General features: G+C 71.9%; 99 protein-coding genes, 1 tRNA gene, 1 other RNA gene and 1 pseudogene (2 of these 102 cut by a window edge). 32 read left to right on the top strand and 70 right to left on the bottom strand.

The annotated features are described in order from the left end of the window. The 8 genes from ACQP1S_RS05395 to ACQP1S_RS05360 form a co-directional block, all read right to left on the bottom strand. A protein-coding gene (locus ACQP1S_RS05395; RefSeq protein WP_218108249.1) for an LLM class flavin-dependent oxidoreductase crosses the window boundary here: on the bottom strand, positions 1-886 show its 5' portion. It extends 245 nt beyond the left edge of the window; only the first 886 of its 1,131 coding nucleotides appear in the window; the start codon lies at positions 884-886; the stop codon falls past the left edge of the window. A 60-nt stretch (positions 887-946) separates the two neighbouring features. Continuing rightward, complete coding sequence (locus ACQP1S_RS05390; RefSeq protein WP_176739066.1) at positions 947-2,224, bottom strand: MFS transporter; 1,278 nt, start codon at positions 2,222-2,224, stop codon at positions 947-949. A gap of 241 nt (positions 2,225-2,465) precedes the next feature. Continuing rightward, positions 2,466-5,432 carry a cation:proton antiporter domain-containing protein gene (locus ACQP1S_RS05385; protein ID WP_432903645.1) on the bottom strand — a complete coding sequence of 989 codons (2,967 nt, stop codon included), beginning with the start codon at positions 5,430-5,432 and terminating at the stop codon, positions 2,466-2,468. Then, complete coding sequence (locus ACQP1S_RS05380; protein ID WP_432903642.1) at positions 5,419-7,245, bottom strand: NAD(P)/FAD-dependent oxidoreductase; 1,827 nt, start codon at positions 7,243-7,245, stop codon at positions 5,419-5,421. Before ACQP1S_RS05380 ends, ACQP1S_RS05385 begins: the two co-directional genes overlap by 14 nt. Before the next feature lie 41 nt (positions 7,246-7,286). Continuing rightward, positions 7,287-8,078 carry a TauD/TfdA dioxygenase family protein gene (locus ACQP1S_RS05375; RefSeq protein WP_432903639.1) on the bottom strand — a complete coding sequence of 264 codons (792 nt, stop codon included), beginning with the start codon at positions 8,076-8,078 and terminating at the stop codon, positions 7,287-7,289. Beyond that, on the bottom strand, positions 8,075-9,049 hold the full coding sequence (locus ACQP1S_RS05370) for an L-tyrosine/L-tryptophan isonitrile synthase family protein (protein WP_432903636.1): 975 nt from the start codon (positions 9,047-9,049) through the stop codon (positions 8,075-8,077). Before ACQP1S_RS05370 ends, ACQP1S_RS05375 begins: the two co-directional genes overlap by 4 nt. 7 nt (positions 9,050-9,056) lie before the next feature. Beyond that, a complete protein-coding gene (locus ACQP1S_RS05365) occupies positions 9,057-9,749 on the bottom strand; it encodes an HAD family hydrolase (RefSeq protein ID WP_432903633.1) in 693 nt (230 codons plus the stop codon). 4 nt (positions 9,750-9,753) lie between these two features. Next, positions 9,754-9,990 (bottom strand): hypothetical protein, encoded by a 237-nt coding sequence (locus tag ACQP1S_RS05360; protein WP_091248543.1) that lies wholly within the window; start codon positions 9,988-9,990, stop codon positions 9,754-9,756. A 560-nt stretch (positions 9,991-10,550) separates the two neighbouring features. On the opposite strand from ACQP1S_RS05360, the gene gap reads away from it, so the two are divergent. Then, complete coding sequence (gene gap, locus ACQP1S_RS05355; RefSeq protein WP_091248539.1) at positions 10,551-11,549, top strand: type I glyceraldehyde-3-phosphate dehydrogenase; 999 nt, start codon at positions 10,551-10,553, stop codon at positions 11,547-11,549. A 150-nt stretch (positions 11,550-11,699) separates the two neighbouring features. Continuing rightward, positions 11,700-12,278: a dihydroxyacetone kinase subunit DhaL gene (gene dhaL, locus ACQP1S_RS05350; protein ID WP_432903629.1), complete on the top strand. Its 579-nt coding sequence runs from the start codon at positions 11,700-11,702 to the stop codon at positions 12,276-12,278. 28 nt (positions 12,279-12,306) lie between these two features. Here the strand turns inward: dhaL and ACQP1S_RS05345 are convergent, their stop codons facing one another. After that, positions 12,307-13,083 (bottom strand): IclR family transcriptional regulator, encoded by a 777-nt coding sequence (locus ACQP1S_RS05345; RefSeq protein ID WP_432903626.1) that lies wholly within the window; start codon positions 13,081-13,083, stop codon positions 12,307-12,309. Positions 13,084-13,742: 659 nt separating this feature from the next. Then, positions 13,743-14,588, bottom strand: a complete 846-nt coding sequence (ygiD, locus tag ACQP1S_RS05340; protein ID WP_432903624.1) for a 4,5-DOPA dioxygenase extradiol — start codon at positions 14,586-14,588, stop codon at positions 13,743-13,745. 292 nt (positions 14,589-14,880) lie between these two features. Between ygiD and ACQP1S_RS05335 the strand changes: the two genes are divergently transcribed. Next, positions 14,881-15,783, top strand: a complete 903-nt coding sequence (locus tag ACQP1S_RS05335; protein WP_432903621.1) for a universal stress protein — start codon at positions 14,881-14,883, stop codon at positions 15,781-15,783. Between the two features lie 352 nt (positions 15,784-16,135). On the opposite strand, the gene ACQP1S_RS05330 is transcribed toward ACQP1S_RS05335, so the two are convergent. Next, a tRNA-Ala gene (locus ACQP1S_RS05330) sits at positions 16,136-16,208 on the bottom strand. 108 nt (positions 16,209-16,316) lie between these two features. Next, a complete protein-coding gene (locus ACQP1S_RS05325) occupies positions 16,317-16,916 on the bottom strand; it encodes a YqgE/AlgH family protein (RefSeq protein WP_091248515.1) in 600 nt (199 codons plus the stop codon). 141 nt (positions 16,917-17,057) lie between these two features. On the opposite strand from ACQP1S_RS05325, the gene ACQP1S_RS05320 reads away from it, so the two are divergent. Together ACQP1S_RS05320 and mdlC are read left to right on the top strand one after the other, a co-directional pair. Beyond that, a complete protein-coding gene (locus ACQP1S_RS05320; RefSeq protein WP_091248511.1) occupies positions 17,058-17,861 on the top strand; it encodes an S-methyl-5'-thioadenosine phosphorylase in 804 nt (267 codons plus the stop codon). 272 nt (positions 17,862-18,133) lie between these two features. Further along, positions 18,134-19,729: a benzoylformate decarboxylase gene (gene mdlC, locus ACQP1S_RS05315; protein ID WP_432903618.1), complete on the top strand. Its 1,596-nt coding sequence runs from the start codon at positions 18,134-18,136 to the stop codon at positions 19,727-19,729. Between the two features lie 190 nt (positions 19,730-19,919). Here mdlC and ACQP1S_RS05310 read toward each other — a convergent pair whose 3' ends face one another. The 8 genes from ACQP1S_RS05310 to pruA form a co-directional block, all read right to left on the bottom strand. Continuing rightward, a complete protein-coding gene (locus ACQP1S_RS05310; protein WP_432903615.1) occupies positions 19,920-20,873 on the bottom strand; it encodes a hypothetical protein in 954 nt (317 codons plus the stop codon). Positions 20,874-21,191: 318 nt separating this feature from the next. Further along, positions 21,192-21,567: a transfer-messenger RNA gene (gene ssrA, locus ACQP1S_RS05305) on the bottom strand. 104 nt (positions 21,568-21,671) lie between these two features. After that, positions 21,672-22,151, bottom strand: a complete 480-nt coding sequence (gene smpB / locus ACQP1S_RS05300) for an SsrA-binding protein SmpB (RefSeq protein WP_091248501.1) — start codon at positions 22,149-22,151, stop codon at positions 21,672-21,674. A gap of 136 nt (positions 22,152-22,287) precedes the next feature. Continuing rightward, positions 22,288-23,163, bottom strand: a complete 876-nt coding sequence (ftsX, locus tag ACQP1S_RS05295) for a permease-like cell division protein FtsX (RefSeq protein ID WP_091248498.1) — start codon at positions 23,161-23,163, stop codon at positions 22,288-22,290. Positions 23,164-23,233: 70 nt separating this feature from the next. Next, positions 23,234-23,914 carry a cell division ATP-binding protein FtsE gene (ftsE, locus tag ACQP1S_RS05290; RefSeq protein ID WP_030331491.1) on the bottom strand — a complete coding sequence of 227 codons (681 nt, stop codon included), beginning with the start codon at positions 23,912-23,914 and terminating at the stop codon, positions 23,234-23,236. A 118-nt stretch (positions 23,915-24,032) separates the two neighbouring features. Next, positions 24,033-25,154 (bottom strand): peptide chain release factor 2, encoded by a 1,122-nt coding sequence (gene prfB / locus ACQP1S_RS05285; RefSeq protein ID WP_432903610.1) that lies wholly within the window; start codon positions 25,152-25,154, stop codon positions 24,033-24,035. Positions 25,155-25,218: 64 nt separating this feature from the next. Beyond that, complete coding sequence (locus ACQP1S_RS05280; protein ID WP_432903607.1) at positions 25,219-25,734, bottom strand: PadR family transcriptional regulator; 516 nt, start codon at positions 25,732-25,734, stop codon at positions 25,219-25,221. 250 nt (positions 25,735-25,984) lie between these two features. After that, positions 25,985-27,613, bottom strand: coding sequence for an L-glutamate gamma-semialdehyde dehydrogenase (gene pruA / locus ACQP1S_RS05275; protein WP_432903605.1), 1,629 nt, complete (start codon positions 27,611-27,613; stop codon positions 25,985-25,987). A 356-nt stretch (positions 27,614-27,969) separates the two neighbouring features. Between pruA and ACQP1S_RS05270 the strand changes: the two genes are divergently transcribed. Next, a complete protein-coding gene (locus tag ACQP1S_RS05270) occupies positions 27,970-29,178 on the top strand; it encodes a hypothetical protein (protein ID WP_432903602.1) in 1,209 nt (402 codons plus the stop codon). A 128-nt stretch (positions 29,179-29,306) separates the two neighbouring features. Here the strand turns inward: ACQP1S_RS05270 and ACQP1S_RS05265 are convergent, their stop codons facing one another. Then, a complete protein-coding gene (locus ACQP1S_RS05265; RefSeq protein WP_432907821.1) occupies positions 29,307-29,816 on the bottom strand; it encodes a DUF6912 family protein in 510 nt (169 codons plus the stop codon). Positions 29,817-30,214: 398 nt separating this feature from the next. Between ACQP1S_RS05265 and ACQP1S_RS05260 the strand changes: the two genes are divergently transcribed. Further along, positions 30,215-30,442: a helix-turn-helix domain-containing protein gene (locus tag ACQP1S_RS05260; RefSeq protein WP_091248481.1), complete on the top strand. Its 228-nt coding sequence runs from the start codon at positions 30,215-30,217 to the stop codon at positions 30,440-30,442. Between the two features lie 102 nt (positions 30,443-30,544). Next, positions 30,545-31,126 carry an Rv3235 family protein gene (locus tag ACQP1S_RS05255; RefSeq protein WP_432903599.1) on the top strand — a complete coding sequence of 194 codons (582 nt, stop codon included), beginning with the start codon at positions 30,545-30,547 and terminating at the stop codon, positions 31,124-31,126. Between the two features lie 120 nt (positions 31,127-31,246). Here ACQP1S_RS05255 and secA read toward each other — a convergent pair whose 3' ends face one another. Further along, positions 31,247-34,171, bottom strand: a complete 2,925-nt coding sequence (gene secA, locus ACQP1S_RS05250; protein WP_432903596.1) for a preprotein translocase subunit SecA — start codon at positions 34,169-34,171, stop codon at positions 31,247-31,249. 169 nt (positions 34,172-34,340) lie between these two features. Here secA and ACQP1S_RS05245 point away from each other — a divergent pair, with 169 nt between their 5' ends. Continuing rightward, positions 34,341-35,495 carry a GNAT family N-acetyltransferase gene (locus ACQP1S_RS05245; protein WP_432903594.1) on the top strand — a complete coding sequence of 385 codons (1,155 nt, stop codon included), beginning with the start codon at positions 34,341-34,343 and terminating at the stop codon, positions 35,493-35,495. Then, on the top strand, positions 35,492-36,631 hold the full coding sequence (locus ACQP1S_RS05240; protein ID WP_432903590.1) for a GNAT family N-acetyltransferase: 1,140 nt from the start codon (positions 35,492-35,494) through the stop codon (positions 36,629-36,631). Before ACQP1S_RS05245 ends, ACQP1S_RS05240 begins: the two co-directional genes overlap by 4 nt. Positions 36,632-36,737: 106 nt before the next feature. Here ACQP1S_RS05240 and hpf read toward each other — a convergent pair whose 3' ends face one another. The 5 genes from hpf to mtrA form a co-directional block, all read right to left on the bottom strand. Continuing rightward, positions 36,738-37,364, bottom strand: coding sequence for a ribosome hibernation-promoting factor, HPF/YfiA family (gene hpf / locus ACQP1S_RS05235; RefSeq protein WP_328339858.1), 627 nt, complete (start codon positions 37,362-37,364; stop codon positions 36,738-36,740). Between the two features lie 250 nt (positions 37,365-37,614). Then, positions 37,615-38,322 carry a ComF family protein gene (locus tag ACQP1S_RS05230; RefSeq protein ID WP_363674195.1) on the bottom strand — a complete coding sequence of 236 codons (708 nt, stop codon included), beginning with the start codon at positions 38,320-38,322 and terminating at the stop codon, positions 37,615-37,617. A 7-nt stretch (positions 38,323-38,329) separates the two neighbouring features. Beyond that, on the bottom strand, positions 38,330-40,156 hold the full coding sequence (locus tag ACQP1S_RS05225) for an LpqB family beta-propeller domain-containing protein (protein ID WP_432903586.1): 1,827 nt from the start codon (positions 40,154-40,156) through the stop codon (positions 38,330-38,332). Beyond that, entirely contained in the window at positions 40,153-41,910 is a 1,758-nt protein-coding gene (gene mtrB / locus ACQP1S_RS05220; protein ID WP_432903583.1) for an MtrAB system histidine kinase MtrB, read from the bottom strand. Before mtrB ends, ACQP1S_RS05225 begins: the two co-directional genes overlap by 4 nt. 13 nt (positions 41,911-41,923) lie before the next feature. Further along, positions 41,924-42,613, bottom strand: coding sequence for an MtrAB system response regulator MtrA (mtrA, locus tag ACQP1S_RS05215; protein WP_067306208.1), 690 nt, complete (start codon positions 42,611-42,613; stop codon positions 41,924-41,926). A 214-nt stretch (positions 42,614-42,827) separates the two neighbouring features. Here mtrA and ACQP1S_RS05210 point away from each other — a divergent pair, with 214 nt between their 5' ends. The 5 genes from ACQP1S_RS05210 to ACQP1S_RS05190 are packed head-to-tail and all read left to right on the top strand — an operon-like array spanning position 42,828 to position 47,920. Continuing rightward, the gene (locus tag ACQP1S_RS05210) at positions 42,828-43,673 is read left to right on the top strand and encodes a hypothetical protein (protein WP_091248460.1); all 846 of its coding nucleotides are present in this window, start codon (positions 42,828-42,830) and stop codon (positions 43,671-43,673) included. After that, positions 43,670-44,266: a DUF4129 domain-containing protein gene (locus tag ACQP1S_RS05205; RefSeq protein WP_432903578.1), complete on the top strand. Its 597-nt coding sequence runs from the start codon at positions 43,670-43,672 to the stop codon at positions 44,264-44,266. The genes ACQP1S_RS05210 and ACQP1S_RS05205 overlap by 4 nt, the downstream gene beginning before the upstream one ends. Then, positions 44,263-45,627, top strand: a complete 1,365-nt coding sequence (locus ACQP1S_RS05200; RefSeq protein ID WP_432903576.1) for a DUF4350 domain-containing protein — start codon at positions 44,263-44,265, stop codon at positions 45,625-45,627. The genes ACQP1S_RS05205 and ACQP1S_RS05200 overlap by 4 nt, the downstream gene beginning before the upstream one ends. Continuing rightward, positions 45,624-46,613 carry an AAA family ATPase gene (locus ACQP1S_RS05195; protein ID WP_432903573.1) on the top strand — a complete coding sequence of 330 codons (990 nt, stop codon included), beginning with the start codon at positions 45,624-45,626 and terminating at the stop codon, positions 46,611-46,613. The genes ACQP1S_RS05200 and ACQP1S_RS05195 overlap by 4 nt, the downstream gene beginning before the upstream one ends. Continuing rightward, positions 46,610-47,920 carry a DUF58 domain-containing protein gene (locus tag ACQP1S_RS05190; protein WP_432903570.1) on the top strand — a complete coding sequence of 437 codons (1,311 nt, stop codon included), beginning with the start codon at positions 46,610-46,612 and terminating at the stop codon, positions 47,918-47,920. The genes ACQP1S_RS05195 and ACQP1S_RS05190 overlap by 4 nt, the downstream gene beginning before the upstream one ends. A gap of 11 nt (positions 47,921-47,931) precedes the next feature. On the opposite strand, the gene ACQP1S_RS05185 is transcribed toward ACQP1S_RS05190, so the two are convergent. Then, positions 47,932-48,969, bottom strand: a complete 1,038-nt coding sequence (locus tag ACQP1S_RS05185) for a stage II sporulation protein M (protein WP_432903567.1) — start codon at positions 48,967-48,969, stop codon at positions 47,932-47,934. A 42-nt stretch (positions 48,970-49,011) separates the two neighbouring features. Between ACQP1S_RS05185 and ACQP1S_RS05180 the strand changes: the two genes are divergently transcribed. Beyond that, positions 49,012-50,016 carry an RDD family protein gene (locus tag ACQP1S_RS05180; protein WP_432903564.1) on the top strand — a complete coding sequence of 335 codons (1,005 nt, stop codon included), beginning with the start codon at positions 49,012-49,014 and terminating at the stop codon, positions 50,014-50,016. On the opposite strand, the gene efeB is transcribed toward ACQP1S_RS05180, so the two are convergent. From efeB to efeU, 3 genes are read right to left on the bottom strand one after another with little or no spacing between them, the layout of a single operon-like run. After that, positions 50,009-51,310: an iron uptake transporter deferrochelatase/peroxidase subunit gene (gene efeB / locus ACQP1S_RS05175; protein ID WP_363674213.1), complete on the bottom strand. Its 1,302-nt coding sequence runs from the start codon at positions 51,308-51,310 to the stop codon at positions 50,009-50,011. The genes ACQP1S_RS05180 and efeB overlap by 8 nt on opposite strands. 55 nt (positions 51,311-51,365) lie before the next feature. Then, positions 51,366-52,499: an iron uptake system protein EfeO gene (gene efeO, locus ACQP1S_RS05170; protein WP_432903561.1), complete on the bottom strand. Its 1,134-nt coding sequence runs from the start codon at positions 52,497-52,499 to the stop codon at positions 51,366-51,368. Between the two features lie 29 nt (positions 52,500-52,528). Beyond that, positions 52,529-53,443, bottom strand: a complete 915-nt coding sequence (gene efeU, locus ACQP1S_RS05165; RefSeq protein ID WP_432903558.1) for an iron uptake transporter permease EfeU — start codon at positions 53,441-53,443, stop codon at positions 52,529-52,531. Between the two features lie 301 nt (positions 53,444-53,744). Between efeU and ACQP1S_RS05160 the strand changes: the two genes are divergently transcribed. After that, a complete protein-coding gene (locus tag ACQP1S_RS05160) occupies positions 53,745-53,903 on the top strand; it encodes a hypothetical protein (RefSeq protein ID WP_176739063.1) in 159 nt (52 codons plus the stop codon). A gap of 63 nt (positions 53,904-53,966) precedes the next feature. On the opposite strand, the gene ahcY is transcribed toward ACQP1S_RS05160, so the two are convergent. The 13 genes and pseudogenes from ahcY to ACQP1S_RS05095 all read right to left on the bottom strand — a co-directional run bounded on the left by ahcY (position 53,967) and on the right by ACQP1S_RS05095 (position 69,341). Beyond that, positions 53,967-55,451 (bottom strand): adenosylhomocysteinase, encoded by a 1,485-nt coding sequence (ahcY, locus tag ACQP1S_RS05155; RefSeq protein ID WP_432903555.1) that lies wholly within the window; start codon positions 55,449-55,451, stop codon positions 53,967-53,969. Positions 55,452-55,771: 320 nt separating this feature from the next. Then, on the bottom strand, positions 55,772-57,058 hold the full coding sequence (gene manA / locus ACQP1S_RS05150; protein WP_432903552.1) for a mannose-6-phosphate isomerase, class I: 1,287 nt from the start codon (positions 57,056-57,058) through the stop codon (positions 55,772-55,774). Between the two features lie 2 nt (positions 57,059-57,060). Next, complete coding sequence (locus tag ACQP1S_RS05145) at positions 57,061-58,068, bottom strand: cation diffusion facilitator family transporter (protein WP_432903549.1); 1,008 nt, start codon at positions 58,066-58,068, stop codon at positions 57,061-57,063. A 91-nt stretch (positions 58,069-58,159) separates the two neighbouring features. Then, a complete protein-coding gene (locus ACQP1S_RS05140) occupies positions 58,160-59,356 on the bottom strand; it encodes an SIS domain-containing protein (RefSeq protein WP_432903546.1) in 1,197 nt (398 codons plus the stop codon). After that, positions 59,353-59,538: a Trm112 family protein gene (locus ACQP1S_RS05135; protein WP_088642951.1), complete on the bottom strand. Its 186-nt coding sequence runs from the start codon at positions 59,536-59,538 to the stop codon at positions 59,353-59,355. The genes ACQP1S_RS05140 and ACQP1S_RS05135 overlap by 4 nt, the downstream gene beginning before the upstream one ends. A gap of 63 nt (positions 59,539-59,601) precedes the next feature. Continuing rightward, positions 59,602-60,984 (bottom strand): phosphomannomutase/phosphoglucomutase, encoded by a 1,383-nt coding sequence (locus ACQP1S_RS05130; RefSeq protein ID WP_432903543.1) that lies wholly within the window; start codon positions 60,982-60,984, stop codon positions 59,602-59,604. Between the two features lie 69 nt (positions 60,985-61,053). Beyond that, positions 61,054-62,466 carry a hypothetical protein gene (locus ACQP1S_RS05125; RefSeq protein ID WP_432903541.1) on the bottom strand — a complete coding sequence of 471 codons (1,413 nt, stop codon included), beginning with the start codon at positions 62,464-62,466 and terminating at the stop codon, positions 61,054-61,056. A 301-nt stretch (positions 62,467-62,767) separates the two neighbouring features. After that, positions 62,768-63,391: pseudogene (locus tag ACQP1S_RS05120) on the bottom strand (endonuclease V); the annotation flags it as partial. A 64-nt stretch (positions 63,392-63,455) separates the two neighbouring features. Then, positions 63,456-63,662 carry a hypothetical protein gene (locus ACQP1S_RS05115; protein ID WP_432903538.1) on the bottom strand — a complete coding sequence of 69 codons (207 nt, stop codon included), beginning with the start codon at positions 63,660-63,662 and terminating at the stop codon, positions 63,456-63,458. A gap of 70 nt (positions 63,663-63,732) precedes the next feature. Next, complete coding sequence (locus tag ACQP1S_RS05110; protein ID WP_432903535.1) at positions 63,733-64,155, bottom strand: hypothetical protein; 423 nt, start codon at positions 64,153-64,155, stop codon at positions 63,733-63,735. 34 nt (positions 64,156-64,189) lie between these two features. Beyond that, entirely contained in the window at positions 64,190-68,551 is a 4,362-nt protein-coding gene (locus tag ACQP1S_RS05105) for a toxin glutamine deamidase domain-containing protein (protein ID WP_432907818.1), read from the bottom strand. Between the two features lie 21 nt (positions 68,552-68,572). Further along, a complete protein-coding gene (locus tag ACQP1S_RS05100; protein ID WP_363674237.1) occupies positions 68,573-68,917 on the bottom strand; it encodes a hypothetical protein in 345 nt (114 codons plus the stop codon). Continuing rightward, a complete protein-coding gene (locus tag ACQP1S_RS05095) occupies positions 68,910-69,341 on the bottom strand; it encodes a YbaB/EbfC family nucleoid-associated protein (protein WP_432903532.1) in 432 nt (143 codons plus the stop codon). Before ACQP1S_RS05095 ends, ACQP1S_RS05100 begins: the two co-directional genes overlap by 8 nt. 74 nt (positions 69,342-69,415) lie before the next feature. Between ACQP1S_RS05095 and ACQP1S_RS05090 the strand changes: the two genes are divergently transcribed. Continuing rightward, positions 69,416-70,639, top strand: a complete 1,224-nt coding sequence (locus tag ACQP1S_RS05090) for an SUKH-3 domain-containing protein (protein WP_432903529.1) — start codon at positions 69,416-69,418, stop codon at positions 70,637-70,639. Between the two features lie 14 nt (positions 70,640-70,653). Here ACQP1S_RS05090 and ACQP1S_RS05085 read toward each other — a convergent pair whose 3' ends face one another. Further along, complete coding sequence (locus ACQP1S_RS05085; protein ID WP_432903526.1) at positions 70,654-72,093, bottom strand: aldehyde dehydrogenase family protein; 1,440 nt, start codon at positions 72,091-72,093, stop codon at positions 70,654-70,656. Positions 72,094-72,236: 143 nt separating this feature from the next. Here ACQP1S_RS05085 and ACQP1S_RS05080 point away from each other — a divergent pair, with 143 nt between their 5' ends. Next, positions 72,237-73,670 carry a gamma-aminobutyraldehyde dehydrogenase gene (locus ACQP1S_RS05080; RefSeq protein WP_432903523.1) on the top strand — a complete coding sequence of 478 codons (1,434 nt, stop codon included), beginning with the start codon at positions 72,237-72,239 and terminating at the stop codon, positions 73,668-73,670. Positions 73,671-73,673: 3 nt separating this feature from the next. Beyond that, positions 73,674-74,945 (top strand): 4-aminobutyrate--2-oxoglutarate transaminase, encoded by a 1,272-nt coding sequence (gene gabT / locus ACQP1S_RS05075; RefSeq protein WP_432903520.1) that lies wholly within the window; start codon positions 73,674-73,676, stop codon positions 74,943-74,945. Positions 74,946-74,958: 13 nt separating this feature from the next. Here gabT and ACQP1S_RS05070 read toward each other — a convergent pair whose 3' ends face one another. The 7 genes from ACQP1S_RS05070 to ACQP1S_RS05040 form a co-directional block, all read right to left on the bottom strand. Next, positions 74,959-75,654: a hypothetical protein gene (locus ACQP1S_RS05070; protein WP_432903517.1), complete on the bottom strand. Its 696-nt coding sequence runs from the start codon at positions 75,652-75,654 to the stop codon at positions 74,959-74,961. Positions 75,655-75,782: 128 nt separating this feature from the next. Then, positions 75,783-76,985 carry a saccharopine dehydrogenase family protein gene (locus ACQP1S_RS05065; RefSeq protein ID WP_432903514.1) on the bottom strand — a complete coding sequence of 401 codons (1,203 nt, stop codon included), beginning with the start codon at positions 76,983-76,985 and terminating at the stop codon, positions 75,783-75,785. Continuing rightward, positions 76,985-78,439, bottom strand: coding sequence for an NAD(P)/FAD-dependent oxidoreductase (locus ACQP1S_RS05060; protein WP_432903511.1), 1,455 nt, complete (start codon positions 78,437-78,439; stop codon positions 76,985-76,987). Before ACQP1S_RS05060 ends, ACQP1S_RS05065 begins: the two co-directional genes overlap by 1 nt. Continuing rightward, positions 78,436-79,308 (bottom strand): ABC transporter permease, encoded by an 873-nt coding sequence (locus tag ACQP1S_RS05055; protein WP_245722605.1) that lies wholly within the window; start codon positions 79,306-79,308, stop codon positions 78,436-78,438. Before ACQP1S_RS05055 ends, ACQP1S_RS05060 begins: the two co-directional genes overlap by 4 nt. A gap of 115 nt (positions 79,309-79,423) precedes the next feature. After that, complete coding sequence (locus tag ACQP1S_RS05050) at positions 79,424-80,335, bottom strand: ABC transporter permease (RefSeq protein WP_432903508.1); 912 nt, start codon at positions 80,333-80,335, stop codon at positions 79,424-79,426. Next, entirely contained in the window at positions 80,332-81,483 is a 1,152-nt protein-coding gene (locus ACQP1S_RS05045; protein ID WP_432907815.1) for an ABC transporter ATP-binding protein, read from the bottom strand. Before ACQP1S_RS05045 ends, ACQP1S_RS05050 begins: the two co-directional genes overlap by 4 nt. 5 nt (positions 81,484-81,488) lie before the next feature. Further along, complete coding sequence (locus tag ACQP1S_RS05040; protein ID WP_432903505.1) at positions 81,489-82,673, bottom strand: extracellular solute-binding protein; 1,185 nt, start codon at positions 82,671-82,673, stop codon at positions 81,489-81,491. A gap of 208 nt (positions 82,674-82,881) precedes the next feature. Here ACQP1S_RS05040 and ACQP1S_RS05035 point away from each other — a divergent pair, with 208 nt between their 5' ends. Beyond that, on the top strand, positions 82,882-83,394 hold the full coding sequence (locus tag ACQP1S_RS05035) for an Lrp/AsnC family transcriptional regulator (RefSeq protein ID WP_432903502.1): 513 nt from the start codon (positions 82,882-82,884) through the stop codon (positions 83,392-83,394). 160 nt (positions 83,395-83,554) lie between these two features. Here ACQP1S_RS05035 and ACQP1S_RS05030 read toward each other — a convergent pair whose 3' ends face one another. Further along, the gene (locus ACQP1S_RS05030; RefSeq protein WP_432903499.1) at positions 83,555-83,740 is read right to left on the bottom strand and encodes a DUF397 domain-containing protein; all 186 of its coding nucleotides are present in this window, start codon (positions 83,738-83,740) and stop codon (positions 83,555-83,557) included. Then, positions 83,731-84,498, bottom strand: coding sequence for a Scr1 family TA system antitoxin-like transcriptional regulator (locus tag ACQP1S_RS05025; RefSeq protein ID WP_432903496.1), 768 nt, complete (start codon positions 84,496-84,498; stop codon positions 83,731-83,733). The genes ACQP1S_RS05030 and ACQP1S_RS05025 overlap by 10 nt, the downstream gene beginning before the upstream one ends. A gap of 515 nt (positions 84,499-85,013) precedes the next feature. Between ACQP1S_RS05025 and ACQP1S_RS05020 the strand changes: the two genes are divergently transcribed. Then, a complete protein-coding gene (locus tag ACQP1S_RS05020; RefSeq protein ID WP_091248365.1) occupies positions 85,014-86,360 on the top strand; it encodes an aspartate aminotransferase family protein in 1,347 nt (448 codons plus the stop codon). Between the two features lie 435 nt (positions 86,361-86,795). Here ACQP1S_RS05020 and ACQP1S_RS05015 read toward each other — a convergent pair whose 3' ends face one another. After that, positions 86,796-87,170: a DUF3499 domain-containing protein gene (locus ACQP1S_RS05015; protein WP_432903493.1), complete on the bottom strand. Its 375-nt coding sequence runs from the start codon at positions 87,168-87,170 to the stop codon at positions 86,796-86,798. Positions 87,171-87,323: 153 nt separating this feature from the next. Here ACQP1S_RS05015 and ACQP1S_RS05010 point away from each other — a divergent pair, with 153 nt between their 5' ends. Then, positions 87,324-87,773 (top strand): metallopeptidase family protein, encoded by a 450-nt coding sequence (locus tag ACQP1S_RS05010; protein WP_091248357.1) that lies wholly within the window; start codon positions 87,324-87,326, stop codon positions 87,771-87,773. A gap of 285 nt (positions 87,774-88,058) precedes the next feature. Here the strand turns inward: ACQP1S_RS05010 and ACQP1S_RS05005 are convergent, their stop codons facing one another. From ACQP1S_RS05005 to ACQP1S_RS04980, 6 genes are all read right to left on the bottom strand, one after another. Further along, positions 88,059-88,316 carry a WhiB family transcriptional regulator gene (locus ACQP1S_RS05005; protein WP_007455784.1) on the bottom strand — a complete coding sequence of 86 codons (258 nt, stop codon included), beginning with the start codon at positions 88,314-88,316 and terminating at the stop codon, positions 88,059-88,061. Between the two features lie 476 nt (positions 88,317-88,792). Beyond that, positions 88,793-89,086, bottom strand: coding sequence for a phospholipase (locus ACQP1S_RS05000; protein WP_432907812.1), 294 nt, complete (start codon positions 89,084-89,086; stop codon positions 88,793-88,795). Positions 89,087-89,162: 76 nt separating this feature from the next. Continuing rightward, entirely contained in the window at positions 89,163-90,560 is a 1,398-nt protein-coding gene (locus ACQP1S_RS04995) for a DUF4331 domain-containing protein (RefSeq protein WP_432903487.1), read from the bottom strand. Positions 90,561-90,739: 179 nt separating this feature from the next. After that, positions 90,740-91,018 (bottom strand): hypothetical protein, encoded by a 279-nt coding sequence (locus ACQP1S_RS04990; RefSeq protein WP_091248350.1) that lies wholly within the window; start codon positions 91,016-91,018, stop codon positions 90,740-90,742. A gap of 127 nt (positions 91,019-91,145) precedes the next feature. After that, the gene (locus ACQP1S_RS04985) at positions 91,146-93,668 is read right to left on the bottom strand and encodes a bifunctional FO biosynthesis protein CofGH (protein ID WP_432903484.1); all 2,523 of its coding nucleotides are present in this window, start codon (positions 93,666-93,668) and stop codon (positions 91,146-91,148) included. 167 nt (positions 93,669-93,835) lie between these two features. Further along, positions 93,836-94,756, bottom strand: a complete 921-nt coding sequence (locus ACQP1S_RS04980) for a hypothetical protein (RefSeq protein ID WP_432903481.1) — start codon at positions 94,754-94,756, stop codon at positions 93,836-93,838. A gap of 98 nt (positions 94,757-94,854) precedes the next feature. Here ACQP1S_RS04980 and cofD point away from each other — a divergent pair, with 98 nt between their 5' ends. Next, a complete protein-coding gene (gene cofD / locus ACQP1S_RS04975; protein WP_432903478.1) occupies positions 94,855-95,802 on the top strand; it encodes a 2-phospho-L-lactate transferase in 948 nt (315 codons plus the stop codon). Beyond that, a complete protein-coding gene (locus ACQP1S_RS04970; RefSeq protein WP_432903475.1) occupies positions 95,799-96,962 on the top strand; it encodes a coenzyme F420-0:L-glutamate ligase in 1,164 nt (387 codons plus the stop codon). The genes cofD and ACQP1S_RS04970 overlap by 4 nt, the downstream gene beginning before the upstream one ends. Before the next feature lie 180 nt (positions 96,963-97,142). On the opposite strand, the gene ACQP1S_RS04965 is transcribed toward ACQP1S_RS04970, so the two are convergent. Beyond that, entirely contained in the window at positions 97,143-98,144 is a 1,002-nt protein-coding gene (locus ACQP1S_RS04965; protein WP_091248332.1) for an ArsR/SmtB family transcription factor, read from the bottom strand. A 278-nt stretch (positions 98,145-98,422) separates the two neighbouring features. After that, positions 98,423-99,460 carry a hypothetical protein gene (locus tag ACQP1S_RS04960; protein ID WP_432903472.1) on the bottom strand — a complete coding sequence of 346 codons (1,038 nt, stop codon included), beginning with the start codon at positions 99,458-99,460 and terminating at the stop codon, positions 98,423-98,425. Positions 99,461-99,757: 297 nt separating this feature from the next. On the opposite strand from ACQP1S_RS04960, the gene ACQP1S_RS04955 reads away from it, so the two are divergent. Then, entirely contained in the window at positions 99,758-100,342 is a 585-nt protein-coding gene (locus tag ACQP1S_RS04955; RefSeq protein ID WP_432907809.1) for an NUDIX hydrolase, read from the top strand. 139 nt (positions 100,343-100,481) lie between these two features. Here the strand turns inward: ACQP1S_RS04955 and ACQP1S_RS04950 are convergent, their stop codons facing one another. Together ACQP1S_RS04950 and ACQP1S_RS04945 are read right to left on the bottom strand one after the other, a co-directional pair. Beyond that, positions 100,482-101,573 carry a mannose-1-phosphate guanylyltransferase gene (locus ACQP1S_RS04950; protein WP_432903469.1) on the bottom strand — a complete coding sequence of 364 codons (1,092 nt, stop codon included), beginning with the start codon at positions 101,571-101,573 and terminating at the stop codon, positions 100,482-100,484. A 63-nt stretch (positions 101,574-101,636) separates the two neighbouring features. Beyond that, positions 101,637-102,782, bottom strand: coding sequence for a glycosyltransferase family 4 protein (locus ACQP1S_RS04945; RefSeq protein WP_091248325.1), 1,146 nt, complete (start codon positions 102,780-102,782; stop codon positions 101,637-101,639). 151 nt (positions 102,783-102,933) lie between these two features. Here ACQP1S_RS04945 and ACQP1S_RS04940 point away from each other — a divergent pair, with 151 nt between their 5' ends. Next, a complete protein-coding gene (locus ACQP1S_RS04940) occupies positions 102,934-103,623 on the top strand; it encodes a TIGR03089 family protein (RefSeq protein ID WP_432903466.1) in 690 nt (229 codons plus the stop codon). 296 nt (positions 103,624-103,919) lie between these two features. On the opposite strand, the gene ACQP1S_RS04935 is transcribed toward ACQP1S_RS04940, so the two are convergent. Next, positions 103,920-105,992 carry an acetoacetate--CoA ligase gene (locus tag ACQP1S_RS04935; RefSeq protein ID WP_432903463.1) on the bottom strand — a complete coding sequence of 691 codons (2,073 nt, stop codon included), beginning with the start codon at positions 105,990-105,992 and terminating at the stop codon, positions 103,920-103,922. Between the two features lie 238 nt (positions 105,993-106,230). After that, a complete protein-coding gene (locus ACQP1S_RS04930) occupies positions 106,231-106,746 on the bottom strand; it encodes an acyl-CoA thioesterase (protein WP_091248315.1) in 516 nt (171 codons plus the stop codon). 23 nt (positions 106,747-106,769) lie between these two features. Here ACQP1S_RS04930 and ACQP1S_RS04925 point away from each other — a divergent pair, with 23 nt between their 5' ends. Continuing rightward, complete coding sequence (locus ACQP1S_RS04925) at positions 106,770-107,444, top strand: hypothetical protein (RefSeq protein ID WP_432903460.1); 675 nt, start codon at positions 106,770-106,772, stop codon at positions 107,442-107,444. A 144-nt stretch (positions 107,445-107,588) separates the two neighbouring features. On the opposite strand, the gene ACQP1S_RS04920 is transcribed toward ACQP1S_RS04925, so the two are convergent. Beyond that, positions 107,589-107,768: a DUF397 domain-containing protein gene (locus ACQP1S_RS04920; protein ID WP_432903457.1), complete on the bottom strand. Its 180-nt coding sequence runs from the start codon at positions 107,766-107,768 to the stop codon at positions 107,589-107,591. Further along, positions 107,758-108,606, bottom strand: coding sequence for a DUF5753 domain-containing protein (locus tag ACQP1S_RS04915; RefSeq protein ID WP_432903455.1), 849 nt, complete (start codon positions 108,604-108,606; stop codon positions 107,758-107,760). Before ACQP1S_RS04915 ends, ACQP1S_RS04920 begins: the two co-directional genes overlap by 11 nt. Positions 108,607-108,808: 202 nt before the next feature. On the opposite strand from ACQP1S_RS04915, the gene ACQP1S_RS04910 reads away from it, so the two are divergent. Then, positions 108,809-108,958, top strand: coding sequence for a hypothetical protein (locus ACQP1S_RS04910; protein WP_432903453.1), 150 nt, complete (start codon positions 108,809-108,811; stop codon positions 108,956-108,958). Next, positions 108,955-110,103: a helix-turn-helix domain-containing protein gene (locus ACQP1S_RS04905; protein WP_432903450.1), complete on the top strand. Its 1,149-nt coding sequence runs from the start codon at positions 108,955-108,957 to the stop codon at positions 110,101-110,103. The genes ACQP1S_RS04910 and ACQP1S_RS04905 overlap by 4 nt, the downstream gene beginning before the upstream one ends. A 95-nt stretch (positions 110,104-110,198) precedes the next feature. Here ACQP1S_RS04905 and ACQP1S_RS04900 read toward each other — a convergent pair whose 3' ends face one another. Next, positions 110,199-111,362: an acyl-CoA dehydrogenase family protein gene (locus ACQP1S_RS04900; RefSeq protein ID WP_432903447.1), complete on the bottom strand. Its 1,164-nt coding sequence runs from the start codon at positions 111,360-111,362 to the stop codon at positions 110,199-110,201. Positions 111,363-111,608: 246 nt separating this feature from the next. Here ACQP1S_RS04900 and ACQP1S_RS04895 point away from each other — a divergent pair, with 246 nt between their 5' ends. Together ACQP1S_RS04895 and ACQP1S_RS04890 are read left to right on the top strand one after the other, a co-directional pair. After that, positions 111,609-113,036, top strand: a complete 1,428-nt coding sequence (locus ACQP1S_RS04895) for a UDP-glucose dehydrogenase family protein (RefSeq protein WP_091248292.1) — start codon at positions 111,609-111,611, stop codon at positions 113,034-113,036. A gap of 157 nt (positions 113,037-113,193) precedes the next feature. Then, on the top strand, positions 113,194-114,643 hold the 5' end (the start) of the coding sequence (locus ACQP1S_RS04890; protein ID WP_432903443.1) for an SCO7613 C-terminal domain-containing membrane protein. Its footprint extends 3,443 nt past the window's final position; only the first 1,450 of its 4,893 coding nucleotides appear in the window; its start codon is at positions 113,194-113,196; its stop codon lies beyond the right edge, outside the window.

The following is a 114,643-nucleotide window of genomic DNA, read 5'->3' as shown; positions in this document are numbered from 1 at the left end:
GGGCACGGTCCATCGCACGAGCCTGGTCATGGTCGTGGTCGGGGCGGCCGAGCTGCCCGGTCGCTGGATCGACCGACTCATCCGGCCTCGGCCGCCCCATGTAGTAGTGGCCGATCGACTGGGCGAAGAACCGCTGGCCACGGACGCCGATCTCCAGAGCCCGCTGCCCGTCTTCGAGCACGACCGTCGGGCACAGGGCAGCCAGATGGTCGTTGACCGAGGAGGAGACCAACCTGCTCCCACTGCGCGTGGCTATCGCCTCGTCATAGACCTTGCGGAGCTTGCGCACCTCCTCGATGCCGCCGAAGCCCATCACCAGCGCGCCGACGCCGTACTCGGCCGCCAACTCGACGGTCTCCTGCCGGCTGCAGGCCATGAACAGCGGCGGATGCGGCAACTGGACCGGTCGGGGCAGGATGGCACGCGGGCCGATGTCGAGCAGCGGGCCGTGCCATTCCAGGACCTCGTCCTTCCAGGCGGACGCGATGATCCGCACCCCTTCGTCGAGCTCCGCGTGGGTGCGCTCGGGATCCACGCCGAAGAGCGAGGTCTCCACCTGGGTCGCTCCCCTGCCCACGCCGAGATCCAGCCGGCCGTCGGACAGAAGGTCGAGCATCGCCGCCCGCTCGGCCGCCCGGATCGGGTGATTGACTGCGAACGGCAGGCAAACGACCCCGTGCCCGATGCGGATGCGACTGGTCTTGGCGGCCACCATCGACAGGAACACCTCGGGTGCACTCATATGCGCACACCACCGCAGACCGTGGTGCTCAACCGCCCAGACCCGATCGAATCCGGCCTGCTCCGCGAAGACGGCCTGTTCGACACAATGGCGCAGCACGCTGCGCTCATCGGCTGGATCCGCCATCTGTCCTTCGAACGTCATGGAAAAGAGCATCGATCGGTCCATTCCTGCTTGGCGTCGCGGTTCCCGACGACGACGGATCTACACGGTCTTCGCAGCGCTCCGTGCCCGGTGGGCCAGGGTGACCGCGCCGCAAGCGATCAGCAGCACCAGCATCAGCACATTGACCATGCTCCAGCCGAAGAACTGCAGCAGGGACGCAGCGCTGAGACCGCCGATCGCCGAACTTCCCAGGATCAGTGCCTCGCCGAGGGCCTGGCTCCGGGCCTTGTCCTTCGCCTGGTAGGAGGTGGCGATCAGGCCGGAGCCGGAGATGTAGAGCAGGCTCCACGACATGCCCACCAGGGTGAGTGCCGTGATGAAGTTGAACTGGCTGCCACCGGTGGCTCCGATGACGACTCCGGCGATGCCCAGTGCCGTGCCCAGCAGTTGCAGCCAGCCGACACCGACCTTGCGGATGAGGATCCCTGCCATCAGCGCCGGCGCGTACATGCCCACCATGTGGAGCTGGATCATGATGGTGCGTTCATCCGGCCCGTGCCCGGTCTTCATGGCGGCGATCGGCCCGACCGTCATGATCACCATCATCGAGAAGTAGCCGACGCCCGCACCGAAGGCGCCGGCGGCGAAACCCGGCTGCCGCAGGATCGCAGCGCGGGACAACATCTCGGGCGCCTTCTCCACCTGCTCGGCCTGCTGTGCCTGCCCGGCCGGCGGGGTGGCGACGACGCTGCGGTCCTTGAAGAACAACACCACCACCATGGACATCACGGCGAGGACGCTGACGAGGATGTAGGAACCCTCGTACTCGTGCGCCGTCACGTCCATCAGCGCGGTGGCGATGAACGGACCCGCGATGGCCGCGATGATCCCGCCGGTCAGGACCGTCGAGATGGCTCGGGCCCGGTACTCGGCCGGCACCTGGTCGGCGGCGGCGTACCGGTAGTAGCCCGCGCAGCCCTGGAAGAAGCCGATGCACAGCGCACCCAGGCAGAACAGAAGAAACGAGTTGAGGTGGATGGACAGGACGGAGACCAGACCACCCACCACGGCGAGGCCGGTGCCTAGTAGGAAGCCCGCCCGACGCCCGCGCCGTGCCATGAGCGCCGAGGCCAGGCCGGTGGTGCAGGCCGAGCCAACGGTGATCAACGCGAACGGCACGGTGGCTAGGGCCGGGTTGGGGGCGAGTTTGTAGCCGATGAGCCCGCTCAGCGTGAGGTCGACGCTGAGTGAGCACAGATAGAGGGCCTGGGCGGCGATCAGAATCGCGATCTGCCTGGTGCGCCCCTCCCACCAGGGGCCAGTGACGACCGCTTCCTCGGCCGTGGGGTGCTGCTGCCGGCTGGTGCTCTGACTCACCTCGACCCCTCCACTGCGGTCGCACGGAACGTCACGGAGCAAGTCGACGTTCTGGGACGTTCGATCGGAACGTGCCCCGGTCCGGATTCGGCGCGCACCCCAAACAAGGGAACGATGAGTTTTTTCAGACGAACGGACACGGCAAACCAACCTTCACTCAGCATGATGGAACAGCGTTCAGACATTATGAGTGGTGCATCAATAGTGTCAAACCGTTCTGAACCATCGGCAGTTCGCACTCTCAGGGCGTAATACGGCTGTAGCGGCCGGGCGCGATGATGCCGTCCGGGTCCAGCGCGTTCTTGATCAGGCCGATGGCCCCCCAGGGAGCCGTGTCCTGGTGCGTGATGAAGTCCATGGCGTCGATACCGACGCGGTAGAACCGGAAGCCGTCGGCGTACAGCCGCTCGTGCAGGTCCGCGTTGCAGGCGTGCGCCGCCTCGGTCCGGCCGGCGGCAGCGCGGTCGAAGTACAGGTTGATCACGACCTCGGCGTAGTCGGGGCCGGTCGGGTTCACCGCCATGGCGGGGGCGATGCCGTGCCCCTCGCAGACGGACTCGACCAGCTCGACGAGGTCGCGGACGGTCTCTCCGGACACCGCCACCACGGGCATGCACGCCAGGTAGCCGATCGTCGTGTCGTCGAGGGTGTCCAGCTCCGAAGGGGCCGGCTCGTGACCCATGGCGCGGTGCAGACCTTCCAGGAAGGCGGTGGTCGGACGCCCGGCGTGCACCGCGAACATCGCGGAGACCACCGGGTCCGGGTCGGCGGCCGCGTCCTGGCTGTCGACCACCCGCACCTGCGCGCCGGCCCGCGTCAGCTTGTCACCGACGTACCCCACCCCGGCCGCGACCTGCGCCGCAGTCCCGTCGAGCGCCACCACCCCGGTCCACATCGGCACCTCGTGGCTCTGGCTCATCGAACCGATGCGCTTGTTGTTGAAGACATGCACGATCGAGTCGAGCGCGTTGGCGGTGAACAGCTCGGCGATCGTGTCCATGACGCGCGGCAGGGCGGGCTCGGCCAGGGAGAACATCACCAGGCGCAGTTCGTCGCGGACCGGCACCAGATCGACCACGGCAGCGGTCACGATGCCCATACCCGACTGGACGAACAGATGGTCCAGACCGGGACCGAGGCCGTGGCGGTAGTGGTGGAGCTGCCGTTTGCCGTCGCCCGCCCACAGGCCCGTTCGCAGCAACTCGCCCGTTCCCAGCACGACTTCGAGACCGCGCACCTCCTCGGCGCGATGCCGCCGGAACCCGGTGCCGCGTTCGAGGAGGTTGCCCACGATCGACGAGTGCGGCGACGATCCCGTCACGTTCGGCACCAGACCGGGCGCGTGCTGCCGCAGGTGCCCCGCCAGCTGCGCCTGGGTGACGCCGGGTTCGACAACGGCGAAGCGCCCGCGCGGATCGACCTCGCGGATCCGGTCGAGCCCGGAGAGGTCGAGAAGCGCGCACCCCGAGGTGACCGGCAGGCGGGAGCCGAGCCCCCAGTTGCACCCCCGGCTCACCGGGTAGAGCGGTACCTTGTGCTCCCGCGCGACCCTCACCACGTCGGGGACCTGGGCCGGCGCGGTGGGCCGCAGCACGGCCACGATCTGCCGGGGCGGCGACACGGACGTGGTGCTGAGCACCGACTCCGTGCTCGATCCGTCGTCCGAGACCCCGGCTTCACCGAGGATCTCGCGCCACTGGGCAACTGCCTTGTCTTGACTCATCTCGCCCACTTCAGAGATTTGTTCGTGAATGCGCACCGGGGTCACGTGGGGCCCACTCCGCGCCGATGCCCCGACAACCCGCAGGGCGCGCAGCGCCGGACCGGTCGTCGCGGTGGTCACCAGGGTGACCAGGACGAGGGCGGCGAACAGCCGGGCGTCGATCACCCCTGCCTGGTGGCCCACCCCCAGGACGACCAGTTCGGTCAGGCCGCGAGTGTTCATCAGGACGCCGAGCCCCAGCGCTTCAGTGCGCGGCAGGCCCGACCAGTGGCCCGCCAGACCCGCGCCGGCCACCTTGGAGACGGTGGCGACGACGAGCAGCACAGCCAGGAGCACGAGATTCTCCCGGTCGAAGGCGAGCTTCCGGAGGTCGAGGGAGAGACCGAACCCCAGGAAGAAGAAGGGCAGCAGCAGCGTGGCCAGCGACGCGACGGAGGCGGTCGACCTGGAGCCCGCCCGCCCGCCGCCCGCCGCCGGCCAGGCGAGTCCGAAGAGGAACGCGCCGATCAGCTGGTGCACCCCCAGCGCGGCCGTCAGCGCGGCGCTGGCGGCCGTGCCGGCTATGCAGAGGGTCAGCACCGTGCCCGGAGAGCCCGCGAACCGACCGTCGAGCAGCCTGCGGAGCGCGATCCGGACCGGCCCCAGGATCACCGCTGCCAGCACCAGGAGCAGGAGCGTCCGCCAGTTGGCCGCAGCGCTGTGCCCCTGCGCCAGGGCTAGGGCGACCGTGAGGACCGCCCAGCAGACACCGTCGCCCATCCCGGCGGCGTAGAGGCTGATGCGTCCGGTGCGGCTGGAGGTCAGATGGAGGTCGCTGAGGATGCGCGCCAGGACCGGAAACGCGGTGACGCCGAGCGCGCACCCGACGAACAGCGCGAAGGCGGTCGACCCCACCGGGCCTCCGGCGTGCTGCGGGAAGAGCCATGTCGCCAGCAGCAGTCCGGCCGCGAAGGGCACCAGGAAGGAGGCAAGGGCCACCAGGGCCGCGCCCCGCGCTTCCGAGGCCGCGCCGCGCACCGCCGCCAGTTCCTGCCCGACCCCGAACATGAAGAGCACGAGCCCGACCTGGGCCAGGCCGTCGAGGCCGATGACCACCGGCGCCGGGAAGATCCACGCCGCCAGGTCTGGCGCCACCGCGCCCAGCGCCGAGGGCCCGAGCAGGATGCCCGCGCAGATCTCACCGATGACCTGCGGCTGACCGAGGCGGACAGCAAAGGCACCGGCGGCCCGGGCCGTGACGAACACCATGGCGGCTGCGAGCAAGAACACGGCCGTCTGCGAAACCCCTGCCGCAGGCCCGGACGGGCCACCCACGCCGGCCCGCGCGGTGCCCAACAGCGCGGCCGCGCCGACCACGGCCGGTGCGACGACGAGCAGGCTGTAGCCGAGCCGCTGCCGGCGCGGCGGGTCCGGGAGGACGCCCGCCACCGGCTGGCCCGGTGCCGCGCGCACCGGGCCAGCCGTCCTTAGTTCAGCGAGCTTCATCCGCCGCGGACCCGCTGTCTGCGGACACGGACACGGACGCGCCGCTCCCGCCGTCGAGTTTGAGCATTCCCGCGTGCAGCAGTCGTCGGACGAGCAACTGCTGCCCGGGGTCGAGATCGGCAACCAGATGGCTCCACAGGACAGGCCCCCGCCGCAGCAGATTCCACAGCTCGGCGCCCCCGTCCCGACCGTCCACGCTGCGGACCTGGGTGCGATCCGGCTGGTCGCCCCGGGAGAAGCGGTGGCAGGGCACGAGCCTGCCGAGGGCGGCGGGGACGCTGTCGCTGCGCCGCACCGGGTCGTCCCAGTAGGCGGCGGCTGCCGCCCGCTCCTCGGCGGCCATCAGCGAGGGGTCCGGCGGAATGGCGCCCTTGAAGCCGGGAATGTCCAGGCCTGGTCCCGCAGTGACGACGACATCGTCGGCCAGAGAGACCTTGGTGTCCTCGGTCAGGGAGATGTCCTGGGCACGGGCGTACTCCGACATGAATGGGCCCTCGATGTCGAGTCCGTTCAGCCCCTCTCCGGCCGTCATCACTTCCAGCAGGTCGGGCGTGAAGGCGGTGTTGAGCAGGGCGTCGAAGGTCTGCTCATGGCTGAGGCCCAGGGACTCCGGCTTGCCGCGGCTGTTCCAGTAGACGCTGTCAGGGTTGTCGCTGCCGATGGCGTAGTACCACTGGTCGATCGAGAGCGCGAAGGTCACGGCCATGCCGTGCCACTCGTGGTCGTAGTCGTGCCACAGGCCGCGCTGGTCCTGCTCGCTCAGCGTGCCACCGGCCGTGCTTCCGAGCAGGGTGGCCACCGCCACGGCCTGGTTCGTGGCGAAGGCGACGCCCGAGGAGAACAGCGGGTCGACGAAGTACGAGGCATCGCCGAGCAGCAGCCACCGCTCGTCGAAGTCGGCGAACTTGTCATTGATCATCGAGTAGTTGGTGGCGGTCAGCATCCGGTCCCCGACGGGGGTGACGTCCTGGATCAACTCGCGCAGCTTCGGCACTTCCTTGACCGTGCGTAGGAACACCTCCGGGTCGGTGAAGTCGCTGCCGGGCTGCTTGAGGATGTCCGGGTCAGTGACGATGCCGATGGAGTGGGTGACCTTCCGCTCGCCGTCGATGATCTTCGGCACCGGGATGTACCAGCACCAACCGTCGCGGAAGGCGAAGCAGCCGATGGGCGACATGGCGCCGTCGCGGAAGATGTTCCAGTCGCCGTCCAGGGTCTGGGTGAAGACACCGCCCAGGTAGTGCTGCCAGATGGCGATGTTGCGGTACCCCGACAGCCAGTCACGCTTCTTGTTCGTGACGATGCTGTTGCGGCGACCGGACGCGTCGACGAAGTATCCCGCGCGCACGGAACGGCCGTCCTTGAGCACCACCTCACGGCTGCCGCCGTCCTCGGCGAGGGTGCAGCTCGCGACCGCGGCCCCCTCGAAGACCTCGGCGCCGCAGTCCTTGGCGTGGTCGAGCAGGATCTTGTCGAATTCGGCGCGGTTGACGTGCATGGCCCAGCGGTGCACGCCGTCCCGGACCGTGTTGCTGTGGTCGAAGAAGGCGACGTGCGGCTCCTCGCCACGCCACTGGAAGATCCCGCCGAACTTCTTGACCCAGCAGTTGCTCGCCAGGACCTTCTCCAACGCCCCGCTCTCTTCGAGGACGGGTATCAGCGGATGCGCGAACGACTCGCCGATGTGTTCGCGCGGAAAATGCTCCTTCTCGAGCACGGCAACGCTCAGGCCGCCCTGCTTCATCAGGAGCGCCGCGAGGGTCGCGCCACCGGGACCGCCGCCCATGACCACCACGTCGTAGTACGATCGCATCTCTTGCCTCTCTGCCTTACGGCTGGTCTGGGGGGCCGGTTTCACAGCACGTGCACGCGGCGCAGGTGGCGCGCCGAGCCCGCAGTGAACGCGGTGCGGCCGTGCAGCAGGGCGTGGTTGTCGGTGACGACATAGTCGCCGTCCTGCCACTCGTGGTAATAGGTCACCTCGGGGGCGTACAGGCGCTCCTCGATGTCGGCGAAGAACGCCTCGGCGGCCACGTCCTCGGGCAGCCCCGCGACGTCCAGGAAGAGCGGGCTGAGGAACTTGGCGGGGTCTAGCGGCTCGGCGTAGCGCACGACCTGTTCCCCGGTGTGCGGGTGGCGCTGGATCAGGTCCGCGCTGATGTTGCCGCCGTAGTGCGCGGTCTTCTCCTTGCGGTACGTGATCGTGAGCCCGTCCCAGATCTGCCGCGTCGCCGCCGGCAGCCCGTCGAGCACCAGTCCGGTGTCGCAGAAGACGGTCCTGCCGCCGGCGACAGGGGCCTTGACGCACTGGAAGATCTGGTGTGTCGGGACCTGCGCGGCGAAGGCACCGTCCCAGTGGTAGGGCACCGGCCCCGCGGTGAAGACGTAGTCCTTGGGGTCCTCGTGGATCTCCAGGTCGAGCACGTCGCCGAAGTTCCAGGACAGCAGCGGCCCCCAACGGCGCGCGTACTCCACCAGCTCCTCCTTCTGCGCGAACGCGCGGAAGCCGCGCAGCACCACGATCCGGTGCTCACGAATCAGCTCCCGGAGCTGGTCAGGTGCCACCTGCCCGAGTTCGAGGTTCGGCCCGACCGGTTCGAGCATGGTTCCGAAGGGCTTGCCGGGCGTGACGGAGAATGAGCTCATCTGACTGCCTCCTGAAGCAGAAGCCGGGACTTGTGGCTGGCTGGTGGGGCGATGAAGTGGCTCGGCCGGCCGCCGCGCATGACCAACGTCGCGCCGAGCCGTTCCGCCTCCTCGCGCTTGACCAGGCGCACTCCGTCTCCTTCGTCGAGAGCAACCCCGTGCCAGGGCGTGAGCCAGTTGTCACGGGTACGCATCATGTGGATGCCGATCTTCTGGGAGTGGGCGGCCTGCGGGTGGATGGACAGGCGTAGCGCTTCCGGGAAGAAGGCCTCGACGAGGGCGCTCCACGCGTCGCTCCGCTGGACCACCCGGTACGCGCGGAGCTTGGCCTCCTCGCGCACCGTGTTGCGGCTGCGGCCCTCGCTCACGGCGAGCTGGTCCTCGAAGAGGAAGCGGTGGATACCACCGAAGATGGACCGCGCCGCGGGATCCTGCAGTGCCCGCTCCCGGATCTCCTCGACCGGGCGGGCGTAGCGATTGGTCAGCTGCTCCCGCTGTTCGGTGTAGTCGGTGCTCTGGAAGGCGTTCTCCAGCCCGTACGTGTTGATCGAGTCGGAGCCGATCGCCCGGAGCAACAGCTCCAATTCGGCACGGTAGGCCGTCACGTCCTGGTCGTCGACGCCGACCAGATCGCTGAAGACATGGCCGTCGGAACAGATCGTGATCTTCGCCCCGGGCTCGTAGTGGTGGCACACGTAGTCGCAGAAGGACTGCAGGAACTCCAGGGAGAGCCGCTCCCCCAGATCGGGCAGCGTGCCGAGGACCTTCTTACGGTTGGGGGACTTGGCCGGGAAGGCGGGAATCACGAAGTGCAGCGGAACCCCCTGCGCCATGAATCGCTCGACCTTCGGCCGGTGAATTGCGAAACACTCGTCGCACGGCTGCTGCGCGCAGGGGTCGGTCGCACTGCCCGCGATCCGGCGGGACGAGAACAGCAGCCGAAGTATCTGATCCTCAGGTGAGTCGGGCATCGTTCTCCTAAACGGGAATATGGCCAAACATCTGAGACTGCGGAAGATCAAGGCCGGCGGCTCGGGCCGCCGTCTCGAGTCCGTCGAGATCCTCGAGTTCCAGATCCGGCGCACCGGCGCCGATGGGTGTGCCGTAGCCGTACTTGACCCAGGCGACGGGCATGCCGGCGGCCTGCGCGGCGCGCAGGTCGTGGACGCTGTCGCCCACCATCAGCGCGCTGGTGCCACCCACCAGGTCCAGGGCGTGCAACAGCGGACCGGGCGCGGGTTTGCGACCCACGGCCGAGTCGCCGGTGATGACGGCGTCGAAGTAGGGTTCCAGGCCCAGTGCGGACAGGAGCCGATGGGTCACCGGCCCGGCCTTGTTGGTGCACAGCGCGGTTCGCACGCCGGCCGCGCGCAGCCTGCCCAGCAGCTTCTGCGCGCCCGGGTACAGCCGGGCCGCCACCGCGGGTCGTTGCGCATAACCGCTGAGGTACGTCTCCTGGGCACGCGCCACGACCACGGAGTCGATCCGTCGCCCTGACCTGCGTACCGAGGCCTCGATCAGCGCCGTGCCGCCTTCGCCGACCCGCTCACGGACCTCGTCCCTGGTGAGCGAGGGAAGGCCGAACTGTCGTAACGCGGCGTTCGCCTCGCGCGTGATGTCGTCGAGGGTGTCCACCAGTGTGCCGTCGAGGTCGAACAGCACGGTGTCCACCGGCTCAACCCACCGTCTGTGCGGCCGCACCGGATGACGCCAGCATCAGCGGAGCATCCACAGATCCGACATCGTCGGACTCCTGCCCGCCACCGTGGGGAATAGTCGCCGCATCCGCCGTGCGCGTCTTCCGAACCTCCGCCGACGCACCGTCGAGGAGCATCGCCTCCGGATTGCCGAGCACCAGTTCGTCTGACGTCTGCGGCACCACGTTGCGGACGTCGTTGATCAGCTTCTTCACGCCTGAAGTCCCCCGCTCCCGACTTTGCTCTACCCATCGGCGATGTTAGAACTGCCGAACGGCATTCCGCAATACTGAACGTCCACATCGAACAGAGTGTGGGAACTGCTCCGCATAGGCACACGCAAATCCGGAGAAAGCAGCGCATGATCGGATCTGATCTATCCCTGACCGTGGGAGGGAGAGTGGGATGGAGAGTGAGCTGGGCATGTCCCACGTCTCGGCCCCCGCCGGCATCGCGTCGCCGTCCCGCTGCCGACCGACGCCTGGGTTACCGCCCCCTCACCGCGCAGTGCGCCCAAGCCCACGGCGGAGTCGCCCGCCACCCGTGAGCGGTGCCCGGCACGGCTCCTGTTGAGGATCGACGCACCTTGGGGCGAGGCATCTGAGCAGGGCATACAACATTTCGCCTGGCGAGGCCCGAGCGAGTGAATCCGCACACCTTTACTGTCAGCGACCATCCGGTGGCCCGATTCTTGCGCATCATGGCGATCAGACCACTGGTACGAGCACGTATCGCCTGCCAACCTCAAAGACGAGTGAAGGGATACACAAGAGACATGACCCGCATCGCCATCAACGGATTCGGCCGCATCGGGCGCAACGTGCTGCGAGCCCTGCTCGAACGCGACAGCGCCCTGGAGGTTGTCGCCGTCAACGATCTCACCGAGCCCAGCGCCCTCGCGCGCCTGCTCGCCTACGACTCGACGGCCGGCCGACTCGGCCGACCCGTGACGGTCGAGGGTAACCAGATCGTCGTCGATGGCCGCCGCATCACGGTCCTGGCCGAGCGTGAGCCGGCGCAGCTGCCCTGGGGCGAGCTCGGTGTCGAGATCGTGCTGGAGGCGACCGGCCGGTTCACCTCCGCCAAGGCCGCAGGCGCCCACCTCGACGGAGGTGCGAAGAAGGTACTCGTCGGCGCACCGTCGGACGGTGCCGACGTCACGCTCGCGTTCGGCGTGAACACCGATGCGTACGACCCTGCCGTGCACAGGATCATCTCGAACGCCTCGTGCACGACCAACGCCCTGGCGCCGCTCGCCGCCGTTCTCGACGAGCTCGCCGGCATCGAACACGGCTTCATGACCACGGTGCACGCGTACACGCAGGAGCAGAACCTGCAGGACGGCCCGCACCGCGACGCCCGCCGCGCCCGCGCTGCCGCGGTGAACATCGCACCGACGACGACCGGCGCAGCCAAGGCCATCGGCCACGTGCTGCCCAACCTCAACGGCAAGCTGTCGGGCGACTCGATCCGCGTCCCGGTTCCGGTGGGGTCGTTGGTCGAACTCAACACGACCGTCTCTCGCGACGTCACGCGCGACGAGGTGCTGGCGGCCTACCGCACTGCTGCGCAGGGCCCCCTGGCAGGCATCCTCGAGTATTCCGAGGATGAGCTCGTGTCCTCGGACATCACCGGCAACCCCGCATCGTCGATCTTCGACGCGGCTCTCACCCGTGTCGACGGACGCCACATCAAGGTGGTCGCCTGGTACGACAACGAGTGGGGCTTCTCCAACCGCGTCGTCGACACGCTCGAACTGCTCGCGGCCCACTGAGCCCGAGTTCGCGCACTTCCCCGTTGCAGCCCTCCTGAACAGGGCTGCAACGGTGGCCCGTCGAGATCATCTCGCGACCACCGCTCCACGAACGGGGGCTCCGTGGATATCAAACTCGCTCGCGCCTGGGTGCACACCATCGCAGGCGCAGTGGCCGAACAGAAGGACCGTCTCACCTGGCTCGACTCGGCCATCGGCGACGCGGACCACGGCACCAACATGCACCGCGGCTTCACTGCCGCGTCTGCTGCGCTGGACGGTCTGGTGCCGGACACCGTGGGAGCCGTACTCATCGGAACCGGCACCACGCTGCTGTCCTTCGTCGGCGGGGCATCGGGACCGCTGTTCGGCGGAGCGTTCCGGGCCGCCGGCCAGACCATCTGCACCCCCGCCGCCACCACGCAGGAGCTGGCGGAAGCACTGGCCGCAGGGCTGGCGGAGGTCACCCAGATCGGCGCCGCCGTCCCTGGGGACAAGACCGTCGTCGACGCCTGGACGCCGGCGCTGGCCGCCTTCCGTCATCGCGCCGACGCCGGGGCCGACCTGGCCGAAGCCGCTCTCGCCGCAGCTGACGCGGCCGAGGAGGGGATGCGAGCCACCGCACCACTGCAGGCCCGCCGAGGACGCGCGTCGTATCTCGGCACCCGCAGCATCGGGCAACTGGATCCGGGGGCGACCTCCACCGCGCTGATCTTCCGAGCCCTGGCGGACGCTGTCACAGCCCGATAGCGCGCGGCAGGTCAGACCCTGGCGTAGCTCAGGACTGGAGGTGGATCGCGCTGCCCCGGCGGGCGCCCAGCTCCCGGGACAGATTGCGCGCGACCTCGCGTACGGCGACGGCCAGTTCCTGCCATGTCGGCTCGGCGAGCAGGCGCTCGACCGGCCCGACGATGCCGATCGCACCCGCCACCTGACCAGAGCGGTCGAAGATGGGAGCGGCCACGGCTCCGTCACCGATGGTGGATTCCTGGTCCTCGATCGCATATCCGGCCCGGGCAGCCTCGTCGAGCTGACGGGCGAGCACGGCGGGGTCGGTGATACTGGCCCCGGTGAGCGCCGGCAGTTCGCCGGCCAGCAGCTCCTTGCCGAGCGCAGGGACTGAGGCGGCGACGATCGCCTTACCCAGGGCGTTGGTGTTCCAGGGGATCGTCGCACCCACCTCCAGGATCTGCCCCGTGCCCCGGGGCCGGAAGGCATGGTGTACCACCAGGACGCGGTTACCGGTCAGAATGCCCACCCACACAGCTTCTTTGGTGCGGGTGGCGAGGAGATCAGCCCAGGTCAGCGAGCGGCTGCGGAGTTCATGGGTGTCCAGGTAGGCATTGCCGAAGGCCACCAGGTCGGGGCCGAGCCGGTACTTGGAGCCCTCCGAGTCGCGGGACACCAGCCCTTCCGACTCCAGAGTGCGCAGCAGGGCGTGAACGGTGGGCTTGGCCAGGCCCATTCGGTCGGCCAACTCGGTCACACCCAGCCGCGGGCCGTCCGTGGCGAGCTGGCGCAGGATGCGGATGGCTCGCTGCACTGACTGCACCATGAGGCTCCTCCCGCTCACTAGTGCTGAACAGCATTCCGAAAAATCTAGCACTTCTGTTGATCGTCGTCTCATTGGCGGTGCAGGCGGCTGCCGTCGTTCGTACCGCTCCGAACGCGGCCGGCCTGCCCCGACAGTACGCGGCGCACGCGGCACCACCCATGTTCACGCGTCATGGAATGACCGTTTTGCAATTTATGGGAGCATTCAGGCCGGGAGATCATTCCCGCCCGGGTCGTTGTCGGTGGGAAAACGACCGAACTCGCTCGACAAGATCGGACCCAGCACCGCGACCCCACGTTCCGCGTCGAGACCCACCCGCTACCTTCGGCGGCGTCGGCAGCACAAACGACGAAAGGCCCCCGGCCGGATTCCCGGCCTTGATCTGTGACACCCTCTGTGACGCGCCGAGTGTGGGGGCCGCCGTGTCGGACGGATGAGCCATCGAGGAAGCTGAGCGCCCGAGGCCACAAGGAGAACCTCGACCGTTCACGCCGTCGCGGAACCGGCCTGCCCCTGACTGGTAGGAGCCCCCATCAACTGTCGCGTGCCGACTGCGGGGCTTCCCCCTAGATCAAGCCCGAACGCCACGGTCATCGGTGGAGCGTGCACCACGCGCACCTGGGGCTCCGCGCCGTGAGCAACGAGCAGCCGGCACTCCCTCAGATGTTGGACCCGTCCGGCGGCAGGCCGGGCGGCGGCTGGGGCGATCCGCCCCGGCCGTCAAACTGCGGACAGGACATCCCCAAGGTGTACGCCGTCATGGACAACGAGCCGTAGGCGTAACCGTCCACCAGAACTTCGGTGTCAGGCGCGTCCGTGGCAGCGGCGAGACCGGCGAGGTACAACGCCGGAATGAAGTGATCGGGCGTGGGTACCGCCCGGCGGAAGTCCCCGTGGGCGTCGAGAGTCGCGTACTCGCCCGGGTCGGTCAACATCCGGGAGGTGGCGTCCTCGTCGAAGCGCCGTGCCCAATCGAAGCCGTCGTCAGTCAGCGCCCAGTCCATACCACCCAGGTTGTGCACCACGTTGCCGCTCGCCACGATCAGCACACCACGTCGGCGCAGTGGAGCGAGTCGGGCACCGAGTTGAAGGTGGTAGTCGAACGACTTGTCAGCGTTGATGCTGAGCTGGACGACGGGAATCGTCGCGTCCGGAAAGGCGTGCATCAGCACCGACCATGTGCCATGGTCGATGCCCCAGCTGTCGACGTCAGCCCCGACCCAGGTCGGATGGACGACGTCACTGACCTCCTCGGCCAGTTCGGGCAGCCCTGGAGCCGGGTACTGCACCTCGAACAGCTCCCGGGGAAACCCGTAGAAGTCGTGAATGGTCCTCGGCCGGGGCATCGCGGTGACGGCCGTGGCATTGATGTACCAATGAGCACTCACCACCAGGATCGCGCGGGGACGCGGCACCGCAGCGCCGAAGGCTCTCCACGCCGAGGTGTACCGGTTGACCTCGAGAGCGTTCATAGGGTTGCCGTGGCCCAGGAACGCCGCAGGCATCACGACCTCCAGGGCGGGTTGTCCGTCTGAAGACACGTGAACTTCCCTCCGAGGGGACCGCTTCGTACGGCGCGGGCTGCCGGACCTGGTTCTCACGATAGTGCCACCTCGCGGCAGCTCCGGCCCGAAGCACGCTCCTCGCGGATCGGAGATCGTGTTACGTCGGGGAGACGGATCGAGATACTGTCCTTCCAGCGCGGCTGCCGGTGGAGCCGCAGACGGTCACCTGTCCGGCGGCCCGGCTACGACCAGCCGTTCCCCGACGATTGACCACCGATTGAAGGCGGTGCGCGTGCCCCTCACCAGCGTGGTGGTTGGCGTCGACGGTTCGATGGGATCCGACCGTGCACTGGTCTGGGCGCTCGAGGAAGGCCGCATACGAGATCTGCCCGTGCGGGCGATCAACGTCTGGCAACCGAGCGGCGCGCCCCTGGAGGTCGAGCGGCTCGCGGCGCTGCACTCCGTGGCCGACCTCAGGGCCGGTCTCCTTCGGGACGTCACGTCCAGCGTGGATGCGGTAGTCGCACGAGAGGGCGCGGCGAACGTCGCGACGACCTCGCACGTCATCTACGGCCACCCGATCAGGGAACTGACCCGTGCGGCAGGCAGCGATTCCCTCCTTGTCGTGGGTTCGCGCGGACGCGGCAGCGCCACCGGCTCACTGTTCGGCTCCGTCAGCCAGGGCTGTGTCCAGTACGCGACCGGCACGGTGATCGTCGTCCCCCGGCCGGAGCCGAGGCCCGAAGCGGGCCGCGTGGTCGTCGGGGTCGACGGATCACCCCTGTCGGTACGTGCATTGCGGTTCGCCGATGACGAGGCCCGCCGGCGTCATGCTTCGTTGCAGGTCGTACATGCCTGGTCCCCGCCTTATCTCGGATTCGCAGGAGGTCCGGGGGGCCTCCAGCAGGAGGCTGTCGACGAGATCGCCGTCCAGGCAGCGGAGACGCTGCAGGACAGCATGCGACGTGGTGCAGTCGATCCCATGCGTACTGACGTCGAGATCCGGCTGGTCGAAGGTTCCCCCGCCCCGGCGCTGCTGGCGGCCGCCGACGACGCGGATCTGGTGGTCGTCGGGTCGCGCGGGTACGGGGGTTGGAAGGGACTTCTGATGGGCTCGGTGTCGACTCAATGCGTAGCCGGCTCCCCTTGTCCGGTAGCCGTGATCCGTAGTCATGCGGACGAGGATGACAAGTAGCAACGGGCCCTGGTCGGGAACGGTGACCCAGCGCCGGCGACCCGGCTGCCAGGCGTCCAGGAGCGCCATGCACGGTTGTCACGAGCCGTCGCCTCGTCGTCGTTGAACCGGCCCTCAACCGCGCGGCTGATCCCGGGCCGCGCTGCCGCAGCCTCTACGGCCTGCGCCATGGTGAGGCGCTCGGACTGCGCGCAGGCGAGACGTCGACCACCTGGAGGCGGGAACCGTGATGGTCCGGGTCACCCGGGCCATCATCGACGGCGAGGTTGTCGTGAGCACGCCGGGGCGGAGAACGAATCAGCGACCTGGTCGATGATTACTCGACCAGGTCGCTGACCCACCATTTCAAGGGTGGAGCCGAGGGGACTCGAACCCCTGACCCCCACACTGCCAGTGTGGTGCGCTACCAGCTGCGCCACGGCCCCTTGCGGTGTGTCCCGGTCGCCCGGGCACGGAGAGAACTATACACACGACGCCCGTCATGGTCATCTCACGGGGGTACCCCCGGACCGGCTCCGGGAGGACCCGGGGAATCAGTTCAACGCCACGTCCGGCGGGAAGTGCGCGACCGCGGCCATCATGCCGCCCTGCCGGCGCAGCACCATCGGCCAGAGGTCGTCCGGACGGTCGACGAACGCGTCTCCGGGCAGCGCGTCGAGCACGAACCAGGACCCGTCCTCGATCTCCTGCTCCAACTGCCCGGAGCCCCAGCCGGAGTAGCCGGCGAAGACCCGGATGCCGCCGATGCTGTCCCGCATCCGCTCCGGGTCTGCCGACAGGTCGACGGTGCCGACCGCGCCGGAGATCGGCTGGAAACCCTTCAGCCGGCGCATCGGGTGGCGCATCCGGGCCAGGCAGATCGCCGACTCCGGCTGCACCGGGCCGCCCTCGAAGAGCACCGCCGGATGGCGGGCGAGGCCGCTCCACTCACCGAGGACGTCCGCGACGGCGACCTCGGTGGCCCGGTTGAGCACCACCCCGAGCGCCCCGTTGGCCTCGTGGGCGACCAGCAGCACCACCGTACGATCGAAGTTCGGGTCCTTGAGCGCCGGTGTCGCGACCAGCAGCCGCCCGGTCATCGACTCCACGGCACGACCGCTGATCGCCGGTCCCTCCCCCTGCGTCTCGGACATCGTCAGCCGCGCACCGGGTCCGACAACCGGGCACCACCGACCAACCGTGCTGTCACCGCCATGTCTGGCACCATAGCCTGCACCCGGTGCGGTGGCTAAGGTCTGACCGACAGGTGATCGAGGGCGGTCGAGGGAGGGTCCATGGGTCCAACGGCGGACATCGCGGTGATCGGCGGTTCGGGGCTGTACGCGCTGCTCGACGACGCGACAGAACACCAGGTGGAGACCCCGTACGGCGACCCTTCGGACGTGCTCACGATCGCCTCGGTGGGCGGTCGGCCGGTGGCGTTCCTGCCCCGGCACGGGCGTGATCACCGCCACCCGCCGCACCTGATCCCGTACCGGGCGAACCTGTGGGCGCTGCGGTCCCTGGGGGTCCGCCAGGTGCTCGCCCCGTGTGCCGTCGGCGGGCTCCGCCCCGAGCTGGGTCCCGGCACGTTCGTGGTGCCTGACCAGCTGATCGACCGCACCAGTGGCCGGGTGCAGACCTACTACGACCAGGGCGCGGTGCACGTCGCGTTCGGTGACCCGTACTGCCCGGTGGGGCGGCGTACGCTGCTCGGCGCGGCGGCCGGGCGGGACGTGCCGGCGGTCGACGGCGGCACGGTGGTGGTGGTCGAGGGCCCCCGCTTCTCCACCCGTGCGGAATCTCGCTGGTACGCCTCGATGGGCGGCACGGTGGTGAACATGACCGGCCACCCGGAGGCCGTGCTCGCCCGCGAACTGGCCCTCTGCTACACCTCCATCGCCCTGGTCACCGACCTGGACGCCGGGGTGGAGGCGGGTGACTCGGTCACCCAGGAGGAGGTCTTCCGGGTCTTCGGGGAGAACACCGACCGGCTGCGCGGCGTACTGCTGGACGCGGTGGCCGCCCTGCCCGCCGACCGCGACTGTCCCTGTGGGCACGCGCTGGACGGCATCAGGACCCCGTTCCCGCTCCCCTGAGCCGGCCCGCACCACCCAGCGCACCGCGACCGCACCACCGCCGTCGACCCACCGCCACTGCCCCCATCCCATCGCCACGGCACCGGGCAGCGCCACCCCCGCTCCCACCGGTCACAGTGGCCGCACCGCTACCGCCGGGCACGGCCCTGGAGGAGATCGGCGGCAAAGTGACCGAACCGTCCCCTCCTGCCCGATAGATTCGGCAGGTCGGGGGCCGGATCACCGGGTCCCGGCGGGCAGCGGCACGGGCCGGGGACACGGAGGCGGGGGCGATGGCGACCGTCCGGGAGACCACCTACGACCTGCTCCGCGCCCTCGGCCTGACGACGATCTTCGGCAACCCCGGTTCGACCGAGGAGCCGTTCCTCCAGGACTTCCCGGCCGACTTCCACTACGTGCACGCCCTGCACGAGGCGTCGGCGGTGGCGATGGCCGACGGGTACGCCCAGGCCACCGGCCGACCGGCGCACGTCAACCTGCACACCGCCCCGGGCACCGGCAACGGCATGGGCAACCTCGTCACCGCCTGGCACAACCGGACCCCGCTGATCGTCTCCGCCGGGCAGCAGAGCCGGGAGATGCTGCTGATGGAGCCCCGGCTGGCCAGCCGCCAACCGACGGAGCTGCCCCAGCCGTACGTGAAGTGGAGCCACGAGCCGGCGCGGGCGCAGGACGTACCGGCGGCGTTCATGCGGGCGTACGCCACGGCGGCGCAACCACCGAGCGGCCCGGTCTATCTCTCCCTGCCGCTGGACGACTGGCAGCAACCGGCGGACCCACCGCCGCAGGTGCGGACGGTGGCCACCCGGTTCGCCCCCGACCCCCGTCGGCTGCGGGAGTTCGCCGCGTTGCTGACCGCCAGCCGGAACCCGGTGCTGGTGCTCGGCGCGGCAGTGGACCGGGCCACGGCCTGGCCGCTGGCGGCCGCGGTGGCGGAGCGGCTCGCCGCACCGGTCTGGTCCGCGCCGGCACCGGAGCGGGCCGCCTTCCCGGAGCACCACCCGCACTACCGGGGGGTGCTGCCGTACGCGATCGCCCCGCTGGCCGAGAAGCTCACCGGGCACGACGTGGTGCTGGTGGTCGGCGCGCCGGTGTTCCGCTACTACCCCCACGTGCCCGGCGACCACCTGCCACCCGGGGCACGGCTGCTGCACGTCACCGACGACGCGGACGAGGCGGCCCGCGCCCCGGTGGGCGACAGCCTGCTCGGTGACGCCGGGCTGACCCTGGCCGCGCTGCTGGACCTGCTGCCGGCGGCCGACCGGCCCCCGCCCGCGCCCCGCCCGACACCGCCGCCCCCGGAGCCCGGTGACCCGCCCGACGCGGACGCGCTCTTCGCCGCCCTGGCCGCCTGCTGGCCCACCGACGGGGTGCTGGTGCAGGAATCGCCGTCCAACCTGGCGGCGCTGCGTCGCCGGCTCCCGGTGACCCGCCCGGCGTCGTACTTCACCATGGCCAGCGGCGGGCTCGGCTACGGGCTGCCGGCCGCCGTCGGCATCGCCCTCGCCGAACGGGACACCGGGCGGGGCCGGCCGGTGGTCGCGGTGATCGGGGACGGCTCCTTCCACTACTCGGTGCAGGCACTGTGGACCGCCGCGCGGCTACGGCTGCCGGTGGTCGTGCTGGTCCCGGTGAACCAGCAGTACGCCATCCTCAAGGCGTTCGCCGAGCTGAAGTCCACCCCCGGCGTACCCGGCCTGGACCTGCCGGGCCTGGACCTCACCGCCGTCGCCCACGGCTACGGCTGCGCCACCCGGGTCATCGACACCCTGCCCGACCTGGCCGACGCGCTGGCCGAGGCGCTGCGTGCCGACAGACCGACCGTACTGGCCGCCCCCATCAGCACCGCCATCCCCACCCTCCTCTAACCCCCACCCCCACCCCTCCCACCCCTCTTACCCCCTCCCGTCCCCCGCCCCCTCCCACCCCGCGCCCAGCCCCGTTGATCAAGAGGTTTGCGTCAAGTTGATCGCGCGAGATGACGCAAACCTCTTGATCAACGGCCAGCAGCACCGTCCTTCCGGGAGCCCCCGGGGAGGGGATGCGGGGGTGGGCGTGTCAGGGGGTGGCAAGGGTGAGGACCCGGCCGGTGCCGACGTCGAGGACCGGGCGGGCGCCGAGTGGGGCCGTCAACGTCACCGTGACCGGCTTGAGCACCGCGAGCGCGATGCACTCGCCGGTGCCCTGGACCACCCCGCCGCCGACCACCACCACGTCGTCGCTCTCCCGCACGAGTGCGGTGGGGCCGCTGTCGCAGGCCCCCAGGCTGACCGTGTACGTCAACCGGGTGCCCTCGACCCGGCGGAGCCGATCGGCACCGGCCACGCCTGCCGGAAGGGTGCGGGGCGGGGCGGTCGGCTCGGGCACGGCGGTGACCGCCCGGGGTGCCACCGCCAGCCGGGCCACCGGAGTGGTCAACTCGGCCACGGTGAACAACCAGGCCGGCACCGCGGCGACTCCCCGGCTGGTGCGCACCTCGGCCGTGCCGAGGGTCACGCCCGTGACGGTGAGCGGGATACAGGCGGTGGCCGCCTGGGTGGCGACCGAATCGTCCGGCCTGGTGGCGTCGGTCGGGCTGGGCGCCTGCGGCACCCGGGGCCGCCCCTCGCACGGCGGTGGGTCCCCCTGGTCCAGTTGCCGGTACGCCTCCGCCGCGCTGATCAGCGGGACGGTCAGAGCGCCGTCCGGGAAGCGGATCGCCGCGTCGGCGGGCACCTTGGTCGGCAGCGGGATCTGGTCCCGGTACCAGCCGGAACGGAAGGCCGCCTCGGTGTCGGCGGTGAAGCCGGGTTGCCCGGGGAGCACCGTGGCGTCCTGCAACGGCAGGTACCCGCCCGACCAGTCGGACCCGGGCCGCCACGCCCCCGCCACCTCGGCAGCCCGCTCGTCGAACGCCTCCCGATGCCGCCCCGGATCACCACCGGCCGACCCACCGGGCGCAGACCCGGCCGGCGCACACCCACCCACCCCCACCATCAGAAGTCCCAACCCCACCACAACAAGTCGCCGCATACCCCTGAGACGCCCCACCCCCTCCCCCGGTTCCCTCCACCCCCACCCGGCCACGTCCCACCCCCGCCCCGCACGCCCCGCCCCGCACGCCGCCTCCAGCCCTGCCCTGCCCCGCCCCACCTCGTTGATCAAGAGGTTTAGGTCAAGTTGATCGCCCCAGATGGCGCAAACCTCTTGATCAACGGGGCGAGACGCGCGGAGGCGAGACGCGCGGAGGCGAGACGGCGCGCGGGCGCGGGCGGGGCAGGGCGCGCGGGGCGGGTGTCAGAGGGAGAAACGGTGATGCGCCCCGGTCCTTGGGGACCGGGGCGCATCGTGGGGTGGAGGTGCCGGGAATCGAACCCGGGTCCTTCGCCGGTTTGTCAGGGCTTCTCCGAGCGCAGCTCGCTATGCCTCTACTCGGCCCCACCGCTCACGCGAGCGAGTTGGTGTGACGGGCCCAGTCGCTGATTAATCTCGCCGCACGGACCCCGCGACCGGGTCCGATTGGCCAGCCCTCTAACTGATGCCGGCTATTGGGACGAAGGCGTTCCCAGGCCGACAGACTCAGCTACTCGCCTCAGGCGGCGAGAGCGAAGTCAGCGCGATTTTGCTTGGCGCTTATAAGTTTCCGACGACCGATTCTCGAGACGACGTCGGCTTCCTCGGCTCGCTTCCCCTGTCGCTGCGTACGAAGTCGAAACCAGTCACCCCCTCGACGGGCCGCCGATGTGGCGGCACTGTCCAGACTAACGCCTACCGCAACGGGTTTCATCCCGAGCCCCTGGCCGGCGCGTCGAGCCGGACAAAAAGGACGACTCAGTCGTCCATTCCCTTGCCGCGCCGGCCCGACACCCGGGCGATCTCCCGGTCGGCGTCCCGCTTGGCGAGGTCCTGCCGCTTGTCGTACGACTTCTTGCCCTTGGCCAGGGCGATCTCCACCTTGGCCCAGCCGTCGGAGAAGTAGACCTGCAACGGGACCATGGTCAGGCCGCCCTCGCGGGTCTTGCCGACCAGCCGGTCGATCTCCAACCGCTTCAGCAGCAGTTTGCGGGTACGCCGGGGCTCGTGGTTGGTCCAGGTGCCCTGGGTGTACTCCGGGATGTGCATGCCGTGCAGGAACAATTCGCCGTCGCGCTCCTGGGCGAAGGCGTCGACCAGTGAGGCCCGCCCGGCGCGCAGCGACTTGACCTCGGTGCCGGTCAACGCCATGCCCGCCTCGTACGTGTCGAGGATGGCGTAGTCGTGGCGGGCCTTCCTGTTGGAGGCGACCACCTTGCGGCCCTTTTCCCGTGGCATCCGGCGCACCCCCTTCCGGGTCCGCTCACCGACCGTCCGGCCGGTGAGCGGGGATCATGCTACCCGAACGACAAGGGCCCTCCCGCGCCGTTTCTTCCCGGCGCGGGAGGGCCCGCACGTCGACCCCCTGCGGCGACTAGACCCGCAGGTAGAAGCGGAGCGTGACCCAGGCGGTGGCGGCGCTGATCAGGCCACCCACGCCGGCCATCAGCGGGAACATCAGGAAGATGTCCGACCACTGGATCGGGGAGAGCAGCCCCTCCAGCGCCTTCAACGAGCCGCTGAACAGCAGCTGTTTGGCGCCGATCAGCGCGATCAGGCCCAGCAACGAGCCGATCAGGCCGGCGACCACCGCCTCCAGCACGAACGGCGCCTGGATGAACCAGTTCGACGCGCCGACCAGCTTCATGACCGCGACCTCACGCCGCTTGCTGTACGCGGCCACCTGGATGGTGTTCGCCACCAGCAGCAGCGCGGCGATGGCCATCACCACGGCGGCGGCCAGCGCGATGTTCTGGATCGCGGTGAGCACGTTGAAGATCTTGTCCAGCAGCCGGCTCTGGTCGACGATCACGTCGACCCCTTCGGTGCCCTGGTACTGGTCGTAGATGTTCTTGTACTGCTCCGGGTTGACCAACTTCAGCCGGAAGGACTCGGGGAGCAGGTCGGGCTTCACGACGTTCACCAGGTCGGGCGCGTCCTGGTACATCTCCTTGAACGTCTTGTACGCCTCGTCCTTGTTGACATAGAGGACCTCCTTGACCAGGGGGTCGCCCTTCAACTTGGCGTCGAGGTCGGTGCGCTGCTGCTCGGTGACGTCGGTCTTCAGGAAGATCGAGACTTCGACGTTCTTGTAGTAGAGGTCCTTCATGTCGCCGACCTGTTTGTACATCAGGCCACTGGCGCCGAGCATGGTCAGCGAGACCGCCATCGTGATGATCATCGCGACCGTCATCGTGACGTTGCGCCACAGTCCGACCAGTACCTCGGACAGGACGTACTTTATCCGCATCGGGTGTTCCTCCGGCTCTCCGGCGTGAGGTGTTCGTCGTCAGGTCGTACGGCAGGGGTGGAGCGCCGGCTCACCCGTAGACGCCGCGGGCCTGGTCGCGCACGATGCGGCCGCTTTCGATCTCGACGACACGACGGCGCATCTGGTTCACGATGTTGGAGTCGTGGGTGACCATCACGACGGTCGTGCCGGTGCGGTTGATCCGGTCCAGCAAACGCATGATCTCGATCGAGGTGTCCGGGTCCAGGTTTCCGGTCGGCTCGTCCGCCAGCAGGATCAGCGGACGGTTCACGAACGCCCGCGCGACCGCGACCCGCTGCTGCTCACCACCGGAGAGTTCGTGTGGGTACCGGTGCTCCTTGCCACCGAGCCCGACCAACTCCAGCACCTCGGGCACGACCCGGCGGGCCACCGCCTTGGTCTTGCCGATCACCTCCAGGGCGAACGCCACGTTCTCGTAGGCGGTGCGGTTCGGCAGCAGCCGGAAGTCCTGGAAGACGCAGCCGATGGAACGCCGGAAGTGGGGTCGCTTCCAGGAACGCATCGAGGTGACGTCCTTGCCGTTGACGACGACCCGACCCTTGTTGGGGGCGACCTCGTGCAACAGCATCTTGATGATCGTGGACTTGCCGGAGCCGGATGGCCCGATGAAGAAGACGAACTCGCCCTTCTCGATCGAGACGGACACGTTGTCGAGCGAAGGCCGGGACGCCTTCGGGTACGTCTTCGTCACTTGCTCAAGCTGAATCACGGGTCGTGAGTCTACGCGGTGTAACCGCAGAGCCAAGTGGCACGCCCCGCCGATGCGGGGCGCGTCATCGATTCGCCCGGTCAACCCGGGATCGACGACGCGCCCCGTTCACGATCGATCACGCAGCGTCGTTGGCGAGCTGCTGCTGCTTGCGCCAGCGGATACCCGCCTCGATGAAGCTGTCCAACTCCCCGTCGAAGACCGAGGACGGATTGCCGGTCTCCTGCTCGGTTCGGAGATCCTTCACCATCTGATACGGGTGCAGCACGTACGAACGCATCTGGTCGCCCCAGGAGCTGGTGCTGCCGGTCTTCAGGCCGGCGAGCTTCGCCTCCTCCTCCTGCCGCTTGCGCTCCAGCAGCCGGGACTGGAGCACCCGCATCGCGGAGGCCTTGTTCTGGAGCTGGGACTTCTCGTTCTGGCAGGTCACCACGATGTTGGTGGGGATGTGGGTCAGCCGCACCGCCGAGTCGGTGGTGTTGACGCTCTGCCCACCCGGCCCGGACGACCGGTAGACGTCCACCCGGACCTCGTTCTCCGGGATGTCGATGTGGTCGGTCTGCTCGGTGACCGGCAGCACCTCCACCCCGGCGAAGCTGGTCTGCCGGCGACCCTGGTTGTCGAACGGGCTGATCCGGACCAGCCGGTGGGTGCCCGACTCGACGCTGAGCGTGCCGTAGGCGTACGGGACCTTGACGGTGAAGGTGGCGGACTTGAGGCCGGCCTCCTCGGCGTACGAGGTCTCGTAGACCTCCGTCGGGTAGCCGTGCCGCTCGGCCCAGCGCAGGTACATCCGCAGCAGCATCTCGGCGAAGTCGGCCGCGTCCACCCCACCGGCGCCCGCCCGGATGGCGACCAGCGCCTCCCGGGAGTCGTACTCGCCGGAGAGCAGGGTGCGGACCTCCATCTCCTGGATGGCCTTGGTCAGCCCGGCGATCTCCGACTCGACCTCGCCCAGCACCCCGGAGTCGGCCTCGTCCTCGGCCAGCTCCAGCAGCACCCGGGCGTCGTCCAGCCCCGACCGCAGGCTGCCCAGCTTGCTGATCTCGCCGTTGACGTACGACAACTGCGAGGTCACCTGCTGCGCCTTGGCCTGGTCGTCCCAGAGATCCGGCGCGGACGCCTGCTCCTCCAGCCGGGCCTTCTCCCCCCGCAGGCGGTCGAGGTCGAGCACCGACTCGATGTTGCGTAGGGTCGCGTCGAGTTCCTTCAGTTGTTCGGCGTAATCGGCAGCGGTCACGACAGACAAGGGTACTGTGCGTGCGGCGGTCCGCTCACGTCACACCACCTACCAGGGCGGATGATCAGCCGACCGGGGCGGTCTTGAGCCAGGACAGCGCGGCCTTGTGGTAGGCGACGGCGAACTCCAGCGCGCTGGCGTCGTACTCGTCGCCCTCCTTCTTGGCGGTCTTGACCTGCTCCCGGACGTACGCGAGGGCCTCGGTGTGGTATTCGTTGGCTGAGGTGTAGAGGTTCTTGAGCTGGCTGGCCGAGTGCAGGTTGCCGAACGCGATCCGCAGGGCGATCGGGTTGCGGATGGTGTCCCGACCGGGATTCTCCGCCAGCCAGCGGGAGAAGGTCCGCTTCCCCGAGGCGGTGAGCGCGTAGGGTTGACTCATCCGCGGCCCGGGCTTGCCCAGCCGCACGAAACCACGCTCCGCCAGCACCGGCAACTCACGGTAGACCTGACTGCGTGTCATAGACCAGTACGGCGCCAGTCGGCGCTCAGCGGCGGCCATCAGCTGGCCGCCTGTCATCGGGCCCTCATGCAACAACCCCAACAGGGCCGCCGCAGTGGGGTTGACTCCGGAATCCGCCATGCCCTCTAAGCTGCCACTTTGCCGTCCCGGCGTCCAGGATTTCCGGATTTGCCACCCGGGAGGATTTCCAATGTGCACTGTCGGCCGACGACAGTGCTCCCAGGACCGCCCCGACCGGCCCCGCCTGCGGTGACCTGGGCCACGCCGGCCGGTGGTGGCCGACGCGCCGGCCGGGTCGCGTCGGGCACCACCGTGGGGCGGCGGTGGCGCCGGCGGCGGCGGAACTCCGCCACCGTCGGTCGTCACCGCTTCACCCCATGTGCGGGTACGTGTGGTCGGTCGGCGCGACGAACGTCTCCTTGATGGTCCGGGGCGACATCCAACGCACCAGGTTGTGCCACGACCCGGCCTTGTCGTTGGTGCCGCTGGCCCGGGCGCCGCCGAAGGGCTGCTGCCCGACCACCGCACCGGTCGGCTTGTCGTTGATGTAGAAGTTGCCGGCCGCGTACCGCATCTTCTCGGCCACCGCGTCGACCACCCGGCGGTCGGTGGCGAAGATCGACCCGGTCAGCGCGTACGGGGCGATCGACTCGGCCTGGGTGACCACGTCGTCGAAGCGGGCGTCGTCGAAGACGTGCACGCCGAGGATCGGCCCGAAGTACTCGGTGGTGAACGTCTCGTGCGCCAGGTCGGCGCACTCGAACAGCGTCGGCCGGACGAACCACCCGACCGAGTCGTCGGCGGTGCCCCCGGCCAGCACCCGGCAGCTGTCGTCCCCGGCGATCAGGTCCAGCGCGGCGGTGTGCCGGGCGAACGCCCGGCCGTCGATCACCGCGCCGCCGAAGTTGGCGAAGTCGGTGACGTCGCCGTAGGTCAGCGAGTCGGCGGTGGCGGCCAGCCGGTCCCGCAGCCCACCCTCCCAGAGCGACCGCGGGACGTACGCCCGCGAGGCGGCCGAGCACTTCTGGCCCTGGTACTCGTAGGCGCCCCGGATCAGCGCGGTGTGCAGGGCGTCGACGTCGGCGCTGGTGTGCGCGACCACGAAGTCCTTGCCGCCGGTCTCACCGACCAGCCGGGGGTAGCCGCGGTAGGAGGCGATGTTCTCGCCGACGGTACGCCACAGCGACTGGAACACCTTGGTCGAGCCGGTGAAGTGGATGCCGGCCAGATCCGGGTCGGCGAGCACCACGTCGGAGACCTCCTCGCCCCGCCCGGTGACCATGTTGATCACACCGGGGGGCAGGCCGGCCGCCTCGAACAGCCGCATGGTGAAGTGCGCCGCGAACTGCTGGGTGGGGCCCGGCTTCCAGACCACGGTGTTGCCGAGCAGGGCCGGCGCGGACGGCAGGTTGCCGGCGATCGCGGTGAAGTTGAACGGGGTCACCGCGTAGACGAAGCCCTCCAGCGGGCGGTGGTCGAACCGGTTCCAGACCCCGGGCGACGAGTTCGGCTGGGCCGCCAGCAGCTCGCGGGCGAAGTGCACGTTGAACCGGAGGAAGTCGATGAACTCGCAGGCCGCGTCGATCTCCGCCTGGACGGCGGTCTTGGACTGGCCGAGCATGGTGGCCGCGTTGAGGGTGTCCCGCCACGGGCCGGCCAGCAGCTCGGCGGTGCGCAGGAAGATCGCGGCCCGCTCCTCGAACGGCAACGCCCGCCACATCGGCGCGGCGTCCTTGGCGGCGTGCACGGCGGCGCGGGCGTCGTCGTGGGTGGCGTGGCCGGTGACCCCGAGCACGTGCGCGTGCCGGTGCGGCTGCACCACGTCGATCGGGTCGCCGCCGGCCATCCGCTGCGCGCCGGCGATGGTCATCGGCAGGTCGATCCGCTCGGCGGCCAGCTCGGCCAGCCTCCGTTGCAGCCGCTCCCGGTCGGCGCTGCCCGGCTCGTAGGTGCGTACCGGCTCGTTGTGCGGCTCGGGTACGGAGAACACGGCGTCCATCACAGCTCCTGGGCGATCTCGACAGCGGCGGCGAAATCGGACCCGCGGGCACCGACCCGGACGGCCGGACGCCGGACACCGCGCGGTGTGCCTGGCGCGGCGGCGGGACCTCCGGGAATTCTCCCACGCCTGGCCCGACGTCACTACACCCCGCCCGCCACGCACCGTTGATCATGAGGCCAGAGCGCCGAAACAGCGACGATTCATACCAGAGAACCCCCGACGATCATGGCAATGCCAAGGGAGGGTGGCGCTGACGGTCGCCTGCCAGAGCCATCCGGTCGCCCGCGTACGCTGGTTCGAGCGATGGAAAGGCCCTCCCGGTGCCGGGGCGGCGCGGTGTCGAAGGGGAGACGATGAGCAACCAGCCCGGCAATTCGACGGCGGCCTCCGTCGGCCGGCCCCACCGCCACCCCGGTCTCGATCCCGGCACACCCCGCGATCCCGATCCCGGCACCGAGGCGGACCGCGCTCCCGAGGCGCAGGCGGGTCCCGGGGCGGAGGCGGAGCACGGTCCCGACACGGAGACGGACCCCACCGCGCAGGGCGACCGCGAAGCACAGACGGACCGCGACCGCGACGCGGAGGCGGAGCGGTCGGCCACCACCGGGCAGGTCGGCGAGGAGATCCACACCGCACCGGCGGAGCGGACGGGGTACGCCCCGGTCACGCCCCTGTTGGCGGCGCTCGCGCTCGGTTGGCTGGCCGCGATGCTGTGGTCCACCCGGGAGGCGATCCACTCGGCAGCGGTCGGGCTCACCGCGATCACCCTCTCCGCCTTCGCCCTGCCCGGGGTGATCTCCGCCGCGTTGGTCGCCGGTGCGGCGGTCGCGCTGGCCGCGAGTGAGCTGGCCGCCCGCCGGCTCGGCGACCGTGCCACGCTGCGCTTCGCGGCGGCGATCGGGGCCGGCATGCTGGTCGGGCTGGGCACCGCCCTGGCCATCAACCTGACGTACGCCGACAACGCCACCACCAACACCATCGCCGGCACCAGCGCGGCGGCGGCCGTCATCGGCGGGGCGATCGCCGGAGCGCGTACCCCGGCACCGGTCGGCGCGGTGGTCGCCGCCGCCCTCGGGACCCTGTTCTTCGTGGTGGTGTTCAGCCAGGCCCGCGACCCGCTGTTCGACCTGTTCGGCGCGGACGACTCCCAGGCGTCGCTGGTCGGTGCCGCGAAGTGGGTCTCCCGCACCGAGTCGCTGCTCGGCGGGCTGCTGGCCGGCCTGCTCGCCTTCGGCTACCTCACCTGGGCCCGCCGCCGGGCCGTCCGGCGCGCTCCTGACGCACCGGCGCCGCGCTGGCCCGCCTACCTGCTGGCCGGGGCCGGGCCGGGCCTGCTCCTGCTGCTCGCCGAGGTGATCATCCGGATCGGCGGCCGAACCCTGTTGGACCTGGCCGGCGCGCTCAGCGAGGCGGACGCGGTGGCCCAGACCAGCATGGGCACCTCGCGGGTCGACAACGGCATCTGGGTGCTCTTCGTGGGCGCGTTGACCTCGGTCGTCCTCTTCGGCCGCACCCTCGGCCCGACCCCCCGCGACGACGACCCCGAGACCGTCGAGGACTGACCGGCCACCACCCGCCCGTCCCTGCTCTCCCCCGGCCGTCCCGGCGTCCCACGCCCGGCCGTCCCGGCGTCCACTGCCCGAGCCGACCGGGCCGGCGGCCAACGCCCCGCCGTCCCCGGTCCGGACGGTCAGGAGGCGGTACGCAGCAGCAGTTCCCACTCGGACGGGGCGTACCACTCCAACTCGTGGTCCTCGGCCCCGTCGACGGTGAACTGAGCGTCCGGATCACCGGCGAGCGCTTCGCGCACCACGTCGACGGCCGCGGTCACGTCGTCGACCGCCTCGGCTCCGTCCACGTGCAGCGCGGCCACCGCCGACGCCGGCACCGGCCCATCCAGCTCCACCATGCTGGAGCCCAACTCGCCGTCGCCCCGGCCGACGGCTGCGGCGGGCAGGTCCACCGAGACCACCACCCGACGACGAGCTGCGGCCGGGTCCTCCCGCAGCAGTTGCAGCGCGTCCTGCGCGGCCCGGGTGAAGGCGACGTACTCCAGCTCCTCCTCGTCGCCCTCGGCGTACCACTCGCGCAGAGCCGGGGTGACCGCGTGCCCACCGCTGGCCGGCAGTCCCTGCTCACGCAGCAGGGCCAGCATCGGCACGGTCGCCGGCACGTACACCCGGACCACCTCGTCGCCCACCATCATCTCTCCCGCTCGTTGCCCTGCCGCCTGGTCAGCCGCGTTCACCGGGGCCCGGGGGCCCACCGTTCGCCCGGCTCGTGACGACCCCGCCGTCCCGAAAGCCGATCATGCCGTACCGGCGGTGCCGGCGCGGACCCGACGCCGAGACCGTCATACACCGCGCACCGCACCGCTGGAAGCCGCCGCACCGGCCCGACGACCCCGCTTCGGGCGGGATCAGCCCGGCACACCCCGTCGGCCTGCGATCGGGCCGGCGACACCGCCGGCCTCCCCAGGGCGGCCGGCAGGAGACGGTCGGTCACCGGACAGCCAGGATCGACCGGACGGTCCGATGCTGGGCGGGGAAGGCTGTCGGTGGCAAACTGAGCCCAACGACGCCAAGCTGAGGGGTTTCCGTGGAGCCGAGGTTTCTCCTGCTCTCCGACGTGGCCACCGAGCTGAACGTGTCGGATTCGCAGGTCTATCACATGGTACGCAGCGGTGAACTCCCGGCCATCAAGATCGGTGGACGGGGGCAGTGGCGGGTCGAGCGCGCCCGGCTGGAGGAGTACATCCAGTTCAAGTACGCCGAGACCGCCGAGTGGGTACGCGGCAACCCGCTCACCGACCGCGACCCGGAGTGACCGGACCATCCCGCTGAGCCATTGACCCTGGGCGTTGCCATGTCCGACAATCGAAGCTGTCGGAAGCAAACGAAGGCAAACGTAGGGATTGAGGGTGCGACGATGGCCGACTCCCGCCGTCCGGGGCCGACCCGACCGCCGATCCGGTTGCGCCCCGCCCCCATCGCCGATCCGCCCTATGTCGACGAGGTGCCGGATCTCTGGCCTCGGCCACCCGGTCAGCTCGCCCTCGATCTGTTCGGCACGGGACAGCAACCCATCGGCCGTCCGGCCGGCCGGCGACCCGACCCCCGACCCCACCCCGGGCACCCGGCCGCCCCACCACTGCCCCCGCCCGCCACGGCCACTCCCGAGGCGACCCGTGCGGCGCACCGGTTCGTCGGCACCTGCCTGGAGATCCTCAACGGTTACCGGCCGCCCGGCCAGATCCGGGCACTGGTCGAGCCGGGGCGCACCGTCGAGGTGACCGAGCAACTCGCCCGCGCCGCGTCCCGTACCCCGCCGGTGAGGCGGCGCTCCACCCGGCCCGCCGTCCACCTGCGCCGGATGCGGGTGTACGAGCCGCGCCCGGCGGCGGTCGAGGTGGCCGCGGTGGTCACCGCCAGCGGCCGCACCTGGGCCATGGCACTCCGCCTGGAACAGCGCCGAGGCAGCTGGCTCTGCACCACCCTCCAGGTCATCTGACCCCGAAGCACCCACGCCGGGTAGTCGGCCAGTTCGGGCGGTAGGTTGCCCGCTGGCCGCTCAGAAACGCGAGGACGCCCGCCTGCTCAGTTGAGCGGGCGGGCGTCCTCGCGGTTCGGATCAGGCGCCGCCGTTGGGCGCGCCGTGGCAGCGCTTGTACTTGCGGCCGGAGCCGCACGGGCAGGGCGCGTTGCGGGACGGGCCACCCTCGGCCCGGTCGACCGGGCCGGTGGTACGCCGGGCGGTGCTGGCCGCGGCGGCCTGACCGCCCGCCCCTGCGGCGGCCGGACGACGCGGCGGGCCGGCGGCGGGCCGGGTCTGCGACGGGGGCTGCGGCTGCCCGCTCCCGATGCCGAGTGCCGGGGCGGACGGCGCAGGCTCGGGCCGCTCCACGGTCACCGCGCCCGCGCCGGCCTCACCGTCGATGGTGGGGGCGGAGTATTGCAGCCCCTGCTGCTGCGGCGCACGGTTGAGGCCCTTGGCCCGGATCTCGACCGGCTTCTCCAGCAGCTGGACTTCCTCAGCCTCCGGCTCCGGCTCCTGGACCTGCACCTCCAGGTTGTAGAGGAACCCGACCGTCTCCTCCTTGATGCCGTCCATCATGGTGGCGAACATGTCGAAGCCCTCGCGCTGGTACTCGATGACCGGGTCGCGCTGGGCGTACGCCCGGAGACTGATGCCCTCCTGGAGGTAGTCCATCTCGTAGAGGTGCTCGCGCCACTTACGGTCGATGACCTGGAGCAGCACCATCCGCTCAAGCTGGCGGGTGGCCTCCTCACCGAGGCTCTCCTCGCGCCGGTCGTACGCGGCGTTCGCGTCCTCCTTGAGGCGGGCCAGCAGGAAGTCCTGGTCCAGGCCGGACCGGGAGCCGACCTCCTCCTCCAGCTCCTCGACGGTGATGCCCACCGGGTAGAGCTGCTTGAGGCTCGTCCAGAGCTGGTCGAGGTCCCAGTCCTCGGCGTAGCCGTCGCTGGTGGCCCCCACCACGTACGCGCCGATGGTGTCGTCGATCATGTTGCGGACCTGGTCGGAGAGGTCCTCGCCGTTGAGTACGCGCAACCGCTCGGCGTAGATCACCTGGCGCTGCTTGTTGAGCACCTCGTCGTACTTCAGGACGTTCTTGCGGATCTCGGCGTTCTGGCCCTCGATCTGGGCCTGGGCGTTCTTGATCTGCCGGGTGACCATCTTCGACTCAATGGGCACGTCCTCCGGGATGTTGAACCGCTCCATCACGGCCTCGACCGCGCCGGCCCGGAACCGCTTCATCAGCTCGTCCTGGAGCGACAGGTAGAACCGGGACTCGCCCGGGTCACCCTGCCGGCCGGCCCGACCGCGCAGCTGGTTGTCGATCCGGCGGGACTCGTGCCGCTCGGTGCCGAGGACGTAGAGGCCGCCGGCGGCGGCCACCTCCTCGGCCTCGGTCGCGCACGCCTGCTTCCAGGTGGGCAGGACCTCCTCCATCGCCTTGCCGTACTCGTCCTCCTGCTCGACCGGGTCGAGGCCGCGCTGGCGCAGCTCGCTGGCGGCGAGGAACTCGGCGTTGCCGCCGAGCAGGATGTCGGTGCCGCGGCCGGCCATGTTGGTGGCGACGGTGACCGCGCCCTTGCGGCCGGCCTGCGCGACGATCTCGGCCTCTCGGGCGTGGAACTTCGCGTTCAGCACCGAGTGCGGGATGCCCCGGCGGCGCAGCAGCGTGGAGAGGATCTCGGAGTTTTCCACCGAGACGGTGCCGACCAGCACCGGCTGGCCGGCCTGGTGCCGCTCGGCGATGTCCTCGATGACCGCGTTGAACTTGGCCTTCTCGGTCTTGTAGATGACGTCGGCCTTGTCCATCCGGACCATCGGCCGGTGCGTGGGGATGGACACCACGCCGACCTTGTAGACCTTGTTGAACTCGCCCGCCTCGGTCTGGGCGGTACCGGTCATGCCGGAGAGCTTCTCGTAGAGGCGGAAGTAGTTCTGGAGGGTAATGGTGGCCAGGGTCTGGTTCTCCTGCTTGATCTCCACCCCCTCCTTGGCCTCGATCGCCTGGTGCATGCCCTCGTTGTAGCGGCGGCCGTGCAGGATGCGCCCGGTGAACTCGTCGACGATCAGGACCTCGCCGTCGCTGACGATGTAGTCCTTGTCGCGCTTGTAGAGCTCCTTGGCCTTGATCGCGTTGTTGAGGTAACCGACCAGCGGGGTGTTCACCGACTCGTAGAGGTTGTCGATGCCGAGCCGGTCCTCGACCTTGGCCACGCCGCGCTCGGTGACCGCGATGGTGCGCTTGGCGTAGTCGACCTCGTAGTCGCCCTCGCCGTCCTTGCCGGACTGGAGGCGGGCCACCACCCCGGCGAACTCGCCGTACCAGCGGGCGGAGTGCTCGGCCGGGCCGGAGATGATCAGCGGGGTCCGGGCCTCGTCGATCAGGATCGAGTCGACCTCGTCGACCACGGCGAAGTTGTGCCCCCGCTGGACCAACTCCTCGTGGGACCAGGCCATGTTGTCGCGCAGGTAGTCGAAGCCGAACTCGTTGTTGGTGCCGTAGGTGATGTCGCACTCGTAGGCGGCCTTGTGTTCGACGGCCGGCCGGTTGGGCAGCACCACGCCGACGGTCAGGCCGAGGAACTCGTGCACCTGGCCCATCCACGCGGCGTCGCGCTGGGCCAGGTAGTCGTTGACGGTGACCACGTGCACGCCCTTGCCGGAGAGCGCGTTGAGGTAGACCGCCATGACCGAGGTCAGCGTCTTGCCCTCACCGGTCTTCATCTCGGCGATGTTGCCGAAGTGCAGCGCCGCGCCGCCCATCACCTGGACGTCGTACGGCCGCTGGCCGAGCACCCGGGCGGACGCCTCGCGCACGGTGGCGAACGCCTCGGGCAGCAGGTCGTCGAGGGTCTCACCATCGGCGAGCCGCTCCCGGTACTGATCAGTCAGTGACCTCAGCTCGTCGTCGGTGAGGTTGACGTAGTCGTCCTCGATCGAGTTGACGGCGGCGGCGATGGCCTTCAGCCGGCGCACCATACGGCCCTCGCCCGCGCGGAGGACCCTTTCCAGAATCGACACGGATCAACGCTCCCCTAGACAGTCTCGCACCATCGTAGGCGCTCCGACGGCGCGATGGTCACTGGTGGCGGCGGTCCGGCCCGACTAAACCGACATAACGCTCGGCTCGGCCCGCCACCCACGATTATCCGGTTACGCCCACCGCGAACGATCCGGCACGATGACTCGGATGGAGCCTGTGGAGATCATCGAGGACGGCCTGCTGCTGCGTCCGTGGCTCGCCTCGGACGCGGAAGACGTGCACCGGGCTTGCCAGGACCCGGACATCCAGCGCTGGACCACCGTACCGCGTCCGTACCGGCCTGAACACGCCCATGGTTTCGTCACCGAGATCGCCACCCGCGCCTGGGCTGACGGCACCGGCGCGCCGTTCGCGGTCTGCGACGCGACCACCGGCCAGCTGCTGGGCTCCTGCGGCCTGGTCTCGATCGACCGGACCCTCGACTCCGGCGAGATCGGCTACTGGACCGCCCCGTGGGCCCGCGGCCGGGGGGTCACCGTGCGGGCCGTCCGGGCGGTCGCCCGCTGGGCCTTCGAGGCGCTGTCCCTGCGCCGGCTGATCTGGCAGGCCGAGGTCGGCAACCACTTCTCCCGGCTGGTCGCGCTGCGGGCCGGCATCCAGGTCTCCGGCGAACTACGGCTCGCCCACCCCGCCGGGGACGGCCGGGCCGAGGGGTGGGTCGGCTCGCTGCTGCCCGGGGAGGTGCCCGCCGTCGGCGCGACCGGCCCCGCCGGGTCGGGCACCCTGGACGCCCGGCGGGCCGCCGTGTTCAGCCGGCCCCCACCCGTCCTCTTCGCCGCCACCGGGGACACCGAGCTGCGGCTACGACCGATGGAGGAACGCGACCTGGACGGGGTCGTGGCCACCTGCCGGGACCCCGACACCGTCCGGTGGACCAGCGTGCCGCACCCCTACCAGCGCACCGACGCCGAGGGCTACCTGGGCTACGGCGGGCTGGCCTGGGCGCGGGGCAGCAGCGCGTGCTTCGTGCTGGCCGACCCGGACGACGCCTTCGCCGGCACCGTCGACCTGCGGTTGAACCCCACCGACCCGCTGCTGGCCGAAGTCGGCTTCATGACCGCGCCGCACGCCCGGGGGCGGGGCTGGATGCCGGCCGCGCTCGGCGCGCTCACCGCCTGGGGCATCACCGGCCTCGGCCTGGCCCGGGTCGAGTGGAAGGCCCACGTCGGCAACACCGCCTCCCGCCGGGTCGCCGAGAAGGCCGGCTTCACCGTCGAGGGCACCCTGCGGGGCGGGGTCTCGCAACGGGGGGACCGGGTCGACGCCTGGGTCGGCGCGCTGCTCGCCGAGGATCTGACGTGACCCCGGACGTCGTCGAGGCCGGTCCGGTGCGGCTGCGGCCGTACCGCCCCGACGACGCCGGGGACCTCGTCGCCGGCTGCGCCGATCCGGTGAACCTGCGGTTCAATCCGGTGCTGCCGCAGCCGTACACCCTGGCCGACGCCCGCTGGTGGATCACCGAGGGCGCCCCGGCGGCGTGGCGCGGCGGCGGGGCCGCGTACGCGATCGTCGACGCCGACACCGACCGACCGGTCGGCGGCGCCGGGCTCAGCCAGGTGGTGCCGGGCCGGGGCCAGGCGGAGCTGGGCTACTGGGTGGCACCGCAGGCCCGGCGGCGCGGGATCGCCACCGCCGCCACCCGGGCGCTGGCGACCGCCGCGTTCCGGGCCGGCCTGGCCCGGCTGGAACTGCTGATCCAGGCCGAGAACCCGGCCAGCCAGCGGGTCGCGCTGGCCGCCGGCTTCCACCCCGAGGGGGTACGCCGGTCCGCCGGCCTGGGCCGCGACGGCAGCCGGTACGACCTGCTCGCCTGGGTACGCCTCGCCGACGACCCGCCGGGCCCGCTCCCGCGTCCGCTGCCGGACCTGCCCGACGGTCGGCTCACCGACACGGTGGTGACCCTGCGCCGGCTCGCCCCTGCGGACGCCGAGGCGTTGCACCGGCTGCACACCCGCCCCGAGGTGGTGGCGACCCGGGTCCGGCCGGTCCCACCGACCCGGGCGGACATCGACCGGCGCTGCGCCGTCGCCGAGAGCGACTGGCTGACCGGCCGGTCAGCCGACTTCGCGCTGTGCGACGCGGTGACCGGCACGATGGTCGGCGGCTGCGCCCTGATCTACGACGAGCCGGCCACCGGTCAGGCGATGATCGGCTACAGCCTGCTGCCCGAGGCGCGCGGCCGGGGCCTGGCCACCCGTGCGGTCCGGCTGCTGGCGGGCTGGGCGTTCGACCCGGTGGGCCTGGCCCGCCTCTGGGCCGGCACCGCCCCCTGGAACACCGCCTCCCAGCGGGTCCTGACCCGGGCCGGCTTCCACCGGGAGGGCCTCATGCGCGCCCGCCTCCCCGCCCCGGACCCCGGCACCCCCCGCCCCGACACCCTCCTCTGGTCCCGCCTCCCCACCGACCCCACCCCGACCCCCCACCCACTCCCCGGGTGATCAAGAGGGTTGCGTCAATTCGATCTTCGAAGCTGACGCAACCCTCTTGATCACCGACGACGGAAGGGGCGGGGGACGGGGAGAGGGGAGGGAAGGGCGGGGGTTGTTAGGTGTCCAGGGAGATGATGCCGTAGTCGTAGGCGTGGCGGCGGTAGACGACGCTGGGGCGGCCGGACTCCTTGTCGTGGAACAGGTAGAAGTCGTGGCCGACGAGTTCCATCTGGAACAGGGCGTCGTCGACGGTCATCGGATCGGCGGGGTGCACCTTGGCCCGGGCGATGTGCCAGGGCTGGTCGTCGTGCTCCTCCGGGCGTTCCTCGACGGCGGTCGCGGTGGCCGTGCCGGTGGCGGCGACGGCGACGTCGTCCAGACCGGCCACCGGCAGACCGGCGGTGGCGGCGGCGACGGAGATCGGCGCATGCCGGCCCCGGTGTACGCGGCGGCGGTCGGCCGCCCGGCGCAGTCGGGTGTCCAGCTTGGCGATGGCCGCGTCCAGCGCGCTGTAGAAGTCGTTCGTGCAGGCCTCGGCCCTGATCACCGGCCCACGGGAGACACAGGTGATCTCCACACGCTGGCAGGTGTCGGACTGGCGGGGATTGCGTTCGTGGAACAGCTCCACATCGACCCGGATGAGCTTGTGATCGTAGCGTTCGATCTTTGCGAGTTTCTCCGCTACGTGTACCCGGTAATGGTCCGGCACTTCGACGTTTCGACCCTTGACCACGATGTCCACGTGACCTCCCTTTTCCGGATGGTCGGCTGATCTTCGAATCCGGTCGAGCGACCTCGGGAGGGCCCCTGGGAGCGTCGACCGGTCAGGTACGGCTACGCCTCCTTCCACCGTCGGGGGCGGGTGGGAAACCCTTCCTACCCCGACACGAAAACGCTAACTCCTGTTCGCCCGACAGTCACCCCCGGTTGTGGGAAACGCTCAGAGAATTAACAGCAACCAACACCATGGGGTGAAACGGAAACACGAAGCGTCACCAATGCCGCCGCTTTTGCGTTGCACCCAACACGGCCGCGCCGTATGGCGTCATTCCCGCCGCGCGCAAGGTCCGACTCATCGCCGCCAGGGTGGCCCCGGTGGTCAGGATGTCGTCCAACACCACCACCGTCCGGCCACCCGCGCCCCGGCCGGCCCACCCCGGCCGCAGCCGGAACGCCGACGCCGCCGCCTCGGCCCGTCCCGAGTGATCCAGCTCCACCGAATCCGGCCGGGGCAGCGCCCGCACCGGCACCGCCGTCCGCACGTCCCAGCCGGCCCGCCGCAACCGGACCGCCGCGTGCCGGGCCAACCGGGTCAGGTGGTCGCCGTAGCGGGCCCGGGCCGCCGCCGCCCGGTCCGGCACCGGCACCAGCAGCACCGGTCGGGCCGACCCCACCGACGCCGCCACCACCTCCGCCAGCAACCCGCCCAACGGCCGGGCCAGCCCGTGCCGGCCCCGCTCCTTGTACGACAGCAGCGCCTCCCGCAGCGGACCCGCGTACGGGCCGAGAGCGTGGCAGGGCGGCAGGTCGGGTGGGGGCGGGGTGGGTCGGGCCGGCACCGGCCGCAGCGCGGCGAGTTGGCGTACGCACTGCGGGCAGCAGCCCTGTCGCAGGGTCGCGTCCCGCCGCCCGCAGCCCGCGCACCCGGTCGGGAAGACCAGATCGGTCAGGTCCGCCCAGAGTCCGCCGACGTCCCGCACGAGCAGCTCAGAACAGGAAGAACGGTGCGGTCGGGCTGCCCGCCCGGCCACCGGCGGGCGGAGGTGGCACGTCCAGCACCTGTTCGCTGCGGATCGTCTCCGCCGACGGCGAACGGTAGCGGTAGGCGACCCCGTTGGCCTCGTACATCATCATGACGGCGGGCAGCACGTACGTCGGGTTGGCCGGGTAGACCGCGAGGTGGGTCACCCGGGCGCCGACGTCGGTGACCAGCGCGGCCTGCTGCGCCCCGTCCACGCTCACCTCGTAGACCGCCGAGCGGTTGGTGGAGCCGGCGACGGCCAGGGTGTTCTCCTGCGCCCAGTCCACCGCGGACAGGTCGGTCAGCGTGGTGGCGACCTGTCGCACCGGGCCGAGCGACACCACCCCGCCGTCGAGGCTCGCCGCGCTGAGATAGAGCCGACCGCCGACGATCAACGCGATCCGGTGCCCGTCCAGCGAGGTGGCCACCGCGCTGACCTGACCCGTGGCGCCCACCGCCACCTGCACCATCCGGGCCCGGTCGTCGAACCGGTAGAGCCGTCCGTCGGCCACCACCAGCCCGTACGGCTGGGCCGCCCCGAGCGGGCGCAGCCAGACCGGCCGGCCGATCGCGGTGAACGTCTGCGGCGCCGGGGTCATCACCTGCACCGGTGCGACGCCCGAACCGGCGACCAGCCGCTGCCGGCCACCGGGGGCGGTGCTCACCAGGGCGGCGAGGGTCTTCTCCTCGGCGGCCCGCCGCAGGGCGGCCGAGACGATGGTGTGGTTGTCCTCCGCGCGGATCGGCACGGTGCCGATGGACTCGGTCTCGAAGACGAGCGGATGGATCGCCCCGTCATAGACGGTGAACCGCTGCGGTCCCTCGGTGAGCGGGTAGACCGGATTGTTGAGGCGGTGGGCGGCCAGGTCGTCGATGGTCACCCGGGACTGGTTGCGGGTGGTGAGCTGGAGCGGCCCGTCCAGGTCGGACAGTGACCAGGACAGCTGGATGCCGAGCTTCTCCAGCTTGCGGCGGTCGTCCCCGGGCAGGTCGAGATTGACCTCCCAGCGGCCGTCGGTCTTGACCGCGTTGTTGATCAGGGCGGTCCGGTCCGGCAGGCCGCTCACCCCCTGTCGGAGCCAGTCCGACGGGCCGGCGATCAGCCACTTGACCGCCTCGCTGACCAGCCGCTCGGCCGGCACGGCGAGCGGCAGGTAACGCTGGTCGGCGACGAGTCGGGTGGCGTCGGAGTTCCAGAAGTAGACCGTGCGGGTCTGGTAGTACTGCCGCAGCGCCAACGTGTCCAGCAGCAGCACGCTGGGCGGATCGGTGACGTAGTAGCCGCCGTCCGTCGTGCTCTCCTGGCCCGCCTCGGCGGAGCCGCGCAACGAGAACTGGTATTCCGTGTCGGTCACCACCGGTGGGCCGAGCACCCCGTTGGCCCGCAGCAACCCGACCTGCTGCACCGGCACCCGGACGGTGAGCAGACCGCTGGCGTTCTCGGTGATCACCGGCTTCTCGGTCAGCCGGACCACGTTGATCGCGACCTCGCTGCCCTGCTTCTCGGCGAGCCGGTTGCGGTCCTCCCGGGCGATGAACTGCTTGACCCGGGCGTACGCCCGCTCGGGCTCGCCGGCTGCGGCGGCCAGGAAGTTGCGGACGAAGATCTCCCGGTCGGCACCGCTGGCCGTCCGGGTGGGTGGTTCGCCCCGGCCGAAGCTGGACGCGCCCGCCGAGACGGCCGGCCCGGAGCCGTCCACCTGCACGTCGGTGCGGTCGGGGATGCCGCAGCCGGCGGCGAGCGCCAGCAGCGCGGCGCAGAGCAGCCCGGCCAGGGTCCGGCGGCGGCTCACGACCGGGCCTCCGCCCGCTCGTCGGGCGTGGCGGTCGGCCCCGGGCCGATGGCCAGGACGCCACCGCCACCGGGCCCGATGGCCAACAGGTCGCCGTCGCGGGGGCCACCGAAGGGCAGGGTGGCGTCGGCCGGCACCAGCCGCAGCGGTGAGGTGGTGAGCCGGTCGCCGGAGCGGACCGGCAGGGTCAGTCGGAACTGGGCGCCCTGTCCGGGTGCGCCCCACGCCTCCAGCCAGCCGCCGTGCAGCCGGGCGTCCTCCAGGCTGATCGACAGGCCCAGCCCGGTCCCGCCGGTCTGCCGGGCCCGGGACGGGTCGGCCCGCCAGAAGCGGTTGAAGACCAGCTTCTCCTCGCCCGGCTTGAGCCCGACGCCGTGATCGCGCACGGTGACCGCGACGGCGGTCTGGTCGACGCCCAGGGTGATCACCACCGGTTTGGCCTCGCCGTGCTCGACGGCGTTGCCGACCAGGTTGCGCAGCACCCGCTCGACCCGGCGCGGGTCCACCTCGGCGATCACCGGGGTCGTCGGCACGGCCAGCTCGATGGTGACGCCGACGCGTTCGGCCAGCCCGGCGAGGCGGTCGGCGACCCGGTGCACCACCGGCACCAGGTCGGTCGGCTCGGAGTCGAGCATGGCGAAGCCGGCGTCGAAGCGGCTGATCTCCAGCAGGTCGGTGAGCAGCTCCTCGAACCGGTCCAGCTCCGCCTGGAGCAGCTCGGCGCTGCGGGCCACCGCCGGGTCGAACTCGTCGCGCTCGGCGAAGATCAGGTCGGCGGCCATCCGGACGGTGGTCAGGGGGGTACGCAGTTCGTGCGAGACGTCGGAGGTGAACCGGCGCTGGAGGCGGGACATCTCCTCCAGCCGCAGGATCTGCCGTTGCAGGTTGGTCGCCATCTGGTTGAAGGAGGCGGCGAGCAGGGCGAGGTCGTCCTCGCCGTTGACCACCATCCGCTGGTCGAGCAGGCCGGCGGAGAGCCGCTGGGCGGTCCGCGCGGCCACCCGGACCGGGGTCACCACCAGCCGGGTGACCAGGGCGGCGAGCAGGCCGAGCAGCAGCACCAGGGCCACCCCGGTGGCCAGTACGGTGGCCCGGGCGTCGGCGGCGGTGGCGTCCTGCCGGTTGAGCGGTACGAGGTAGTACAGCTCCAGCTGGCCGAAGCGGGTCGGCACCGGGGAACCGTAGACCAGATATTTCGTCTGCTCGCCGGTGAGCCGGCCGGTGCGGATCTGGTGGGCCACCTTGCCGTCGGCGACGGCGGCCCGCAGCTCCCGGCTGACCAGTGGCCGGACGTCCATCGCCGGGGAGGTGCGGGTCTCGATGATGCCGGCGTAGTTGTCGGCGGTGATCGCCACCACGACCCCGCTGGTCTGCTGCGGGTCGCCTCCGGCCAGGTAGTTCACCGTGCCCTCGATGGTGTCCTGGAGCTGCGCCTCCTGCGGCTGGCTGTAGAGGTTGAACTGCTTGGCCGAGTAGTCGCTGCCGTTGCGCAGCCGCAGCAGCACGTCGGTCTCGGCGTTGTCGAGCAGGATGCTGGTGATCTTGTCGGCGATCAGGTAGGCGAAGCCGCCGACCAGCAGGCTGGACACCACCAACGTGATGGTCACCACCCGGACCTGCAACGACCGCCGCCAGGTCTGCCGCAGGCCGGCGGTCACCCGCAGGCAGCGGCCCACCAGCGCACGGCCCAACGCCCGCGCGGCGGGACGCCAGCCGGCGGTGTGCTCGGGGGTGGGGTTCGGTGTGCTGGTCACGGTGCAGACCAGGCTATCCGGTACCCGCCTTGTAGCCCACGCCCCGCACGGTCAGGATGATTTCCGGCCGTTCCGGGTCCGGCTCGATCTTGGCGCGCAGCCGCTGCACGTGCACGTTGACCAGCCGGGTGTCCGCCGCGTGCCGGTAGCCCCAGACCTGCTCCAGCAGCACCTCCCGGGTGAACACCTGACGTGGCTTGCGGGCCAGCGCGACCAGCAGGTCGAACTCCAGCGGCGTCAGTTTCACCTCCTCGCCGTCCCGGCTGACGGTGTGCGCCGGCACGTCGATGGTGATCTGGTTGCCGGGCGGGCCGATGGTCAGCATCTCCGGGGCCACGTCCTCGCCCCGGCGCAGCCGGGCCCGCATCCGGGCCACCAGTTCCTTGGGCTTGAACGGCTTGACCACGTAGTCGTCGGCGCCGGACTCCAGGCCGAGCACCACGTCGACGGTGTCGCTCTTGGCGGTCAGCATGACGATCGGCACCCCCGACTCGCCACGGATCGCCCGCGCCACGTCGATACCGCTCATTCCGGGCAACATCAGGTCGAGCAACACGATATCGGGTCGACTGTCCCGGAATGCGGCCAACGCCCGTTCCCCGTCGGCGACGAAGGAGGGCAGGAAACCCTCGCTGCGCAGGACGATGCCGAGCATCTCGGCGAGCGCGGGGTCGTCGTCGACCACCAGTACCCGGGCTCTCATGGGGTTTATGTTTCCATCCCCGTTCAGTTGGTGGGATCGCGTCTGGATGGCACGGTACTGCCGGAAGAGGGCTCACCGCACGTCCCACGCGCGATATCTCCCCCGATGGCCGCATCGGTGGGCCCGCACGGCGGGTCCACCCGTCCGGTCAGGCCGTGTCACCATGATCCCCGGGCAGGTCGCCGCCCGCCAGCCACCATCCGCAGGAGTACGCGTGCCCGACGTCGGCCCGACCGCCGTGCTCCCCCGACGTCCGCTCACCGTCGGTGAACTGCTCGACTCCGCCGTGCTGCTGTTGCGGGCCCAGGGGCGGGTGCTGATCCCGCTGGGCGTCCTGCTCGCCGCCGGTGAGCAACTGCTGCTGTACCCGCTGCGTCGGCTCGCCGAGGCCGTACCCCCGGTGTGGTGGAGCGAAAGCGGGTCGTTTCCGCTGTGGTGGCAACTGCTCGCGGTGGGTGCCGCCGGTGAGGCGGTGAGCGTCCTGCTGCTGGGCAACCCGGCCGCGCGGGCGGCCGGCGCGGCGCTGCTCGGCCGCCGGGCCGGCGTGGGGGAACTCCTCCGGCCGGCGGGGGCCCGCTGGGGCGTCACCCTGCTGCTCGCCCCGGCGGTCGGCCTGCTGATGCTGGTCACGGCGCTGCTCGGCCCGGCCTGGCTGGTCGGCTGGGGCCTGCTCGGCTCGGTCGCCGCGGCGGTGGCGCTGGACCGGGTGCCCGGACTGTCGGCGGTGCCCCGGGCGGTCCGCCTCGCGGTGCGCGGTCGGGCCGCCGCCGTCCGGCTGCTCGGCTACCTCGGCTGGTGGGTGCTGCGGGTCGGTCTCGCCCTCGGGCTCTTCTTCGGCGTCGAGTCGCTGCACCTGGTCGACCTGACCGACCCCGCCGTACGCACCACCGCCGCGATGATCGCCTGGGGCGCGGTGAACAGCGTCGCCTACCCCGCCCTGGCCTGCCTGGACGCGGTGAACCACCTGGACACCCGGATGCGCACCGAGGGGCTGGACATCCAGCTCGCGCGTACCCCCGCCGGGCTCGTGGCGGCCGGCCTGCCGGCGGTCGACCGGTGAGCCGGTGGTGGACGGAGGCCGTCGCCGCGCTCGGCGACGGCCTGCCGCTGCCGCTGGCGGCGCTGCTGCTGGTGCTGGTCGCCGGGCTGACCGCGCTCGCCTGGTACCACTTCCCGGCCTGGGTGCCCCGCCGGCTGCCCCGCTGGCGGCTGCCCCGGCTGAGGCTGCCCCGCTGGCGGCGACGCCGGGCGGACCGGCCGGCCGGCGGCCCGACCGCTGCCACCCTGCCCCGCCCACGCACCGGCGACGACGCCCTTCCCGCCGGCGCCGGGCGCTCGCTGGCCGACCGGCTGGCCGCCGAGGGCCGGTACGCCGAAGCCGTCCGGGAACGGCTGCGCGACATGGTCCGCCGGCTGGTCGCCGTCGGTGCGGTCGCCCCCCGCCCGGGGATGACCGTCACCGAGTTGACCGACGCGGCAGCCCACGCCCGACCCCCGGTCGACCCGCCGCTGCGCGCCGCCGGGGCCATCTTCACCGAGCTGTGGTACGCCCAACGCCCGGCCGCCGCCAGCCACGACCGACGGATGCGGGAACTCGCCGACGAGCTGGACCGGGCGCTCGCCGCCCCACCGCCGGACGGCGGCACCCGATGACCCGGCCCCACACCGTCCGACGGCGGCACCGGGTGATCGTCCCGTTGGCGCTGGCCGCCGCCCTGATCGCCGGCACGGTCGGCGCCCACGCGCTGGACCAACCGGACCCGACCGATCCCGGTTTCCTCTCCCCGGTCGCCACCGACGACGACGGTGGCAGCCGTCTCGCCGACGCGCTGCGCGCCCGGGGCGTCACCGTCCAACGGGAGACCGGCCTGCTGCCCGCGCTGCTCGACCTCGACAACGGCCCGGCCACCCTCTTCGTCCCGGCGCCGCAGCTGCTGCACCCGGACACCCTCCGCGCGCTGGGCGAGCTGCCGGCCGGACGTCGGCTGCTCCTCGTCGACCCGTCCCGCCGGGTGTTGGAGTCCGCCGGCCTGCCGCTGGTGCCGACCGAACGCCGGTGGGCCACCCGGGCGGTCGGACCGGACACCGACGGCCGGCCCTGCCCGCTGCCCGAGGCCACCCGGGCCGGGGTCGCCGCCGCCCAGCTCCAGCGGTACGCCGCCGCACCCGGCGCACCGGTCGCCCTCGACCGCTGCTACTCCGCCGGCCTGGTCCGGCTGCCCGGCCGGGCCGAGCTGATGGTGATCGGGGCCAGTGACCCGTTCCGCAACGACCGGATCGCCGAACGGGGTAACGAGGCGCTCGGCACCGGCCTGCTCGGCGTCCACGGCCGGGTGGTGTGGCTGGACCTGGACGGCCCGGCGCCCGCCCCCACGTTCGGCCGTACCGGTGGCAGCGGAGAGCCCGCCTGGTCGCCCACCCCCGGCGGTGCCACGGAGTACGACGGCGGCGGCACCGGCACCGGCGAGGGCGAGGGGCGGCCGGGTGGTCCCGGCACCTCCACCGGTGACGGATCGGACGACTCCCCCGACTCGGCCGGTCCACCACCGCCGGACGACCATCCGCTGCTGGACGCCTTCCCACCCTGGTTCTGGGCGCTGCTGATCCAGCTCGCCCTGGTCGCCCTGCTGATCGTGCTCTGGCGGGCCCGCCGGCTCGGCCCCCCGGTCACCGAACCGCTGCCGGTCGAGGTCCGCGCCGCCGAGACCGTCCTCGGCCGGGCCCGGCTCTACCGGCGGGCCCGCGCCCGGGGCCCGACCGCCGCGACCCTGCGTACCGCCGCGTTGGGCCGGTTGCGCGGCCGGCTCGACCTGCCCGCGACCCTCGCGCCGGCGGAGCTGGCCGTCCGGGTGGCCGGGCGGACCGGTGACGACCCGGAGCAGATCCGCGAGCTGCTGTACGGCGCGGCACCCGAGACCGACGCCGCACTGCTGGAGCTGGCCCGGTCGCTGGACCGGCTGACCCGTACCGTGGCGGCAGCCCCCGGCCGTCCGACCGAAGGAGACCCCCGGTGACCCGACCCGCCACCACCGTCGAGCCCACGGCCGGCCCGGACGACGCCCGGGCCGCCCTGCACCGGCTGCGCACCGAGGTGGCCAAGGCGGTCGTCGGCCAGGACGCCGTGGTCACCGGCCTGGTGATCGCGCTGCTCTGCCGGGGCCACGTCCTGTTGGAAGGCGTGCCCGGGGTGGCCAAGACGCTGCTGGTCCGCACCGTCGCCGCCGCCCTCGACCTGGACTCCAAGCGGGTCCAGTTCACCCCCGACCTGATGCCCGGTGACGTCACCGGTTCGCTGATCTTCGACCCGCGTACCGCCGCGTTCACCTTCCGGGAGGGGCCGGTCTTCACCAACCTGCTGCTCGCCGACGAGATCAACCGGACGCCGCCGAAGACCCAGTCGGCGCTGCTGGAGGTGATGGAGGAACGTCAGGTGTCGGTCGAGGGGGCCCGCCGGCCGCTGCCGGACCCGTTCATCGTGGCCGCCACCCAGAACCCCGTCGAGTACGAGGGCACCTACCCGCTGCCCGAGGCACAACTGGACCGGTTCCTGCTCAAGCTGACCGTGCCGCTGCCCAACCGGGACGAGGAACTGGGCGTGCTGCGCGCCCACCACGCCGGCTTCGACCCGCGTGACCTCGGCGCGGCCGGCGTACGACCGGTGGCCGGTGCCGCCGACCTGGCCGCCGCCCGGGAGGCGGTCGGCCGGGTGCACGTGGCCGAGCCGGTCCTCGGCTACATCGTGGACCTGTGCCGGGCCACCCGGACCGCCCCGGCGCTGGAGCTGGGCGCGTCACCCCGGGGCGCGACCGGGCTGCTCAGCACGGCGAAGGCGTGGGCCTGGCTGGCCGGCCGGGACCATGTCACCCCCGACGACGTGAAGGCCACCGCCCGCCCGACGTTGCGGCACCGGCTGCGGCTGCGCCCCGAGGTGGAGTTGGAGGGGGTGGGGGTCGACATGGTGCTCGACACGGTGCTGGCCACCGTGCCGACCCCGCGATGACCTGGCGGGCGGCCGTTCTGCTGCTGGTGGGCGTGCCCACCCTGGCGTTCTGGCCGGACCCGTTGGGCGGGGTGGCCGTGATGACCGGCGCGGTGCTGCTGCTGACCGCCGTGGACTGGGCGCTCGCCGCCCCGCTACACGGGATCACCGTCGACCGCGAAGGTGACCGGGCCGTCCGGCTGGGCCACCGCGCGACCGTCGCGCTGCGCCTGACCAACACCTCCGGCCGTACGCTGCACGCCCAGGTGCGCGACGGGTGGGTGCCGTCCGCCGGGGCCCGTCCGGACGTACCACCGGACCGGGTGTCCCGGGTCGGACCCGGCGGGGTGCTGGTGCTGCCCCACCGGCTCACCCCCACCCGGCGCGGCGACCGGCCGGCGGTGACGGTGACGGTCCGCTCGCTCGGGCCGCTCGGGTTGGCGTTCCGGCAGCGGGCCGGCCGGCCGGCCACCCCCGGCTGGACGCTGCGCGTGCTGCCCCGGTTCGACTCCCGGCGTCACCTGCCGGAGAAGCTGTCCCGGCTGCGGGTCATCGACGGCACCCAGGTCACCCGGGGGCGGGGCCAGGGCACCGAGTTCGACACCCTGCGCGAGTACGTGGTCGGCGACGACGTCCGGTCGATCGACTGGCGGGCCAGCGCCCGCCGCTCGGACGTGCTGGTCCGCACCTGGCGGCCGGAGCGCGACCGTCGGCTGGTCTGTGTGCTGGACACCGGCCGCACCTCGGCGGTACGCGTCGGCGACGAGCCCCGGCTGGACACCGCCATCGACGCCGCGCTGCTGCTGACCGCGCTGGCCTCCCGGGCCGGCGACCGGGTCGACCTGCTCGCCGCCGACGCCGAGATCCGGGCCACGGTCACCGGCAGCGGCCAGCCCGCCCTGCTCCACCGGCTGGTGAACGCGCTCGCGCCCCTGCATCCGGCGCTGGTGGAGACCGACTTCGCGCTGATCGTCGCGGAGATCCTGCGGCGGCACCGGCGACGCAGCCTGGTGGTGCTCCTCACCGCCCTGGAGGCGGGCGCGCTCGCCGAGGGCCTGCTGCCGGTGCTGCCCCGGCTGGCCGCCCGGCACCGGGTGATCGTGGCGGCCGTGCACGACCCGGTGCTCACCGCGCTGACCACCGCCCCGCCGGTACGCCACGAGGACGCCTACGCCGCCGCGGCCGGCTGGCGGGCGCTCGCCGAGCGGGACCGGGTCCGCGCCGCCCTCGGCCGGTACGGGGTGACCGTGGTGGACGCCCCGGCGGACCGCCTCGCCCCGGCCCTGGCCGACGCCTACCTGCGCCTCAAGGCCCTCGGCCAGCTCTGAGCCGGGGGCGATCAGTGCAGGCGGTGGGTGGGGTGCCAGGCGCGGGCCGGGTCGGTGGAGGGCCAGAGTTCGGCCAGCCAGGGGTCGGCGCGCTCGGCCGGTGCGCGCTCGGCGGCGACCGCCCGGCGACCGAGCAGCACCACGTACGCCAGGAAACCCAGCCACACCGTCGCGCCGAGGCCGACCCGCAGCGCCACCGGCACCGGTGACGGGGTGACGAACGCCTCCAGCAGCGCGGAGACCGCGAAGAGCCCGACCAGGCCCACGGCGACCAGGATCGCCGACCGGCCCGCCTCGGCGACCGACCGGCCCCGGCCCAGGTGCTCGGGCGGTGAGATCCACGCCCAGGCGGTCCGCAGCCCCACCCCGGCCGCGACGAAGACCCCGGTCAGCTCCAGCAGCCCGTGCGGGGTGATCAGTCCGAAGAAGACGTCGGCCCGGTCGTAGGAGACCATCACCCCGCCCACCACACCGACGTTCAGCGCGTTCTGCCACAGCAGGTAGAACACCGGCACGACGAGCACCCCGGACGCCAGGCACTGGGCGGCGATCCAGGCGTTGTGGGTCCACAGGTGGAAGGCGAACGTCGGGGCGGAGAACTCGGTGTAGTAGCCGGCGAAGCCGGAGTCGACCAGGTCGGCGGCGGCGTCCGGGCCGATGAACGCGGCAGCGGTGCCCGGGTTGCCCGCGACGTACCAGATGAGGAAGCCGCTGAGCATGCTGAACCCGGTGGCCACCGCACACCACCACGGCCAGGCCCGGTAGACCGCGCCGGGGAACCCGACGACGACGAACCGCCCGAGGGCGGCCCAGGACGGCCGACGGCGGCCGGTGATCCGGGCGCGGGCCCGCAGCACCAGTTGGGAGAGCCGGCTGACCAGGGCCGGATCGGGCGCCCGGCTGCGCAGCGCCGACAGGTGGGTGGCGGTGCGCTGGTAGAGGACGATCATCTCGTCGATCTCGTCGGCGTCGAGCCGGCGGCGGTCGCAGAACAGCTCCAGCCGCCGCCACTCGTGGCTGTGCTCGGCGACGTACGCGTCGAGATCCACTGGTCCTCCCCCGTCGACGCGCCCATAGTGTTCACTGTCCGGGTGAGAGCGCAACCACCGGTGCCGGCCAGCGGCGGACCGGCCGGCCCGGCGGACACCGCAGCCGGCGGCCGCTGGGCGGACGCCGGGCTGGTCAGCGGCGAGGCCGTCGAGCTGGACGTACGGGCGGCACGGCTCGGCTCCCGGGTGCTGGCGCTCCTGATCGACATCGTCGGTCAACTGCTCTGCGCGGCGCTGTTGGCGCTGACGCTGACCCCGGTGGTGCTGATCCTGCTGCCCGATCCGGTGGTGGACCGGGCCTTCACCGGGGCGTTGGAGACGCTCGGCCTGGTGCTGGTGCTGGTCGGCTATCCGGTCGCCTGGGAACGCCTCAACCACGGCCGGACGCCCGGCAAGCTCGCGGTGGGCCTGCGGGTGGTCAGCGCCGACGGCGGCCCGGTGGAGCTGCGCCAGTCGCTGACCCGGGCGCTGGTGGGGGTGGCCGTGGAGTGGCCGGGGCTGGTGCTGCCGCTGCTGAGCTGGGTGGCCGGGGCCACCGTGATGCTCACCGACCCGCGCGGCCGACGGCTGGGCGACCTGGTGGCCGGCACCATGGTGGTGCACACCCGGACGACGCAGACCTGGCGACCGGCCCCACGGATCATTCCGCCGTTGGCCGGCTGGGCGGTCACCCTGGACCTGACCAGGCTGGACGACGCGCTGGCCCTGGCGGTCCGGCAGTACCTGACCCGGGCCGGGCAGATCGTCGAGCCGTACCGGACGAGGTTGGCCCGGGAGTTGTGGCGCGAGGTGGCGACGGTGACCGCCCCGACGCCGCCGCCCGGCGTACCGGAGCCGTTGCTGCTGGCGGCGGTGCTGGCGGAACGGAACCGGCGCGGCACGCTGCGGCTGCGCCGCAACCGGGCGTTCGCCGCCGCCCTCTGGCCCGACCCGGCTCCGGTCACCCCCGCCGCCGTCGCACCGCCGAGCCCCGCCACCCCGCCGGCCCCGGCCGGGCCGGCGCTCCGGTCCGCGTCGCCGGAGGGTGCCCGGTCGTCGCTCAGCTGAACAGGGCGCGACCCCACCAGTCGGCGGCGTCGCGGACCCCGGGCGGGCAGGCGAAGAGGCCGCTGGAGACGTGCCGCAGGTATTCGTTCATCGCGTCGTTGCGGGCCAACTGGGTCTGGATCGGCACGAACTGCCGGCGCGGGTCCCGCTGGTAGGCCATGAAGAACAGTCCGGCGTCGAGCCGGCCCAGCCCGTCCGACCCGTCGACGTAGTTGTAGCCGCGACGCAGCAGCCGGGCGCCGTTGTTCTGGTCGGGGTGGGCGAGCCGCACGTGCGAGTCCCCGGCGATCACGGGCTGTCCGTCGTCGCCCTTGGCGGCGAAGTCCGGCTCGTCGAACTCGTCCCGGCGGCCCAGCGGCGCACCGCTGCCCTTGGTCCGGCCGACGATCTGTTCCTGCTCGACCAGCGAACTGCGGTCCCAGGTCTCGATCTGCATCCGGATCTTGCGGGTGACCAGGTAGGACCCGCCGGTCATCCAGTCCGTGCCGTCGTCCGGCTGGGCCCAGAGCTGCTCGCGCAGCAGCCCGGCGTCCTCGGCCTTGAGGTTGGCGGTGCCGTCCTTGAAACCGAAGAGGTTACGCGGGGTCGCCTGGTCCCGGGACGTCGACGAGGTACGCCCGAAGCCGAGCTGCGACCAGCGGACGCTCACCACACCCATCCCGATGCGGGCCAGGTTGCGGATGGCGTGCACCGCCACCTGCGGGTCGTTGGCGCACGCCTGCACGCACAGGTCACCACCGGAGATCTCCGGGCGCAACGCGTCCCCGGCGAAGTGCGGCAGGTCGGCCAGCGCGGCGGGCCGGCGGCCGGCGATGCCGAACCGGTCCCGGCCCTGCGCGTCGCGGAACAGCGTCGCGCCGAAGCCGACGGTCAGGGTGAGCTGCGACGGGGGCAGGCCCAACGCCTCGCCGGTGTCGTCCGGTGGGGCCTCCGGCATGCCGCCGACGGCGCCGATCACCCCGGCGTCCTTCCCGCCGGTCATCCGGGCGGCGGCGGCCGTCCACTCCTGGAGCATCGCGACCAGCCGGTCCCGATCCTTGGTGATCACGTCGAAGGCGACGAAGTGCAGCCGGTCCTGGGCCGGGGTGGTGATCCCGGCCTGGTGTTCACCGTGGAACGGCACCGCCCCGGCGGCCCCGTCGTACGCGGCGGCGCGGTCGCCGTCGCGGGTCAGCGCGCCCGCTCCGGCGGCCACCCCGGCGACCCCGGCGACCCCGACCCCGGCGAGGGTGATCGCCCGCCGTCGGGACAGCCGGCGTCGACCCCGGCCGGCGGTGCTGTTCTGCTCGCTCATCGACTCTCCTGGGAGGGACCGACCGCCCCGGGGCGGCGACCGTACTGATCCGCCGTCACCGGGCGACGGCGGCGGCGACCTTGCTGACCGGCTCGGCGAGGGCGTTGATGCTGTCCGACAGTTCCTTGAGCTCGGCCTTGCTCAGCTGCGTGTGCAGCTTCCAGCCGTCGCCGGCCCGGTGCTTGCCGAGGGCCGCCTCCACGGCGGCGAACTCCTTGTCGAGCTGGGCGACCAGCTCGGGGGCGCGCTGCTCCAGCGCGGGCCGCAGCGCGGCGACGGCGGCCTTGGAGCCCTCCAGGTTGGCGTTGAAGTCCCAGAGGTCGGTGTGCGAGTACCGCTCCTCCTCGCCAGTGATCTTGCCGCTGGCCACCTCGTCGAGCAGGGCCTTGGCCCCGTTGGCGAGTTGGAGCGGGGTGAGCTTCTCGGCGTTGGCCCGCGCCACGATCTCCTTGACGTCGACCAGCAGCCGGTCGGCGATCGGGCCGTCCTTGCTGATGTCCCCGGTGGTCCAGAGGTCCTTCTCGATCCGGTGGAAGCCGGTGAACTCCATGCCCTCCTCGATGACCTCCTCCCGACCGTCGATCTTGGGGTCGAGGTCGCCGAAGCTCTCCGCGACCGGCTCGATCCGCTCCCAGTAGGTGCGGGCCACCGGGTACAGCGCCTTGGCCTTGGGCACGTCGCCGGCCTTGACCGCGGTGACGAACTCCTCGGTCTTGGTGAGCAGGGCGGCGGTCTGGCTGGTCACGTACCGCTGGTAGCTGGCGGTGGCCTCGGTCAGCGCGGCGTCCGGGGCGACGGTCGCGGCGGTGCCGCTGACCTTCAGCGCGCCCCGGATGCCCCGGCCGCTCATCCCCGGCTTGCAGGCCGTCTCGTACGTCCCTGCGGGCAACTCCACCCGCAGCTCCCGGCTGAGACCCGGGGCGATGTTCTCCACCTCGCCCATCACCCGGTCACCCGCGGCGTAGACGTAGAACTCGGTGACCTTGCTGCCGGAGTTGGTCACCGTGAACGTCGCCTGGCCGGCGTCGAGGTCGGTGGCGTCGACCTCGCACACGCTGTCCGTGGCCTTCACCTTGACCGTGTGGCCGGAGCCGGCGTCCTGCCGCTCGGTCTTGCCACCGCAGGCGGTGACACCGGTGACGGCCAGCGCGCCGACGGCGGCGAGCGCCAGGAAACGGGTGGTACGCATCGTTGCTTGTCTCCTCGGAAGGGCGGTGATCAGACGCGCCGCGACACGGCCGGCGGTGCGGCGGTGGCGTGGCCGTCGGCGGTGGGGGTCGGGACGGGACCGTCGGCGGTGGGGGTCGGCGCGGACTTCGCGGGGGCCGACGGCCGGCGCAGGAACAGCACCAGCACCGGTACGGCGTACGCGACCCAGGCGACCATCTCCAGCACGCTCGGCGCGGCGGTGATGTTGAACATGCCGGCGAGCAGGGCGGCGTACCAGGTGTTGGGGTCGAGCACGCCGGTGATGTCGAAGGCCAGGTCGTTGAGGCCGGGCAGCACCCCGGCCTCCTGGAAGTCGTGCACGCCGTACTTGAGGATGCCGGCGGCGACCAGGATCAGCAGCGCGCCGGTCCAGGTGAAGAACGTCGACAGGTTGATCCGTAGGGCGCTGCGGTAGAGCAGGAAACCGATCCCGACGGCGGTGACGATGCCGCCGATCAGGGCCAGCAGCGGCCCGGAGCCGGTGCCACCGGTCGCGCTCTGCGCCGCCGAGTAGAAGATCAGGGCGGTCTCCAGACCCTCCCGGATCACCGCGAGGAAGGCCATCGCGGCCACCGCGAGCGAGCCGACGGCGAGCGCCTCGCCGAGTTTGCCGCGCAACTCACCGGCGATCGTCCGGGCGGCCCGGCGCATCCAGAAGATCATCCAGGTCACGAAGACCACGGCGGCGACCGAGGTGACCGCCTCGAACAGCTCCCGGTCCTCGGAGCGGGCCAGCAGCGAAGTCGAGGTGTACTCGATGAGCCAACCGAACAGGACCGAGAGCGCCACGGCGAGCCCGACCCCGGCCCACACCTGGGGCAGCCGGTCGTGGCGCTGCGACTTGACCAGGAAGGCGACCAGGATGCTGACGACGAGCGTCGCCTCCAGGCCCTCCCGCAGGCCGATCAGGTACGTGGCGAACATCGGTGCTCCGTGTCGTGGTCAGGCCTGCCTCAGTTTTACTTAGGGCAGCCATACCTTCCTCCTGATCCAGGGTCCCGTCAAGTCGTTCATGACCGGGTTCACCCTGGTCGGAAGGGTCGGGCGGACCCGCTGGCCGGGGGGTGCCCACCAGCCGTCCGACGTGGCAAAATCCGACGTACCCCAGGACAGGACGGCCCGTGCCCGACACGCCCCGCACCCCCACCCTCCGCCCCGCGCGCCGCCCACCACCAGGGGCTTCCGCCCCCCGTGCGCCCCGCCCCCGTCGGCCGGGGCGGCACCGGTGAGGGGCTTCGGCCCGTGGCTGGGCGTACTCGCGCTGGTGATCATCCTCAACGCGCTCCGGCTGCGCCCACTGGCCGTGGTGGTCTCCCTCGTCTGGCTCGCCTGGTGCGTGTGGACCTGGGTCCGCCCGACCCGCCGCAGACCCGACGCACCCTGACCCCGACACGCGGGAGGGGGCCGGCCACGTCTGGCCGGCCCCCTCCCGCGTGAGGTGCGGTGCTCAGTAGCGGTAGTGCTCCGGCTTGAACGGGCCCTCCGTGGAGACGCCGAGGTAGGCGGCCTGCTCCTTGGTCAGCTCGGTCAGCCGGGCGCCGAGCGCACCCAGGTGCAGCCGGGCGACCTTCTCGTCCAGGTGCTTGGGCAGCACGTAGACGCCGGTCGGGTACTCGTCGGTCTTGGTGAACAGCTCGATCTGCGCGATCGTCTGGTTGGCGAACGAGTTCGACATCACGAAGCTCGGGTGACCGGTGGCGTTGCCCAGGTTCAGCAGGCGGCCCTCGGAGAGCACGATGATGGCGTGGCCGTCGTCGAAGCGCCACACGTCGACCTGCGGCTTGATGTTCTCCCGGGTGACGTCCGCGCGCTTCATCAGGCCGGCCATGTCGATCTCGTTGTCGAAGTGGCCGATGTTGCCCACGATGGCCTGGTGCTTCATCCGGGCCATGTGCTCGTTGGTGATGACGTCGAAGCAGCCGGTCGCGGTGATGAAGATGTCGGCCTGCTCGACCACGTCCTCCAGGGTGGCGACCTGGTAGCCGTCCATCGCCGCCTGGAGGGCGCAGATCGGGTCGACCTCGGTCACCACGACCCGGGCACCCTGGCCGCGCAGCGACTCGGCGCAGCCCTTGCCCACGTCGCCGTAGCCGAGCACGACGGCCATCTTGCCGCCGATCAGCACGTCGGTGGCCCGGTTGATGCCGTCGATCAGCGAGTGCCGGCAGCCGTACTTGTTGTCGAACTTGCTCTTGGTCACCGAGTCGTTGACGTTGATGGCCGGGAAGAGCAGGGTGCCGGCCCGGTGCATCTCGTAGAGCCGGTGCACGCCGGTGGTGGTCTCCTCGGTGACGCCCTTGATGCCGGCGGCGATCCGGGTCCAGCGCTGGTTGTCCTCGGCGAGGCTGCGGTGCAGCACCTGGAGGATGACCGCGAACTCCTCGGAGTCGGCGGACTCGACCGCCGGAACGACCCCGGCCTCCTCGAACTCGACGCCCTTGTGGACCAGCAGGGTGGCGTCACCGCCGTCGTCGAGGATCATGTTCGGGCCCTGCCCGTCCGGCCAGGCGAGCACCTGCTCGGTGCACCACCAGTACTCCTCCAGGCTCTCGCCCTTCCAGGCGTAGACCGGGACGCCGGCCGGCGCCTCGGGGGTGCCGGCCCCGACCACGATCGCCGCGGCGGCGTGGTCCTGGGTGGAGAAGATGTTGCAGGACGCCCACCGGACCTGTGCGCCGAGGGCGACCAGCGTCTCGATCAGGACGGCCGTCTGGATGGTCATGTGCAGCGAACCGGTGATCCGGGCGCCGGCGAGCGGCTGTGCGTCGGCGAATTCACGGCGGATCGCCATCAGGCCGGGCATCTCGTGCTCGGCGAGGCGGATCTCCTTGCGCCCGAACTCGGCGAGCGACAGATCCGCCACCTTGTAGTCGCCCTCGGCGAGGGCGCTCGGCCGGGCGTCGCTGGATGACGCCGGGAGGGTGCTGGTCATGAAGGCTCCTGTCGAACGATGGCTGCGCAGCCATCCACCTTACGCGCGCCCCCTCGCGTCGCGCTGGGGGCCGTCTGGAACAGCACACGGGGCGGTCGGCGCTGGACGAAACCTCCGCCCACCTGCCGGCCGCCCCGTGCATCCCCCCGGTTTGGTTTCCCCCGCGCGCCGCCGGACCTTTCGTCGCGACAACGCTGCGTACACATAGGGTTACATTGCGCCACGACATAGTCAAGCAAATCGGGAAAGTCCGACTTGTGGCGTGCCGCGATCCCCGCCAACAGAGCTGCGGGCGGTGGGAAGTCCGCCCGTCCGGGTCTTCAGATGCCGCAGCTGGCGACGAATGCCGCACCCGTACCGGAAACGACCAGTGCCGTCGCGGCGGCCGTGCCCACGGCGGCCTGCCCCGGACCGAGCATCACCGCGCCGATCCCGTCGTCGACCGCGACCTTGCCGCTGTGGCAGAACACCACCCGGGGTCCGGGCAGCGGCAGCCGGACCTCCGGCCCGGCCGCCTCCACCGTCACCCGGTGCAGCGCGAAGTCGTCCACCGGCACCGGCCAACGGACCACCCCGGGTGCCACCGGACGAGCGACGATCACCGGATCGCCCAGCACCTCGAAGCACAACACCCGCAGCAACTCCTCGACGTCCACGTGCTTCGGGGTCAGTCCGCCGCGCAGCACGTTGTCACTGGCCGCCATGATCTCCACGCCGCAGCCCCGCAGGTAGGCGTGCAGGTTGCCGGCCGGCATCCAGATCGCCTCCCCCGGAGTCAACCGGACGTGATGCAGCAGCAGCGCCACCAGCACCCCCGGGTCGGCCGGGTAGCGGGCGGCCAACTCCCGGGCCAACTCCGCGTCCGGCCCGGCCACGTCCGCCGTGCGCACCGCCTCGATCAGCCCGGCGCGGTCCCCGTCCGGCCAGGTCAGCAGCGTCCGTACGGCCTCCCGCAGCCCCGCCGGACCAGCCCGCAGCGCCGCCACCACCGGCGACAACTCCGGTACGCCGAAACCGGCCAACGCCGTCGCCGACACCCCCGGATCACGGAACCCGCAGAGCGCGTCGAACGACGTCAACGCGACCAGCAACTCCGGCTTGTGGTACGGATCGACATAGTTACGCGGCCCCTGCACCCGACCCGTCCCCGCAGCGGCCTGGGCCGCCCCGACGACACTCGCCGCCGCAGCCTCGGCCGGCGACCCGACCCGGGCCTGGGCGGCCGGCAGATCGACCGGGACCTGTGCGGCCGGCAACCCGGCCAGGGCCTGCTCGGCCGCGTATCCGGCCTGGGCCTGCTCGGCGTCCGGGTGGGCCTGGAGACTCAGCGGGGCGTCCGCGGCGAGCACCTTCAGCAGGAACGGCAGTCGGGTGCCGAACCGGTCGACCACCTGGTCGCCGAGCCAGTGGTCCGGCTCGGCGACCAGCAGGTCGGTCAGGCTCATCCGCTCGCCGGCCCGGTCGACCGTGGCCGGGCCGCCCGGGTGGGCACCCAGCCACAACTCCGCCTCCGGGCCGGCGCTGGGCACCGGTCGCCCCTGCAGCTCGGCGATCGCCGAGCGGGACCCCCAGGCGTAGTCGCGGATCGACCCGTACAGCAGCTCCACGCTCAGCCCCCGGCCCGCCCGGCCACCTCACCCGACTCGCTCGGCGACGGCGCGGCGGCGGTCGGCGCGGCCGTGCCGGTGCCGGCCCGCTCGGCGGCGACGCTGTAGATGTCCGGCTCCAGGTAGATGACCCGGGCGATCGGCACGGCCGCCCGGATCCGCGCCTCGACAGTGTTGATCCCCCTGGCCAGTTCCTCGGCGCTCTCCCACGCCGGGACGCCGATCTTCGCGGCCACCATCAGCTCCTCCGGGCCGAGGTAGAGCGTCTTCATGTGGATGATCCGCTCGACCTCGGGCCCGGCGGTGACGGCCCGCTCGATGGCCGCCAGATCGGCCGGGTCGGCACCCTCACCGAGCAGCAGGCTCTTGGTCTCGATCGCCAGCACGATCGCGATGATCACCAGCAGCACGCCGATCATCGCGGTGCCGGCGGCGTCCCACATGCCGTTGCCGGTGATCAGCGTCAACCCCACGCCGAACAGGGCGAGCACCAGCCCGACCAGTGCGCCGAAGTCCTCCAGCAGCACCACCGGCAGCTCCGGCGCCTTCGCCCGGCGGATGAAGTTCACCCAGGACTGGCTGCCCCGGGTGTGGTTCGACTCCTTGATCGCGGTGTGGAAGGAGAAGCTCTCCATCACGATGGCGGCCAGCAGCACCGTCACCGGCACCCACTGCCATGCGGTGATCGGGTGCGGATCGGCCGCCTTGTGCCACGCCTCGTAGAGCGCGAAGAGACCACCGAGGCTGAACAGCACGATCGACACGATGAACGCGTAGATGTAGCGCTCCCGGCCGTACCCGAAAGGGTGTTCCGGGGTCGCCGCCCGCTTGGCCCGCTTACCGCCGAGCAGCAGCAGCGCCTGGTTGCCCGAGTCGGCCACCGAGTGGATCGACTCCGCCAGCATCGACGACGAGCTGGTCAGCAGGAACGCGATGAACTTGGTGATCGCGATGCCGACGTTCGCCAGCAGGGCGGCGATGATCGCCTTGGTCCCACCGTTCGCGCTCACGCCACCACCCCGCTACCCGACGCGACGACGCGAGACGCCGCGCCACCGAGGCCGATGGCTCGCCCGCCCACAGCGCGGTCCCTGCATGCGTTCACTGGTTCGACAGCTCCTTCATCTCGGTGACGGCCGGAACGGCCATCGGGTCCAGCCCATGGGCCAGGGCCAGATAGATCGACGCGAAGTCGGGCACCGCGATGAGAGAGGCGAGGCGTTCCAGCGCGGAACCGCCCTCGGCGGTGACCACGTCGCAGCGCACGCCGCGCCGCTCGGCGAGGGTCTGCACCGCGTCGGCGCGGCGTTCCTCCACGGCGAGCGGCTCGTCGGTGTCGTCGTCGGCGTTGAGGCCACCGTCGCGCAGCAGCACCAGCCGCAGTCGGGTCGGGTCGGGTTCGGCCTCGGCCGAGTCGGCGAAGATGTCCCGCGTCGACTCCACCAGGCCGCCGAAGACGCCGTCGAGCAGGCCGACCCGGCCCCGGCCGGCCTCACCCAGCGCCCCGGTGACCACCGGGTAGCGGGCGTTGGCCGACAGCGTGTCGCCGAACCGGCGGGCCGCCACGGTGGCCAGCGGGGACGAGCCCCAGACGATCGGAATCGACCCGGCCAGCCCGAGGGCCAGCGACTTCGCCGGGTTGACGAAGGACTCGGCGGTCGACCGGCACCGGTCGGCGTCGGCGTCGAGCCGGGCCGCCGTCTCGGCCAGATCCGCCTCGTTGACCTTCACCAGGCCGAGCGTACGGGCGGCGAGCAGAACCGGCACGGTGAGCGCCCAGAGGCTGGCGCGGGCCGGGGCGCGGCGGGGCACCGGGATGAACGGGGCACGGGCCCGCTCGGCCACCGACTGCAACTGCGAGTCGGGCGCGCCGACCGCGACCAGTCGGGCCCCCCGGCGGTGCGCGGCCTCGGCGGCGCCCAACGCCTCCGGGCTGCGACCGGACGCGCTGACCGCGATCACCACGTCGGCCGCACCGACCCAGCCGGGCACCCCGGCGCTGCGGTGCGGGATGACCGGCACCGGGCAGCGCGGCCCGGCGACCGTGGCCAGCACGTCCCCGGTACGCCCGGCGGTGCCGATGCCGGCGATGACGACCGCCCGGGGGCGGCCCTCGTCCTCCAGCAGCGCCAGGTTGGCCTCGGCGGCCAGCGCGGCGGACTCCCGCACCTGGGCCCCGGCGGAGGCGGTGAAGCGCAGCATCCCACCCGGGTCGTGGTTGGCGACCGCCTCCGGGTCGTCCAGCATCGATTCGTCGGCCACCCGCCGGCCGCTGACGCCGGCCGTTCCCTCCATCACCGCTGCGCCTCCGGCCCGCCACGTGCCTCGTCCAGCAGCAGCACCGGCACGTCGTCACGCACCTCGAAGATGCGACCGCACTGCGTGCAGGTGAGGGTCTGAGCCTGAGCGTCGTAGTCCAGCGGTGCGTGGTGTGTGTCCGGGCAGGCGAGGATTTCGAGCAACTGCGGGTCCAGGGCCACGGCGCGGCTCCTTCCACGTGTGTGGTCTGTGCCGGTCGGCGGTGCCGACCGGCGCAGGGGATCTTATCGGCGAACCTGCTCCAGCACCTCGTCGCGCAGCGAGGTCATCCGCTCCTCGGTCGGGCCCTCCACGTTGAGTCGCAGCAGCGGCTCGGTGTTGGACGCGCGCAGGTTGAACCAGGCACCGTCGGGGAAACGCAGGGTGAGTCCGTCCAACTCGTCCACCTCCGCCTGCGGGTACGCGGCCCGCACCTCGGCCACCCGGGCGGCCTGGTCGGTCACCGTGGAGTTGATCTCACCGGAGGCGACGTACCGCTCGTAGACGCTGGCCAGCAGGGACAGCGGCTGGGACTGCTCCCCCAGTGCGGCCAGGGTGTGCATGGCGGCGAGCATGCCGGTGTCGGCGAACCAGAAGTCCCGGAAGTAGTAGTGCGCGGAGTGCTCACCGCCGAAGATCGCGTTGGTGCGCGCCATCTCGGCCTTGATGAAGGAGTGGCCGACCCGGGCCACCACCGGCACACCCCCGTGCTCCTTGATGATTTCCGGCACCGCGCGGGAGGTGATCAGATTGTGGATCACCGTGGAGCCGGGGTGCTTGGCCAGCTCGCGGGCGGCGACCAGGGCGGTGATCGCGGACGGGGAGACCGGCTCGCCCCGCTCGTCGATCACGAAGCAGCGGTCGGCGTCGCCGTCGAAGGCCAGGCCGAGGTCGGCGGAGTTCGCCACCACCGCGCGCTGGAGGTCCACCAGGTTCTTCGGGTCGAGCGGGTTGGCCTCGTGGTTGGGGAAGGTGCCGTCCAGCGCGAAGTAGAGGGGAACGATCTCCAGCGGCAGGGCCGGCAGCGCCGCGTCACCGAGCACACTCGGCACCGTGTAACCGCCCATCCCGTTGCCCGCGTCCACCACCACCTTGAGCGGGCGGATGGTCGACAGGTCGACCAGCTTGCGCAGGTGGGCCGCGTAGTCGGGGAGCAGGTCACGCCGGTCCACGGGGGCCGTCGGCGCGTCCGTGGGCCGGGTGCCGCCGTCGAGCAGCGCCTGGGCCCGGACCCGGATGTCGGAAAGGCCGCTGTCCTGGCCGATCGGGCGGGCGCCGGAGCGGCACATCTTGATGCCGTTGTACTGCGCCGGGTTGTGACTGGCGGTGAACATGGCCCCGGGCAGGCCCAGCGCACCCGAGGCGTAGTAGAGCATGTCGGTGGAGGCCAGCCCCAGCTCGATCACGGCCCGCCCCTCGGCCCGCACGCCGGCAGCGAAGGCGGCGGCCAGCCCCGGGCCGGTGGCCCGCATGTCGTGCGCGATCAGTACGGCGTCACCGGGCTCGCCGGACTCGTTGAGCACCTGGGTGAGTGCGGCCCCCAGCGCCTCGGCGGCCCGCTCGTCCCACTGGTCGGGCACCGTCCCACGGACGTCGTACGCCTTCACGATCTGGGACAGGTCAGACACCGGTTTCAGCTCCTCGACAGGGGTCGTCAACGACCCTGAGCGTATCGGAGCGGTGGCGTCCGCCCCGTGCTAGCCGGGGAGCTGGGGCATGATCGTTGTCGACCCACCGCCCGTGGTGGGCGTCGAGGCGGGTCGTCCCTGGGCGGGCGGGACGGAGACGGGCCGCTCCGGGACGGGTGCAGCAGCCGGCGGAGCGGGTGCAGCAGCGGCCGGCAGAGCGGGTGCAGCGGCCGGCGGGACGGAGACGGGCCGCTGTGGGACGGGTACAGCAGCAGCCGGCGGAGCGGACGCGGGCCGCTCCGGGGCGGGCGGAGCGGAGACCGGCGGAGGCGGGGCGGGCGGGGCGGGCGGAGCGGAGACCGGCGGAGCGGAGACCGGGTGATCCGGGGCGGCGGCCGGGCGGGCGCCGTACACCCCGCCGGCAGGGCGCGGGGTGGGTGTCACTGCCGGGTAGGTGCCGGGTGCCCCGTACAGGCCACCGGGGCGGGCCGGTGCGGACGGCTGCTGCCCGTACACCTGGCCGGCGGGCGTCGGGAGCTGCCGCCCTCCGTACACCTGGCCGGCCGGAGTGGGGAGCTGCTGTTCCCCGTACACCGAGCGGGCGGGCGTCGGAGGCGGGCCCGGCACCGCACCCCCGGAGCGGTAGGTGGTCGGACCCGGGTTGCGGGGCTGCGGCACGGCCGGGAAGCCACCCGGGTCGACGGCCCGGCCCAGGTCGGCACCGGCCATTCTGGCGCGGGCCCGGTCGGCGCGGGACCGGAAGATCAGCAGGGCGATGAGCCCGGCACCCAGGATCACCAGGGCGATACCGGCATACATGATCATGGATCCTCCGGAGGTCTCTGCGGCGGCGGCCCGGCCAGCGGGCGGAGCGGCGAGCACGGCCTGGGTGGCCACCGGCTCCGCCGCGAGCGTGGGGGTGGTCGCGGCGGGGGTGGGCGTGGGCTTCCTGGTCGGGGTGGGACTCGGGGTCGGGGTGCCGGCAGCCCTCCCGCCGACCCTGGACGTGTCGGCGCCCCGGCCGATCAGCCGGCCGACCGCGGTCGTCACCTCACCGACCACGTCCAGCCGACCCGCCGGTGCCCCGGCCAGAAACGCCACCCGATAGCGGACGGTGCTGCCCTTCCCCTTGCACAACGGCGGATCTGCCGGCGAGGTACGGGAGATCCGCACCACCCCACCGTCACCGGAGACGGGCACGCTGGACCAGCGTCCCCCGGCATTCACCTCTACCCGCACCTGATCTGCGGTAACCCCGGCAAGGCTCAGCCCCAGCGCGGTGCGCAGCAACACACACCCGTCGGTACGCTTACGCACCTCGATCGAGACCGTGCCGGGCGAACCGCCGGCGGAGAAGCCACCCGAGGCCCGGACCCGCACCCGGTCCGAGTCCGCATACGCGGGGAGCGCGCCGACCGCCACCAGGCCACCGAGCAGCGCACCGACGGTCACCACCCGCATCGCCTGCCGACGCACGGACATCTCCCACCTCCACTCCCGCCCCGGCGGGGGCCGCCGGTCAGGTTACAACCTGGTCAGCAACCCACCCGGTGACCGAGCGCCCCACATGTGTGCCGGATTACCCTTCCCGAGAACGGCGATGCCGGGGCCGTCAGCGGCGCGGCCGGTGGCCGGGCCGGTGCCGCGCCCGCTCCGCCGGTGCAGGATGACCGTTCGGCGACGCTCCACCGGTGCCGGCCGGTACGGTGCCGACCAATTCGGCGGCGGCCGGTGCGGCGGCGGCCGGTGCGGCGGCGGCCGGTGCGGCGGCGGCCGGTGCGGCGGCGGCAAGCGTGTCACGGCAGAGCCGGTCGGCGGTGCGGGTGGTCTCCGGCAGCCGGTACCGGGGAGTCAACGCGAGCACCTGGTCGACCGCGTTGTCCAGATCCATCCGGTGCCCGACGCTGACGAACACCGGCTTCACCCCGTCCCGGGTACGCAGCACCCGTCCGACGACCTCACCGGCGTCGACCAGCGGGGCGGCGTCGCCCCGGCGTGGACCCGGCCCGGTCCATTCGCCGACCAGCGGGGTCTTGCCCACCCCGATCGCCGGGAGCCCGGTCACCACGCCCAGATGGCAGGCCAACCCGAAGCGGCGCGGGTGGGCCAACCCGTGCCCGTCACAGACCAGCAACTCGGGGCGGGTGGTCAGCCGGTCCAGGGCGGCCAGCAACGCCGGCAACTCCCGGAAGGCGAACAGCCCCGGCACGTATCCGAAGGCAGGCCGGCCGACGCTGACCGCCTGGTCCACCACCTCCAGGGTCGCGGCGTCGAGCACGGTCACGGCCGCGGCGAGCAGGTCATCATCCGCCGCGTACGCCACGTCGAGGCCGGCCACCGTCGCGGGCCGACGGGGACCCGGCCCGACCAGGTCCGCGCGGGGCCGCAACCGGTCCTGTACGGCCATCGCCTCGGCGACCGTCAACTCCTCCGGCCCGGTGCCGCGATGCTGCTCCGGCTGCCGGGCCGGCTCAGCGCGGCTCACCGTCACGCCCGCCCTCTTCCTTCTCCTTCTTCTCCTTGTCGAAGGCACCGAAGGCGATCGCGAAGGCGGTGCCGATGGAGATCCCGAACACCACGCCGACGGCGTCCTGAAACATGATCCACCCGACAGCGAAGCCGACGAGCAGGCCCGACACCCAGGCGGTGAGCTGACGCTTCTTGGCGGCGGGGTCCATCGCGCCATCCTATTCAAGCACCGCGAAGCACCCTTTTTGCCCCACTTCTCGGTGATACATGGATGATCACCTAGCCTTCAGCAAGGTCTGCTGTCGTCAGGTGAGGGTCCGCACCCGCCGCACCAGCGCGCTCGAGTTGCTCCTCGAACATGACAAACGTCCTACGACGGATGCCCTGCACCAAGGCGATCTCGCGCGGGGTGGGATACCGACCCTCACGTGCTTGCATGTCAGTGATCGCGTCAACCGTCTCGTAGAGCGCGTAAACCGGCCCCGAGCCCTTCAGGTGGCGGGCGCGCTCCTGCTCAGTCAGTTGGATGAACTCGTCGCGCGACAGAACGTCGATGTTGTCGTCAGTACCGAACAGGATCTTGTCAATGAGGCTGTTCGCTGACGACCAACTCCCGCTGTCAGCGGCGAGCCGCCACGCGGCGACGCCTCCCTCCGCAGTCTCCACGAGTTTGACCGGAGAGTCGTAGTAGCTGACGAACATGGGGAGCTTGAAGCCAGGCGACTTTCCCACTACTTCAACCTTCCCTTCCAGGATCTGACGCAGCCCGGAACGCCTCCTGTGCGCGAAGCAGTAGGCCGTTACGGATCGCTCTCTCCCTCGGGGTCAGCGGACGCCCGACAGCCTCCGCCATCGCCTCGATGTCACGTCTGACCTCATACAGGGAGTGCTCCCACTCAGCCACACCATCTACTGCGGCCAAGTGGAAGCGCAACTCAGCGATGTGCCCGTTGGACATCCGCAAGCTCAACAGAATGTCTCGGTAGCCGCTGAACTGAGGCCGCAGGAATCGGTCCTTGATGTTGAGCACCACGATGCTGCTCCTACTGGCCAGGTCTTCCAGAGCTTGGTAGACGTCATCGAGATGGCGAAACTCGACCTTCGCAGCCGCGAGATCCTTCAGCTTCGAGGCGTCGTTCTCGTACTCGACAAGCTTGTCCAAGACCCGCTGGTAGCCCTTCGGCGCCTTTCGCCAGTCGGCTCGGCCACGGCCTCCCGCCAGATCGCAGGCAAGCCTGTTGAGTTCCTGTTGAGCTTCCTCAGCATCGGCGTACAGATGCGACAGGAAGCTGGCGCGATACCCCTCGTCGTCCCGCCGCGACAGCTCAAATCCCGGCTGGTAGGCGGGCTGCCGAAAGGCTGACATCCGATGCGACAACGCTTTCTGCGCTTTGGTCAACCTGGTGGGTGCCGGTCTCGGTCCGTCGGAGGCCAGCAACTCGACGTCTTGAGCAGCAGCGTCCTCGGCCGCCGCCGCCAACACCTCTAGAGCCTGCGGATGGGCGGCGAGGTGGTGCAGCGTCAGGGGTCGTGCCGTCAGCGAGTCGGCCAGTTCGGGCGTCGCCAGGATCATCCGGGCGAGGTCCGGGCGCTGCGTCAACTGTCCTAAGAGAGTGCCGGCAAGGGCCCGGTGCCCATCGGGCGGGTCACGCCAGGTCTCGTCGAGCATCCGCACGACTCTCGGGTCGCCGAGCAGCCTCGCGACGTCCGCCGCACCGGAGGCGTCCAACTGCGGGACGAGCCGTCGGATCGTCGAGGCGTCGACGTGTGCGCAGATCTCCGCAGGAGTCAGACCGATGCGGAGAACGCCGTCGAGGTCCGCGCCGCTGGCCAGCATCTCCCGCGCCCGGTCGGCAGGCCGCTCCGGCGGCAACTGACCCGATGCCCGCTGCGGCTCCTCGTGGGGTGGTGTGCCAGCAGGCGCCGGCGGCCGATCGGGGTTCCCGCCCGCCGGTCCCACCCGCTCGGCAGATCCGGGCCCGTCGAGCAGGTGCATGCGGTTGAGGTACGGGTCGCCGTACCCCTGCTCGTCTTCGGGTGCCGGAGGGTGATCGGGCAGGTCGGGGTGGACGCTGAACCGTCCCCGCGCCAACCCGCCCAACGGCATCGGTCGGCCGTCCCCGCCGAGGACCAGCGCGTCGATGCCGACGACGTTGTCGGGGTGCCGTCGACCGGCGTGGGCATAGAGAGGGCGGTCGCGGACCGTTCCCGCCTGCGGGTCGAGGTAGAGCACCGTGCCGTTCTGGTTGAGCGCCACCCAGGCGTGCGAGCCGCCGTTCTCCCACTCGGTGATCAGGAAGGCATAGCTGCCGTGGCCTCCCAGGATGAGTTGGTCGTGCAGGTTGCGGTAACCCCGCTCGACGGACTGGCCCAGGACTGCCGGCCCCGGCGGGACGCCCTCGTCGACCGCGAACAGTTTCTGGAACCGTCCGCCGGTGACCTCTTCGACCCGGCCGGGCCCACCGGCCTCGCCGTTGACCGGACGCCGGATGTCCCCCTGCAGGTAGCCGTCGAAGGTCCGGGGCGCGGCCACCCGGGGCCGACCGTGCACCCACGTCTCGAACAGGGACAGGGTGCAGTCCAGGCAGTTGATGCCCCGGGTCGGGTCGGCCTGCGGTCCACCGTCGTTGGCCAGCGCGAACCACCCACCCTGCCGAGGATCGGCGGTACGCACGACGCTGCCGTCCGGCTGCCGGGGCAGTTGCCGTTCGAGGTCCGTCTGGTGCAGTGCGAGCGGTGGCCGCAACCCGCCGAACTGCCCGTACCGACGGGACCGGTCGATGGGCGGCGGGCCGTCGTCACCGGTGAGCACCGACCGGTCGCCCGTCTCGACCCCACCCACCGCCAACTCGGCCACATCGTCGTTGATGCGGGAGAAGTCGGCCCGGTCCGCCACGAACACCGCGTCCGGGACCAACCGACCCGCAAGGATCTCTTCGGCGAGATCCTGGTGGCCGTAGGCATCACGCTGTGCCTGACGGGCTAGTCCCTGGAACCAGTTCGCCAGGGCCGATCGGCCCTCACGTTGGAGTTCGAACGCCTGGCGGGCAGCACGTCTGGCGACCGTCTCGCGCCTGCGGCCTGCCTTCTTCTGGCGGGCCGCCGCGTCCGCGCGCCGTCGGTCCTCGAACCAGTGTCGCTGTGCCTCGAAGTAGCCCTGATAGCGACGCCGTTCGAGCGCTTCCCGCTCGGCCGCCCACTTCGCGGCGTACCACTGCGGCGTTCGCGGGCGAGGTGGCTCGTCGGTCGCGGGTGGCGTCGGGGCGATCGACTCGGTGGCTGGCGAGACCACGGGCCGGGGTGCCAACGCCTCCAGCAGCGGGAAGCGCCGGGCACCCTGCCGCTCGCCATCATCGTCCGGGGTGCCCGGCGGCCTCTCCCGGGCAGCCGGCGGGGCATCCGGTCCCGCGACGGGGGCGCTGCCGTATGTCGGTGGGCCCACCGTCGGTGCCGGCCCCGGCGGAACGCCCGCCGCCGACCCCACCGGAACACCGGCTGTGGGAGCCGCCGAGGTCGCGCGTCCCGGAGCCGGGTCCGCGGTGGGTGGGGACGCCGCAGCCGTTCCCACCGCTGGTCCGCCCGCTGTCGTCACGCTCGCCGCCGGGTTGACCGGTGCGGTGTCGACACCGGGTGGTGCGGCGACCGCAGCGCCCGTTGCCGCCGTCTCGCCGGCGCGACCTGCCATCAGTGGCGAGGTCACCTGATCAGCCGTGACCGATGACAGGGTCGGGCTGGACGACACTGACCGGTCGGCGATCAACGCCGGAGCGGCGTCGGTAGGGCGGTCGGGGGCAGCGACCAGTGGAACCGGGGTCGCCGAACTCGGTCCCCCCGGCCTGTCCACCTGCCCGACGACAGCGTCGACCCGGCTGTGGTCAGTCGGCACTGGCGGCGGTGTCTCGACAGCAGCGCCTGTGCCGTGACCGGCCACGACGGTCGGATCGACCGGTGCCGCCTGCCTCGGCACCGGAGCATCGGCGGACGGCCGCGCAGGAGCATCGACGGACGGGGCTGCCTGGTCACCGCCGGTCAGCACCGGCGGCGGTGGGACGGGAAAGGCCGCCGACACCGGGGACGCATCGGCCAACGAGTGCAACCGACCGTCGAGCCGGGCGTGCAGCGCGGCATCCGCCTGGCCGGTCGCCGAACCGCTGACCCCGGAGACGGCAGCCCGGCTCGCCTCCTCCAGCGACATCACTCCCTGGCCGGTGGCCAGCCCCGCCGCCCCCTCCGCGAGCACCTCACCGGTCATCTCGCGGCCGAAGTGCTCACCGACCCGGGCTCCCCGGCCGGTGGCGTGCCGACCGAGGCCGGCCAGCGGCGCGACCGCACCACCGGCGAACCCGCCGACCGCCGCCGCACCGAGATCGGCGACGTCGAGGCCGTGCCGGCGACCGGTGGAGTTCTGGTACGCCTGCGTCGCCAGGCTGACGCCGGCCTCCTCCCCCGCCTCGAACAGACCTCCCCTGACCGCCCGCTTGCCGAGACCGCGCATCCCGTCCTTGGCCACTTCCTTGGCGGCGCGCTCGCCCGCTTCCTTGAGGCCCTGCCGGAGCGCCTTCTTGGCCAGTTGCGCCATCAACCGGCGGAAGATCTGCTGGATCACCAGCCGACTGGCGGTGACCGCCGCGCCGGCCGCCGGTGAGGCGGCCCCGGCGGTGAGTGCGGCAGCGACGGCGAGCGCGAGCAGCTCCACGACCAGGATGCCGAGTTCGATCCACACTTCGAGCTTGGCGGCCTCGATGTCGCAGCCGCACTCCTCGACCAGGCGGCCCAGGTCGGTGCTGACCGCGAGCAGCACCGACAACGGAGCCTCGTCGCCGTCGGCCAGCCGACGCCAGGCCGCCTCGAACGCCTCCGGGACCGCGCCGGCTCCGCCGTATCCGCTGCGTACCTCGGTGGCGGCGGCGATCGCGTCGGCACGAGGGCCGGTCAGGGCACCCGCTACGGCGTACCACTGGTCGGCGAGGTCCCAGACGGCACGCTCGTCGCCTTCCGGCCACTCCACGCCGACCACCCAGTCGAGCGCCTCGTAGGCCCAGCCCGGCAGGTCCCAGGGGCTGTAGTCCAGGGGATGCGGGATCGGGCTCGGCAGCACGCTCAAGGCTTCCCCCGCAGGTCAGCGCCGGCGGTCGCGCGGGTCGACCACCCCGTCGAAGCGCCGGCCACTCGCCGCGTCGGTCCGCACGTTGGCGTCGACCGAGGTGACCACGTCGGTGCCGAGCCCTTCCAGCGACCGGCCGAGCCCGGCCCAGGCGCGGAGCAGGGTCTCCTCGTAGGACCGGTAGCTCTTCTCGAAGGCTGCGCCGATGTCGTCCCGACCCCACGGGCGGGGTGCGCTGGCCGCCGCGATCTCCCCACCGAGGGTGGCCCGGCGAGCCGACACCGATTCACCGGCCAGGTGCAGGTCGGTGCCGCCCCGCCGGGCCCGGCCCGGATCGAGCCAGAGTTGTCCCTCACCCATGCCGTTCGTCCTCCCGCCGGAGCACCGCGTCGGCCCGTCCGAGCAGCGCGCCGAAGTCGCCCGTACGCAGGAACTCCACCGATCCCGAGCCGGCCGGCAGGTGCGCGGCCACCAACTCCTGGGTGGCCGTGGCGGCTCGGGCGCAGGCCCGGTGCACGGTCGTGGTGATCTTCCGGCTCAGCGCCTGGTGATCACGGTCGTGATAGACCTCGCCGGTCAGCTCCACCGAGATCAGCTCACCCCGTGCGCCCACCGTCGCGGTGACCTGGCCATCGTCCGAGCGCTCGGTGATCCGCAGTGCGGCGAGCTCGGACCGCAGGTCGTCCACACCGGACCGCAACCGCCGGTACTGGCCGTACACCTCGTCGAACCGCGCCCGGAGCGCCTGGTTCGCGTCCCGGTCCACCCTCTCGGCCAAGGCCACCCTCCCCCGGTCACCGTCAGTCAGGCGAACCATACCGGGCGCCACGATTCCGTGGGGTCCGGTAGTTTCGGGCCGTGATCGATCGCCAACAGGCCGAACAACTCGCCGATGCGTGGGCCCGGCGTGACTCGCTGCGCCTGGGCTACGCGTGCCGGGCCATGCTCGACGAGTTCGACCTCGGCTACGTGATCCGGTCGACCGTCGACCGCGCGGTCGACACGAACCCCGGCGACCTACCGACCACCGTCGTCGACAAGGAGACCGGCGAGGTCACCACCTGGCCCCGAGTGCCGGCCGCCGTGGTGCAGCAGATGTACCGCCGCAGCCGTCCCACCGGCACCCCCGCCCTCCGGACGGTCGACCCGGCCAGCCTGCTGCTGCGCGAGATCCGTCGGCTGCCGACACCCGCCACCGTGGCGCACCTGACCGTCGAGGGCCGCACCTACCTCGGTCACGGTGTCAAGGGCGACGTGCCGCTGCGGCACCACCCGCTGGTCCGGGCCTACCTGGATGAGCTGCCCCCCGGGCAGCTGGTGCGCGGGGGCGACCGGCACGCCGAACTGATCGTCGTCTCCGACGTTCTGCACGACCACGACCACCGCCGCGCCGCCGCCGGCCAGCCGCCGCTGACCATGCGCGAGGCGGAGTCACTGCTCCTGGCGACCGGAGTGGACGTGTTCCTGGTCCGCGAGCCCGGCGATCCACAGGCCGGCGCGGCGGAACGCCCGTGCGACTCCTGCCTCAACTTCCTGGTGCACTTCGCGGTCCTCGGCTGGTCGGAGCTGGCGTTCACCCGTCAGTGGCAGCCAGAACCGGCTGCGGCCCCCGAACCTGACCGATTCGTCGCAGAGGTTGCTCAGGCGCTGGTCGAAGGGGGCTGGGAACCCAGTCACGGCGACGAGGCTCTGGCGAGAATGGCAATTCTCGAAGCCCGCGAGGTGCGCCACGGGCATCCGGAGTTTCCTGCGGCACTGGACACGTTGAGCCGCTTCCCTTCGCTGGAAAGCAGTCGGCGTGGCCCCGGGCGGCAGGTCTGGATCTCTCGGTTCTCCGTCGACCCCGTGCACGCCGCGTACACCGCCGACACCCTGGCGGACTTCGGTGCCGTGCTCGGCGTACGGCTCTTTCCGATCGGCGCGGAGCACCCGGACGGCATCCTGGCCGTGGACGAGCACGGCCGGGTCTTCGCGCTGGACCAGGCCGGTGAGTGGTTTCTCGGCGACGACATCGACGCCGCGCTGACCACTCTGCTGCTCGGCCTCGCCGCACCCCGGGTCCGGGACGACGGGACCTGGTGAGACGGGCGCCGGGCCTACAACTGCACCCCGGTCAGCACCAGCACCCTCGGCTCGGTGTAGTCGTCCATCGCCGACCGCACGCCCTCCCGGCCGACCCCGCTGCCCTTGACGCCCCCGTACGGCATCTGGTCGGCCCGGTACGACGGCACGTCGCCCACGATCACCCCGCCCACCTCCAGCACCCGCGCGGCGACGAACGCCACGTCGAGCCGGTGGGTGAACACCCCCGCCTGCAACCCGTACGCCGAGTCGTTGACGGCGGCGAAGGCGGCGTCGTCGCTCTCCACCGACGCCACCACCAGCACCGGCCCGAAGACCTCCTCGGCGCAGACCTTGGCCGACGACGGCACCCCGGTCAGCACGGTGGGCGGATAGCTGGCGCCGTCGCGGCGGCCCCCGGTCTCGACGGTGGCCCCGGCGGCTACGGCCTCGTCGACCCACGCCTCGACCCGTCGGGCGGCTTCGGCGGAGACCAGCGGCCCGACGTCGGTCGACTCGGCGGTCGGGTCGCCGGTGCGCAGCGACCGCACGGCGGCGACCAGCCGGGGCAGGAAGACGTCGTGGTGGCGTTCGTGCACGAGGACCCGCTGCACGGCGATGCAGGACTGCCCGGCCTGGTAGTTGCCGAAGGTGGCGATCCGCCGGGCGGCGAAGGCGAGGTCCTCGTCGGACGCCCAGTCCGCGCAGATCACCGCCGCCGCGTTGCCGCCGAGTTCCAGGGTGACGTGCTTCTCCGGCACCCGGCGGCGGATCTGCGCGCCGACCGGCCCGGAGCCGGTGAACGAGACCACCGGCAGCCGGGGGTCGGTGACCAGGTCGGCGGCGCGGTCGTTGGGCAGCGGCAGCACCGAGAACATGCCGGCCGGCAGCTCCGTGCCGGCGAGGATCTCCCCGAGCAGCAGCGCGGACAGCGGCGTCGCCGGGGCCGGCTTCACGATGATCGGCGCGCCCACCGCGAGGGCCGGGGCGACCTTGTGCGCCACCAGGTTGAGCGGGAAGTTGAACGGGGCGATGCCCAGCACCGGGCCCCGGGGCACCCGCCTGACCAGGGCGATCCGGCCGGTCGCGGCGGGGTCGGTGTCGAGGCGCTGCAACTCGCCGGAGAACCGTCGGGCCTCCTCGGCGGCCCAGCGGAACGTGGACACCGCCCGGCCCACCTCGGCCCGCGCCCAGCTGATCGGTTTGCCGTTCTCGGCGGTGATCAGGTCGGCCGCCTCCGCCGCCCGCGCGGCGAGCTGCCGGGAGACGTGGTCCAGCGCCGCCGCCCGGACGTGCGCGGGCAGGGCCGCGGCCTCCGCCGCCACCCGCGCCGCCGCCGCGACCGCCGTCTCGACCTGGTCGGGCGTGGCCCAGCTGGTACGCCCCACCGCCCGCCCGTCGTACGGGTGGGTGACGGTCACCTCGTCGTCGCCGTGGACGGCACGACCGGCGACCCAGAACGCTCTCGGCTCCACGTCGGCAGCGTAGACGACCCGGGGTCGCACGGAAACAGTCGCCCAAGCCCTTGTCTGCCGCGAATTCAGTAGCCAAGATGGCAGTCAGATTGCGATTACCTCCGCTGACTCCGACTCCCAGCCACCCCTGGAGAGACCTCACCATGAGCGACCAGCAGCTGCGCAACTTCGTCGACGGCGCGTACGTCGACCCGGTGGACGGCGGGTACGCCGACCTGATCGACCCCTGCACCGGTGACGTCTTCGCCCAGGCGCCCGTCTCCGGGCCGGCGGACGTGGACGCGGCGATGCGGGCCGCGGCCACCGCCTTCGAGAGCTGGCGGGAGACCACCCCGGCCGAGCGGCAGCGGGCGATCCTGAAGCTCGCCGACGCGGTGGAGTCGCGGGCCGCCGAGCTGGTCGACGCGGAGGTGCGCAACACCGGCAAGCCCCGGCAGCTCACCGCCGAGGAGGAGTTGCCGCCGGCGGTGGACCAGTTCCGGTTCTTCGCCGGGGCGGCACGGCTGCTGGAGGGCCGTTCGGCCGGGGAGTACCTGGCGGGGCACACCTCGTACGTGCGGCGCGAGCCGATCGGGGTCTGCGCGCAGGTCACCCCGTGGAACTACCCGCTGATGATGGCGGTGTGGAAGATCGCCCCGGCGCTGGCGGCCGGCAACACGGTGGTGTTGAAGCCGTCGGACACCACGCCGGTGTCGACGCTGCTGCTGGCCGAGATCGCCGCCGAGTTCTTTCCGCCGGGGGTGTTCAACGTGGTCTGTGGCGACCGGGACACCGGTCGTACCCTGGTGGCGCATCCGACGCCGCAGCTGGTGTCGATCACCGGCTCGACCCGGGCGGGCATGGAGGTCGCCTCCGCCGCCGCGCCGGACCTCAAGCGGACCCACCTTGAGCTGGGCGGCAAGGCCCCGGTGGTGGTCTTCGACGACGCGGACGTGGCGGCGGCGGCCGAGGCGATCGCGATGGGCGGCTACTTCAACGCCGGTCAGGACTGCACCGCGGCGACCCGGGTGCTGGTCGGCCCCGGCGTGCACGACGACTTCGTGGCGGCCCTGACCGAGCAGGCCCGCAACACCAGGACCGGTGCCCCGGACGACGCCGACGTGCTCTACGGCCCGCTGAACAACGCCCACCAGCTCGCCCGGGTCAGCGGCTTCGTCGACCGGCTCCCCGACCACGCCGACCTGCACACCGGTGGCGCGCGGGTGGGCGGGCGCGGCTACTTCTACTCCCCCACCGTGGTCTCCGGGGTACGCCAGGCCGACGAGATCATCCAGCAGGAGGTGTTCGGCCCGGTCATCACCGTGCAGCGGTTCACCGACGAGGACGAGGCGGTGCGCTGGGCCAACGGCGTCGACTACGGCCTGTCCGCCTCGGTCTGGACGCGCGACCACGGCCGGGCGATGCGGATGACCCGCCGGCTCGACTTCGGCTGTGTCTGGGTGAACACCCACATCCCGTTCGTGTCGGAGATGCCGCACGGCGGTTTCAAGCATTCCGGGCACGGCAAGGACCTGTCGGTCTACAGCCTGGAGGACTACACCCGGATCAAGCACGTCATGCACCACATCGAGGGCTGACCCATGACTTCCAGCGCGGAGCTGCACCGACGGCGGGGCGCTGCCGTGGCCCGGGGTGTCGGCAGTGTGATCAGTTCCTACGTCGACACCGCGAGCGGCGGCACCATCGTCGACGTCGAGGGGCGGGAGTGGATCGACTTCGCTGCCGGCATCGCGGTCACCAGCGTCGGCAACTCCGCTCCGCGCGTCGTCGAGGCGGTGCGGGCCCAGGTCGAACGGTTCACCCACACCTGCTTCATGGTCGCGCCGTACGAGTCGTACGTGGCGGTCTGCGAGCGGCTCAACGCGCTGACCCCGGGCACCTTCGCGAAGCGCTCGGCGCTGTTCAACTCGGGTGCCGAGGCGGTGGAGAACGCGGTGAAGGTGGCCCGGCACGCCACCGGCCGGCAGGCGGTGGTGGTCTTCGAGCACGCGTACCACGGCCGGACCAACCTGACCATGGCGTTGACCGCGAAGAACATGCCGTACAAGCACCGGTTCGGGCCGTTCGCCGGGGAGATCCACCGGGTGCCGATGTCGTACCCGCTGCGCGACGGCGGGCTGACCGGGGCCGAGGCGGCGGCGCGGGCGCTCGACCTGGTGGACAAGCAGGTCGGGGCGGAGAACGTGGCCGCCGTGCTGATCGAGCCGATCCAGGGTGAGGGCGGTTTCGTCGTACCGGCGGCGGGTTTCCTGCCCGCGCTGCGCCAGTGGGCGACGGCGGCCGGGGCGGTCCTCGTCGCCGACGAGATCCAGACCGGCTTCTGCCGTACCGGCGACTGGTTCGCCTGCGACCACGAGGGGGTCGTGCCGGACCTGGTCACCCTGGCCAAGGGCATCGCCGGTGGGTTGCCGCTGGCGGCGGTGACCGGCCGGGCGGAGCTGATGGACGCGGTGCACGTCGGTGGCCTGGGCGGCACCTACGGCGGCAACCCGATCGCCTGCGCGGCGGCCCTGGCGAGCATCGAGACGATGCGCGAGCTGGACCTGAGCGCCGCCGCCCGGCGGATCGGGTCGGTGCTGACCGACCGGCTGCACGCGGTCGCCGCCCGCGACCCCCGGATCGCCGAGGTACGCGGCCGGGGCGCGATGTTGGCCGTGGAGCTGGTCCGACCGGGCACCCTGGTCCCGGACCCGGCCGCCGCCAGCGCCGTCTCGGCGGCCTGCCACGCCGCCGGCCTGCTCACCCTCACCTGCGGCACCTACGGCAACGTGCTGCGTTTCCTGCCCCCGCTGGTGATCTCCGACGACGAGCTGGCCCGTGGGCTGGACATCCTGGACGCCGCCTTCGGCTGACCGTCCACGGCCGTCAGCGCACCAGCTCCACCAGGTTGCGCCGGATCACGTTCTTGCCGGGCTCCCGGAGCAGCTCCATCGCGGCGGCGTTGAGCAGCACACAACTGCCCGACGGCCCACTCACCGACACCGTCGCCACCTTGCCGTTGTCCAGGTTCGTCACCCGCAACCGGGTCCCCACCGGAAACCGGTCGCTCGTCGCGGCGGCTACGCCGGCCTCGGCGGAGAAGGTGACCGAGCCACTGCACGCGCTGCGCCCGGCAGCCACGCCGGTCGCCGGTGGCGTCGGCCGCTGGGTGGCCGGCGGCTGGGCGGCACCGGGCCGGGTCTCGCCGGGGGCGGGAGCCGCCGGCGCGTCGACGCCGACCCGCTCGACCACGTTGCGCCGGATCACGTTCTTGCCGGGCTCCCGGACGAGGTCCATCGCGGCGGCGTTGAGCAGCACACAACTGCCCGACGGCCCACTCACCGACACCGTCGCCACCTTGCCGTTGTCCAGGTTCGTCACCCGCAACCGTGTGCCCACGGGAAACCGGTCACTTGTCGCGGCGGGGTCCCCGCCCTCGGCGGAGAAGGTCACCGACCCGGAGCAGAGGCTCGGACGGGCGGACGTGGTGTCGGCGAACCCGAATCCGGTCCCCACCGCCACCACCGCCGTGGCGACCACCGCCACCCCCGCCGCCAGTACGTGCTTGCGCTGCACCTTCACCACGTCTCCCGTCGTCGCCGTTGCCTGCATCGGCTGATACGGCCCAGGAGCGCTCCCCGTTCAGTTCCACTGTCAGGAAAGTTACGGACACCGGGTCAGCGGGCGTCGAGAAGGAGTCGGGGCAGGGGTCATCTTTCCTCCATCGCCCACGGTGAGCCGTAGTCGGTGAGCAGGTCGAGGAACGGGCGCGGGGGCAGCGCCTCCGGGCCGAGCACCCCGACACCGGACCAGCCGCCGGTGGCGAGCAGTTCCAGCGCGACCACCGGGTTGACCGCGGTCTGCCAGACCACCGCCTGGTGGCCGTACTCCCGCATGGACCACTCGTTGTCGACCACGTGGTAGAGGTAGACCCGGCGCGGCCGGCCGTCGGTCCCGGTGCCGGTGACGTACGTGCCGGCGCAGGTCTTGCCGCGCATCCGGTCGCCGAGGGTGGCCGGGTCGGGCAGGCTGGCGGCGACCACGTCGCGGGGCGAGACCTGCACGCCGCGCACCGACACCGGGACGGTCGAGTCGAGACCGACCTTGTGCAACGCCCTGAGCACCTCGATGAACTCGTTGCCGAGGCCGTACTTGAAGGTGACCCGCCTGGCCTTGACCCAGCGCGGGATCAGCAGCACCTCCTCGTGCTCGACGTTGACGCACTCGACCGGGCCGATGCCGGCCGGGAAGTCGAAGACCTCCGGTTCGCTGAACGGCTCGGTGGTGTACCAGCCCCGGTCCCGCTCCCAGATCACCGGCGGGTTGAGGCACTCCTCGATGGTGGTCCAGATGGAGAACGAGGGGGCGAAGTCGTAGCCGTCGACGGTCAGGTTCGCACCGTCGCGGATGCCGATCTCGTCGATCTCGGTGAACAGTTCGTCGGCGGCGTACCGGGCGAACACGTCCGACAGGCCCGGTTCGATGCCGATGCCGCACAGCGCCAGCCGGCCGGCGTCGGCCCAGGTGGTGGCGGCGGCGAACTGCGTGTCGCCGAGCTTCACCCCGGTCTCGGTGTAGGGCCGTGCCGGGTGCGGATGGGACAGCGACATCGCCATGTCCAGGTAGTCGGCCCCGGCGGCGAACGCCCCGTCGAAGATCGGCATGACGAAGCGCGGGTCGACCGCGTTGAGCACGTGGGTGATCCGGTGTTCCCGGCAGAGCGCGGCGACCGCGTCCGCCGAGGAGGCGTCGAGCTGCGCGGCGACGAACCGGTCGCCGTGTCCGGCGACGGCCCGTTCGGCCCGGGTCAGGTCGTAGTCGGCGACGACGACGGTGGCGAAGAAGGAGCGGCGGGCGGCGATGGCGACGGCGGCGGAGCCGACCCCGCCGGCGCCGACGAGCAGGATGCGCATCAGGAATCGAACCCCAAACCGAGACGATCGAGCGTACGGAGCCAGTGGTTGCGCCGGCCGTCGTGCGCGTCGGCGCGGGCCAGCGACCAGCGGGTGAGGTGGATGCCGGCGGCCCGGACGGGCTCCGGCGGAAACGGCAACGGCGCCCGGCGGACCAGGTCGAGCCGGGTCAGCGGGGTCGACCCGCCGGCCAGCAGGTCGAGCATGACCCGCGCCCCGAACCGGGTGGCCCCGACGCCGAGGCCGGTGTAGCCGCAGGCGTACGCCAGCCGCCCGCCGTAGGCGGTGCCGAAGTAGGCGCAGAACCGGGTGCAGGTGTCGATCACCCCGCCCCAGCGGTGGCTGAACCGCAGACCCGCCAGCTGGGGAAAGGTGGTGAAGAAGTGCTCGGCGAGGGCGGTGAAGGTGGCCTGGCGCTGTTCCAGTTCCGGGGCGACCCGGTTGCCGTAGTGGTAGACCGCGTCGTAGCCGCCGAAGAGGATCCGGCCGTCGTCGGTGATCCGGTAGTAGTGGAACTGGTTGCCGGTGTCGGCCAGCCCCTGCCGGTGGCGCCAGCCGATCGAGGCCCGCTGCGCCCCGGTCAGCGGCTCGGTCATCAGCGCGTAGTCGTAGACCGGCACGGTCCGGGCGCGCAGCCGGCGCAGCAGCGGCGGGAAGGCGTTCGTCGCCAGCACCACCTGCCGGGCCCGCACCACCCCGGGCATCCCGCCCTCCCCCGTCGCCTGCCCGGCGGGGCGCGACGGTGGGCTGCCGAGGGTGTCGGCGCGCAGCCCGGCCCCCTCGCGGCGCAGCCCGGTGACCCGGGTGTGCTCGTGGATCCGCACCCCGAGCGTCAGGCAGGCGCGGCGCAGCCCCCAGGCCAGCCGCGCCGGGTCGAGCAGGGCCACCCGGTCGGCGTCCCACGACCCACCGAGGTACGTCGGCGAGTCCACCTCGGCACGCACCTCGTCGGCGTCGAGCAGCCGCACCCGGTGGCCGTGCTGGCGGGCCAGGTCGGCGTCCTCGGCGAGCCCGGCGAGCTGGTACGGGGCCACCGCCACCGACAGTTCGCCGGTGCGGGCGAAGTCGCAGTCGATGTCGTACTCGGCGATGGTGGCGGCGATGGCGTCCAGGTTCTCCCGGCCGAGGCGCTCCAACTCGTCGATCTCGTCGGGGAACCGGGCCACCCCGTTGGCCAGCCCGTGGGTGAGCGAGGCGGCGCAGAACCCACCGTTGCGCCCGGATGCCGCCCACCCGCAGGTGCCCGCCTCGACCAGCAGCACGTCCCGCTGCGGATCGGCCCGCTTGGCGAGCAGGGCGGCCCAGAGTCCGCCGTACCCGCCGCCGACGACCAGCAGGTCGGCGGGGTGTGTGCCGTGCAGGGGCGGCAGCGGGTCGGGGCGTTCCGGGCGGTCCAGCCAGTAGGGCACGGGCGTCGCGTCGGCGAGCGCCCGGCCGGTATGCGGGAGGATCATGACGGGCCCGTCGCCCGTCGGCCGGGCCCGGCCGGTGCCGGTGCGCCCCGGCCGGCGGGCGCGGCGACCGGGAGCGCGGCGCGGCGGGACCGTCCTCCACGCAGCGAGCTGAGCCCGACGAGCAGCAGCGCGATGGCGAACATCGCCGTGCCGATCACGTTGACCTGCGGTGGGATGCCCCGCTGGGCGGCGCCCCAGACGTACATCGGGAAGGTGACGGTGGTGCCGGCGTTGAAGTTCGTCACGATGAAGTCGTCGAAGCTGAGCGAGAAGGCGAGCAGCGCGGCGGCCACGATGCCGGGCAGCACCAGCGGCAGGGTGATCCGCCGGAACGTCTGCCACTCGCTGGCGTAGAGGTCCATCGCGGCCTCCTCCAGCCGCCGGTCCATCCCGGCGAGCCGGGCCTTGACCGTCACCACCACGAACGAGACGCAGAACATCACGTGCGCGATGACGATGGTCCAGAAGCCCTGCGGCACCCCGGCGGAGACGAACAGGGCGAGCAGCGAGGTGCCCAGCACCAGCTCCGGCGTCGCCATCGGCAGGAAGATCAGCAGGTTGATCCCGCTGCGGCCCCGGAACCGGTGCCGGACCAGGGCGAACGCCATCAGGGTGCCGATCACGGTGGCGCCGACGGTGGCGAGGAAACCGATCTGCGCGCTGCGGACCACCGCGTCGCACATCTCGGAGGTGGCGCAGGGCTGCCGCCAGTTGTCCAGGGTGAACTCGTGGAAGTCGTACGACAGCCGGCTGGACGGGCGGTTGAAGGAGAGCCCGGCCACCACGGCGATGGGCAGGAACAGGTAGCCGAGCACCAACAGGGCGACGATCATCACCCACCGGTCGGCCCACCACCGGGACAACCTCACGGACCGGCCGTCATTCGCGACTGCGGGGCTCCGCTGCGCTGCACTCCTCGCGCTCATCAGCACCCACCTTCATTCGCGACTGCGGGGCTCCGCTGCGCTGCACTCCTCGCGCTCATCAGAGCACCTCCTCCGTGCCGGCGCGGCGCAGGTAGACGAAGACCACCGCGAGGATCGCCGCCATCAGCAGGAACGACAGGGCGGCACCCTGCGGGTAGTCCAGCCGGACCAGGAACGCCGAGTCGATGACGTTGCCGATCATGTACTCGTTGGGGGTGCCGAGCAGTTCGGCGTTGATGTAGTCGCCGGTGGCCGGGATGAAGAAGAGCAGGGTGCCGGCGATCAGGCCGGGCATCGACAGCGGCAGGGTGACCGTGCGGAAGGCGTGCAGCGGTCCGGCGTACAGGTCACTGGCCGCCTCCAGCAGCCGGTGGTCGAGCCGCTCCAGGCTCGCGTACAGCGGCAGCACCAGGAACGGCAGGAAGTTGTACGTCAACCCGAGCACCACCGCGACCGGGGTGGCGAGCAGCCGCCCGTCCGGGCCGAGCAGGTGCACGTCGCGCAGCAGCCCGACCAGGGCACCGTTGTCCGACAGGATGGTCTTCCAGGCCAGGGTGCGCACCAGGAAGCTGGTGAACATCGGGGCTACCACGCAGACCAGCAGCAGGTTCTTCCACCGGCCGGCCTTCTGCGCGATCGCGTACGCCAGCGGGTAACCCATCAGCAGGGCCAGCACCAGCGCCGCCCCGGCATAGCCGAACGACCGGGCGAACTGCGGCCAGTACGCCTGCAACGCCTCCGGATAGTTGCCGAATGCCCAGGTCAGCGCATACCCGGTGGAGAGGGAGCCGGTCGGGTCGTAGAGGCTGGCGGCGGCGAGTTGCAACAGCGGCACGGCGAAGAAGACCAGCAGCCAGGCCGCCCCCGGCAACAGCAGCAGGTACGGCAGCAGCCGGTGCCGGCCACGCCGGGCCGGTGGCGGTGTCCTCGCCGGACCGGAACCGCCGGACACCTGCGCCAGTGCGGTCACGACGGTTTCCCGACCGGTTCGCACTGCGGCACGGCGGGGCGGTCGTCCTGGTCCGGTGCCCGGGGCAGCAGGAAGGCGTGCCGGGGGTCCCAGTGGGCCACCACCGACGCGCCGACCGGGTGCTGCCCGCCGACGCCGCTGTTCGCCGTGAACGCGGACAGCTCACTGCCCCATCCGGTGCGCACCAGATACTGGGTGCTCACCCCCACGTACGACGCGTCGGTGATCACCCCCTCGACCTGCTGGTGGCCGGCGGGCACCTGGTCGACGGCCTCGACCAGGTGCAGCTTCTCGGGACGTACCCCCAGGTAGACCGCGCCCCGGTCGGCGCGGGCCCGGTCGACGGGCACCGAGAAGCGGACGCCGTACGCGGTGACCGGCACCTCGGACCCGGCCGGGCCGGCGGCCTCGGCGGCGAGCAGGTTGGACTGGCCGAGGAAGTTCGCCACGAACGCGGTCGCCGGGTACTCGTAGAGTTCGGCCGGGGCACCGAGCTGTTCGATCCGCCCCGCGTTCATCACCGCGACCGTGTCGGCCATCGTCATGGCCTCCTCCTGGTCGTGGGTGACGTGCACGAAGGTGATGCCGACCTCGGTCTGGATCCGTTTCAGCTCGATCTGCATCTGGCGGCGCAGCTTGAGGTCGAGCGCGCCGAGCGGCTCGTCGAGCAGCAGCACCTGCGGGTGGTTGATCAAGGCGCGGGCCAGCGCGACCCGCTGCTGCTGGCCGCCGGAGAGCTGGGCCGGGCGGCGCCGACCGTAGCCGTCGAGCTGGACCAGCGCCAGCATCCGGCGGACCTGGTCGTCGACCCGGCGGATGCCCCGCCGGCGCAGCCCGAAGGCCACGTTCTCGGCGATGTCCAGGTGTGGAAAGAGCGCGTAGCTCTGGAAGACCGTGTTGACCGGCCGTTTGTACGGCCGCAGCCGGGCGATGTCCCGGTCGCCGAGGAGCACCTGCCCACCGGTGGGCTCCTCCAACCCGGCGATCATCCGCAGGGTGGTCGTCTTGCCGCAGCCGGACGCCCCGAGCAGGGCGAAGAACGAGCCCTGCGGGACGGTCAGGCTGAGGTCGTCGACGGCGGTGAAGACGCCGAACCGTTTGGTCAGCCGGGCCAGTCTCAGGTCGCCGGCCGGTGCCGTGTTGGCCATCTGGATCACGCGCCGATGACCTGCTGGAACTTGGACTCGTATTCCCTTTCCTGCTTTTCGTCCAGGGCCATGAAGACCTTGGACTTCGCCAGCAGGGCGTCGTCCGGAAAGATCAACGGGTTGGCGGCCAACTCCGGGTCGATCTTCTCCATCTCGGCTTGGGCGCCCTTGACCGGGCAGATGTAGTTGACGAAGGCGGCCAGCTTCGCGGCCACCGCCGGCTGGTAGTAGTAGTCGATCAGCGCTTCGGCGTTGGCCTTGTGGGTGGCCTTGTTCGGCACCAGCATGTTGTCGCTGAACAGCATCACGCCCGAGTCCGGCGCGACGAACTTCACCTTGGGGTTGTCGCCGGCCAGTTGGATCACGTCGCCGGACCAGCCGACGCACGCGGCGATGTCACCCTTGGCCAGGTCGGGGGCGTAGTCGTTGCCGGTGAACTTGCGGATCTGCTGGGAGTCGACCGCCTTGCGCAGCTTGTTGAGCGCGTCGTCGAACTGGGCGGCGGTGAAGTTCGACGGGTCGTGCCCGTTCGACTGGAGCAGCAGGCCCATGGTGTCCCGCATCTCCGACAGGGCGGTCACCTTGCCCTTGAGGTCGGGGCGGGTGAGCAGTTCGTCAACGGTCCGGATCTCCTTGGTCACGCTGCCGTTGTAGGCCAGTCCGGCCAGGCCGGACTGCCACGGGATGGAGATCCGGTTCTCCGGGTCGAAGGAGCGGCCCCGCAGGGACGGCAGCAGGTTCGCCGCCACGTTCGGGATCTTCGCCGGGTCGAGCTTCTGGATCCAGCCGAGCCGGATCATCCGGGCGGCCATCCAGTCGGTGAGGACGATGATGTCCCGCCCGGTGCTCTGACAGCCGGCCAACTGGTTCTGCACCTTGCCGAAGAACTCGTTGTTGTCGTTGATGTCCTCGGTGTAGGTCACCTTGATGCCGCTGGCGGCGACGAACGCGTCGAGGCTGGGCCGCTTCGCGGCGTCCTTGTCGTCCACGTCCATGTACTGCGGCCAGTTGGAGAAGGCGAGGGTCTTCTCCGTGGCCGACAGGTCGTCGCTCTTGCAGCCCGCCTCGGTCTGGGTAGCGGCCTTGGTGCCGCAGCCGGCGAGGCTGCCGCCCGCAGCGAGCAGGGCGGCCGAGCCGAGGGTGCCGGTGAGCAGTCCACGCCGGGTGAGGGGCCGCAGGGGAATACGCATGTGACGACTCCTAGGGGTCGTCCGACGGCGGCGGGGACGGGGGTGCGGCGCCGGCGGGAGGGGTCGGGTGCCTGAGACGACTGATCCTGGCATGAGGTAAGCAGCCCCACAAGGGATTCCGTTGCCGCAATAGCCTCTGACGACGAATTACGCCAGACTGCGCGATGGCACTAGGCTCAGCTGGGGGAACGGACATGGGGAGCGGTCGATGACGATCCGACAGCAGGAGAGCGGCAGCGGGGGGCGGCGCGTCGCGGTGCGCGAAGGTGCCAGTCACGCGCTGTTGGACGACGTGGCGAAACAGATCATCGAGCAGTTGCAGCAGGACGGCCGCCGGCCGTACGCGACCATCGGCAAGGCGGTGGGGCTCTCCGAGGCGGCGGTCCGCCAGCGGGTGCAGCGGCTGCTCGACGCCGGGGTGATGCAGATCGTCGCGGTGACCGACCCGCTCCAGCTCGGCTTCCCCCGGCAGGCCATGATCGGTCTGCGCACCGACGGCGACCTGGAGGCCGTCGCCGACCGGCTGGCCGAGTTCGACGAACTCGACTACGTGGTGATCACCGCCGGCTCGTTCGACCTGCTCGCCGAGGTGGTCTGCCGCAACGACGCCCACCTGCTGGAGATCCTGCAACGGCTGCGCTCGGTGCCCGGGGTGCTCGCCACCGAGGCGTTCGTCTATCTCAAGCTGCGCAAACAGACCTACACCTGGGGTACGGCCTGACGCCGCCCACCTTGATCCACTCCCGTGGGCCGAAGTAGCGGCATCCCCGCGCCCGGACACCGCTATGTGGCCGACATTGAGTCGATCATGCGGCCCCGATCAAGCGACGACGAGGCGCGCGGCGGAAGACGGGCGCGCGGCCACTCGGGGTGAAGGGCGCTCAGCGGGAGGTGGCAGCGACGAAGGTGCGCCAGGCGTCGGGGGCGAAGCTCAGGGTGCCGCCGGCCCGGTCCTTGCTGTCCCGCACCAGCACCCGACCCGCCAGATTGTCCGCCACCTCGACACAGTCACCGCCATTGTTGCTGCTGCGGCTGGCGGTCCGCCAGCGGGGCTCGATCACGTCCATCTCTCCACCGCTTCCCGGATCAGCTCGTTCGACCGACGAGCGGGCAGCGCCTCGCCGGCCACGCTCTCCCACCTTCTGCCCAGGCTAGCAATGTCGGCGCTCTCGGTCACCAGCTCGCCACGGAGCTGATTGTCCAGATAGGCCAGCTCGCTGCCGTCGAGCAGCCGAGCCAGCATGAACGGTCCGGCCAGACCGGTGTGCCAGGGGCCACCGAGCGGAATTACCCGCACCTGCACGTGCTCCCGCCCGACGACGGCCGCCAAGTGGGCCACCTGTCCGGCCATGGTCACGCGATCGCCAACCACTCGGTGGAGCACCGCCTCGTCGATCACGAAAACCAACTGGGCTGGAGGGTCGCGGTCGAGCAGGACCTGTCGCTCCAACCGCCCGCCCACCAGTTGCGCAACCTCGTCGGGCGGGAGCAGGCCGCCGGTCCCCAGAACCGCTCGGGCGCACTCCTCGGTCTGGAGCAGGCCCGGCACGAGCAACGACTGGTATGAACGGATCGACGTGGCGTCCTGCTCCAGCTCTGCCCACGGACGGAACCAGGGCAGATCGCGGCGACGGTAGGGCTCGGGCCAGAGTTCGGCGGGTTCCCGACCGAGAATCCCGGCCACCGCGACCCGGGTCCGGGGATGCGGCACCCGCCCGGCACTGAGCCACCGGCCGGCCGTCTTCGGATCGACCCCGACCCGATGCGCGAGGGACTCCACCGTCTCCCCGCGCTCGGCCATCGCCACGCGAAGCACCTCGTTCACCGGCAGCTCCTCCCGCCCGATCGACACGCTCCGGCGCACCCTAGCGACAGTGCGTGTCGAGATCCGCCCGTCATCGGCGTGCCGGCGCGGGACCTCTCCGAAAGCCCCCGAGGTGCGCCGAGAACGCCCCGCAAGCGTCCCGAAACGCCCGCTCCAGCCCGCCATCCGGGTTGATCCACTCCAGGGGGCCGATATAGCGGTGTCCCGACATCCCGGATACCGCTATATCGACCCCCTGGAGTTGATCAAGCGACTCTCCACCGGCCGAGGCGGGCCAGCTTGCCGCCGACGGGGCGGAGGGGCGCGGGGGCAGGGGCGCGGGGCAGGGGCGCGGGGTGGGTGATGGGCGAGCCACTCGGGGGGTGTGCGGATTCCGTTGCCTTTCGCGTTGACTCACGCTGATTCCGTCGCGCCGGACGCGAAGATGGCTTGCATTTCGCGGTCAGGCTGTGGGATAACCGTGGGCAGAGCGGCCGGTGTCACCCCTGACCGGCCCGAGACCCGATGGGGCTGACATGGCCAACGCCACCGACCACCTCTGGATGCACTTCACCCGGATGGCCAGCTACTCGGCCGGCGAGGTGCCCACCATCGTGCGCGGCGAGGGCACGTACGTCTGGGACTCGCAGGGCCGTCGTTACCTGGACGGGCTCGCCGGGTTGTTCGTCGTCAACGCCGGTCACGGGCGTACCGAGCTGGCCGAGGCAGCCGCGAAGCAGGCCGCCGAACTGGCGTACTTCCCGCTCTGGTCGTACGCCCACCCCAAGGCGGTGGAGCTGGCCGAGAAGATCGCCTCGCTGACGCCCGGCGATCTGAACCGGGTCTTCTTCACCACCGGCGGCTCGGAGGCCGTCGAGTCGGCGTGGAAGCTGGCCCGCGCCTACTTCAAGCGCACCGGCAAGCCCAACAAGCACAAGGTGGTCAGCCGCTACCTCGCCTATCACGGCACCTCGATGGGCGCCCTGTCGATCACCGGCCTCCCCGGCATCAAGAGCGACTTCGAGCCGCTGGTGCCCGGCGGGATCAAGGTGCCGAACACCAACTTCTACCGGGCCCCCGAGCACGGCGACTCGCCCGAGGCGTTCGGCCGCTGGGCCGCCGACGAGATCCGTCGGGCCATCGAGCGGGAGGGGCCGGACACGGTCGCGGCGGTGTTCCTGGAGCCGGTGCAGAACTCCGGCGGCTGCTTCCCGCCGCCGCCCGGTTATCTCCAGCAGGTACGCGAGATCTGCGACGCGTACGACGTGTTGCTCGTCTCCGACGAGGTGATCTGCTCGTGGGGCCGGCTCGGCGAGTACTTCGGCGCCGTCCGGTACGGCTACCAGCCCGACATCATCACCACCGCCAAGGGCATCACCTCCGGTTACGCCCCGCTCGGCGCGATGATCGCCAGCGACCGGCTGATGGAGCCGTTCCTCACCGAGACCGGCATGTTCGCCCACGGGGTGACCTTCGGCGGCCACCCGGTCTCCTGCGCGGTGGCCCTAGCCAACCTGGAGGTCTTCGCCCGGGAGGACCTGACCGGCCACGTCCGGGCCAACGAGGACGCCTTCCGGTCCACCCTGGAGAAGCTCACCGAGCTGCCGATCGTCGGCGATGTCCGGGGGGACGGCTACTTCTACGGCATCGAACTGGTCAAGGACAAGGCGACCCGGGAGACTTTCGACGAGGCCGAGTCGGAGCGGCTGCTGCGCGGTTTCCTGTCGTCGGCGCTGTTCGCCGCCGGGCTCTACTGCCGGGCCGACGACCGGGGTGACCCGGTGATCCAGCTCGCCCCGCCGCTGATCGCCGGGCAGGAGCAGTTCGACGAGATGGAGCAGATCCTGCGCGCCGTCCTGACCGAGGCGTGGTCCCGCCTGTAGCTCTCCCGCCCGCTCACCCCCGCCGCCCGACGCTGTCGTCCGGACCCCTCATCCACCACCAGAGGGAGCGGCGGCCGGAGTGACCGGGGTGGCCGATACGCCCTCCCCCGACCATCCACCATGGACGCCCCACGGACCCCACACCCTGCACCGCCCACCCACACCGCCACCGCCACCGCCGCCGCCGCCACCGCCGCCACCGCCACCGCCACCGCCGCGATCGTCGGCACCGGCCCCCGACCTGCTCCCGAGTACCCGACCCCACCCCAGAACCACACCCCAAACCCAGCCCACTCCCTCCACACGCCACTGTCCCCGCTGATCAAGAGGTTTGCGTCAAAGTTGATCTCCCACTTGACGTAAACCTCTTGATCACCGGGGATAGCCGGCAGCCGGGACGGCCGGCAGCCGGGACGGCCGAGGGTGTACGGGGGGTTAGTGGTTGGGGGGGATTACTCGGAGGTGGCCTCGGCGGCCGGTGGGGGGGTTCTGGGGGTGGCGGGGATCTTGGTCGTCCTGGGGTGGGCGGGGGGCGACCGGGCGGGCTGCCTCGCGGACGGCTTCGGCCAGGGCGACCAGGTCGTCGGTGGTGGGCGGTGGCGGCTCGAACTCGCCCTCGTGCCGGACGACGTCCCAGCCCCGGGGGGCGGTCAGGCTCCGGGCGTGCTGCTCACACAGGTCGTACGTGTGCGGCTCGGCGAACGCCGCCAACGGGCCCACCACCGCGGTCGACTCGTTGTAGACATAGGTCAATGTGGCAACCGCTTGCCGGGGGCAGGCGTTACGGGAGCAGCGCCGTGGTGACCTCACGTGCGGCAGGGTATCCCCATTACCGGGTCCGGCGCACCGGTTCGCTTTCCGACACGCCCGTCACCGTGATCACAATTCGCACCTGACGCCCCGCCGCGCCCGTCGAGGCGCGCTGCCAGCGGGCGGGCCGGGCCGAGGGCTACCCTTTGGCTCATGACGAGCCCGGAACGCCGCCGCCCCGGCTCCGGCCGGCGCAACCACCGCGACCGGCACGGACGTGGCCTGCGCGGGCGGTTGGTGCCGGCGACCGTACCGCTGGCCCGGACCAAGGCCGAGATCTTCGACGACCTGGTGCTGGACACGGTGGAAACCCTGGAGCGCCGGTTCGCCACGGAGCTGGCCGGCGTCGAGTTCGCCGTCGAGGACGTGCCGCCGGATCTGAACGTCTACGACTCCGACGTGCTGGAGGACGGCGAGGTGCCGCTGGCCCGGTTGCTGCCCGGCCGGCCGGGCCGGCAGGAGGTGCCGCCCCGGATCGTGCTCTACCGGCGGCCGTTGGAGTTTCGCGCGATGGACCGTGAGGACCTGGCCGACCTGGTCCACGACGTGATCATCGAACAGGTGGCGAACCTGCTCGGGGTCGACCCGGACGAGCTGACCTGAACCTGCGCCACCGGTGACACCCCGGGCCACCCGCCGCACGGGCGGACACCAGCCCACCGCAGGGCCGAGCACCCGATGCCGGGGTCGACCCTCGCGCACTGCTTCCCGGAGCTGCCAGGACCGCGGCCCGGGAACTGATCCCGACCGTCACCGGGCCGACCCGGTGCACCGCCGTTGCGGCCCGCCACCACTGTGGCCGGACCACCTCCCCGACGCCGGTCACCCCCGCGACCGTCGTCGGGCGTGAGCTGGGCGGCCCCCACCGCCCCGGCTCAACCCTTCCACTCAGGCGGCCCGCCGCTTGAGCTTGCGCCGCTCCCGCTCGGAGAGCCCACCCCAGATCCCGAACCGCTCGTCGTGCCCGAGAGCGTATTCGAGGCATTCCGTCTTGACCTCGCACCGCGAACAGATCCGCTTCGCCTCGCGGGTCGAGCCGCCCTTCTCGGGGAAGAACGCTTCCGGGTCGGTCTGCGAGCACAGTGCCCGCTCCTGCCACTCCGGCGCGTTTCCGAGCAGGTCGGCCACCTCAAGCTGGCCGTCCATCAGATGCCTCCTTGTCGCGCACCGACGTCGCCGCCGCTGCAACCCCCCACGCGAAAGGCGTGCTTGTCCGTCCGGTCCCTATTTGTGCGTTCCGCGCGAACAACCCCATCGAAATTACACGCGTGTAATGCGTGCGCCGTCAAGCCGAACTTGATAATGGAGTCGCCCTCCCGACACGCCGCCGGACGGTCACCCGGACCACCCGGCCCTCGCAACCTGCCCTATCGATTCAGACCCCGGGCGAGTAACGCCCTCTCCGGCGAGTTGCCCCAGATTTCTGCCGTGGCGTCGCCGTCCGGGACGCCCCCGGGGAACGCCGTCCGACGCTCCGGTCGGCCGGTCTCGCCAAGATCATGAGCATGGTGGGGGACAGGTTAACGCGGTTGGCCCCGGATCGCTCGTCGAGTCGGAAATAACGACAGCGCCCCGTCCACAATGTGGACGGGGCGCTCGGGTCGGTACGGCTGATGCGGCGCTCAGGCCGACCGTGATGGGCTGGTCGGCCAGGTGAATTCGGCGATCGCCCCCCCGTTGACGGAGATCGTTCCGGCGGGCGTCTCCTCGTCCCACCAGACGGTATAGAGACCCGCCGTCAGGTCCGGATAGACGGCACTGTGGAACACCCCGTCCCGGACGATCCGCTCCCGCACGGCGGAGTGCGTCCGCACCGCGCCGCCCTGGTCGACCCGGCTGATCTCGATCTCCCGGCCGTGCTGGTCACGTCCGGTATAGATGATCAGTGCGCCGGTGTCACCACCGACGTCGAGCATCACCGTGCCGCTCTCCGTCGGCCCGTACTGGTGATGATGATGGTGGTGGTGCCCGCTCACGCCGCTCTCCGTCCGGTCAGGACTTCGCCGCGGCCGGGTTGTTGAACCCGTCGTACGGCGTGCCGAGGAAGGGGAAGTCCCGCAGGAAGGGTGCCGTCACGTCGGCGGCGCTCAGGCCGGGGGTGACCGCACCGGCCGCCGCGTCCGGCGTGAACTTCTTGTCCACCAGCGGCACGGTGACCCCGGCCACCGCCCGCAACGCGATGCTCACCACGTCGTCGACGACCCGGCGGCCGTTGGGGAAGCCGGCCAGGTCCCCGCCCAGCAGACCGAACTGGTTGGGCCGGCTGCTCGGCTTGATCGCGGTGTTCAACCGCAGCATGTCGGCCTGCACGTCACCGGTGAGGTTCGTGAAACCGTCGATCAGCCCGGACGGAATGCCGGTGAGCAGGATGGCGAGCAGGTCGGCCCGGGGCTTCTTGGCCTTGTTCAGCGCGTCCAGGTTGGGGAAGACACCCGGGTAGAGCACCGGCAGCAACGCCGCCAGCTCCGGCTGCTCGACGAACCGGGCGAACCGCTTGTCCTCGGTCGGCGGCAGCGTGTTCCACAGGTCCTTCTTGGACATCGGCACGATGACCTCGTTGAACAGCGGGTTGCCCAGCCGGGACACCTGGGTCCACGGGCCGATCGCGGCGTCCGCGGCGACCTTGTCGCCGAGCACCCGCACCTGCTGCCGGGACGCCGTCGTCCACACCCCGATCGTCGAGGCCCGGTCGCCCACGCCGTACCGGTTGGACTTGCGGCGGACCTTGCTCAGCGGCACCTGCACCGCGATGCTGTGCACGTTCATCCGGTCCACCGAGTTGACCGGCTCGCCCTCGGTCTTGAACAGCTTCTTGCCGGCCACGTGCAACTGCTGGAACGGCCGCAGCGTACCCAGGTCGAAGATCGCGCCCAGGTCGACGAAGAAGCCGTCCGCGCGCTGCCCGGCGAACACCTTCTCCCCCGTCGACAGCTTGTACGTCGCCTGCCGGACCAGGTCGTTGTACTTGGGGATGGACAGCGGCCCCACGTTGCACGGCGGGCAGGGCAGCTTGTTGGCGAGCACGTGCTCCTTGCCGTCGGTCACCCGGGTCAGCTTGTAGAACTGCCGCCGGTTCCAGTTCTTGCTGTCCAGCGACTCGATCGGCCCGGTGTTGTAGAGAAAACTGTTCTCGTTCGTGATCTCGGTACGGAATTCGAACCGGTAGGTCACGTCGGGATGGCCGTCACCGTCGTTGTCGATATGGATCTCGTACCGCACGTCGTCGCCGAACTCGAAGAAGTTCGGGCCGCCCGAGGGGAGCTGCAACGGCACGTAGTTGGCGATCAACGTCACCGAGTCGTGCCGGTCGGGGCTGACGAAGGCGTAGAGGTCGGAACTGTCGGCGACCGGGTCCTTGCTTATTTCCGGTGCTTCGCGGTGGGACGACATGGCGGACCAACCTTTGCGGGATCATGGGGAGTCAGGGCATGACGAACCGGGCGCCGAGAGCCTGCGCCTGGCGGTGAAGGGGAAGAGGGCCGGGCGGGTCAGCGCCGCCCGGGACAGCGGGCGGGTCGCCCCACCCGGTGACGACGGACAGGTCGGACCGCCCGGAGACGGCGGACGGGTCAGCCGCGCCCGGCAGCCCGACGGAGCCGGTCGGCCAGCCCCCGGTCACGTACCTCGATCCGGGACGTACCGACGAAGACGTCCAACGTCCCGGACCTGGCGTCGCGCAGGTGGACCACGATCGGGCCCTCCGCGCTGCTGGCCGACGGGGAGTTCTGCGCGGCCGACACGCCGGTCACCGTCAGCGCCGCCGCGCCCAGCGTGGCACTCGCCGCGGCGGTCAGTGTCTGCCGCCGGGTCAGTCGCGGCCAGGAACGCTTCCGCACTTCGCTCGTCATGGGGGAACCTTTCCTCCGGCGGCGCGTGAGCGCGCGCGGTGTGGAGCGCGAGGTCGCCGGCGGCGGCCCTCGCCTCAACCGCCGCCGGCGAACACTGGTACGGCCCGCACGCGCGAAAGGTTCGATGTCATCGCGACGGATGACCGTACGCGGTCGTCCGCTTGCGCGCCGGACGTCCGGCGGCGGCGGCGATCGCCCGCAACTGCTCCTCGGTACGCGCCGAACCGTTGCCCGAACCCGCCATCCGGGAGATGGTCTCCTCCATCAGGGTGCCGCCCAGGTCGTTGCAGCCGCCCTGCAACATCGCCACGGTGCCCTCGTCGCCGAGCTTCACCCAGGAGCACTGGATGTTGTCGATCCGCCCGTGCAGCAGCAGCCGGGACATCGCGTGCACGACCCGGTTCTCCCGCCAGGTCGGGCCGGGACGGGCGATGCCGGCCAGGTAGATCGGCGCGTTGGTGTGCACGAACGGCAACGCCACGAACTCGGTGAACCCGCCGGTGCGGTCCTGCACCCCGGCGAGGACCCGGAAGTGCGCCAGCCACTGCCCGGGATGGTCGACGTGGCCGTACATCATCGTGGAGCTGGAGCGGATGCCCAGCTCGTGGGCGGTCGAGACCACCTCGACCCAGGCGGCGGCCGGCAGTTTGCCCTTGGTGAGCACCCAGCGCACGTCGTCGTCGAGGATCTCGGCGGCGGTGCCCGGGATGGTGTCCAGGCCGGCCTCGCGCAGCATCGACAGCCAGTCCCGCACCGGCACGCCCGCCTTGGCGGCGGCGGTGACGATCTCCATCGGGGAGAACGCGTGCACGTGCATGCCGGGCACCCGGGCCTTGATCGCCCGGACGATGTCGGCGTAACCGGTCACCGGCAGTTTCGGGTCGATGCCGCCCTGGAGGCAGACCTCCCCGGCCCCGGCCGCCCACGCCTCCTCGGCCCGGTCGGCCACCTGCTCCACCGACAACCGGAACGCGTCGGCGTCCCGTTCCCGCTGGGCGAACGCGCAGAACCGGCAGCCCACATAGCAGACGTTGCTGAAGTTGATGTTCCGGTTGACCACGTAGGTGACGTCGTCGCCGACGGTGTCCCGACGCACGTCGTCGGCGAGCCGGCACAGCGCGTCCAGGGCCGGGCCGTCCGCGCCGAACAGCGCCAGGGCCGCGTCGGCGTGCCGGGGCTCCAGCAGCGCCGCCGGGTCGTCGGCCGCCAGCCGCAGCCCCGCCCGCAGGTCGCCGTCGGCACCCGGCACCGGTCCGCCCGACGCGGCGGGGCTCACCTTGCCGGCGACCTCCGCCCAGTCGCCGTAGACGCTGTCGAAGTCGCCCCGCCGGTCGTCGGTGCGGCCAGCGGTGTCGATGGTGGCGTGCAGATCGGTCCGGCCGCCGCCGAAGACCTCCTCCGGCTCCTGCCACGGGCGGCCCACCGGCCGGGCCGCCTCCACGGCCAACCCGGTCGCCGGGTCGGCGAGCGCGGTGACGTGCGGTGACAGCCGGGGATCGAGCCACGGGTCGCCGGCCCGGACGTACTCCGGGTAGATCGTCAGCCGCTCGCGCAGGGTGAAGCCGGACTTCTCGGTCTGCCGGGCCAGCTCGTCGAGCTGCGGCCACGGCCGTTCCGGGTTGACGTGGTCCGGGGTGAGCGGGGAGACCCCACCCCAGTCGTCGATGCCGGCCCGCAGCAGCAGGTCGTACTCGTCCTCGATCAGGTTGGGCGGGGCCTGGAGCCGGGCCTTCGGGCCGAGCAGCAGCCGGGCCACCGCCACGGTGGCCGCCAGGTCGTGCAGCTCGGCGTCGGGCAGGCCACCCATCGCGGTGTCCGGCTTGGCCCGGAAGTTCTGCACGATCACCTCCTGGAGGTGGCCGTACTCCCGGTGCGACCGGCGGATCGCGAAGATCGCGTCGACCCGCTCGGCGGGGGTCTCGCCGATCCCGATCAGGATGCCGGTGGTGAACGGCACCCCGACCCGGCCGGCGTCGTCGAGCACCCGCAGCCGCACCGCCGGTTCCTTGTCCGGGGAGCCGAAGTGCGGCCCGCCCGGCTCCGACCAGAGCCGGGTGGCGGTGGTCTCCAGCATCATCCCCATGCTCGGCGCGACCGGCTTGAGCCGTTGCAGCTCCGACCAGGAGAGCACCCCCGGGTTGAGGTGCGGCAGCAGCCCGGTCTCCTCCAGCACCGCCACCGCGCAGGCCCGCAGGTAGTCCACGGTGGAGTCGTAGCCCCGCTCGTCCAGCCAGGCACGGGCCGCCGGCCACCGCTCCTCCGGCCGGTCACCGAGGGTGAACAGGGCCTCCTTGCAGCCCAACGCCGCGCCCTGCCGGGCGATCTCCAGCACCTCGTCGGTCTCCAGGAAGGCCGCCGGCAGCCGGTGCGGCACGGTCGCGAAGGTGCAGTAGTGGCACCGGTCCCGGCAGAGCCGGGTCAGCGGAATGAAGACCTTCTTCGAGTACGTCACCACGCCCGGCCGGCCGGCGTCCCGCAGCCCGGCGTCCCGGACCTCCCCGGCGATCCGGAGCAACTCGTCCAGGTCGGCATCCCGGGCGCTCAGCAGCGCGGTGGCCTCGTCGACGTCGAGCGCGCGCCCGGTGGCGGCCCGGCGCAGCGCCCGTCGCACACTCGCCGAGGTCGGGCCGGGATCGGTGCGGTCAACCATCCGCCCAGCCTAGGCGCTGGCCGGGACGATCCGGCAGGCATGCGAGCCGGGTGTGACATCATCCCCGACCCGGCGCGACCCGAGCCGACCTGGACGGGCGGGGGCGGTACCGCACCGGCCGGGTCGGTGCGCACGCCGCAGCGCGGACCGGCCCGGCCGGGTGTGGCTCAGTGCGGGGTGTTCGGGTCGTCCCGACGGAAGGGCTGGGTGCGGTCGCCGTCCGCGTCGGCCGGGCCGGTGGTCGGCTCCGTGGACTGGCGCGGGATCGCCTGGGTCGGGTCGGCCGACGGAGGCTGCCCGAACGGCGGGGCCGACTGCGGCGCGGACTGCGGCGCCCCGAACGGCGGGGCCGACTGCGGCGGGATGCCGGTCGGTGGCCCCGACTGCGGCGGCGCGGACTGGGGCACCCCGAACGGCGGCGCGGACTGCGGAGCGGCCCCGAACGGCGGCGCGGACTGCGGCGGCGGGGCGAACCCGGGCTGGCCGTACTGCCCGGCGCCGGGGTGACCCGGGGGCGGGTAGCCCTGGCCCGGGTAGCCACCCTGCTGCTGCGGCCAGCCGGACTGCGGCTGACCGTAGACGCCGGGCTGGGGCTTCGGCTTCGCGACGTGGTAGAGGGTGCGCCAGATCCGGTAGACCACGAAGGCGGCCATCCCGAACAGCGCCAACCAGGCCGCCCGGGTCAGCATGCCGAGCAGGGCGTCCAGCACCTCCGCCTCGGCCAGTCGGCCCACCAGCCAGATCAGGAAGGTCAACACGCCGAACAGGGCGCCGAAGGCGTACTCGGCGAGGGCGACCTGGGTGAACTGCCGGGCCCGACCGGACACCGGTGCGAGGTGGGTGACCAGCAGCACGGCCAGCAGCGGCAGCACCGTCGCCTCAAGGCCGACGAAGGCGAAGAACTCGCTCCCCGCCCGCCCCGAGAAGGTGCTGTAGTCCGATGTCGGTACGAGCAGCCGGACGAACCCGACGAAGAGCAGCACGGCGTTCGCGCCGAGCAGGACGAGCGCGGCGAGTTCGCGCAGGGGTGCGGTGATCTGGCGGGCCTGCGACGCGTCGCGCGACGCGGGCTCGGCGGGGCTGGTCACGAACTCTCCCTCGGGGCGAAACGGACAGATGCCGACGTGAGCCTAGTCTCCCGGGCCGCCCGCCGGCTGCACGCGTCCCGTACGGGAGGATGGACGACATGCGCATCGTGGTTCTGACCGGCGGAATCGGGGGTGCCCGATTCCTGCTCGGCGTCCGGTCGTACGCCCGTGAGGTGGGTGCCGAGGTGACCGCCGTGGTCAACGTCGGCGACGACCTCTACCTGCACGGACTCAAGGTCTGCCCCGACCTGGACAGCGTCCTGTACACCTTGGGCGGGGGCGCCGACCCGGAGCGCGGGTGGGGGCGGGTCGGCGAGAGCTGGACCATCAAGCAGGAGTTGGCGGCGTACGGCGCCGAGCCGGGCTGGTTCTCCCTCGGTGACAAGGACGTCGCCACCCACCTGGTGCGCACCACCATGATCACCGCCGGGTATCCGCTGTCGCAGGTGACCGACGCGCTGGCCGCACGCTGGCAGCCCGGCGTACGGCTGCTGCCGGCCACGGACGACCGGCTGGAGACGCACGCGGTGGTCGACCTGGACGGCGAGCGGCGGGCCATCCACTTCCAGGAGTGGTGGGTCCGGTACCGGGCGGGCGTGCCCACCGACCGGTTCGTCTTCGTCGGCGCGGACACCGCCAAGCCGGCCCCCGGGGTGACCGAGGCGCTGGCCGCCGCCGACGTGGTGCTGGTCGCGCCCAGCAACCCGGTGGTGAGCATCGCCCCGGTGCTGGCGGTGCCCGGCCTGCGTGACGCGGTCGCCACCGGCCCCGCCCGGGTCGTCGGGGTGTCGCCGATCATCGGCGGCGCACCGGTGCGCGGGATGGCCGACCGGTGCCTGGAGGTGCTCGACGTCGAGTGCAGCGCCGCCGGGGTGGGCCGGCTCTACGGCGGTCGCAGCGAGGGTGGCCTGCTCGACGGTTGGCTGGTCGCGCCCGAGGACGACGGGGTGACGGTGCCGGGGGTGACGGTGCGCGCGGTCCCGTTGCGGATGACCGACGAGGCGGCGACCACGGCGATGGTCCGGGCCGCGATGGAGCTGGTGTGAGACTGGAGATCCTGCCGGTGCCGGGCATCGGTGACGTGACCGAGGGCGACGACCTGGCCGTGCTGATCGGCACGGCCGCACCCTGGCTGCGCGACGGCGACGTGCTGGTGGTCACCAGCAAGATCGTGTCGAAGGCGGAGGGCCGGCTGGTGGACGTGCCGGCCGACGGGCCGGAACGGCTGGCCGCCCGGGACGAGGTGTTGGCCGCCGAGACCGCCCGGGTGGTGGCCGTCCGGGGACAGACCCGGATCGTGCAGACCCACCACGGTTTCGTGATGGCCACCGCCGGGATCGACGCCTCGAACGTCGACAAGACCCGGCTGGTGCTGCTCCCGGTGGACCCGGACGCGTCGGCCCGGTCGCTGCGCGCCGCGCTGCGGGCCCGCTACCGGATCGACGTCGCGGTGATCATCAGCGACACGATGGGCCGGCCCTGGCGCAACGGGCTGACCGACGTGGCGCTCGGCGTCGCCGGGATGGCCGCCATCCGGGACCACCGGGGCGAGGTCGACCCCTACGGCAACGAGCTGCAACTGACCCAGATGGCGGTGGTCGACGAGCTGGCCGGCGCGGGCGAGCTGATCAAGGGCAAGTGCGACCAGGTCCCGGTGGCGGTGGTCCGGGGCTACCTGCCGGCGACCTCCCCACCGGCCGACGGCGACCTTGACCCCCGGCCGTCCGACGGCAACCGCCGGGACGGTCCGCCGGCGATCCGGCCGGTCGACGACGGGGTCGGGGCTGCCGCCCTGGTCCGGGAGAGCGCGTTGGACCTGTTCTCGCTCGGCACCGCCGAGGCGATGGCGGCCGGGCTACGCGCCGCCGCGACGCTGGCCGACGGACCCGGCGAGGTGCCGGCCGACCCGGCGGCGGTCGACCGGGCGATCGCCGCGGTGGCCGAGGTGGTCGCCCCCGGCACCACCTTCACCCGGATCACCGACGACGAGGTACGCGCCGATCTCGCCGCGACCGTCGACGGCTGGCCGACCGGGGCGACCGCTCTGCTGCTCGGCACGGCGCCCACCCCCGTCGACCAGCCCGATCTGGTGCGTTTCGGCGCCGATCTGCACCGGCTGCGGAGCGCGCTGGCCGCCGAGGGGGTCCCGTCCACCCTGCTGCCGCCGCCGACGGGCAGCATCGCCAGCGCCTGCCTGGCCCTCTGACCGACCCGCCCCCGGCGGGCCGACCGACCCTCCCCTGACCGAGCCGGTCGTCATCACCACAATGTCGCCGAAGTGGCGGTTTCCGCGAGGCTGGACACCGCTATCTCAGCGCAGTTGCGCCACGCGCCCGGCCGCGCGATGCGCGTCAGGCGTCAGGCGTCAGGCGTCAGGCGTCAGGCGTCAGGCGTCGAGCATGGCCCGGCCGAGCGGGGTCAGGGTGTGCAGCACCGTGTTGCGGTCCCGGCGGCTGACCAGCAGCCCCGCGTTGCGCAGCACGGTGGTGTGCTGGCTGGCCGCAGCGGCCGAGATGTGCAGCCGGCGGGCCACCTCGCCGGTGGTCGCGCCGTCGTCGCTGACCTGAAGGACCGCAGCCCGGGTACGGCCCAGCAACGCCGCCAGCGCCTCCCGGCCGCCGTCGCCGGCGGGTCGCCCACCCTCACCCGGGGGCGGATCCAACCCGCCGAGCCGGTCGGCCGGGTAGACCAGCACCGGCGGCAGCGCCGGGTCGAGCAGGGCGACCGGGGTACGCGCGCAGAAGAACGACGGCACCAGCAGCAGCCCCCGACCGTCCAGGTGCAACTCCCGACGGTTCGGATAGTCGAGGACCTGGAGGACGCCGGATTCCCAGCGCATCCCCGGTCGCAGGCTCGCCAGCAGCCCCTCCGCGCCACCGTCGAGCAGGGCCCGGGCGCGTACCGCGCGATCGGCCTCCACGGCGGCCCTGATCCGCCCCCAGTACGGGTCGATCGCCACCGACCGGTACTGCGTCATCGACTCCGTCAGGTGGCGGAGCACCTCCGGCTCGCCCCGGGCCAGCGCGGCGGCCGACGACGGCAGCAGGTTCGTCCCGGCCAGCACGTTCAGGTCCCGGCGCAGCAGCCCGGTCGGGGTGGACCGGACGGCGTCCAGCCCCGCCTCGAACCCGTCCAGGCTCTGGTACGGGGTGAGGAAGTCGGGAAAGTAGCCGCGGGGCGGGTTCAGCGCGAACAGCAGCCGGAACTGATCGGCGGCGGTCTCCCGGCGCAGCCCGGCGGCGACCCCACGTCGCCAGCCCGCCATCAGCGGGTCGCGGGTGCGCCCCTGGAGCAGGTGCAGGCTGAGGACCAGCTCCCAGACCGGGTCGGCGGCAGGGGCGACCCGGGTCCGGAGGATGTCCTCCTGGGAGAAGTGGATGGTCAGCATCGAGCGCTCCTGGGGCGGGGCAGGGGGAGGCCCGCCGACCCACTGAACTGTACCGGGCGGCACTTATCTCCACTTTTAAGCGTGGACTGAAAGACCTCGACGCCCGTACTGTCGGTTGGCATGCTCCTACTGCCCGGCACGACGCGTGGGGGTCACCCCACCGCCCCCGGGTGGCCTGGGGCCAGGGAAACGTGGCGCCCGGGAGGCACCACGAGGGTCTGCGGCCCTGGTTCCGCAGAGGTGTCACCCGGGCCCCGCCACCCGTGCGGTGGGGCGGTTCAGCCGATCCAGAGCGCCACCCGGTGGTCCTCGTCTGTGACGTAGAAGCTGCGTCCGTCCACCTCGGCCACCCCCTCGACGTTCCGGAACGGCGTCAACTCGGCCACCACCTCACCCGCGATCCGATCGTCGTCGGTCGGCTCAACCCGGAACCGGACGTGCCGCGAGGTCACCTCACCGCCGGTCGGATGGTCGTCCAGCAGCACCGAGCCCTTGCCGAGCGCGTCGATCGACCCGACCACCGCCGCGTACCCGCCGTCGTCCGTCGGGGTGACGGCCCGGAAGCCCACCAGCGCGCCCGGCGGCGTCACTCCGGTCAGCGCGTACGCCCGCCCGGCGCGTGGCCAGCCGCCGCCCGGGGTGAACATCTCCGGGACCCCGGCCAGCTCGACCAGGACCGGTTCCCCGTCCACGGTCACCGGGAAGCGGAGCCCGAGCAGCACCGTCCCGTGCGGGGTGAACGTCGCCGCCTCCACGTTCAGCGGCAGGTCGCCGTCGGCCAGCCGGCGTACCCACGACTTGGCCCGCGCCGTGCCCCGCGACACCGTCTCGCCGATGAACCGCTGCCGGACCCGCTCGCCCGGCGGCAACGGGACGAACGCGGCCTTGACCAGGGCGTCGTTGATCGCCCGGTGCACCCGGAACCGGTTGCGGACCACCTGCACCGGCAGCGTCCCGGTGGCCGCGTCGTCCTCCCGGAACCGGGCCACGAACGCCCGGCGGGGCCGCAGCGGGCCGGCCTTGGAACCGAAGTGCGAGCCGAAGACGTACACCCAGCCGTCGTGCGCGGCCAGCGCCTCACCGTCCTCGGTACGGCCGTTCTCGACCCCCGCGTCGGCCGACACGTGATGGGCGACCCACTCGCCGTCGGTGCGCTCCAGCAGCAGGGCCAGGCATTGCTCCACCGGCCCCTCGTCGAGCACGGTCCAGAAACCACGGACGGCGTCGTGCGCCCGCAGCAGCGACCGGGACCGGACCGGCAACAGGTCGCTGGCCTCGTTGCCGGCCACCACGAACTCCAGAAGTCTCAGGCTCACCGCGCCAGGGTACGGAGCGCACGCTCGTAGAGTGTCGGGATGCCCGACGCCTTCCCCGCCGCCCCGGCCCCCTCCCCGGCCGACCCGACCGGCACCACCGACCCGACCGGCACCACCGCGCCGGGCGGCACCACCCAGCTGGGCGGCACCACCCCACTGGCCAGGACCACCGAGCTGGCCAGGACCACCCAGCTGGCCAGGACCACCGAGCCGGCCAGCGGTACCACCGAACCGGGCGGGACTGCCGAGTCCACCGGCACCACCGGGGCGGACACCGCCACCTTGCCGGGCGGCACCATCGGGACCACGCCCGGAGTGCCCGGCGACGGAAACGTGGCGCTGCACGCGGACGCGGTGGCGGTGCTGGCCGGTTGGACGCCGACCGGGCCGGCCGCCGCCGAGGCGCGGGACCGTACCCTCGCCCTGCTCGCCGACGGCCCGGTCGCCCTGACCCGCCACCATCTGCCGGGCCACCTCACCGCGAGCGCCCTGATCCTCGACGCCGCCGGTGCCCGGGCGCTGCTCTGCCTGCACGGCAAGCTGCACCGCTGGGTGCAGCTCGGCGGGCACTGCGAACCGGGCGACGAGACGCTGGCCGGGGCGGCGCTGCGCGAGGCCACCGAGGAGTCCGGCATCGCCGGCCTGGCCATCGACCCCGTCCCGATCGACGTGGACATCCATCCGGTGGCCTGCCAGGGTGGTTCGCTGCACCACGACGTGCGGTTCGCGGTCTTCGCCCCGCAGGAGGCAGTCGCGCAGGTCAGCGACGAGTCCGAGGCGCTCGGCTGGTTCCCGACCGACCGGCTGCCGGAGCCGCTGGCCGGCGGCACCGTCCAACTTGTCGCCCCGGCTCTGGCCGCCCACGCCCGCCGTCCCCGCTGACCTCACGGCCGCCGACACCGACACCCTGAACCGGGCCGCCGGCCGCACGCCCCGTCGCTTCAGGATCATGCAGGCGCCGACCCACGCCCGCCCGGCGGTGGGAGCGCCACGCCACCGGGCGGGTCACGCCGCCCGGCGGTCAGACCAGTCCGTCCTCGCCCCGGGCCTTCAGCTCGTCGACCAGCGCCTTGACGTCCTGGGCCCGGTCGCGCGGGCAGACCAGCACCGCGTCGGGGGTGTCCACCACGATCAGGTCACGGACCCCGAGGGCGGCCACCAGCCGACCCGACTGCGGCACCACCACCAGGTTGTGGGCGTCGTGCAGCAGGACCCCCGGCTTGGCGTCGGTGCCCAGCACCACGTTGCCGGCCGGGTCGGCGGGCAACACCTCACCGAGGGTGTGGAAGTCGCCCACGTCGTTCCAGCCGAAGTCGCCCGGCACGGTGGCGACCCGGCCGGCGGTGGCCGCGCCCTCCATCACCGCGTAGTCGACGGAGATCTTCGGCAGCGTCGGCCAGACCGCGCCGAGGACCTCGTCCTGCTCGGGGGTGCCCCAGGCCGCCGCGATCGAGATCACCCCGGCGTGCAGGGTCGGCTGCTGACGGGCCAACTCGGCGAGGAAGACGTCCACCCGCCAGACGAACATGCTGGCGTTCCAGAGGTGCCGCCCCGAACGCAGGTACGCCTCGGCGACCGGCGCGGCCGGCTTCTCCTTGAACTCGGTCACCGGACGCAGTGGGCCGTCGCCGGTCGGGTCGCCGGTCTCCAGGTAGCCGTAGCCGGTCTCGGCCCGGGTCGGGGTGATCCCCACCGTCATCAGCAGCCCCTGCTCGGCACCACCGATCGCCGCCCGGACCGTCTCCACCCAGGTGGCGGGGTCGCGGATCAGGTGGTCGGCGGCGAAGGAGCCCATCACCGCCGCCTCGTCGCGCCGGGCGATCACCGCCGCCGCCAACGCGATCGCCGCGCAGGAGTCCCGGGGCGAGGGCTCGACCAGGATGTTCTCCTCCGGCACCCCGCCCAGTTGCCGGGCCACCGCCGCCGCGTGGGCGGCCCCGGTGACCACCAGGATGCGCTCCGGTGTGGTCAACGGCGCGAGCCGGCCCACGGTCGCCTGGAGCAGCGACGCGTCGGTGCCGGTGAGCGGATGGAGGAACTTGGGGTGCCCCGCGCGGGACAGCGGCCACAACCTCGTGCCGCTGCCACCCGCCGGGATGACGGCGTAGAGCATCAGCACATCATGCCCGAACCGCCACAGGTCGGATGCCGGGTCGGCCGTACGGCCAGCGACCACTCAGGAACGCGCCCGGCTCCACGCGGCGATGTGCACCTCGGCGCTGGACGCCCAGGTGAACTCCTTGGCCCGGTCGAAACCCGCCTTGGCCAGCGACAACCGCCGCTGCTCGTCGTCGAGCAGGGCAGCCAGGTCGGTGGCGATCTGGTCCGGGTCCTCACTGGTGTAGGCGACCGCGTCACCGCCCACCTCGGGCAGCGAGAGCCGGGGCGTGGTGAGCACCGGGGCGGCGCAGGCCATCGCCTCCAGGATCGGCAGGCCGAACCCCTCGCCGTACGACGGATAGGCGGCGACCAGCGCGCCGCCGAGGAAGCCGGGCAGGTCGGCGTAACGCAGGTAGCCGGGACGCAGCAACCGCAGGTGCGAGGGAACCTCGGCCACCGCGCGGTCGATGTCGTCGTCGTGCCCCTGACCACCGGCGACCACCAGGGCCGGCGGGTTCTCCCGGTCGCCCACCGCCCGCGCCCAGCCCCGGATCAGATTGGGTACGTTCTTGCGCGGCTCCTTGGCCCCGAGGAAGGCGATGTAGCTGCTGCCGCCGAGCCCGAGCCGGGCCCGTACCCGGGCCTTCTCCTCCTCGCCCGGGGCGTGGAAGGCGTCCTGGTCGACCCCGTGGTAGGCCACGTCGATGCGGGTCGGGTCGGCGTCGAGCAGCCGGATCAACTCGTCGCGGGTGGCCTTGCTGGGCACGATCACCCGGCTGGCCCGGCGCAGCGACGTCTTGATCGCGCTGCGGAAGAACGTCCGCCGGGACTTGTCGTAGTGCTCCGGCTCGGTGAAGAACGTCGCGTCGTGCACGGTCACCGTGACCGGGCAGCCGGCCCGCAGCGGGCAGGTGTAGAACGGCGAGTGCAACACCTCGGCACCGACCTGCTGGGCGAGCAGCGGCAGGCCGGTCTGCTCCCAGGCGAGCCGGGCCGGGCGGTGGGCGACGGCGGCCGGAGCGGGGATCACCTCGGCCCCGGGCAGCTTCCGGGCGTAGCGCTCCAGATCGGTGCGCAGGCTCACCACGACCAGGTCGACCGTCTCCCCGCAGACTGTGCCGAGGGCTCCGAGCAGGCCATCGACGTATCTACCGACGCCGCCACGGTCGGCGGGGACACTCGTGGCGTCGATGAGCACGCGGGGCGGGCGACCGGCGGTCACGGGGCGACTCCTTGCACTGGCGGGCCTGTGGGAAACAACACTCCGGGCAAGCCTACGCCGGAGCCCGGTACGGACGCTGACTCCGACCCGACCGTACGCCGACTTGTCATCGTCATCGAATACGGACGGCAGGGGCGTATCGTTCGCGCCGATGGCCGACAACATTGCCCGGGTATTCGCCGCCGCGATCGCGGCCGAGCCCGCCCGCCCCCTGCTGACCTGGTATGACGACGCCACCGGCGAACGCACCGAACTCTCCGGCGCGACCCTGGCGAACTGGGTGGCCAAGACCGCCAACCTGCTCGTCGACGAGTTGGGCCTGAGCCCCGGCGACCCGGCCGGGGTGCTGCTGCCGCCGCACTGGCAGACCGCTGCGGTGCTGCTCGGCTGCTGGTCGGCCGGGTTGACGGTGCGGGACGAACCGGGTGACGTGGACGTGCTCTTCGCCGCCGCCGACCGGGTGACCGAGGTGGACGCCTGGCCGGCCGGCGACCGGTACGCGCTGGCGCTCGCCCCGTTCGCCGCCCCGCTGCGCGAGGTGCCCGCCGGGTTCGTCGACTATGTCGTCGAGGTACGCACCCAGGGTGACCACTTCACCCCGTCCGCCCAGGGTGGCCCCACCGACGCGGCCCTGCTGGCCGAGGCGGACGCCCGCGCGACGGCCCTCGGCATCTCCCCCGGCGACCGCCTGCTCATCGACGCGGCGACCCACCCCGACCCGCGCGACTGGCTGCTCGCCCCTCTGGTCCGCCAGGCGACGATCGTGCTGACCGGCAACGCCGACCGGTCCCGCTTCCCCGCCCGCACCACCACCGAACGCACCACCCACACCCTCCCCTGACCCCGCCCCTCCCCTCCCAGCCCCGCTCCGCCCGGCCCCGCCCAGCTCCACTCCGCCCAGCCCCGCCCGTCCAGCCCCGGTGATCAAGAGGTTTACGTCAACATCCGGCCAACAGATGACGCATACCTCTTGATCACCCGCCCCCGGCGCGACGGCGTTCGGTGATCAAGAGGTTTGGGGCAGTAATGGGGACTTGGATGACGTAAAGCTCTTGATCACCGGGGCCGGGCGGAGCGGGGCAGGGCGGGTGGGGACAGGGCGGGGCAAGGGGGGCAAGCGGGGCAGGGTGGGGTGGGTTACGGGGTGGGGCGGGTTTGGGCGAAAGCGGCGAAGGCGGTCAGGGACTCGGGGTTGGCCAGGGCACCCTTGGCGGCGGCCGAGTCGACCGGGGTGCCGGTGAGGATCTTCTTGACCGGGACCTCCAGCTTCTTGGACGACAGGGTGCGCGGGACCGCCCTGACCTGGTGGATCTCGTCGGGGATGTGCCGGGGCGACAGCGCGGTACGCAGCTCGCGGGCGATCTTGCGGCGCAGCGCGTCGTCGAGTTCCAGACCCTCGGCGAGCACCACGAACAGCAGCAGTTCCCCCGCGCCGCCCTCGTCGTCCTCCAGGTGCACCACCACCGAGTCGACCACCTCGTCGAGGCTCTCCACCACCGAGTAGAACTCGGCCGTGCCGAGCCGTACGCCGCCCCGGTTGAGGGTGGCGTCGGAGCGGCCGGTGATCACACAGCCACCCCGCTCGTTGATCGTGATCCAGTCGCCGTGCCGCCACACCCCGGGATAGACGTCGAAGTACGCCTCCGCGTAGCGGCGACCGTCCGGGTCGTTCCAGAACCCCACCGGCATGCTCGGCATCGGTGCGGTGATCACCAGCTCGCCCAACTCCCCCAGCACCGGGGTGCCGTCGGCCGAGCGGGCCTCCACCCTCGCGCCGAGCGCCCGGCAGGTGATCTCCCCGGCGTACACCGGTAGCAGCGGCACCCCACCGACGAAGCCGGTGCAGACGTCCGTCCCGCCGGACAGCGACTGGAGCTGAAGGTCGGTGCCGACCGTCTCGTACACCCAGGTGAAGCCCTCGGCGGGCAGCGGCGCGCCGGTGGAGCCGACCCCGCGCAGCGCGGACAGGTCGGCGACGTCCTTGGGCACCAGGCCGGCCTTGCGGCAGGCCAGCAGGAACGGCGCGGACGTGCCGAAGTACGTGGCACCGGTCTCCTCGGCCAACCGCCACAGCGCGCCCAGGTCCGGGTGGCCGGGGTTGCCGTCGAACAGCACGATCGTCGCCCCGACGGCCGGCCCGGAGACCAGGAAGTTCCACATCATCCAGCCGGTGGTGGTGAACCAGAAGAACCGGTCGGCCGGGCCGAGATCGTGGTGCAGGGCCAGCATCTTGAGGTGTTCCAGCAGGATGCCGCCGTGCCCGTGCACGATCGGCTTGGGCAGGCCGGTGGTGCCGGAGGAATAGAGCACATAGAGCGGATGGTCGAACGGGACCGGGGTGAAGGTCAGCGGCTCGTCGGTCTCCGCCGCCAGCTCGGCCCAGCTCAGGACGCCCTGCGGTACGCCGTCCGACGCGGCCTCCGCGCGGTCGGCGGGGCCGCCGGGCAGCGCGGAGGCCGGGGCAGAGCCGTCGGAGCCGCCGGGGCCGGTCGGGGCAGAGCCGTCGGGGCCGGCCGGGTGCAGGTAGGGGATGTCGACGGTGTACGCCAGCGACGGCAGGGCGGCCCGGATGGCGGCCACCTCCGGCCGCCGGTCCACCGGCTTGTCGCCGTACCGGTAGCCGTCCACGGCCACCAGGACCTTCGGCGCGATCTGCTGCCAGCGGTCGACGACACTGCGGGTGCCGAACTCCGGGGCACAGGACGAGAAGATCGCCCCGAGACTGCTGGTCGCCAACAGCAGCACGTACGTCTCGGGGATGTTCGGCGCGTACGCGGCCACCCGGTCCCCGGCGACGACGCCGAGCCGGCGCAGCCCGGCCGCCACCCGACGGACCTGCTCGCGCAGCTCGGCTGCGGTCAGGGTGACCGGCGGGCGGGTCTGGGAGTGCGCGACCACCACCGGGTCGTCATCGGCGCGGCCGGGCATCCGCAGCACGTTCTCGGCGTAGTTGAGCGTCGCGCCGGGGAACCACCGGGCGCCGGGCATCGCCGCATCACCCAGGGTCGCCGTCGGCGGGGTGTGCGCCACCACCTCGAAGTGGTCCCAGATCGAGCGCCAGAAGGCGTCCAGGTCGGTGACCGACCACTGCCACAGCGCGTCGTAGTCGGCGAAGTCCAGCCCCCGGTGCTTCCGCAGCCACCGCAGGTAGCCCCCGATCCGGGACCGCTCGCGTACGTCCGCCGGCGGCGTCCACAGCACGTCACCCACCGCTCCACCCTCCCTGAGGCCCACACGGCACTGTGCCCGGCCATACCGCCATCTTGCCTACCTGGCAGCGTCATCATCCACACCGGGGCCCACCACGGAAACGTGCCCCGCGCACACAATCCGTCTCCCCCCACCTTCCCGCCCCGCCCCGCCCCGGTGATCAAGAGGATTGGGTCAGTTTTCAGCGCGGGATTGACGTAAACCTCTTGATCACCGGGGCGAGCTGGGGAGGTGGGGGTCAGGAGGCGCGGTGGGCTTGGATGGCGCGGCGTTTGGCGAGGCGGTGGGCGCGGCGGATTTCCGCCTCCTTGTAGCGACGGTGGTCGTCGGGGGTTTCCGGGAGGACGGGGCGGACCGGGCGGGGGGCGCCGGCCACGTCCACGCCGACGAAGACGAGGTACGCGGTGGCCACCCGGACCGGCTCGTCCTCGGCCGAGTCCCAGCGCTCGGCGACCACCTTCACCCCCACCTCCATCGAGGTGTTGCCCGTCCAGTTGACCTGGGCGTGGGCGTGCACCAGGTCACCCACCCGGACGGGTTCGGAGAAGACGATCTCGTCGATCGAGGCGGTCACCGCCGTGCCGCCGCTGTGCCGGGCCGCCGCCGCACCGGCCACGTCGTCGACGAACTTCATCAACACCCCACCGTGCACGGTTCCGTACAGATTGACATCGACAGCGGTCATGATGCGACTCAGCGTGACCCGGGAGTACGACGTCGGCTTGCCGGGAGGGGTGGTGGGGTGCTCGGTCATGGCAGAAACGGTACGGTGCGCCAATGCGACATCTCTGGAGCTTCCTCGCCGGGTTGGTGGTGGCACCCGTCACGTGGGTGCTGATCACCCTCGGGCAGGACGGGTCGGGCCGGACCGTGGACCGCTGGGTGGAGATCGGCACGTACAGCACGGCCAACCTGATCGAGCCGGCCGTCTACCTCGGCATCGCCGGCATTCTGCTCGGCCTGGTCGGCACGCTGCGCACCTCACCGGTCGGGCCGCTCGTCGCCGGGCTGCTGCTGATCACCCCGTACGTCGGGATGTTCATCGCCCCGTTCACCGTGCTCGACTGGATTCCGAGCGGCTGGAAGGTGCTCGGCGACCCGCTGCCGCTGCGCCAGCCGGTGCAGAACGGCACCCTGTTCCTGATCGGCCTGCTGCTGCTGGTGGCCGTGTTCAGCGCCCAGCGGTGGCGGCGCTGGCCGCAACCGGTGATGGGGACGGAATCGGCCCCGGCCGACTACGACAACCCGCCGCCGCCCAGCTATGCCACGAGCGACTGGCCGCCGGCCGGTCCGCCCGCCCGCAGCGAGCCGGACACCGTCCCACTCACCCTCGGCTATCCCGACCTGGACACCCCCACCGAGCCGCTGCCCCGACGGACCGGGACCGAGTCGCCGTGGTCCGCGCCGCCGCGCTACGGCGCGAAGCCGGAGAACAGCCCCGACAACCGTTGACCGCGTCGGGTGGGCCGGCAGGACCGGCCCACCCGAGCCGACCCATCTACTCGCCAAGGTTGAGGGCGGCCACTGCAACGAGGTGCAGCGACGGGCGGCAGGTCAACCGCCGTCCTGCCGTCGCCGGATGGCAGGCCAGAGCAGTCAGTGCGACGCCTTGAAGCCGCTGATGAACGCATCCCAGACGGCAGGCTCGAAGCTCAGCGTGCCGGCGTCGGGGGCCTTGGAGTCGCGGACGTCGACCTGCGCGCCCCGGTCCCGCACCTCGACGCACTGGCCGTTGCTGCCGGACCGGCTCGACGTGCGCCAGGCGTTACGCTCCATGCTCGCTCAACTCCCTGATGAACTTGATCGACTCGGCGGGCGACATCGCCAGCGTCTTCAGATTGTCGTACGCCGCCGACAGTCGCGCCAGGTCGCGGCTCGACTCCAGGAACAGTTCGCCGGCAAGGGTTTCGATGTAGCCCAACGGTGGGTCGTCCGGTTCGAAGGCGAGCAGGACGAAACCACTACCGTCCGCCAGATGAGCGCCGGCCTCGAAGCGCAACACCTGGATCGTGACGTTCGGCAGTCGACTCAACGTGACCAGGTGGTGGAGTTGCTCGCGGAGCACGTCCGGGCCGCCGACCTCGGTCCGCACCGAAGCCTCGGAGAGGATCGCGTGCATCCGCAGCGGCGTCGGCTTGCGATGCAGAACCTCTTGCCGGGTCATCCGGGCGGCGACCCGCTGTTTGATCCCCTCCGGATCGGTCTCCCGGCCGATGACGCTGACCTCGCGGGCGTACGCCTCGGTCTGTAGGAGACCGGGCACCAGCATCGGCTCGAAGTTCTTGAGTTCGATGGCCTCGGTCTCGTACGCGATGTAGGTGGCGTACTTGCCGCCGAGACGCTGCCACCAGCCCTCCTCACGCAGGCCACGGGCCTGCTCCAACAGGGAGGTGCCGGCTTCACCGTCAATCTTGACGCCATACGCGACCAGTAGCTCCATGACGTCGCCGGCACGGAGCTTGATCTCGCCGGACTCGATCCGGCTGATCCGGGACGACGAGCAGCAGACGATCTCCGCCGCGCGATCACCGGTCAGCCCCTTCGCCTCGCGGAGCTTACGAAGCTCCCGGCCGAGTCTGCGGGACCGTGGTGTTGCCGGAGTGAATCGAGGCATGCACACATCGTGCACCCCCATCATCACGTTGTCACGCCGAACCTGAGGCCAATCAATACGGATGCGCGAGCAGCCTTGCGCTGCATCACTTGATGCGGAACTCTAGCTACATGTCGGACACGTTCCGCAACGCCCTTTGCCACTTGCGTGACGGAAGTGCGGCAACGTACCGCCCTGGGCAGGCCAGAAAGTGAGGACGTCTGTGGTTTCGGGAGTCGTGGTGATGGTGTTCGGTGGCCTGGTGCCGGGCTTTCTGGTCGGGCTGCTCGCGTTCCGGGTCAAGTCGAGGTGGTGTCCGCGCTGCGGGGAGTCCACCACCGCCGTCCACCCGCCGACAGGGCGGGACCGGTGACCCGCCCGGTCCTGTCCGACGCCGACGAGTTGCCGATCGGCCGGCGGGTGGCCCGTTGGCGGGTACGCCGCCGGATGACCCAGCAGATGCTCGCCGACCGGCTCGGCAAGTCGAAGAGCTGGGTGGACAAGGTCGAACGCGGCGTACGCAGCCTGGACCGCTACTCGACCGTCCAGGAGATCGCCGAGGTGCTGCGCCTCGACCCGGCCGTCCTGCTCGACCCCCGCAGACCGCTACCGACGGCGACCGCCGGCCTCGACGGGGTCGACGCGGTCCGTGCCGCCCTGGCCCGCTACCACCAGCGGCCCGCCCGGACGGTGTCGCCCGACGAGGTGGGTCGGCACGTCGCGCACGCCTGGCTCAGCTACCAGCACGCCCACTACACGCAACTTCTCCGGGCCCTGCCCACCCTGCTCGACGCCGCCCACGCCACGCCGGGGCCGCTGGTGTCCGCGTACCGGATCACCGCCTCGGTGCTGGTCAAGCTCGGCGAGGCCGACCTCGGCTGGCTCGCTGCCGATCGGGCCGTCACCGCCGCCGTGGGCGACCCCGTCCGCACCGGCACCGCCACCATCGCGGTCGCCCAGGCGCTGCGCGCGCTCGGCCGAGACCGGCTCGCCCTGACGGCCGCCGTCGCCGCCATCGGCACCGCCGCCGACGATGCGGTACGGGGAACGCTGTTCCTCCAGGCCGCGCTGGCCGCGGCCGGCTGCGGTGACGGCCGCCGCGCCGACCACCTGATCGATCATGCCGCCGCCCTGGCCGATCGCTTTCCCGGCGACGACGACCCTCAGCACACCGCGTTCGGCCCCACCGCCGTGCTGCTGGCCCGCTTTCTCGCCGCCCTGCGCCTCGGCGACACCGCCCAGGCCGTCTACCGCCACGAAAAGGCCGTCCGCCGGGACGACTGGCGTCGGCTCCCCGTCGAGCATCGGGCCGCGCACCTCGTCGACGCGGCCCGCGCCTACCTCGACGCCGGCGACCTCACCGCCGCCGGGCTCACGCTGGTCGAGGCCGACACCATCGCGCCCGCCGAGGTCCGCTACCGCCCTGCCGCGCGTACCCTCGTCGCCGAGATCGCCCGCAACGGCCCGCCGGCCGCCGGCGTGGCCCGCCTCGCCACCCTCGTCGGCCTCACCCGCTGACCCGCCAGCACCCTCCTGCCGCCGAGGTGGACGACTGACACAGACTGTCAGGTGCGAAGCAGGCGTCCGGGACGGAAGAGCTACGAGACAGGCGGTCAGTCCTTGAGGAGTTGGCGGGCCATGACGATGCGTTGGACCTGGTTGGTGCCTTCGTAGATCTGGGTGATCTTGGCGTCGCGCATCATCCGCTCGACCGGGTAGTCGCGGGTGTAGCCGTACCCGCCGAGCAACTGCACCGCGTCGGTGGTGATCTCCATCGCCGCATCCGAGGCGAAGCACTTCGCCGCCGCACCGAAGTACGTCAGGTCCGCGTCACCCCGCTCCGACTTCCCGGCCGCCGCATACGTCAACTGCCGGGCGGCTTCCAGTTTCATGCCCATGTCGGCGAGCATGAACTGCACACCCTGGAACTCGGCGACCGCCTTGCCGAACTGCTTACGCTCCCGCACGTACCCCTTGGCGTAGTCCAGGGCCCCCTGGGCGATCCCGACGGCCTGCGCGGCGATGGTGACCCGGGTGTGGTCCAGGGTCCGCATCGCGGTGCCGAAACCGGTGCCCTCCGCGCCGATCATCCGGTCCGCCGGGATCCGCACGTTGTCGAGATAGACCTCCCGCGTCGGGGAACCCTTGATCCCGAGCTTCTTCTCCGGCGCGCCGAAGCTGACCCCCGGATCGGACTTCTCCACCACGAACGCCGAGATCCCCCGCGACCGGGCGGATGGGTCGGTCACCGCGAACACCGTGTAGAACTCCGACACCCCCGCGTTCGTGATCCACCGCTTCACCCCGTTGAGCACCCAGTGATCACCGTCACGCACCGCCCGGGTACTCATCGACGCCGCATCACTACCCGCCTCCGGCTCCGACAGACAGTACGAGAACATCCCCTCACCCGCGGCGACCCGGGTCAGGTAGCACTGCTTCAACTCCTCGGAGCCGGCCAGGATCAGCGGCATCGTGCCGAGCTTGTTCACCGCCGGGATCAGCGACGACGAGGCGCAGGCGCGGGCCACCTCCTCGATCACGATCGCGGTGGCCAGGGCGTCCGCCCCCGCACCGCCGTACTCGACGGGGATGTGCGGGGCGTGGAAGTCGGCGGCCCGCAACGCCTCGTACGACGTCTGGGGGAACTCGCCGGTCTCGTCGGCCTCGGCCGCGTGCGGGGCCACCTTGGCGGCACAGACATCGCGGACCGCCTCGCGGACCGCGTCGTGCTCCTCGGGCAACCGGTAGACGTCGAACGTCTGCTCTGCGGCCATGTCGACCCTCCCATTTCACGGCTATCATGCGCAGTCTGTGACGTCCCTCAGGCCGCCGACTGCTGCAGTTGAAGAATAGCCATCGCGACCCCCGTCATGTTACCGACAGGTAGGATCACGCCGCGCGGCCCCCGAGAGCGCACAACTACGCTGACATGACGACAGGTTTTCCATCGGTGCCCGGCCAGGCGCCGCAGCCGATTGCGACGCAGTGAAGCGCCGCCAGCGCGAGCGGAGAAGACAGGCGTGACGATCCCGTACCCGAACATCCAGCCGGCGCCGACCATCTCCCCGGTGACGCCCCCCTCGGGTGCGCCGCGTCCGCGGGTGACCTTCCTCGGCACCGGCTACCTCGGCGCGACGTACGCCATCTGCTACGCCGAGTTGGGCTACGAGGTCCTCGGCTTCGACGTCGACGTCGACAAGATCGCCAAGCTGAACGCGGGCGAGGTGCCGATCCACGAACCGGGCCTCGACGAGCTGCTGCGGCGTAACCTGGCCGCCGGCCGGCTGCGGTTCTCGACCGACATCGCCGAGACCGCCGACTTCGGCGACGTGCACTTCATCTGCGTCGGCACCCCGCAGCGCGCCGACGGCATGGGCGCCGACCTGTCGTACGTCGAGGCCTCGGTGACCGCCCTGGCCCAGCAGCTCACCCGCAAGGCGCTGATCGTCGGCAAGTCCACCGTGCCGGTCGGCACCGCCGAGTGGGTGGAGCAGCTCGTCGGCAAGCACACCCCCACCGACCTGGCCGTCGAGGTGGCCTGGAGCCCCGAGTTCCTCCAGGAGGGCTTCGCCGTCGACGACGTGCTGCGCCCCAACCGGATCGTGGTCGGCGTCAAGAGCGAGTGGGCCAACGCCATGCTCTACGCCGCCCACAAGGGCGTCTTCGACCTGGCCGCCACCGAGGACCGGGAGGTCCCGCTGGTGGTCACCGACTTCGCCACCGCCGAGCTGGTCAAGGTCGCCGCGAACGCCTTCCTGGCCACCAAGATCTCCTTCATCAACGCGATGGCCGAGGTCTGCGAGGCCAGCGGCGGCGACGTCACCCAGCTCGCCCGCGCCATCGGCTACGACCCTCGGATCGGCAACCGGTTCCTCCAGGCCGGCCTCGGCTTCGGCGGCGCCTGCCTGCCCAAGGACATCCGCGCCTTCCAGGCCCGCGCCCAGGAGCTGGGTGCCGGCGAGGCGCTGCGCTTCCTGCACGAGGTGGACCTGATCAACCTGCGTCGCCGGACCCGGGTCCTCCAGCTCGCCGCCGACCTGCTCGGCCGCCGCACCGGCCCGGCCGGCCCGGACTTCTCCGGCACCCGGATCGCGGTGCTCGGCGCGACCTTCAAACCCAACACCGACGACGTCCGCGACGCCCCGGCGCTCGCGGTCGCCGCACTGCTCGCCAAGGCCGGCGCCGACGTGCACGTGTACGACCCGCAGGGCGCCGCGAACGCCCGCCGGATCGCCCCGGAGCTGATCTTCGAGGACAGCATGAACGACGCGGTCTCCGGCGCCGACCTGGTCTGCGTACTCACCGAGTGGGCCGACTTCCGCAACGCCGACCCGGTCGCCCTCGGCGAACTGGCCGCCGGGCGCAAGGTCGTCGACGGCCGTAACTGCCTCGACGCGGCACTGTGGACCCAGGCCGGCTGGGAATACCGGGGCATGGGACGCCCCTGACAATGCCCGGAACGCGCCGGTGCGGGAGGTGACACTCCCCGCACCGGCGCGTTTTTTGTACCCCTAACGGAGCGGCAGGTGTCGAAATCCACGCCCGCTCAGGGCATGCTGCGTGGGGACGGCGTCCACAGTGCGGCCGGCCGGGTGGAGGGATGTCGTGGAGAGCTTCCAGTGCTCCTCGTGCGGGCGGCAGATCAAGCCGGCGGCCCGCTGCCCCAACTGTGGGGCCGAGCAACCGCAGTGGCGCGAGCACCTGGCCGAGATCGAACGCTCCATCGCGGAGATGAAGGCACGCGACGCCGAGATCGCCCGGGAGCAACGGCAGATCGCCGCCAAGATGCAGGCCGCCCTCTTCCAGCGCGACATCCTCGCCCACGCCGGTGAGGAACGCGTCAAGCAGGCCACCCGGCCGCGTCGGGTGCTGCGCCGCAAGGCGGGCCGCCGACCGCCGACCGCCACCACCGGAGCGCCGCCCCGGGTGCCCCGGCAGGGCACCCCGGCCGGCCCGGACGAACCGCCGCTCCCACCGCCGTACCGGACCGCCACCTGGCTGGGCGCGGACAACCCGGAGCATCCGGCGGAGGCGTCCTCCCGGGAGGTGCAGAACATCCCGCTCGGGCTGGGCGCCCTGGTGCTGGCGGTGGCCGCGGTGGTCTTCGCCGCCGTCGCCACCAGCTCGATGGACGCCCTGGCCCGGCTCGGCATCCTGCTGGTCGCCACCGTGCTGCTGCTGCTCGCCCCGCCGGTGCTGGCCAAGCGGGGGCTGACCTCCACCGCCGAGACGATCGCCACGGTCGGCCTGCTGCTGGTGCCGCTGGCCGGGTACGCCCTGTGGGCGGTGGACCGGATCGGCGCCTCCGGGGCGATCTTCTCCGGTGCGATCTTCGCGCTGACCACCGGGGTCGCCCTCGCCTACGCCGCCGGCACCGGCCTACGGGCCCCCCGGTTCGCGGCGGTGCTGGCCGCCCAACCCGTGGTGCCGTTGCTCGCCTACGGGTGGATCAGCGGCCCGACCGGCTGGGCCGTGGTGCTCACCGTGGTGGCCGTGCTCGACCTCGGGCTGGTCCGCTCCGGCATCATGCGGGAACGACCGGCCCGACCGGAGCCCACGACCGCCACCCCCACCGCGCCGCCCCGGCAGCGGGTCACCCCGGACGGTCGGCCGGAGGGCGCGCCCGAGGAGTCGGCCGAGGTGCTCGACGGCGCGGCGGCCACCCCGACCGGTGCGGCCCGACCGGTGCCGGGGCTGTCCGAACTGACCTGGCTGCTGCACGGGGTGGCGGTGGCGCTCGCCCTCGCGTACGCGGTCACCGCGCTGCTGCGGGTGCAGACCGTGCCGGCAGCCACCGGGGCGGGTGCGGCGCTGCTGCTGGCCGCGATGGTGGCCCTGGCCGGCACCCTGCTGCTGCGCCGCCCGCCGCTGCCGGACGTCGGGGCCGGCATCCTCACCCTGGCCGTGATCGGCGCGCTCGGGCGGATCGCCGCGGTGGCCTTCCCGGACCGGGCGTTGCTGTTGATAGCCGTGGTCATCATGCTGACCGGGCTGGCCGTGCGGGCCGTACCGGAGGCGGCCCGGCGTGGGCCGCAGCTCGCCTCCGCCGCGGCGC

The sequence above is a fragment of the Micromonospora matsumotoense genome, from assembly GCF_050951065.1.
In the GTDB taxonomy this organism is placed as follows: Bacteria; Actinomycetota; Actinomycetes; order Mycobacteriales; family Micromonosporaceae; genus Micromonospora; species Micromonospora matsumotoensis.
Note: the sequence above shows the minus strand (reverse complement) of the source record. Positions and strands in the feature narration are given on the sequence as shown.

Excerpts from the sequence above, each read along its gene's own strand:
- ACQP1S_RS05385 (WP_432903645.1), bottom strand. The coding sequence starts at position 5,432 with ATGAAGCTCGCTGAACTAAGGACGGCTGGCCCGGTGCGCGCGGCACCG.
- ACQP1S_RS05380 (WP_432903642.1), bottom strand. The coding sequence starts at position 7,245 with ATGCGATCGTACTACGACGTGGTGGTCATGGGCGGCGGTCCCGGTGGC.
- ACQP1S_RS05375 (WP_432903639.1), bottom strand. The coding sequence starts at position 8,078 with ATGAGCTCATTCTCCGTCACGCCCGGCAAGCCCTTCGGAACCATGCTC.
- ACQP1S_RS05370 (WP_432903636.1), bottom strand. The coding sequence starts at position 9,049 with ATGCCCGACTCACCTGAGGATCAGATACTTCGGCTGCTGTTCTCGTCC.
- gap (WP_091248539.1), top strand. The coding sequence starts at position 10,551 with ATGACCCGCATCGCCATCAACGGATTCGGCCGCATCGGGCGCAACGTG.
- ACQP1S_RS05345 (WP_432903626.1), bottom strand. The coding sequence starts at position 13,083 with ATGGTGCAGTCAGTGCAGCGAGCCATCCGCATCCTGCGCCAGCTCGCC.
- ygiD (WP_432903624.1), bottom strand. The coding sequence starts at position 14,588 with ATGCCTGCGGCGTTCCTGGGCCACGGCAACCCTATGAACGCTCTCGAG.
- ACQP1S_RS05325 (WP_091248515.1), bottom strand. The coding sequence starts at position 16,916 with ATGTCCGAGACGCAGGGGGAGGGACCGGCGATCAGCGGTCGTGCCGTG.
- ACQP1S_RS05320 (WP_091248511.1), top strand. The coding sequence starts at position 17,058 with ATGGGTCCAACGGCGGACATCGCGGTGATCGGCGGTTCGGGGCTGTAC.
- mdlC (WP_432903618.1), top strand. The coding sequence starts at position 18,134 with ATGGCGACCGTCCGGGAGACCACCTACGACCTGCTCCGCGCCCTCGGC.
- ACQP1S_RS05310 (WP_432903615.1), bottom strand. The coding sequence starts at position 20,873 with ATGCGGCGACTTGTTGTGGTGGGGTTGGGACTTCTGATGGTGGGGGTG.
- smpB (WP_091248501.1), bottom strand. The coding sequence starts at position 22,151 with ATGCCACGGGAAAAGGGCCGCAAGGTGGTCGCCTCCAACAGGAAGGCC.
- ftsX (WP_091248498.1), bottom strand. The coding sequence starts at position 23,163 with ATGCGGATAAAGTACGTCCTGTCCGAGGTACTGGTCGGACTGTGGCGC.
- ACQP1S_RS05280 (WP_432903607.1), bottom strand. The coding sequence starts at position 25,734 with ATGGCGGATTCCGGAGTCAACCCCACTGCGGCGGCCCTGTTGGGGTTG.
- pruA (WP_432903605.1), bottom strand. The coding sequence starts at position 27,613 with ATGGACGCCGTGTTCTCCGTACCCGAGCCGCACAACGAGCCGGTACGC.
- ACQP1S_RS05270 (WP_432903602.1), top strand. The coding sequence starts at position 27,970 with ATGAGCAACCAGCCCGGCAATTCGACGGCGGCCTCCGTCGGCCGGCCC.
- ACQP1S_RS05255 (WP_432903599.1), top strand. The coding sequence starts at position 30,545 with ATGGCCGACTCCCGCCGTCCGGGGCCGACCCGACCGCCGATCCGGTTG.
- ACQP1S_RS05245 (WP_432903594.1), top strand. The coding sequence starts at position 34,341 with ATGGAGCCTGTGGAGATCATCGAGGACGGCCTGCTGCTGCGTCCGTGG.
- mtrA (WP_067306208.1), bottom strand. The coding sequence starts at position 42,613 with ATGAGAGCCCGGGTACTGGTGGTCGACGACGACCCCGCGCTCGCCGAG.
- ACQP1S_RS05200 (WP_432903576.1), top strand. The coding sequence starts at position 44,263 with ATGACCCGGCCCCACACCGTCCGACGGCGGCACCGGGTGATCGTCCCG.
- ACQP1S_RS05190 (WP_432903570.1), top strand. The coding sequence starts at position 46,610 with ATGACCTGGCGGGCGGCCGTTCTGCTGCTGGTGGGCGTGCCCACCCTG.
- efeB (WP_363674213.1), bottom strand. The coding sequence starts at position 51,310 with ATGAGCGAGCAGAACAGCACCGCCGGCCGGGGTCGACGCCGGCTGTCC.
- efeO (WP_432903561.1), bottom strand. The coding sequence starts at position 52,499 with ATGCGTACCACCCGTTTCCTGGCGCTCGCCGCCGTCGGCGCGCTGGCC.
- efeU (WP_432903558.1), bottom strand. The coding sequence starts at position 53,443 with ATGTTCGCCACGTACCTGATCGGCCTGCGGGAGGGCCTGGAGGCGACG.
- ahcY (WP_432903555.1), bottom strand. The coding sequence starts at position 55,451 with ATGACCAGCACCCTCCCGGCGTCATCCAGCGACGCCCGGCCGAGCGCC.
- ACQP1S_RS05125 (WP_432903541.1), bottom strand. The coding sequence starts at position 62,466 with ATGTCCGTGCGTCGGCAGGCGATGCGGGTGGTGACCGTCGGTGCGCTG.
- ACQP1S_RS05115 (WP_432903538.1), bottom strand. The coding sequence starts at position 63,662 with ATGGACCCCGCCGCCAAGAAGCGTCAGCTCACCGCCTGGGTGTCGGGC.
- ACQP1S_RS05110 (WP_432903535.1), bottom strand. The coding sequence starts at position 64,155 with ATGTTCGTCAGCTACTACGACTCTCCGGTCAAACTCGTGGAGACTGCG.
- ACQP1S_RS05100 (WP_363674237.1), bottom strand. The coding sequence starts at position 68,917 with ATGGGTGAGGGACAACTCTGGCTCGATCCGGGCCGGGCCCGGCGGGGC.
- ACQP1S_RS05080 (WP_432903523.1), top strand. The coding sequence starts at position 72,237 with ATGAGCGACCAGCAGCTGCGCAACTTCGTCGACGGCGCGTACGTCGAC.
- gabT (WP_432903520.1), top strand. The coding sequence starts at position 73,674 with ATGACTTCCAGCGCGGAGCTGCACCGACGGCGGGGCGCTGCCGTGGCC.
- ACQP1S_RS05065 (WP_432903514.1), bottom strand. The coding sequence starts at position 76,985 with ATGCGCATCCTGCTCGTCGGCGCCGGCGGGGTCGGCTCCGCCGCCGTC.
- ACQP1S_RS05060 (WP_432903511.1), bottom strand. The coding sequence starts at position 78,439 with ATGATCCTCCCGCATACCGGCCGGGCGCTCGCCGACGCGACGCCCGTG.
- ACQP1S_RS05045 (WP_432907815.1), bottom strand. The coding sequence starts at position 81,483 with ATGGCCAACACGGCACCGGCCGGCGACCTGAGACTGGCCCGGCTGACC.
- ACQP1S_RS05040 (WP_432903505.1), bottom strand. The coding sequence starts at position 82,673 with ATGCGTATTCCCCTGCGGCCCCTCACCCGGCGTGGACTGCTCACCGGC.
- ACQP1S_RS05035 (WP_432903502.1), top strand. The coding sequence starts at position 82,882 with ATGACGATCCGACAGCAGGAGAGCGGCAGCGGGGGGCGGCGCGTCGCG.
- ACQP1S_RS05030 (WP_432903499.1), bottom strand. The coding sequence starts at position 83,740 with ATGGACGTGATCGAGCCCCGCTGGCGGACCGCCAGCCGCAGCAGCAAC.
- ACQP1S_RS05020 (WP_091248365.1), top strand. The coding sequence starts at position 85,014 with ATGGCCAACGCCACCGACCACCTCTGGATGCACTTCACCCGGATGGCC.
- ACQP1S_RS05010 (WP_091248357.1), top strand. The coding sequence starts at position 87,324 with ATGACGAGCCCGGAACGCCGCCGCCCCGGCTCCGGCCGGCGCAACCAC.
- ACQP1S_RS05005 (WP_007455784.1), bottom strand. The coding sequence starts at position 88,316 with ATGGACGGCCAGCTTGAGGTGGCCGACCTGCTCGGAAACGCGCCGGAG.
- ACQP1S_RS05000 (WP_432907812.1), bottom strand. The coding sequence starts at position 89,086 with ATGCTCGACGTCGGTGGTGACACCGGCGCACTGATCATCTATACCGGA.
- ACQP1S_RS04995 (WP_432903487.1), bottom strand. The coding sequence starts at position 90,560 with ATGTCGTCCCACCGCGAAGCACCGGAAATAAGCAAGGACCCGGTCGCC.
- ACQP1S_RS04990 (WP_091248350.1), bottom strand. The coding sequence starts at position 91,018 with ATGACGAGCGAAGTGCGGAAGCGTTCCTGGCCGCGACTGACCCGGCGG.
- ACQP1S_RS04985 (WP_432903484.1), bottom strand. The coding sequence starts at position 93,668 with ATGGTTGACCGCACCGATCCCGGCCCGACCTCGGCGAGTGTGCGACGG.
- cofD (WP_432903478.1), top strand. The coding sequence starts at position 94,855 with ATGCGCATCGTGGTTCTGACCGGCGGAATCGGGGGTGCCCGATTCCTG.
- ACQP1S_RS04965 (WP_091248332.1), bottom strand. The coding sequence starts at position 98,144 with ATGCTGACCATCCACTTCTCCCAGGAGGACATCCTCCGGACCCGGGTC.
- ACQP1S_RS04950 (WP_432903469.1), bottom strand. The coding sequence starts at position 101,573 with ATGCTCTACGCCGTCATCCCGGCGGGTGGCAGCGGCACGAGGTTGTGG.
- ACQP1S_RS04940 (WP_432903466.1), top strand. The coding sequence starts at position 102,934 with ATGGCCGACAACATTGCCCGGGTATTCGCCGCCGCGATCGCGGCCGAG.
- ACQP1S_RS04930 (WP_091248315.1), bottom strand. The coding sequence starts at position 106,746 with ATGACCGAGCACCCCACCACCCCTCCCGGCAAGCCGACGTCGTACTCC.
- ACQP1S_RS04925 (WP_432903460.1), top strand. The coding sequence starts at position 106,770 with ATGCGACATCTCTGGAGCTTCCTCGCCGGGTTGGTGGTGGCACCCGTC.
- ACQP1S_RS04920 (WP_432903457.1), bottom strand. The coding sequence starts at position 107,768 with ATGGAGCGTAACGCCTGGCGCACGTCGAGCCGGTCCGGCAGCAACGGC.
- ACQP1S_RS04915 (WP_432903455.1), bottom strand. The coding sequence starts at position 108,606 with ATGCCTCGATTCACTCCGGCAACACCACGGTCCCGCAGACTCGGCCGG.
- ACQP1S_RS04900 (WP_432903447.1), bottom strand. The coding sequence starts at position 111,362 with ATGGCCGCAGAGCAGACGTTCGACGTCTACCGGTTGCCCGAGGAGCAC.